The organism is Foliimonas ilicis, from assembly GCF_039939195.1.
Lineage (GTDB): Bacteria > Pseudomonadota > Alphaproteobacteria > Rhizobiales > Rhizobiaceae > Foliimonas > Foliimonas ilicis.
Genome location: NZ_JBDUUH010000011.1, coordinates 1 through 114,279, shown reverse-complemented (window position 1 = coordinate 114,279; position 114,279 = coordinate 1). Strand labels below are relative to the sequence as shown.

The 114,279-nt window shown below is 59.5% G+C and carries 103 protein-coding genes and 2 tRNA genes; 62 read left to right on the top strand and 43 right to left on the bottom strand.

The features are described from left to right. The first annotated feature begins 42 nt into the window (after positions 1-42). The 4 genes from ispH (at position 43) to ABFT80_RS21275 (ending at position 2,865) form a co-directional block, all read left to right on the top strand. Positions 43-1,053, top strand: a complete 1,011-nt coding sequence (ispH, locus tag ABFT80_RS21290) for a 4-hydroxy-3-methylbut-2-enyl diphosphate reductase (protein ID WP_347973961.1) — start codon at positions 43-45, stop codon at positions 1,051-1,053. After that, positions 1,054-2,016: a homoserine kinase gene (locus tag ABFT80_RS21285; protein ID WP_347973960.1), complete on the top strand. Its 963-nt coding sequence runs from the start codon at positions 1,054-1,056 to the stop codon at positions 2,014-2,016. It begins immediately after the preceding gene. Beyond that, the gene (rnhA, locus tag ABFT80_RS21280) at positions 2,013-2,492 is read left to right on the top strand and encodes a ribonuclease HI (protein WP_347973959.1); all 480 of its coding nucleotides are present in this window, start codon (positions 2,013-2,015) and stop codon (positions 2,490-2,492) included. Before ABFT80_RS21285 ends, rnhA begins: the two co-directional genes overlap by 4 nt. Before the next feature lie 118 nt (positions 2,493-2,610). After that, entirely contained in the window at positions 2,611-2,865 is a 255-nt protein-coding gene (locus ABFT80_RS21275) for a GlsB/YeaQ/YmgE family stress response membrane protein (RefSeq protein ID WP_347973958.1), read from the top strand. Positions 2,866-2,930: 65 nt separating this feature from the next. Here the strand turns inward: ABFT80_RS21275 and ABFT80_RS21270 are convergent, their stop codons facing one another. Continuing rightward, positions 2,931-3,416, bottom strand: a complete 486-nt coding sequence (locus ABFT80_RS21270) for a peroxiredoxin (RefSeq protein ID WP_347973957.1) — start codon at positions 3,414-3,416, stop codon at positions 2,931-2,933. A 61-nt stretch (positions 3,417-3,477) separates the two neighbouring features. Continuing rightward, positions 3,478-4,269, bottom strand: coding sequence for a protein-disulfide reductase DsbD domain-containing protein (locus tag ABFT80_RS21265; RefSeq protein ID WP_347973956.1), 792 nt, complete (start codon positions 4,267-4,269; stop codon positions 3,478-3,480). Positions 4,270-4,416: 147 nt separating this feature from the next. On the opposite strand from ABFT80_RS21265, the gene ABFT80_RS21260 reads away from it, so the two are divergent. Then, positions 4,417-5,025, top strand: a complete 609-nt coding sequence (locus ABFT80_RS21260) for a YqgE/AlgH family protein (RefSeq protein ID WP_347973955.1) — start codon at positions 4,417-4,419, stop codon at positions 5,023-5,025. Here ABFT80_RS21260 and ABFT80_RS21255 read toward each other — a convergent pair. The 4 genes from ABFT80_RS21255 to thrC all read right to left on the bottom strand — a co-directional run bounded on the left by ABFT80_RS21255 (position 5,016) and on the right by thrC (position 11,221). Then, the gene (locus tag ABFT80_RS21255; protein ID WP_347974064.1) at positions 5,016-7,823 is read right to left on the bottom strand and encodes an EAL domain-containing protein; all 2,808 of its coding nucleotides are present in this window, start codon (positions 7,821-7,823) and stop codon (positions 5,016-5,018) included. The genes ABFT80_RS21260 and ABFT80_RS21255 overlap by 10 nt on opposite strands. An 84-nt stretch (positions 7,824-7,907) precedes the next feature. Beyond that, entirely contained in the window at positions 7,908-8,504 is a 597-nt protein-coding gene (locus ABFT80_RS21250) for a GNAT family N-acetyltransferase (RefSeq protein WP_347973954.1), read from the bottom strand. Positions 8,505-8,519: 15 nt separating this feature from the next. Next, positions 8,520-9,812, bottom strand: a complete 1,293-nt coding sequence (locus ABFT80_RS21245) for a M16 family metallopeptidase (RefSeq protein WP_347973953.1) — start codon at positions 9,810-9,812, stop codon at positions 8,520-8,522. A 14-nt stretch (positions 9,813-9,826) separates the two neighbouring features. Beyond that, the gene (thrC, locus tag ABFT80_RS21240) at positions 9,827-11,221 is read right to left on the bottom strand and encodes a threonine synthase (RefSeq protein ID WP_347973952.1); all 1,395 of its coding nucleotides are present in this window, start codon (positions 11,219-11,221) and stop codon (positions 9,827-9,829) included. Between the two features lie 111 nt (positions 11,222-11,332). Between thrC and ABFT80_RS21235 the strand changes: the two genes are divergently transcribed. Further along, positions 11,333-11,890 carry a hypothetical protein gene (locus tag ABFT80_RS21235; protein WP_347973951.1) on the top strand — a complete coding sequence of 186 codons (558 nt, stop codon included), beginning with the start codon at positions 11,333-11,335 and terminating at the stop codon, positions 11,888-11,890. A 2-nt stretch (positions 11,891-11,892) separates the two neighbouring features. Here ABFT80_RS21235 and ABFT80_RS21230 read toward each other — a convergent pair whose 3' ends face one another. Next, positions 11,893-12,582 carry an HAD family hydrolase gene (locus ABFT80_RS21230; RefSeq protein WP_347973950.1) on the bottom strand — a complete coding sequence of 230 codons (690 nt, stop codon included), beginning with the start codon at positions 12,580-12,582 and terminating at the stop codon, positions 11,893-11,895. A gap of 152 nt (positions 12,583-12,734) precedes the next feature. Here ABFT80_RS21230 and ABFT80_RS21225 point away from each other — a divergent pair, with 152 nt between their 5' ends. Further along, on the top strand, positions 12,735-13,868 hold the full coding sequence (locus ABFT80_RS21225) for a site-specific DNA-methyltransferase (RefSeq protein WP_347973949.1): 1,134 nt from the start codon (positions 12,735-12,737) through the stop codon (positions 13,866-13,868). 83 nt (positions 13,869-13,951) lie between these two features. Here the strand turns inward: ABFT80_RS21225 and ABFT80_RS21220 are convergent, their stop codons facing one another. Together ABFT80_RS21220 and mutY are read right to left on the bottom strand one after the other, a co-directional pair. Further along, positions 13,952-14,563 carry an HAD family hydrolase gene (locus ABFT80_RS21220; protein ID WP_347973948.1) on the bottom strand — a complete coding sequence of 204 codons (612 nt, stop codon included), beginning with the start codon at positions 14,561-14,563 and terminating at the stop codon, positions 13,952-13,954. A gap of 18 nt (positions 14,564-14,581) precedes the next feature. Next, positions 14,582-15,694, bottom strand: coding sequence for an A/G-specific adenine glycosylase (mutY, locus tag ABFT80_RS21215; RefSeq protein WP_347973947.1), 1,113 nt, complete (start codon positions 15,692-15,694; stop codon positions 14,582-14,584). 48 nt (positions 15,695-15,742) lie between these two features. Here mutY and ABFT80_RS21210 point away from each other — a divergent pair, with 48 nt between their 5' ends. The 4 genes from ABFT80_RS21210 to ABFT80_RS21195 all read left to right on the top strand — a co-directional run bounded on the left by ABFT80_RS21210 (position 15,743) and on the right by ABFT80_RS21195 (position 21,244). Next, the gene (locus tag ABFT80_RS21210) at positions 15,743-16,240 is read left to right on the top strand and encodes a DUF721 domain-containing protein (protein ID WP_347973946.1); all 498 of its coding nucleotides are present in this window, start codon (positions 15,743-15,745) and stop codon (positions 16,238-16,240) included. A 139-nt stretch (positions 16,241-16,379) separates the two neighbouring features. Then, positions 16,380-17,093 (top strand): DsbA family protein, encoded by a 714-nt coding sequence (locus ABFT80_RS21205; RefSeq protein WP_347973945.1) that lies wholly within the window; start codon positions 16,380-16,382, stop codon positions 17,091-17,093. A gap of 75 nt (positions 17,094-17,168) precedes the next feature. Next, positions 17,169-20,627 carry a chromosome segregation protein SMC gene (gene smc, locus ABFT80_RS21200; protein ID WP_347973944.1) on the top strand — a complete coding sequence of 1,153 codons (3,459 nt, stop codon included), beginning with the start codon at positions 17,169-17,171 and terminating at the stop codon, positions 20,625-20,627. Between the two features lie 437 nt (positions 20,628-21,064). Continuing rightward, complete coding sequence (locus tag ABFT80_RS21195; protein WP_347973943.1) at positions 21,065-21,244, top strand: Flp family type IVb pilin; 180 nt, start codon at positions 21,065-21,067, stop codon at positions 21,242-21,244. A 267-nt stretch (positions 21,245-21,511) separates the two neighbouring features. On the opposite strand, the gene ABFT80_RS21190 is transcribed toward ABFT80_RS21195, so the two are convergent. Beyond that, positions 21,512-21,586: transfer RNA gene (locus tag ABFT80_RS21190), tRNA-Gln, on the bottom strand. Positions 21,587-21,693: 107 nt separating this feature from the next. Further along, positions 21,694-22,038 carry a VOC family protein gene (locus ABFT80_RS21185; RefSeq protein ID WP_347973942.1) on the bottom strand — a complete coding sequence of 115 codons (345 nt, stop codon included), beginning with the start codon at positions 22,036-22,038 and terminating at the stop codon, positions 21,694-21,696. 179 nt (positions 22,039-22,217) lie between these two features. On the opposite strand from ABFT80_RS21185, the gene ppdK reads away from it, so the two are divergent. Beyond that, a complete protein-coding gene (gene ppdK, locus ABFT80_RS21180) occupies positions 22,218-24,881 on the top strand; it encodes a pyruvate, phosphate dikinase (protein ID WP_347973941.1) in 2,664 nt (887 codons plus the stop codon). 105 nt (positions 24,882-24,986) lie between these two features. Beyond that, positions 24,987-25,721, top strand: coding sequence for a polysaccharide deacetylase family protein (locus ABFT80_RS21175; protein WP_347973940.1), 735 nt, complete (start codon positions 24,987-24,989; stop codon positions 25,719-25,721). A 256-nt stretch (positions 25,722-25,977) separates the two neighbouring features. Here ABFT80_RS21175 and ABFT80_RS21170 read toward each other — a convergent pair whose 3' ends face one another. The 3 genes from ABFT80_RS21170 to ABFT80_RS21160 form a co-directional block, all read right to left on the bottom strand. Further along, positions 25,978-26,382, bottom strand: coding sequence for a DUF427 domain-containing protein (locus ABFT80_RS21170; RefSeq protein ID WP_347973939.1), 405 nt, complete (start codon positions 26,380-26,382; stop codon positions 25,978-25,980). Positions 26,383-26,483: 101 nt separating this feature from the next. Next, complete coding sequence (locus tag ABFT80_RS21165) at positions 26,484-27,863, bottom strand: aminotransferase (protein ID WP_347973938.1); 1,380 nt, start codon at positions 27,861-27,863, stop codon at positions 26,484-26,486. A 113-nt stretch (positions 27,864-27,976) separates the two neighbouring features. Further along, positions 27,977-28,342 carry a hypothetical protein gene (locus ABFT80_RS21160; protein ID WP_347973937.1) on the bottom strand — a complete coding sequence of 122 codons (366 nt, stop codon included), beginning with the start codon at positions 28,340-28,342 and terminating at the stop codon, positions 27,977-27,979. 161 nt (positions 28,343-28,503) lie between these two features. On the opposite strand from ABFT80_RS21160, the gene ABFT80_RS21155 reads away from it, so the two are divergent. After that, complete coding sequence (locus tag ABFT80_RS21155) at positions 28,504-30,132, top strand: 3-(methylthio)propionyl-CoA ligase (RefSeq protein WP_347973936.1); 1,629 nt, start codon at positions 28,504-28,506, stop codon at positions 30,130-30,132. Positions 30,133-30,209: 77 nt separating this feature from the next. Further along, positions 30,210-31,001, top strand: a complete 792-nt coding sequence (locus ABFT80_RS21150; RefSeq protein WP_347973935.1) for a DUF1499 domain-containing protein — start codon at positions 30,210-30,212, stop codon at positions 30,999-31,001. Here the strand turns inward: ABFT80_RS21150 and ABFT80_RS21145 are convergent, their stop codons facing one another. Continuing rightward, positions 31,002-31,904 (bottom strand): MBL fold metallo-hydrolase, encoded by a 903-nt coding sequence (locus tag ABFT80_RS21145; protein WP_347973934.1) that lies wholly within the window; start codon positions 31,902-31,904, stop codon positions 31,002-31,004. A gap of 327 nt (positions 31,905-32,231) precedes the next feature. On the opposite strand from ABFT80_RS21145, the gene cysD reads away from it, so the two are divergent. The 3 genes from cysD to cysQ are packed head-to-tail and all read left to right on the top strand — an operon-like array spanning position 32,232 to position 35,873. Next, positions 32,232-33,137, top strand: a complete 906-nt coding sequence (gene cysD, locus ABFT80_RS21140) for a sulfate adenylyltransferase subunit CysD (protein ID WP_347973933.1) — start codon at positions 32,232-32,234, stop codon at positions 33,135-33,137. A 2-nt stretch (positions 33,138-33,139) separates the two neighbouring features. Further along, entirely contained in the window at positions 33,140-35,077 is a 1,938-nt protein-coding gene (gene cysN / locus ABFT80_RS21135; RefSeq protein ID WP_347973932.1) for a sulfate adenylyltransferase subunit CysN, read from the top strand. After that, positions 35,055-35,873 (top strand): 3'(2'),5'-bisphosphate nucleotidase CysQ, encoded by an 819-nt coding sequence (gene cysQ / locus ABFT80_RS21130; protein WP_347973931.1) that lies wholly within the window; start codon positions 35,055-35,057, stop codon positions 35,871-35,873. Before cysN ends, cysQ begins: the two co-directional genes overlap by 23 nt. A gap of 128 nt (positions 35,874-36,001) precedes the next feature. Here the strand turns inward: cysQ and ABFT80_RS21125 are convergent, their stop codons facing one another. From ABFT80_RS21125 to ABFT80_RS21110, 4 genes are all read right to left on the bottom strand, one after another. Then, positions 36,002-37,144 carry a DegT/DnrJ/EryC1/StrS family aminotransferase gene (locus ABFT80_RS21125; RefSeq protein WP_347973930.1) on the bottom strand — a complete coding sequence of 381 codons (1,143 nt, stop codon included), beginning with the start codon at positions 37,142-37,144 and terminating at the stop codon, positions 36,002-36,004. Positions 37,145-37,567: 423 nt separating this feature from the next. After that, on the bottom strand, positions 37,568-38,494 hold the full coding sequence (locus ABFT80_RS21120; protein WP_347973929.1) for a carbohydrate kinase family protein: 927 nt from the start codon (positions 38,492-38,494) through the stop codon (positions 37,568-37,570). Next, entirely contained in the window at positions 38,491-38,937 is a 447-nt protein-coding gene (locus ABFT80_RS21115) for an RbsD/FucU family protein (protein ID WP_347974063.1), read from the bottom strand. Before ABFT80_RS21115 ends, ABFT80_RS21120 begins: the two co-directional genes overlap by 4 nt. A gap of 2 nt (positions 38,938-38,939) precedes the next feature. Beyond that, positions 38,940-40,091, bottom strand: a complete 1,152-nt coding sequence (locus tag ABFT80_RS21110; protein WP_347974062.1) for an ROK family transcriptional regulator — start codon at positions 40,089-40,091, stop codon at positions 38,940-38,942. A 270-nt stretch (positions 40,092-40,361) separates the two neighbouring features. Here ABFT80_RS21110 and ABFT80_RS21105 point away from each other — a divergent pair, with 270 nt between their 5' ends. The 10 genes from ABFT80_RS21105 to bglA all read left to right on the top strand — a co-directional run bounded on the left by ABFT80_RS21105 (position 40,362) and on the right by bglA (position 56,553). Continuing rightward, positions 40,362-41,396, top strand: coding sequence for a substrate-binding domain-containing protein (locus ABFT80_RS21105; RefSeq protein WP_455189979.1), 1,035 nt, complete (start codon positions 40,362-40,364; stop codon positions 41,394-41,396). Between the two features lie 151 nt (positions 41,397-41,547). Then, positions 41,548-42,630 (top strand): ABC transporter permease, encoded by a 1,083-nt coding sequence (locus tag ABFT80_RS21100; protein WP_347973928.1) that lies wholly within the window; start codon positions 41,548-41,550, stop codon positions 42,628-42,630. Then, positions 42,630-43,427: an ATP-binding cassette domain-containing protein gene (locus ABFT80_RS21095; RefSeq protein ID WP_347973927.1), complete on the top strand. Its 798-nt coding sequence runs from the start codon at positions 42,630-42,632 to the stop codon at positions 43,425-43,427. Before ABFT80_RS21100 ends, ABFT80_RS21095 begins: the two co-directional genes overlap by 1 nt. 116 nt (positions 43,428-43,543) lie before the next feature. Continuing rightward, entirely contained in the window at positions 43,544-46,006 is a 2,463-nt protein-coding gene (locus tag ABFT80_RS21090; protein WP_347973926.1) for a glycogen/starch/alpha-glucan phosphorylase, read from the top strand. Continuing rightward, on the top strand, positions 46,003-48,222 hold the full coding sequence (gene glgB, locus ABFT80_RS21085; RefSeq protein ID WP_347973925.1) for a 1,4-alpha-glucan branching protein GlgB: 2,220 nt from the start codon (positions 46,003-46,005) through the stop codon (positions 48,220-48,222). Before ABFT80_RS21090 ends, glgB begins: the two co-directional genes overlap by 4 nt. A 21-nt stretch (positions 48,223-48,243) precedes the next feature. Next, positions 48,244-49,509, top strand: coding sequence for a glucose-1-phosphate adenylyltransferase (gene glgC / locus ABFT80_RS21080; RefSeq protein WP_347973924.1), 1,266 nt, complete (start codon positions 48,244-48,246; stop codon positions 49,507-49,509). A 163-nt stretch (positions 49,510-49,672) separates the two neighbouring features. Then, entirely contained in the window at positions 49,673-51,118 is a 1,446-nt protein-coding gene (gene glgA / locus ABFT80_RS21075) for a glycogen synthase GlgA (RefSeq protein ID WP_347973923.1), read from the top strand. Positions 51,119-51,121: 3 nt separating this feature from the next. Next, positions 51,122-52,750, top strand: a complete 1,629-nt coding sequence (locus tag ABFT80_RS21070; protein ID WP_347973922.1) for an alpha-D-glucose phosphate-specific phosphoglucomutase — start codon at positions 51,122-51,124, stop codon at positions 52,748-52,750. Positions 52,751-52,949: 199 nt separating this feature from the next. Then, a complete protein-coding gene (gene glgX, locus ABFT80_RS21065; RefSeq protein WP_347973921.1) occupies positions 52,950-54,935 on the top strand; it encodes a glycogen debranching protein GlgX in 1,986 nt (661 codons plus the stop codon). Then, a complete protein-coding gene (gene bglA, locus ABFT80_RS21060; RefSeq protein WP_347973920.1) occupies positions 54,922-56,553 on the top strand; it encodes a beta-galactosidase BglA in 1,632 nt (543 codons plus the stop codon). Before glgX ends, bglA begins: the two co-directional genes overlap by 14 nt. Positions 56,554-56,730: 177 nt before the next feature. Here bglA and ABFT80_RS21055 read toward each other — a convergent pair whose 3' ends face one another. The 3 genes from ABFT80_RS21055 to ABFT80_RS21045 all read right to left on the bottom strand — a co-directional run bounded on the left by ABFT80_RS21055 (position 56,731) and on the right by ABFT80_RS21045 (position 59,938). Then, positions 56,731-58,449, bottom strand: coding sequence for a TadG family pilus assembly protein (locus ABFT80_RS21055; protein WP_347973919.1), 1,719 nt, complete (start codon positions 58,447-58,449; stop codon positions 56,731-56,733). 23 nt (positions 58,450-58,472) lie between these two features. Continuing rightward, positions 58,473-58,910, bottom strand: a complete 438-nt coding sequence (locus ABFT80_RS21050; protein WP_347973918.1) for a TadE/TadG family type IV pilus assembly protein — start codon at positions 58,908-58,910, stop codon at positions 58,473-58,475. A gap of 125 nt (positions 58,911-59,035) precedes the next feature. Next, the gene (locus tag ABFT80_RS21045) at positions 59,036-59,938 is read right to left on the bottom strand and encodes a LysR family transcriptional regulator (RefSeq protein ID WP_347973917.1); all 903 of its coding nucleotides are present in this window, start codon (positions 59,936-59,938) and stop codon (positions 59,036-59,038) included. A gap of 95 nt (positions 59,939-60,033) precedes the next feature. On the opposite strand from ABFT80_RS21045, the gene ABFT80_RS21040 reads away from it, so the two are divergent. The 13 genes from ABFT80_RS21040 (at position 60,034) to ABFT80_RS20980 (ending at position 72,241) form a co-directional block, all read left to right on the top strand. Beyond that, complete coding sequence (locus tag ABFT80_RS21040) at positions 60,034-60,783, top strand: sulfite exporter TauE/SafE family protein (protein ID WP_347973916.1); 750 nt, start codon at positions 60,034-60,036, stop codon at positions 60,781-60,783. A 197-nt stretch (positions 60,784-60,980) separates the two neighbouring features. Further along, the gene (locus ABFT80_RS21035) at positions 60,981-62,576 is read left to right on the top strand and encodes a peptide ABC transporter substrate-binding protein (RefSeq protein ID WP_347973915.1); all 1,596 of its coding nucleotides are present in this window, start codon (positions 60,981-60,983) and stop codon (positions 62,574-62,576) included. 125 nt (positions 62,577-62,701) lie between these two features. Continuing rightward, positions 62,702-63,625 (top strand): ABC transporter permease subunit, encoded by a 924-nt coding sequence (locus tag ABFT80_RS21030; protein WP_347973914.1) that lies wholly within the window; start codon positions 62,702-62,704, stop codon positions 63,623-63,625. 37 nt (positions 63,626-63,662) lie between these two features. Next, a complete protein-coding gene (locus ABFT80_RS21025) occupies positions 63,663-64,784 on the top strand; it encodes an ABC transporter permease (protein ID WP_347974060.1) in 1,122 nt (373 codons plus the stop codon). Between the two features lies 1 nt (position 64,785). Then, positions 64,786-66,408 carry an ABC transporter ATP-binding protein gene (locus ABFT80_RS21020; RefSeq protein WP_347973913.1) on the top strand — a complete coding sequence of 541 codons (1,623 nt, stop codon included), beginning with the start codon at positions 64,786-64,788 and terminating at the stop codon, positions 66,406-66,408. Positions 66,409-66,488: 80 nt separating this feature from the next. Beyond that, a complete protein-coding gene (locus ABFT80_RS21015) occupies positions 66,489-66,959 on the top strand; it encodes a hypothetical protein (protein WP_347973912.1) in 471 nt (156 codons plus the stop codon). Between the two features lie 40 nt (positions 66,960-66,999). After that, positions 67,000-67,995, top strand: coding sequence for a hypothetical protein (locus ABFT80_RS21010; protein ID WP_347973911.1), 996 nt, complete (start codon positions 67,000-67,002; stop codon positions 67,993-67,995). 136 nt (positions 67,996-68,131) lie between these two features. Further along, the gene (locus ABFT80_RS21005; protein ID WP_347973910.1) at positions 68,132-68,575 is read left to right on the top strand and encodes an SRPBCC family protein; all 444 of its coding nucleotides are present in this window, start codon (positions 68,132-68,134) and stop codon (positions 68,573-68,575) included. 72 nt (positions 68,576-68,647) lie between these two features. Next, entirely contained in the window at positions 68,648-69,295 is a 648-nt protein-coding gene (locus ABFT80_RS21000; RefSeq protein WP_347973909.1) for a glutathione S-transferase family protein, read from the top strand. A gap of 203 nt (positions 69,296-69,498) precedes the next feature. After that, complete coding sequence (locus ABFT80_RS20995) at positions 69,499-69,933, top strand: hypothetical protein (RefSeq protein WP_347973908.1); 435 nt, start codon at positions 69,499-69,501, stop codon at positions 69,931-69,933. Positions 69,934-69,977: 44 nt separating this feature from the next. After that, positions 69,978-70,412 (top strand): hypothetical protein, encoded by a 435-nt coding sequence (locus tag ABFT80_RS20990; RefSeq protein WP_347973907.1) that lies wholly within the window; start codon positions 69,978-69,980, stop codon positions 70,410-70,412. Positions 70,413-70,455: 43 nt separating this feature from the next. Beyond that, positions 70,456-71,277, top strand: a complete 822-nt coding sequence (locus ABFT80_RS20985) for a hypothetical protein (protein ID WP_347973906.1) — start codon at positions 70,456-70,458, stop codon at positions 71,275-71,277. Between the two features lie 235 nt (positions 71,278-71,512). After that, complete coding sequence (locus ABFT80_RS20980) at positions 71,513-72,241, top strand: hypothetical protein (protein WP_347973905.1); 729 nt, start codon at positions 71,513-71,515, stop codon at positions 72,239-72,241. 92 nt (positions 72,242-72,333) lie between these two features. Here the strand turns inward: ABFT80_RS20980 and ABFT80_RS20975 are convergent. Then, positions 72,334-72,410 (bottom strand) — tRNA-Pro (locus ABFT80_RS20975). A 201-nt stretch (positions 72,411-72,611) separates the two neighbouring features. Here ABFT80_RS20975 and ABFT80_RS20970 point away from each other — a divergent pair. Beyond that, entirely contained in the window at positions 72,612-74,132 is a 1,521-nt protein-coding gene (locus ABFT80_RS20970) for a phosphomannomutase/phosphoglucomutase (RefSeq protein ID WP_347973904.1), read from the top strand. Positions 74,133-74,144: 12 nt separating this feature from the next. Next, positions 74,145-76,388, top strand: a complete 2,244-nt coding sequence (locus tag ABFT80_RS20965; protein ID WP_347973903.1) for a mannose-1-phosphate guanylyltransferase/mannose-6-phosphate isomerase — start codon at positions 74,145-74,147, stop codon at positions 76,386-76,388. Between the two features lie 59 nt (positions 76,389-76,447). Here the strand turns inward: ABFT80_RS20965 and betB are convergent, their stop codons facing one another. The 6 genes from betB to betI form a co-directional block, all read right to left on the bottom strand. Further along, positions 76,448-77,911: a betaine-aldehyde dehydrogenase gene (gene betB / locus ABFT80_RS20960; protein WP_347973902.1), complete on the bottom strand. Its 1,464-nt coding sequence runs from the start codon at positions 77,909-77,911 to the stop codon at positions 76,448-76,450. Positions 77,912-77,946: 35 nt separating this feature from the next. Continuing rightward, the gene (gene betA / locus ABFT80_RS20955; RefSeq protein ID WP_347973901.1) at positions 77,947-79,599 is read right to left on the bottom strand and encodes a choline dehydrogenase; all 1,653 of its coding nucleotides are present in this window, start codon (positions 79,597-79,599) and stop codon (positions 77,947-77,949) included. 203 nt (positions 79,600-79,802) lie between these two features. Beyond that, positions 79,803-80,792, bottom strand: a complete 990-nt coding sequence (locus tag ABFT80_RS20950) for a threonine/serine dehydratase (protein WP_347973900.1) — start codon at positions 80,790-80,792, stop codon at positions 79,803-79,805. Beyond that, positions 80,789-81,427, bottom strand: coding sequence for a glutathione S-transferase family protein (locus ABFT80_RS20945; protein WP_347973899.1), 639 nt, complete (start codon positions 81,425-81,427; stop codon positions 80,789-80,791). Before ABFT80_RS20945 ends, ABFT80_RS20950 begins: the two co-directional genes overlap by 4 nt. Position 81,428: 1 nt before the next feature. Next, complete coding sequence (gene betC, locus ABFT80_RS20940; protein ID WP_347973898.1) at positions 81,429-82,955, bottom strand: choline-sulfatase; 1,527 nt, start codon at positions 82,953-82,955, stop codon at positions 81,429-81,431. Beyond that, positions 82,952-83,539, bottom strand: coding sequence for a transcriptional regulator BetI (gene betI, locus ABFT80_RS20935; RefSeq protein ID WP_347973897.1), 588 nt, complete (start codon positions 83,537-83,539; stop codon positions 82,952-82,954). The genes betC and betI overlap by 4 nt, the downstream gene beginning before the upstream one ends. A gap of 268 nt (positions 83,540-83,807) precedes the next feature. Between betI and ABFT80_RS20930 the strand changes: the two genes are divergently transcribed. The 3 genes from ABFT80_RS20930 to ABFT80_RS20920 are packed head-to-tail and all read left to right on the top strand — an operon-like array spanning position 83,808 to position 86,234. Continuing rightward, positions 83,808-84,974 (top strand): acetyl-CoA acetyltransferase, encoded by a 1,167-nt coding sequence (locus ABFT80_RS20930; protein WP_347973896.1) that lies wholly within the window; start codon positions 83,808-83,810, stop codon positions 84,972-84,974. After that, positions 84,971-85,705: an SDR family NAD(P)-dependent oxidoreductase gene (locus ABFT80_RS20925; protein WP_347973895.1), complete on the top strand. Its 735-nt coding sequence runs from the start codon at positions 84,971-84,973 to the stop codon at positions 85,703-85,705. Before ABFT80_RS20930 ends, ABFT80_RS20925 begins: the two co-directional genes overlap by 4 nt. 31 nt (positions 85,706-85,736) lie before the next feature. After that, positions 85,737-86,234, top strand: a complete 498-nt coding sequence (locus tag ABFT80_RS20920; protein ID WP_347973894.1) for a hypothetical protein — start codon at positions 85,737-85,739, stop codon at positions 86,232-86,234. Between the two features lie 228 nt (positions 86,235-86,462). Here ABFT80_RS20920 and ABFT80_RS20915 read toward each other — a convergent pair whose 3' ends face one another. Further along, on the bottom strand, positions 86,463-87,206 hold the full coding sequence (locus ABFT80_RS20915; protein ID WP_347973893.1) for a DUF3750 domain-containing protein: 744 nt from the start codon (positions 87,204-87,206) through the stop codon (positions 86,463-86,465). A 91-nt stretch (positions 87,207-87,297) separates the two neighbouring features. Between ABFT80_RS20915 and ABFT80_RS20910 the strand changes: the two genes are divergently transcribed. Then, entirely contained in the window at positions 87,298-88,302 is a 1,005-nt protein-coding gene (locus ABFT80_RS20910; protein WP_347973892.1) for an asparaginase, read from the top strand. On the opposite strand, the gene ABFT80_RS20905 is transcribed toward ABFT80_RS20910, so the two are convergent. Beyond that, positions 88,303-89,652: a TIGR03808 family TAT-translocated repetitive protein gene (locus ABFT80_RS20905; protein WP_347973891.1), complete on the bottom strand. Its 1,350-nt coding sequence runs from the start codon at positions 89,650-89,652 to the stop codon at positions 88,303-88,305. 90 nt (positions 89,653-89,742) lie between these two features. On the opposite strand from ABFT80_RS20905, the gene greA reads away from it, so the two are divergent. Continuing rightward, the gene (gene greA / locus ABFT80_RS20900) at positions 89,743-90,216 is read left to right on the top strand and encodes a transcription elongation factor GreA (RefSeq protein ID WP_347973890.1); all 474 of its coding nucleotides are present in this window, start codon (positions 89,743-89,745) and stop codon (positions 90,214-90,216) included. Positions 90,217-90,238: 22 nt separating this feature from the next. Here the strand turns inward: greA and ABFT80_RS20895 are convergent, their stop codons facing one another. From ABFT80_RS20895 to ABFT80_RS20885, 3 genes are read right to left on the bottom strand one after another with little or no spacing between them, the layout of a single operon-like run. Continuing rightward, positions 90,239-90,433 carry a hypothetical protein gene (locus ABFT80_RS20895; protein ID WP_347973889.1) on the bottom strand — a complete coding sequence of 65 codons (195 nt, stop codon included), beginning with the start codon at positions 90,431-90,433 and terminating at the stop codon, positions 90,239-90,241. Positions 90,434-90,478: 45 nt separating this feature from the next. Further along, positions 90,479-92,602 carry a methylmalonyl-CoA mutase gene (gene scpA, locus ABFT80_RS20890; protein ID WP_347973888.1) on the bottom strand — a complete coding sequence of 708 codons (2,124 nt, stop codon included), beginning with the start codon at positions 92,600-92,602 and terminating at the stop codon, positions 90,479-90,481. Beyond that, positions 92,599-94,029, bottom strand: a complete 1,431-nt coding sequence (locus ABFT80_RS20885; RefSeq protein WP_347973887.1) for a methylmalonyl-CoA mutase subunit beta — start codon at positions 94,027-94,029, stop codon at positions 92,599-92,601. Before ABFT80_RS20885 ends, scpA begins: the two co-directional genes overlap by 4 nt. Before the next feature lie 248 nt (positions 94,030-94,277). On the opposite strand from ABFT80_RS20885, the gene ABFT80_RS20880 reads away from it, so the two are divergent. Then, the gene (locus ABFT80_RS20880; RefSeq protein WP_347973886.1) at positions 94,278-95,837 is read left to right on the top strand and encodes a helicase HerA-like C-terminal domain-containing protein; all 1,560 of its coding nucleotides are present in this window, start codon (positions 94,278-94,280) and stop codon (positions 95,835-95,837) included. Positions 95,838-95,859: 22 nt separating this feature from the next. Further along, positions 95,860-96,492: a LysE family translocator gene (locus tag ABFT80_RS20875; RefSeq protein WP_347973885.1), complete on the top strand. Its 633-nt coding sequence runs from the start codon at positions 95,860-95,862 to the stop codon at positions 96,490-96,492. Positions 96,493-96,547: 55 nt separating this feature from the next. On the opposite strand, the gene ABFT80_RS20870 is transcribed toward ABFT80_RS20875, so the two are convergent. Beyond that, positions 96,548-97,273 carry a L,D-transpeptidase gene (locus ABFT80_RS20870; RefSeq protein ID WP_347973884.1) on the bottom strand — a complete coding sequence of 242 codons (726 nt, stop codon included), beginning with the start codon at positions 97,271-97,273 and terminating at the stop codon, positions 96,548-96,550. A gap of 190 nt (positions 97,274-97,463) precedes the next feature. After that, a complete protein-coding gene (locus ABFT80_RS20865) occupies positions 97,464-98,126 on the bottom strand; it encodes a haloacid dehalogenase type II (protein WP_347973883.1) in 663 nt (220 codons plus the stop codon). A gap of 168 nt (positions 98,127-98,294) precedes the next feature. Here ABFT80_RS20865 and ABFT80_RS20860 point away from each other — a divergent pair, with 168 nt between their 5' ends. The 4 genes from ABFT80_RS20860 to ABFT80_RS20845 all read left to right on the top strand — a co-directional run bounded on the left by ABFT80_RS20860 (position 98,295) and on the right by ABFT80_RS20845 (position 101,474). After that, positions 98,295-99,173: a branched-chain amino acid aminotransferase gene (locus ABFT80_RS20860; RefSeq protein WP_347973882.1), complete on the top strand. Its 879-nt coding sequence runs from the start codon at positions 98,295-98,297 to the stop codon at positions 99,171-99,173. A 165-nt stretch (positions 99,174-99,338) separates the two neighbouring features. Continuing rightward, entirely contained in the window at positions 99,339-99,938 is a 600-nt protein-coding gene (locus tag ABFT80_RS20855) for a superoxide dismutase (RefSeq protein WP_347973881.1), read from the top strand. Between the two features lie 163 nt (positions 99,939-100,101). After that, complete coding sequence (locus ABFT80_RS20850) at positions 100,102-100,539, top strand: c-type cytochrome (RefSeq protein WP_347973880.1); 438 nt, start codon at positions 100,102-100,104, stop codon at positions 100,537-100,539. After that, positions 100,539-101,474, top strand: a complete 936-nt coding sequence (locus ABFT80_RS20845; RefSeq protein ID WP_347973879.1) for a cytochrome c — start codon at positions 100,539-100,541, stop codon at positions 101,472-101,474. Before ABFT80_RS20850 ends, ABFT80_RS20845 begins: the two co-directional genes overlap by 1 nt. A 443-nt stretch (positions 101,475-101,917) precedes the next feature. Here ABFT80_RS20845 and ABFT80_RS20840 read toward each other — a convergent pair whose 3' ends face one another. Next, positions 101,918-104,023, bottom strand: coding sequence for a S9 family peptidase (locus tag ABFT80_RS20840; RefSeq protein ID WP_347973878.1), 2,106 nt, complete (start codon positions 104,021-104,023; stop codon positions 101,918-101,920). A 386-nt stretch (positions 104,024-104,409) separates the two neighbouring features. Between ABFT80_RS20840 and ABFT80_RS20835 the strand changes: the two genes are divergently transcribed. Next, the gene (locus ABFT80_RS20835; protein ID WP_347973877.1) at positions 104,410-104,841 is read left to right on the top strand and encodes a MucR family transcriptional regulator; all 432 of its coding nucleotides are present in this window, start codon (positions 104,410-104,412) and stop codon (positions 104,839-104,841) included. A 17-nt stretch (positions 104,842-104,858) separates the two neighbouring features. Here the strand turns inward: ABFT80_RS20835 and ABFT80_RS20830 are convergent, their stop codons facing one another. Then, on the bottom strand, positions 104,859-105,212 hold the full coding sequence (locus ABFT80_RS20830) for a cytoplasmic protein (RefSeq protein ID WP_347973876.1): 354 nt from the start codon (positions 105,210-105,212) through the stop codon (positions 104,859-104,861). Positions 105,213-105,418: 206 nt separating this feature from the next. Between ABFT80_RS20830 and ABFT80_RS20825 the strand changes: the two genes are divergently transcribed. Continuing rightward, positions 105,419-105,838, top strand: a complete 420-nt coding sequence (locus ABFT80_RS20825) for a helix-turn-helix domain-containing protein (protein WP_347973875.1) — start codon at positions 105,419-105,421, stop codon at positions 105,836-105,838. A 2-nt stretch (positions 105,839-105,840) separates the two neighbouring features. Next, a complete protein-coding gene (locus ABFT80_RS20820; RefSeq protein WP_347973874.1) occupies positions 105,841-106,632 on the top strand; it encodes a DUF6456 domain-containing protein in 792 nt (263 codons plus the stop codon). Here ABFT80_RS20820 and ABFT80_RS20815 read toward each other — a convergent pair. Next, complete coding sequence (locus ABFT80_RS20815; RefSeq protein WP_347973873.1) at positions 106,629-107,057, bottom strand: SufE family protein; 429 nt, start codon at positions 107,055-107,057, stop codon at positions 106,629-106,631. The two genes, ABFT80_RS20820 and ABFT80_RS20815, sit on opposite strands and share 4 nt — an antisense overlap. A gap of 59 nt (positions 107,058-107,116) precedes the next feature. Further along, positions 107,117-107,503 (bottom strand): DUF5330 domain-containing protein, encoded by a 387-nt coding sequence (locus ABFT80_RS20810; RefSeq protein WP_347973872.1) that lies wholly within the window; start codon positions 107,501-107,503, stop codon positions 107,117-107,119. A gap of 462 nt (positions 107,504-107,965) precedes the next feature. Between ABFT80_RS20810 and ABFT80_RS20805 the strand changes: the two genes are divergently transcribed. The 4 genes from ABFT80_RS20805 to ABFT80_RS20790 all read left to right on the top strand — a co-directional run bounded on the left by ABFT80_RS20805 (position 107,966) and on the right by ABFT80_RS20790 (position 111,401). Continuing rightward, positions 107,966-109,759, top strand: coding sequence for a sensor histidine kinase (locus ABFT80_RS20805; RefSeq protein WP_455189978.1), 1,794 nt, complete (start codon positions 107,966-107,968; stop codon positions 109,757-109,759). Beyond that, positions 109,734-110,519 (top strand): peptidoglycan-binding domain-containing protein, encoded by a 786-nt coding sequence (locus tag ABFT80_RS20800; RefSeq protein WP_347973871.1) that lies wholly within the window; start codon positions 109,734-109,736, stop codon positions 110,517-110,519. Before ABFT80_RS20805 ends, ABFT80_RS20800 begins: the two co-directional genes overlap by 26 nt. 63 nt (positions 110,520-110,582) lie before the next feature. Continuing rightward, positions 110,583-110,981, top strand: coding sequence for a DUF6157 family protein (locus ABFT80_RS20795; protein WP_347973870.1), 399 nt, complete (start codon positions 110,583-110,585; stop codon positions 110,979-110,981). 75 nt (positions 110,982-111,056) lie between these two features. After that, the gene (locus ABFT80_RS20790) at positions 111,057-111,401 is read left to right on the top strand and encodes a DUF1491 family protein (protein ID WP_347973869.1); all 345 of its coding nucleotides are present in this window, start codon (positions 111,057-111,059) and stop codon (positions 111,399-111,401) included. Between the two features lie 274 nt (positions 111,402-111,675). Here ABFT80_RS20790 and ABFT80_RS20785 read toward each other — a convergent pair whose 3' ends face one another. Continuing rightward, positions 111,676-112,596, bottom strand: coding sequence for a hypothetical protein (locus ABFT80_RS20785; RefSeq protein WP_347973868.1), 921 nt, complete (start codon positions 112,594-112,596; stop codon positions 111,676-111,678). A 247-nt stretch (positions 112,597-112,843) separates the two neighbouring features. Here ABFT80_RS20785 and ABFT80_RS20780 point away from each other — a divergent pair, with 247 nt between their 5' ends. Beyond that, the gene (locus tag ABFT80_RS20780) at positions 112,844-113,029 is read left to right on the top strand and encodes a hypothetical protein (RefSeq protein ID WP_347973867.1); all 186 of its coding nucleotides are present in this window, start codon (positions 112,844-112,846) and stop codon (positions 113,027-113,029) included. On the opposite strand, the gene ABFT80_RS20775 is transcribed toward ABFT80_RS20780, so the two are convergent. Continuing rightward, on the bottom strand, positions 113,013-113,576 hold the full coding sequence (locus ABFT80_RS20775) for a DUF1254 domain-containing protein (protein ID WP_347973866.1): 564 nt from the start codon (positions 113,574-113,576) through the stop codon (positions 113,013-113,015). The two genes, ABFT80_RS20780 and ABFT80_RS20775, sit on opposite strands and share 17 nt — an antisense overlap. Continuing rightward, entirely contained in the window at positions 113,569-114,153 is a 585-nt protein-coding gene (locus tag ABFT80_RS20770; RefSeq protein WP_347973865.1) for a DUF1214 domain-containing protein, read from the bottom strand. Before ABFT80_RS20770 ends, ABFT80_RS20775 begins: the two co-directional genes overlap by 8 nt. Positions 114,154-114,279: the final 126 nt, after the last annotated feature.

Sequence of the window (114,279 nt, the reverse complement as noted above, 5' to 3'; positions counted from 1 at the left end):
TGTGCAGACATCATTTCGGCACGAACAAAAGACTGGGAAATAATGGCCGACGCAATTTCCAAATCACCCTTGACGATCAGGCTGTGCCAGCCGCGCGGTTTCTGCGCAGGCGTCGATCGGGCTATCCAGATCGTCGTGCTGGCGCTCAAGAAATACGGCAAACCGGTCTATGTGCGCCACGAAATCGTGCACAACCGTTATGTGGTCGAAGGCCTACAGAATCTCGGCGCGGTCTTCATCAAGGAATTGAGCGAAATACCGCCGGAAAACAAGAAATCGCCGGTGGTTTTTTCCGCGCATGGTGTCCCGAAATCGGTGCCTGCGGATGCCGAAGCACGCAATCTGTTCTATCTCGACGCAACTTGCCCGCTGGTTTCCAAGGTCCACAAGCAGGCGCTGCGCCACATGCGCCTTGGCCGTCATGTCCTGTTGATCGGCCATGCAGGCCACCCGGAAGTCATCGGCACGATGGGGCAACTGCCTGAGGGCTCGGTCACGCTGATCGAGACGGATACGGACGTCGCGAATTTCTCGCCGGAAGATCCGGCAGCACTCGGCTTCGTCACGCAGACGACCCTTTCGGTCGAGGATACGGCGCATGTCATCCGCGCGCTTGAGGCACGTTTCCCGCAGCTTAATGCACCCGCGGCCGAATCCATCTGCTATGCGACGACCAATCGTCAGGAAGCCGTGAAAGACACCGCGCCCGGCGCGGATCTCTACCTCATCGTCGGCGCGCCCAATTCCTCGAACTCGCGACGGCTGGTCGAAGTCGCGGAGCGTGCGGGCGCAAAGATGTCACTGCTCGTTCAGCGCGCGACGGACATTCCCTGGGACGATATCGGCGAGATTTCGACGCTCGGTCTTTCGGCAGGCGCATCCGCCCCGGAAATCATCGTCGATGAAGTCATCGATGCTTTCCGCGCGCGTTTCGATGTTTCAGTGGAGATTGCAGTCACTGCGACGGAAACAGAAGATTTCCCGGTCATGCGCATTCTGCGCGATGTCGAACTCACTCCCGCCGATATGGCATTCGTCAACGGAAACGCATAAATGGCCGTCTATACCGATGTCCCGGAAGGGGAACTGGAAGCCTTTTTGCGCGACTATCCGGTGGGCCAACTCCTGTCCTACAAAGGCATTGCTGAGGGCACCGAGAACTCGAATTTTCTGCTGCACACCACGCAGGGCGCATTCATTCTGACGCTTTATGAAAAGCGGGTGGATCAAAGCGATCTGCCGTTTTTTCTAGGCCTGATGGAGCATCTGGCTGGCAAGGGACTGAACTGCCCGCTGCCGGTGCATCGCAATGACGGTGCGATTATCGGCACGCTTTCGGGCCGCTCGGCCGCACTCATCACCTTCCTCGAGGGCATGTGGATCAGGCGTCCGAGCGCCATGCATTGCCGCGAAGTCGGCAAGGCACTCGCCTCGCTGCATCTCGCTGGCATGGATTTTCCGCTGAGCCGTGCGAACTCGCTTGAAATCTCCGGCTGGCGCACGCTTTGGGATGCATCGCGCGGCCGTGCCGACGAGGTCGAGCCCGGCCTTGCCGCTGAAGTCGATCGCGATTTTTCCGAAATAGACAGCGCTTGGCCGCATGATTTGCCGGCAGGCATCATTCACGCCGACCTTTTCCCGGACAATGTCTTCTTTCTGGGCGAGAATCTTTCCGGCCTGATCGACTTCTATTTCGCCTGCAACGACCTCTACGCCTATGACGTCGCGACCTGCCTGAATGCGTGGTGCTTCGAGAAGGATTTCTCGTTCAACCTCACGAAAGGCACAGCACTTCTAGCGGGTTATCAGAGTGTCAGGCCACTCAGTGAGGAAGAACAGGCGGCATTGCCGCTTCTGGCGCGCGGGTCTGCCCTGCGCTTCATGCTGACGCGTCTTTACGACTGGCTGACCATTCCCGATGGCGGGCTGGTCCAGAAGCGTGATCCGATGGAATATATCAGAAAGCTGCGCTTCCACCGGCAGATCCGGTCGGCAGCCGAGTACGGATTGAAATGACCACCAAGAAAGTCGAAGCCTACACCGATGGCGCATGTTCGGGCAATCCCGGCCCCGGCGGCTGGGGCGCGATATTGCGCTACAACGGCAAGATAAAAGAGCTTTCGGGCGGCGAAGCCGACACGACCAACAACCGCATGGAATTGATGGCCGCGATTTCCGCGCTGAACGCGCTGAAAGAACCATGCAGCGTCGATCTCTACACCGACAGTAATTACGTGAAGGACGGGATTTCCGGCTGGATCGAGGGCTGGAAGCGCAATGGCTGGAAGACTGCGGCCAAAAAACCGGTGAAAAACGCCGAGCTTTGGCAGGCTTTGGACGAAGCCAACAAGCGGCACAAGGTTACGTGGCACTGGGTCAAGGGCCATGCCGGACACCCGGAAAACGAGCGGGCGGACGAGCTTGCGCGTATGGGAATGGCTCCGTTCAAGCCGGGCAAAAAGCCCGCTATGGTTGTAAAGACCGACGTTTGAAACCTGGCCACACTCTTGCCTTTTTCTGAAAACTGACACCTCATGCGTTCGTTGGGGGGAAAAACGCAATGCGAATCACCAGGACTTGCGCCGGGTGACGCTTACTGGAGGGTGCGCCATGGGCGTTGAAAGTCTTATCGTTTTCTTGATTATCGGTGCGATTGCGGGCTGGCTCGCGGGTGTTCTGGTCAAAGGTTTCGGATTCGGCATTCTCGGCAATATCGTGGTTGGCATCGTCGGCGCATTCATCGCCGGCTGGCTCTTTCCCTATCTCGGAATAAGCCTCGGTACGGGCATCATCGCCGCCATCATCCACGCGACAATCGGTGCAGTCATTCTGCTTGTTCTGCTGCGGCTCGTAAAATCCGCCTGACCAGGTTTTTAAACGCAAAAAAACGGGCGGAATTTCCGCCCGTTTTCGTTTTTTGCATTCAAATATTAAAGCTGTTCGAGAATCTTCGCGGCGCCCGATTCGACGGCCTGACCCGGATTTTCCTCGATGTTCAAGGCAGTGACCTTGCCGTCTTCGACGATTGCCGAAAAGCGCTTCGAACGCACGCCAAGGCCGCCAGCGCTCAGATCGATGTCGAGGCCGATCGACTTGACGAAATCGGCATTGCCATCTGCGAGAAACAGCAGCTTGCCTTCACCGCCGGTAAAATTCGCCCACGCCTTCATGACGTGATGGTCGTTGGCGGCCAGCACCGCGATCGTGTCGACGCCCTTGGCGAGGATCGCGTCGTGGTTTTCAAGATAACCCGGCAGGTGGTTGTTGCTGCAGGTCGGCGTGAAAGCGCCAGGTACTGCGAACAGAACGACCTTCTTGCCGCCGAAAATCTCGGCCGTGGTCAGGGTTTTGACGCCATCGGCATCGGGAGACTTGAAGCTGTGTTCCGGCAGTTTGTCGCCAACGGCAATGGTCATGATAAATCCTTGTCTGTGGTTTCAGTGGGTTTTCGTTATCGGAGGATCGGCAGAACAGCAATCACCGCGGCTGCATTGCGCCGCTCACCGCCGCGTTTTTGGTTGCGAGCGTATAAGACAGCGGGGGCAGCGAAGTTCCTTTTGGCTTTCCCAGAATATCGATGATGAACTCGCCACCCTTGTCGCTGCGCTTCGGGGCAGCGAAGCTGTAGCCCTCGGGCGCGGCAATGAAGAGATCGGCCTCACCCGAATCTGCGGGCAGAATTGCCTTCACGACGAAGCGTTCTTCTTCGCTGCTGGCGATTTCAGCGCTGAAATCCTTGCGCGCTGGTGCCGGTAAAGCGCTGTAGGCCGCATCTATCAGCGCAGTGTCCTGCATGTTGCTGGCGTCGTCATTGGGGTTCAGCACGAAATCCGCCTGCACCGGGACGCAGATCGACTGGCAGACGCCAAGAAACACGCCTGCGTCTATCTTCGTCGGCACCGTCTTGTCGTGCAGCTTGAAGGTGATGGGCAGGGAAACCGGATGGTCATAGCCTGCCCAGATCGAATAGCCGTCATCGTGCCTTTGAGGCACCGGAAACTCCAGCTTGGCGTCTGCGACGTTCTCGCTTTTCGAAATGTCGATCTCCGGCGGAACGCCTGAATCGCCGGGGTCTTTCCAGTACGTTTTCCAGCCCGGCTGGAGCTGGATGTCCAGAACGCCCCTTATATTGCCTTCGCTGTCCGGTTCGCCTGCGGTCACGAGCCGGATGCGCGCACCTTCCGTTTTGTACCAATCAGTGCTTGCGGCCACGGCTTGACTGGCAATCAGGCTGGCGGCGATCAGAAGGGGAGCGACATAAAAATTCATGGTGCTGATTTGATGCGGCGCGGGTCGTTTCGCAATCGTTTCTGCTCCCGATCGTTTCATTTTTGCGTGAAGTTTCTGGAAAACATATGAAAATAACGGCCTATCCGCATCTTTAAAGCGGTGTGGAAAGGCGCTAGCTTCGCTTCTATGGATCTTTTGCGCCAGAAAAAAACCGGCTCTGTCAGCGGTTTTCTAGAAGACCAGTTCCTCATCGCCATGCCCGGCATGCAGGACGACCGGTTTTCGCGCGCCGTGATTTACGTCTGCGCGCATAGCGAAGAGGGCGCGATGGGCCTGATCATCAATCAGGCGCAGCAGATGATGTTCCCCGATCTTCTGGTTCAACTCGGCATTATGGATGAGCAAGCGGCGATACGCCTGCCGCCCGCAACGCGCGATTTTGTCGTCAGAAACGGCGGTCCGGTCGATCGCAGCCGCGGCTTCGTTCTGCATTCGGACGACTATCGGGTGGAATCCTCGCTGAAGGTTTCCGACGAGGTGTGCCTGACTGCGACGGTCGATATATTGCGCGCGATTTCATCCGGTCGCGGCCCGCGCCAGGCGCTGATGGCGCTTGGCTATTCGGGCTGGGGCGCGGGCCAGCTTGAAAACGAAATCGCCGAAAATGGCTGGCTGACCTGCCCGGCGCAGCCGGACTTCCTGTTCGATGCCGACATCGAGCGCAAATACGATCGCCTCATGGCGTCAATCGGCATCGACCTCGCGCATCTGAGCGCAAAGGCCGGTCACGCCTGAGCGAGCGGGTACTGTTCCTTCAGCATCTTCAGCACGGACTCGCCTGATACGGGCGGGCCGAACATGAAGCTCTGAACATATTCGCAGCCCATCTGGCGCAGTTCCAGCGCGTCGCTTTCATCCGAAATTCCTTCCGCCACGACCGACAGGCCAAGCTCATGCGCCATGTTGACCATGGAGCGCAGCAGCACCGTGCGCTTCGGCGTGGTGTCGTCGAGGAAGCTCTTGTCGATCTTGATCGTATCGAAGGGAAAGCGCGTCAGATAAGCGAGCGACGAATAGCCCGTGCCGAAATCGTCGAGCGACAGGCCGATGCCCAATTGCTTGAGCTTGTCGAGCACATGCGTCGTCTGTTCGGGATTGTCCATCACCAGCGATTCCGTCAGCTCCAGACGGAAACACCGCGCTTTCAGGCCCGCCCGCGCGATGATCGAGCGCACATCGCTGACGAGATCGCGGCGGATAAGCTGCTTGCTGGACAGGTTCACGGAAACCGAAAGCGGCGCGTCGTTGATCTGCTTCTGCCAACCGACCAGATCTTCCGCTGCGCGCTGCATGGCAAACAGGCCAAGCGGCACGATCAGGCCGCAGCTTTCGGCGACGGGAATGAAATCCGCCGGCGGAATATTGCCGCGGCGCGGGTGATCCCATCTCAGAAGCGCCTCGAAACCGGCAATTGTCGCGTCTTCCAGCCGCACGATCGGCTGATAGGCAAGCGTCAGTTCCTTGCGCTCTATCGCACGGCGCAAATCGGATTCGAGCTGCAACCTGTCGGTTCCTGCCGAGCGGAAAGCGGGGCGGAACGGCTCGATACGGTCGCCGCCAAAGCGCTTGGCCTGGTGCATCGCGAGTTCGGCGTCCTTCACCATGTCGTCGGCCGTCGCCTGCGCGCTCGTCCAGGTGATGAGGCCGACCGAGGCGGTCAGCACGATCTCGCGCTTGGCGAAGGTGATGGGTGAGCGGATCGCCTGCTTGATCGCATCGGCGACAGCCGCGATGCGCGCCGGATCCTGTTCTGAAAGCAGCATATAGGCGAACTGATCGCCGGTGAGGCGAGACAGCGAATCCTGCGGCTTCAGGAGCCTGTGCAGGCGCCGCGCGATGGTAAGCAGGATCGTGTCGCCCGCCGATATGCCGAGCCCGTCATTGACCTGTTTGAAGCGGTCTATGTCGATGACAAAAACGGTCGGGCGCACGCGCTCTTCCGATTTCGCAATCGAAATGACTGCATCGAGCCGGTTCATGAACAATTCGCGGTTCGGCAGTCCGGTCAGATTGTCGTGCACGGCATCATGCAGCAGGCGCTCTTCGGCCTTCTTGTGCTCGGTGATATCGACCAGCGTGCCGACGCAGCGGATCACTTCCCCATCCGAGCCGACGACGGGCCGGGCGCGCAACGCAAACCAATGATAATGCCCATCGGCCCCGCGCAGGCGGAAGCTTTGGGCAACGCGTCCGCGCCGGTGTTCCAGAACCACGTCGAGCGTCGTGCGGAACATGTCGCGGTCATCGACATGAAGAACGGGCAGCCAGTTGCGCGCAGCACCGCCGAGCGTGCCAGCCGGCAGGCCAAGTTGCACGCAGACATCGGGGCGGGTTACGACGCGGTCGCGCAATACGTCCCAATCCCAGACGATGTCGCCAGCGCCCGAAACCGCCAGCGCCTGACGTTCCATGTCGCTGAACAGGCCCTGATGAAGCGCGCCGCCTGCGAATGCGTGCTGGATGACGGTGAAGCCGATCAGCAGGATGATGAGGATCAAGCCGCCGCCGAGTGCCGGTTGCACGATGTCATTGTCCAGCATGCCGGTAACGGTCATCCATGAACATGCGAGCCACGCCAGCACCATCACCCAGCTTGGGATCAGCATGATTGCGCGGTCATAGCCGCGGAAGCCGAGGAAGGCGATCAGGCCGATGCCCATGACGGCGGTTGCGGCGAAGGAAAGCCGCGCGATACCGGCCGCGATCGAAGGGTCGATGATGGCGATGCCGGAAATGGCCAGCAGGCCGAATATCCAGACCACCGCACCATAGCTGAAATGGCCGTGCCATCGGTTCAAGTTGAGATAGGCGAACAGGAAGACGACGAATGTCGCCGCAAGCCCCACTTCGCTGCCCGCTCGCCACATCTGCTCATTGCCGGGCGTTATCTCGATCAGCTTGTTCAGGAAGCCGAAATCGACGCTGATATAGGCAAGAACGGCCCATGCGAGGGCTGCAGTTGCCGGGAACATTGAGGTTCCCTTGACGACGAAAAGGATGGTGAGAAACAGCGCCAGAAGGCCCGCAATGCCGATGACGATGCCGCGATAGAGCGTGTAGGAATTGACCGAATCCTTGTAGGATTCAGGCTCCCAGAGATAGACCTGCGGCAGCCGCGGCGAGGCGAGTTCGGCAATGAACGTCACCACGGTTCCGGGGTTCAGCGTGACCAGAAACACATCGGAATCGGCACTTGTCTGGCGGTCGAGGGCAAAACCCTCGCTGGGCGTGATGGCGGCGATGCGGCTGGAACCGAGATCGGGCCAGAAGATGCCGGAATTCACCAGCCGGAAATGCGGCGCGACGATGATGCGGTCGAGCTGCTGGTCGGTTGTGTTGGCGAGTGCGAAGACGGCCCAGTCGCCGCTGGAGCGCGCATCATTGGCCTCGACCTCGATGCGGCGCACGATGCCGTCCGGTCCGGGTGCCGTGGAAACCTGAAAATTCTCACCCTGGTTCCGGTAGATTTCGACGGCGCCGGAGAGGTTGAGCGCGACATCGTCGCGGGAAATCTTGATCGGCTCGACCGCCATTGCGGGAGCCAGAAAGCCAAGGTTTGCGACCAGCACTAGAAGCAGTGCGGCCAGAAACCGGATTGGAAAGGAATACGCCAACAATCAGCCCTTCTTCTTCACATCGTCCCGATCATCGCAAATCCGGCCGTAGAGGTAATGATCCTGCCAGAACCCGTTGATCTTGAGATAGGAGCGTAGAAGTCCTTCTCGCTGAAATCCGGCTTTTTCAAGCACGCGTATGGAACGATTGTTCTCCGGGATACAGGCTGCTTCGACCCGGTGCAACTTCAGTGTGTTGAAAGCATAGCGGCAAAGCAGCTTCACCGCCTCGGTCATGAACCCTTGTCCGGCATAGCGCGCGCCCACCCAATAGCCGATATGGCCGGATTGGGAGACGCCGTAGCGGATGTTTCCGAGCGTGATGCCGCCCACAAGTTTTCCAGACCTTTTTTCGAAAATAAAGAATGCGATTGCCGCGCCGCTTGCAAAATCCTCGCGATAGCGCCCCAGCCGCAAGCGCCATGAATTCCTGTCCAGTTCCTCCGGCGACCAGCGCGGTTCCCAATGTTCGAGGAAGCTGCGGCTCTCGTGCCGCAGCCCCGCCCAATCACGATAGTCGCCGACGACCGGCATCCTCATGACGATGCGCTCGCTCGTTAGAACCGGTAGATCGCGGCGGAAGAACGGGAGCGCGAACATGTCACGAGGAAAGTATCAGACGGCGACTTTACGCTGCCCCGCATCGAACAGCGGCAGCGAATCGCGAATGGAATCATAGGACGGAAGTGCGGCGATCGGCCCGACCGCGGCAATCGTCGGCGTGGTCGAGAACAGGCGCGACGAAAGATCGGTCAACCGGTCCACTGTAAGTGCCGAAAGACGCTCCATGAGTTCCTCCTTGGCGATCGGGCGTCCGAAAAGCAGAAGCTGCCTGGCGATCTGCGAGGCGCGGCTGGCAGCACTTTCGCCCGACATTATGAGCCCTGCGCGATACTGCGCGCGCGCCCGGTCGAGCTCTTCCTGGCCGATGCGCTCGCCTGCGCGTTCCAGTTCGCGGATGATCACCGGAACGAGCTTGTCGATGTCGCTCGGGCCGGTCGCGGCATGCACGCCGAAAACGCCCGTGTCGGAGAAACCCCAATGGAAGGCATAGACCGAATAGCAGAGGCCGCGCTTTTCGCGCACTTCCTGAAACAGCCGCGAAGACATGCCGCCGCCGAGGATCATCGACAGAACCTGCGAGGCGTAGAAATCGCGCACATGGTAGGCGCGGCCTTCGAAGCCGAGCACGATCTGCGCATCCATCAAATCGCGGTTTTCGCGGAAATCACCGCCTACATATTGCGCGAATTGCGGGGTGAAGCTGTCGGATGAGGCCCGGAACGTGCCGAGGCGTTTTTCGACTTCGCGGACGAAATCGTCGTGCTTCACATTGCCGGCCGCAACGACGATCATCCGGTCGGCGCCGTATTGGCGCTCCATGAAGGCGTGCAATTGCTTCGAGGTAAAAGATTTCACGGTCTGCGGCGTGCCGAGGATCGAACGGCCGATGGTCTGATCGCGGAAGGCGGTCTCGGTGAAGCGGTCGAAAACGATGTCGTCGGGCGTGTCGTGAGCCGCGCCGATTTCCTGAAGAATGACGTGCTGCTCGCGCTCCAGTTCCTCCGGGTCGAACTTCGAATCCTGAAGAATGTCGGCCAGAAGATCGATTGCCAGCGGCATGTCGTCGGACAGAACTCGCGCGTAGAAAGCGGTGGTTTCGACGCTGGTTGCTGCGTTGATTTCGCCGCCCACATCCTCGATTTCCGAGGCGATCTGGAAGGCGGTCCGCCGTCCGGTGCCTTTGAAAGCCATGTGTTCGAGAAGATGCGCCATCCCATGTTCATCGTCACGTTCATTGCGTGCGCCGGATTTGACCCAGACACCCAATGCGACGGAATCGATGCTTGGAAGGGTTTCGGTTGCGACCGTCAGGCCGTTCGACAGACGGCTTACCTCAACACCCATATAACTATTACTCCTCAACGCGCCGCGCGTGCATGGCGAACTATATGATCTTCGACCATTTTCAGGTCGGATGGAAGTACAGTGAACCTTTCCTCGCGTTCCATCAAGCCCGACAGCCATTCGGGCAGTGCTGGAACGACGCCGCAAGCAGCCTCCACCGCAGCCGGGAATTTGGCCGGATGCGCGGTGCCCAGAATGACCATCGGCGTCGAGCCTTGTGTCTCGTGGGCGACGTGAACTGCTGCTGCCGTATGGGGATCGAGCAGATAGCCGCTCTTTTCCAGCGTGTCGCGAATGGTCTTTGCGGTCTCTTCCATGGTCGAGCGCCCGGCGTCGAATTCGGCACGGATTTTCGCCAGCGGAGCCGCGTCGATGGTGAACGCGCCGGACTGTTTCAGGCTGCTCATATAGCGCCGAACGGCATTTGAATCGCGGCCGGTCGCCTCGAAAAGAAGGCGTTCGAAATTCGAGGAAATCTGAATATCCATCGAAGGCGAAGTGGTCTCGACCACGCCCTTCATGCTGTATTCGCCAGTCGCCAGCGTGCGCACCAGAATGTCATTGTCATTGGTGGCGATTGCCAGGCGGTCGATCGGCAGGCCCATTTTCTTGGCGGCGTAGCCCGCGAAAATATCACCGAAATTGCCGGTCGGAACGGTGAAGGAGACTGGCCGGTCGGGTGCGCCGAGCGAAATAGCCGACGAGAAATAATAGACGATCTGCGCCATTATCCGCGCCCAGTTGATCGAGTTCACGCCCGAAAGCGAAACGGAATCGCGGAAGCGGTGGTCGTTGAACATGTCCTTGAGCATCGACTGGCAATCGTCGAAATTGCCCTCGACGGCTATCGCATGAACATTGCTGGCGCTCGAAGTCGTCATTTGGCGCTGCTGCACCGGCGAGACGCGGCCATGCGGGAAGAGAATGAAGATGTCGGTGCGGTCGCGCCCGGCGAATGCATCGATCGCAGCGCCGCCCGTATCGCCGGAAGTGGCGCCGACGATGGTTGCCCGCTCGCCGCGCTCGGCCAGAACATGGTCCATCAGCCTTGCAATGAGCTGCATCGCCACGTCCTTGAACGCCAGCGTCGGGCCGTGGAAAAGCTCAAGCACGAAGCTGTTCGCGCCGGTCTGTACCAGCGGGCAGACGGCCTCATGCCGGAATGTGCCATAGGCTTCGCGCACGAGTTTTTCGAAAACAGGTGTGGAAATCTCACCGCCGAGAAACGGCGTCAGCAGCCGGATTGCCAGATCGGAATAGGACAGGCCGCGCATCGCGCGAATCTCTGCTGCGCTGAATTGCGGCCATTCTTTCGGCAGATAAAGCCCGCCATCTCGGGCCAAACCGGCCAGAATGGCATCCGAGAAACCAAGTGCGGGGGCTTCTCCGCGGCTGCTGATATATTGCATGCTCACCCTTCCGTGGCGTCAAACGGTCTTCAAAAAACTACATTCTGTCAGTCGCATTTTCGCCAAGTGGTTGCTATAGATCGGCAGCGTTGCGAGAGGGAATTGCAGTACATGGCGTTTCGATTTGTCAACGGTCGTCTTCTGACCGCATTTTCGGTTTCGAGCTTTATTCTTGTTGTCGCGGGTTGCCAATCCAGCGGTAACAATGGCGTGGAAACAGCGGATGGCTCCGCCCCGCCAAAGGTCACGCAAGAGGATTTGCGCGCTTTCTGCCCGCAGGTGAAGCTGCGCGAAGGAACCGCTTATTTCAACACCTATGCGAAGGGCGGCCAGGATGATCCATCGAAGATCATCTATCAGGCGTCCATCAGCGACGTGACCAGAAGCTGCGCGCGCGGCGATGGCACGATGACTATGAATGTCGCTGTTGCCGGACGCATCGTGCCCGGCCCGGCAGGGTCTGCTGGAAACATCACCATGCCGATCCGCATTGCGGTCGTGCGCGGCGATGAAGTCCTTTATTCGAAGCTTCATCAGCATCAGGTTTCGGCGGGCGCTGCTTCCACGCAGTTCGTCTTCAACGATGCGGCTGTCAGCTTCCCGATGCCCAATGATCGAAGCGTTCAGGTCTTCGCGGGCTTCGACGAAGGCCCGCCCTCCAAGAAGTAAGCTCAAGCGTTTTCCGACCATTCGGAAAGCGCTGCAAGAACGCCCGGCAGATCGGCCCAGCGACGGATAACCGTCTCTGCGCCGGCCTCCGTTAGTGCGTCTGCATGGCTCGGATAGCTGTGCGACGCGCCGGTGAAACCGATGACTCGCATACCGGCTGCACGTGCGCCGGTGATGCCATGCACCGAATCCTCGATGACGAAGGTGTTTGCCGGATTGGCGTTAAGCTTTTCGGCGGCGAGCAGAAAGACGTCGGGCGCAGGTTTCGGCTTGCCGGTTGGTGTTTCGAGCGCCGAAAAGATGCGGCCCTTGAAAAATGGCAGCAACTGCGTCTTTTCCAGCATGAACTCGATGCGTTCCGTGCGTGAATTCGAACAGATGCAATAATTGACCGGCACAGAAGCAACGGCCTGATGCACGCCTTCGATCGCGCGGACCTCGTTTTTGAGGCGGCGATCGACCAGCTCTTCGGCCTGATCCAGAAGCGAAATCTGGAACGGGATTTTCGCCTGTTCCTCTATGCGCAGCATGATGTCCTTGAAGGTCAGTCCGGCATAATTTTCGGAAATTTCTTCGGGGGAAATCTCGAAACCTGCCGCCGTCAGGAGATCGGCTTCCACGCGGGCTGCGATGATTTCGGAATCGACGAGAACGCCGTCGCAATCGAATATGACGAGATCGGGCTGGGACATGACTTTCCGGATGTGAAGCAGGGAGGGAATTGGCCCGTCACATACACGATCGCTGCCGCCGCCGCAAATTTCGAAGGCAAGTTCACTAAATATTTACGCTGAACAGTAACCATAACGAGGTGTAAACAGTAACGCGTAGATCGGGTATCAGAATGTCGGCCGTGCGTCCTCTCGACCAGTTTTCCCATCGTCCTGAAACATCCGAATGGCTCGACACGATCCTCAAAGGGGATTGTGTGGCGGCTCTCAACAAATTGCCGGAAAAGTCGATCGACGTCGTTTTCGCCGATCCGCCCTACAATCTTCAGCTCGAAGGCGATCTGCATCGCCCCGACCAGTCGAAAGTCGATGCGGTCGACGATCATTGGGATCAGTTCGAAAGCTTTCAGGCCTATGACGCTTTCACCCGCGCATGGCTTCTGGCCGTTCGCCGCGTGTTGAAACCGAACGGCACGATCTGGGTGATCGGCTCCTATCACAATATTTTCCGCGTCGGCGCGACCATGCAGGATCTGGGCTTCTGGATTTTGAACGATGTCGTTTGGCGCAAGACCAACCCGATGCCGAACTTCCGTGGCCGTCGCTTCCAGAATGCCCATGAAACCATGATCTGGGCTTCCCGCGACCAAAAGGGAAAAGGTTACACTTTCAACTATGACGCGCTGAAGGCTTCCAATGATGACGTCCAGATGCGCTCGGATTGGCTTTTCCCGATCTGCACCGGTTCCGAGCGCCTGAAAGATGAGAATGGTGACAAGGTTCATCCGACCCAGAAGCCGGAAGCGCTTCTTGCCCGCGTCATGATGGCATCGACCAAGCCGGGCGACATCGTACTCGACCCGTTCTTCGGTTCGGGAACGACCGGCGCGGTTGCAAAGCGCCTTGGCCGTCACTTCGTCGGCGTCGAGCGCGAAGATGCCTATATCGAGGCAGCTTACGACCGTATCGCTTCCGTGCAGCCGCTTCAGTTAGCTGATTTGCAGGTACTTACCGGCAAGCGTGCCGAGCCGCGTGTCGCCTTTGTCAGCCTCATCGACACCGGCCTCATCAAGCCGGGCGCAACCCTTTACGACGCCAAGAAGCGCTACGCCGCAAAGGTTCGTGCCGATGGCACTTTGGCCGTTAGCGATGCTGCGGGTTCAATCCACCGCATCGGCGCGCATGTGCAGGGCCTGGATGCCTGCAATGGCTGGACCTTCTGGCACTATGAGCGCAATGGCGGCCTCAACCAGCTCGACGAACTGCGCCGCATTGCACGGCTCGGAATGGAGCGGGCAGGGGCTTAGCCCCTGCATGACCCCGAAAAGTTGCAGACTTTTCGGATAAGGATCATGCAGAAACAGAGTTTACCGTATCAGGCGTTTCCCAATCACCGCCTGATTCCAAGACGCTCGAGGTCCGCCTCGAGCGTTTTTGCATTTGTAAACAGCAATGCCTGCCATCCCGCCTGTTTCGCAGCGTCGACATTCTTCTGGCTGTCGTCGATGAAAATAGTCGCGGAAGGCTGAAGACCGAAAGTGCTGGCATGGCGCTCATAAATGGCGAGGTCCGGCTTGATCAGGCCAATATCGCCCGAAACCGTCACGCCGCGCGGCTTTTCGAGGAAGGTAAAGCGCTGGCGGGCTTCCTTGAACGTGTCGGAAGCCCAATTGGTCAGAAGCGTCACATCATGGCCCGCATCGATCAGCCCTTCCATGATTTCCACACTGTCGTCATAGGCATGCGGCAGCATTTCGTGCCAGTGCAGGCGGAAATTGCGGATGTTTTCGGCATGGCCGGGATGTTCCGCAATCAGAAGCTCTTCGGCCTCGGCCCATGTACGCCCGCGATCCTGCTCTATGTTCCACGCACCCGTGCAGACATTGTCGAAAAACCAAGCCCGCTCCTGGTCGTCTGGAATGAGGCGGCTGAACGGGATGTTCGGATCGTAGTGAATCAGCACCTTGCCGATGTCGAATACGATGTGGCGGATTTCCGTCATGCTGTACCTCTTTCCTGATTAATGTCTTGGAGCTTTCGTTGCTCCCGGTATGGCGGCTTCGATCACTTTCTTCATGACCGTAGGCAGGGCCTCGCCGCGCAATTCGTCGGGTGGCGACCACCAATCGTCGCCCGACGGCTCGAAACGTGAAATTTCGGCCCGAAAAACCGTCAAATCCAGGGAAAAATGCGTGAAAACATGCGAGATTTGACCGGCCTTTTGCCAGTCTGCTGAAAAAGGTGCGCCGTCTACGGTCGAAATGCCATCGATCCGCGCTGTCCAGCCCGTTGTCGGAACCTCCGTCATGCCGCCAAGCAGGCCGCTGGTCTGGCGCTTGCGCAGAAGCACCGAACCGTCTTCCGCAAACGCAACGAAGGCTGCTCCAACCCGCTGCGGTTTCTCGGCTTTCGGGGCTTTGATTGGCAGCAATTCCGGGTCGCCCGACAGAAGCGCGCGGCAATCTTCCCTGACCGGGCAGAGCATGCAACGCGGCCGCTTTGGCGTGCAGATCGTGGCACCCAAATCCATCATCGCCTGCGCGAAGTCGCCCGGTCGTGCCTCCGGCAATATATCGAGCAAAAGCGCGCGGATGATCGGTTTCGACTGGGGCAGGGGCGTCGTGATTTCGAACAGGCGGCTCATGACGCGCTCGACATTGCCGTCCATCACCGCCGCCGGTCGCGTGAACGCGATGGCGGCGATCGCCGCCGCCGTGTAAGGCCCGACACCCGGCAATTCCAGCAAGCCATCTTCCGCGTCGGGGAACTTGCCGCCCAGTTTTTCAGCGACGAAATCGGCGCAGGCCTTGAGGTTGCGCGCCCGCGAATAATAGCCAAGTCCCGCCCAGGCCTTCATCACATCGTCGGTCTCTGACGCAGCGAGGTCGGCCACGCTTGGCCATTTTTCCAGAAATTTGCGGAAATAAGGTTTTACGGCTTCAACCGTCGTCTGCTGCAGCATGATCTCGGAAATCCAGACATGGTAAGGGTCTGGACGTGTGCCGGAAGCCAGCGCATGCGGCGGCGTACGCCACGGCAGATCGCGATGATGCGCGTCGTACCACGCAAGCAGGCGTTGCGCCGTTTGCCGGTCTGGGTTCACATCACTTTTGGTTTTGTCCGCTAGGGCCATTTCGGTTGCGCGATGACTCATGTTAGGAACGGCTTTTGGAGGATGGACATGGCAGGGAAAAGGCAATTCGGCAATGCTGTTGCCGTCAGCGACCTTGCCAGCGAAATTCTGGACCCGCTGCTGCGCAAGCGCGCCGGTATTTCGATCGGGCTCGTCCAATCATGGGAAGAAATCGTCGGAACGCGGCTTGCCCGCACCACGCGCCCTGAGAAAATCCAGTGGCCGCGCCGTCTGCATGAGGACGACCCGTTTCAGCCCGCAACGCTCATTATAGCTTGCGAAGGTCCGGCGGCACTCCATGTAAGCCACGAAACCGGCGAGATCATCGGTCGCGTGAACACCTTTCTGGGGTACAATGCGGTGGCGCGCATCCGCATCGTGCAGAAGACCGTGAATGCCGCTCCGCAAAAGCAGAAGCCCGTTCTGCGCCCGCTGACTTCGCCGGAAAAGACGCGCATTGCCGGAACCGTCAGCCAGATCGAGGATGAGGGTTTGCGTGCTTCGCTCGAGCGTCTCGGCGCTACAATCCTCGGATCGAAGAAATAATGCCGTTTTTCTCTCGTATTCGTGAACAGAATTGCATCCTTTGCCAATTGGATTGGGGAAAGGGATGGCCTAGTTCGTGGTGGCTATCGCTTTCTGGTGCATATGCATCGCAAAATTAAACCCTAGTCAGGTGATTCGCATGAACCGCTCTCTTCCACGCAGAACCGTCCTAGCATCGCTCGCCGCAGTGCCGGCGGCCCTGTTCCTCGCTTCTTGCAGCGATAGCGGGCAGGCCAACGCTCAGACGAGCGAGCCGGCAGCGCCACAGACGCCTGCGCCCTCCGGCGTTGCTGCCCCTCAATCGCAGGGCACCGTCGATATGAAGAAGTTGCTGGAGCCGGGTGCATTGCCGGACAAGATCGTCGGCAATGCCGATGCGCCGGTAACGATCGTCGAATATGCATCGATGACCTGCGGCCACTGCGCTGCGTTCCACAACACGACCTATCCGGAACTCAAGAAGAAATACATCGACACCGGCAAGGTGCGGTTGATTTTCCGCGAATTCCCGTTCGATCCGCGCGCCGAGGCAGGTTTCATGCTGGCGCGCTGCGCAAACGACAATTATTTCCCGATGGTCGAAGTGTTGTTCAAGCAGCAACAAAGCTGGGTTCCTGTGGAAAATGCCAAGGATGCACTGCTCCAGATCTCGAAACTGGCAGGTTTTTCACAAGAGACTTTCGAAGCCTGCTTGACCAACCAGAAACTTCTGGACGATGTGAGAGCAGTACGGACACGCGGCGCTGATGAATTCCGGGTCGACTCGACACCGACCTTCTTCATCAACGGCCAGACCTACAAAGGGGCGATGTCGATTGATGAAATGTCGGCGGTTATCGACGGCATGCTCTGATCTGCACCTGACGCGGGCGCGGCGACCCTTTCGCGCGCCCGAAATCAAGGCGCTCTTTATCAAGGTGCCGGGACTATGAAGTTTTCCCGGCTCCGCCTTCTCGGCTTCAAATCCTTCGTAGAGCCCGGTGAGTTCGTCATCGAGCGCGGGCTGACAGGTATTGTCGGCCCGAATGGCTGCGGCAAATCCAATCTGGTCGAAGCTCTGCGCTGGGTCATGGGCGAAAGCTCATACAAGAACATGCGCGCCTCGGGCATGGACGATGTGATCTTTTCCGGTTCCGGCACACGGCCCGCCCGAAACACCGCTGAAGTCACGCTTTTCCTCGACAATTCGGATCGCACCGCGCCCGCCGCCTTCAACGACGCCGACGAATTGCAGGTGTCGCGCCGTATCGAGCGCGAGGCGGGCTCCGTCTATCGCATCAACGGCAAGGAAGCCCGCGCCAAGGATGTGCAGCTTCTGTTCGCCGACCAATCCACAGGCGCGCGATCGCCCTCCATGGTCGGGCAGGGGCGCATCGGCGAACTCATCCAGGCAAAGCCGCAGGCGCGCCGTGCGCTTCTGGAAGAAGCTGCTGGCATTTCCGGCTTGCACACGAGGCGGCACGAGGCCGAGCTTCGACTGCGCGCTGCCGAACAGAACCTCGAACGGCTGGACGATGTCGTCGGCGAACTCGAAAGCCAGATCGAAAGCCTGAAACGTCAGGCGCGGCAGGCTTCGCGCTTCAAGAATCTGTCGGCTGATATTCGCAAATCCGAGGCAATCCTTTTCCATCTGCGCTGGACGCAGGCGAAATTGCAGGAAGGCGAGGCGCGTTCGGCACTCGCCACCGCCACCGCACAGGTCGGCGACCGCGCCGCAGAACAGATGAATGCCGCCAAAGAGCAGGCGATCAGTGCGCACCGCCTGCCGGAACTGCGCGAGGCGGAAGCAGCAGCGGCGGCGACCGTCCAGCGCCTGTCGATCGCGAAATCGCAGATCGAAGAAGAAGCTGGCCGCATCCGCAACCGCCAGTCGGAACTCGACCGTCGCCTGCAACAGCTCGACGCCGATATTTCGCGCGAGGAGCAGATGGTTCGCGACAATGCGGACATTCTGGCCCGGCTGACGGCCGAAGAAAGCGCGCTCAACGACGACAATGCGAACGCTGCCGACCGCGAAGCGACGACATTGTCGGCCTTCGAGGAAGCGACTGCGACGCTGGCCCTGAGCGAAAGCGCGCTGGCCAAGCTGACCTCCGAACGCGCCGATGCCGCAGCTTCGCGCACGCAAATCGAGCGTTCCTTGCGCGAAACCACGGAAAGACGGGACCGTTTCGCGCGGCAATTGGCCGACATGGACCGCGAAATTTCGGAAATCGCCTCCAAAATTTCATCCCTTGCCGATCCGGAAGAAAAGCGGCAACTGACTGAGGAAGCGCAGATCGCCGTTGAGGACGCCGAAATCGCAGCAGGCGACGCCGAGCAGGCGGTGGCAACAGCACGAGCGCGCGAGGCGGAAGCGCGCGGACCTTTGCAGGAAGCCAAGGCCAAACTTGCAGGCATCGAGACGGAAGCGCGCACGCTCGCGAAAATCCTGAATTCCGGCGGCACGGATCTTTTCCCTGCCGTTCTCGAACAGATCAGCGTGGATCGCGGTTTTGAAACCGCGCTTGGTGCGGCACTTGGCGAAGACCTCGATGTGCCGCTCGACCGCTCGGCACCTGTTCACTGGGGCGATATGGAGCAGGCTGGGTCCGATGCGGCGTTGCCGGATGGGGTGAAAAGCCTCGCCAGCGTCGTGCGTGCCCCGCGTCAGCTCTCCCGTAGACTGGCGCAAATCGGCATTGTCGATGCGGCGGACGGTTCTCGCGTTCAGAAGCTGCTCGCGCCCGGCCAGCGACTTGTGAGCAAGGCAGGCGCGCTCTGGCGCTGGGACGGTTTGACGGCAAGCGCCGATGCACCGACACCTGCCGCGCAACGCCTTGCCCAGAAGAACCGGCTTCTGGAACTCGATGCGGAAGCGATTGCCGCAACCGTGAAGGTTCGTGAGGCGGAGGCAGCACTTGCCGATGCAGCCGATGCATTGCGTCTGGCGAGCGAAGCAGAGACGCAATCGCGTCAGGCCTGGCGCGAGGCGCAGCAGCGGCTTGGCGAAGCGCGAGAGGCGCTTTCGCGGGCTGAAAAGGCGTCCGGCGAATTGTCCAGCCGCCGTTCCGCACTTGAGGAATCGCGCACGCGGCTTTCCGACGGGCATGAAGAAGCGGTGGCCGCACTGATGGAGGCCGAAGCCGCGCTCGATCAGGCGCCCGACCTCAGCGATTTGCAGTCGCGGCTGGAGCAGCTTGCTTCGAATGTCTCGAAAGATCGCTCCGCACTTGCCGATGCGCGCGCCGTTCATGATGGTCTGCAGCGCGAAGCTGATGCGCGGGCGCGTCGTCTGACGGCGATTGGTGCCGAGCGCGCAAGCTGGATTTTGCGCGCCGAAAACGCATCCGGCCATATCGAGGCACTGGCAGAGCGGCGTGCCGAGGCGCTGGACGAGCGCGAAATGCTGGCCGATGCGCCCGACGAAATCGACCAGAAACGCCGCGCGCTTCTTTCGCAGCTTTCGGACTCCGAGGCGCTGCGCAAGCAGGCAGCCGACCGTTTGCAAGAAGCTGAAACCAGACAGGCCGCGCTCGACAAGGCCGCGACCGCTGCCATCCAGACACTGTCCGAAGCGCGCGAAACGCGTGGACGCGCCGAGGAAAGGCTGACCGCCGCAGACGAACGTCGCGCCGAGATCGAGGCGCGCATTCATGAAGCGCTGAACACGCAGCCGCATCTGGTCATCAAGATGACGGGGCTTGGACCCGACGATGCAATGCCCGATGTAGGCCATATCGAGCGACAGCTCGAGCGCCTGAAAATCGAGCGCGAACGGCTGGGCGCGGTCAATCTGCGCGCCGAGGAAGAACAGAGCGAGCTTTCCGAGCGGCTTGAGGCGATCGTCTCCGAGCGCGAAGACATTGTCGAAGCAATCCGCAAGCTGCGTCAGGCGATCCAGAGCCTGAACCGCGAAGGGCGCGAGCGCCTTCTGGCTGCTTTCGATGTGGTGAACACGCAGTTCCAGCGACTATTCACGCATCTGTTCGGCGGCGGCACGGCCGAATTGCAGCTCATCGAATCCGACGATCCGCTTGAGGCCGGGCTGGAAATCCTCGCCCGTCCGCCCGGCAAGAAGCCGCAGACCATGACGCTGCTTTCCGGCGGCGAGCAGGCGCTGACCGCAATGGCGCTGATCTTTGCGGTGTTCCTCACCAACCCCGCGCCGATCTGCGTGCTCGACGAAGTCGATGCACCACTCGACGACCACAATGTCGAGCGCTTCTGCAATCTGATGGACGAAATGGCGCGCACGACCGAAACGCGCTTCGTCATCATCACGCACAACCCCATCACCATGGCGCGCATGAACCGCCTGTTCGGTGTCACCATGGCAGAGCAGGGCGTAAGCCAGCTCGTCTCGGTCGATCTTCAGGCGGCTGAAGAGATGCGCGAAGCGAGTTAGCGTCCTTCATCTTGAAACAGAAACGCCGGCGGGACAGAACCCCCCTCTGCCCTGCCGGGCATCTCCCCCTCAAGGGTGGAGATTGGCTGGCACAACTCTCCGCATGTATTTTGGAACGTCGGCGATTGGTGCTGCGCTTTCACGACAGAGTAATCTCCACCCTTGAGGGGGAGATGCCCGGCAGGGCAGAAGGGGGTGCCTCGCGATTCCGTCAAAACAGGAACCGCTCTAGCGTCCAGAGTGGGGTTTAAGGCCGAAGTCCTAAAGCAAAGCGTTTACATAAACTATAGTTCAAATACGAAGCAAAAAGTAGCGCGTTATTAAGTATAGAAAAGTACACAATTACTTTACCAATCTTTTTAACTGGAAAGAAATCGGTCGTTGTTAGTTTGAGGTCGGCTTCAACGAAAGTCAGACAACGGGGCAAAGGAAATCACATGACCAATCTTCTCAAGCGTTTCGTCAAGAATGAATCGGGTGCAACGGCTATCGAATACGGCCTGATCGCAACGCTGATCGCAGTCGCAATCATCACCGGCGCTGGCCTAGTAGGTACCGAACTCGACTCAAAGTTCACGGACATTTCCGATGCACTCAAGGATAAGACCGTTCCTTGATTGGCAGTATCGTAATAAAAAGAGCCGCCTTCGGGCGGCTCTTTTTATTTGAAGTCTAGTTTGCGGAATACGGAGCAATGGCGGCACGACAAATGTGATAAATCATAAGCGCTGGCTTAAATCTTTGGACGAGTTCGAAGATCCGCCTTGGATAAGCCGCCACTGGAATTCATTCGGATTCTATTCGTTGCTTATTATAGCGGTGCCGCATCCGCGCTTCTCGGATGGCTCATCGGATAAGCAATCGTTTTCCGCAGATAAAATGCATGGCTGGGGCGCCTGGATTCGAACCAGGGGATGGCGGTACCAAAAACCGCTGCCTTACCACTTGGCTACGCCCCAAAAGCTGACTGCGAGTCAGGAATTGGCGGCGTTATATCCAGCCAAAACGAAAAGCACAATCGCGACAAAACTGCCGGATCGAATTTATTCGCGCGAAAGCTGTGCGATCACTCGCCCCAGACGGCAAGCTCGTTTCCGGCTGGATCGGTGAAATGAAACCTGCGCCCGCCGGGAAAGGTGAATATCGGCTTGACGATATTGCCGCCGGCACTCTGAACCGCATCCAGCGTTTCTTCCAGATTTTCCGAATAGAGAACCGGCAGAGGCCTGCCGGAATTGTCCTGCGCGTCCGTATGAAAGCCGCCTTCCAGGCCTTCATCGAAGGCGGAATAGGTTGGACCGTAATCCACGAAAGACCATGAGAAGGCAGCGCTGTAAAACGCTTTCACACTGTCGAGCGTGCCGCCGACTGCAGGCATTTCGAGATAGTCCAGTTTTCCGGTGGTTTTCATTTCTGCCTCTTGTTCCTGATATGTTCTTAATGGATCATCTTGTATTTTACAAGCTTGAACTTCGTGACGAAGCTTAATCGATTGAGTTGCTCCAGTCCGGGCGCTCGGCAATTGCCTTTCGCGGTGCAGCATCGTAACGCATCAAGCTGATTACGGCGCAATGCGAAATGAGGACAGGCATGGCAAAGTGGGTCTACACATTCGGGGACGGCAATGCGGAAGGGCGCGCGAGCGACCGCAATCTGCTGGGCGGCAAGGGCGCGAATCTGGCTGAGATGTGCAGCCTCGGCCTGCCGGTGCCTCCGGGTTTTACGATCACCACCGATGCCTGCAATTCCTTTTATACCGAAGGCAGCGCGTTTCCGTCGGGTCTGGAAGACGATGTTGCCAAGGCACTGGACCATATAGGAAGCATAACCGGGCGGCGCTTCGGCGATCCGGCCAATCTGCTTCTGGTCTCAGTGCGTTCCGGAGCGCGCGCTTCGATGCCGGGCATGATGGACACGGTGCTCAATCTCGGCCTGAACGACGAGACGGTGGAAGCGCTGGCGCGCGATTCCGGCGATCCGCGCTTCGCCTATGACAGCTATCGCCGCTTTATCCAGATGTATTCCGATGTCGTGATGGGGCTGGATCACGAGGTTTTCGAGGAAATCCTGGAAGACGAGAAGGCGCAGCTCGGCCATGAGCTCGACACCGATCTTTCCGCTGCCGAATGGCAAAAGGTGATCGGTCTTTATAAGGAAAAGGTCGAGGAAGAGCTGGGAAAGCCGTTTCCGCAGTCACCGAAAGAACAGCTTTGGGGCGCGATCGGCGCAGTGTTTTCAAGCTGGATGAATGCGCGCGCGGTCACTTATCGCCGCCTGCACGACATTCCCGCAAGCTGGGGCACGGCGGTCAATGTGCAGGCCATGGTGTTCGGCAATATGGGCGAATCCTCGGCCACCGGCGTTGCCTTCACGCGCAATCCTTCGACCGGCGACAAGCAGCTTTACGGCGAATTTCTTGTGAACGCGCAGGGCGAAGACGTGGTGGCGGGCATTCGCACGCCGCAGAATATCACCGAGGCCGCGCGCATCGATGCCGGTTCGGACAAGCCTTCGCTGCAAAAGCTGATGCCGGATGCGTTCAAATCCTTCGTCGAGATTTCCGACCGCCTCGAACAGCACTACCGCGACATGCAGGATCTCGAATTCACCATCGAGCGCGGCAAATTGTGGATGCTGCAAACCCGTTCGGGCAAGCGCACGGCGAAGGCTGCTCTTCGCATAGCGGTCGAGATGGCGGCGGAAGGGCTGATCACCAAGGAGGAGGCGATTGCACGCATCGATCCGGCGTCGCTCGACCAGCTTCTGCACCCGACCATCGACCCCAAGGCCGAGCGCCATGTCATCGCCTCCGGCCTGCCTGCGTCGCCGGGTGCCGCGACCGGCGAAATCGTGTTCTCCTCGGACGATGCGGAAGACATGAAGCAGCAGGGCCGCAAGGTCATTCTGGTGCGCGTCGAAACCAGCCCGGAAGACATTCACGGCATGCATGCGGCGGAAGGCATTCTGACGACGCGTGGCGGCATGACCAGCCATGCGGCGGTGGTTGCGCGCGGCATGGGCAAGCCCTGCGTTTCGGGTGCCGGATCGCTGCGCGTCGATTATCGCACCGCCACGCTGACGGTGATGGGGCAGACTTTCAAGAAGGGCGACATCATCACCATCGATGGCGGCAATGGACAGGTGCTGAAAGGCGCGGTCGCGATGCTTCAGCCGGAGCTTTCCGGTGATTTCGCTGCGATCATGGAATGGGCCGACGCGATACGACGCATGAAAGTGCGCACGAATGCGGAAACGCCCGCTGATGCGCGCATGGCGCGCTCCTTCGGTGCGGAAGGCATTGGCCTTTGCCGCACGGAGCACATGTTCTTCGATGGCGACCGCATTCTGGCGATGCGCGAAATGATCCTCGCGGATACGGAAGAAGGCCGCCGCAAGGCGCTGGCCAAGCTTCTGCCGATGCAGCGCGCGGATTTCCTCGAATTGTTCGAGATCATGGCTGGCCTGCCGGTCACCATCCGCCTGCTTGATCCGCCTTTGCATGAATTCCTGCCGAAGACGGAAGAGGAAATTCAGGAAGTCGCGACCGCCATGAATGTGCCGGTCGACAAGCTGCGCCACCGCACGGAAACGCTTCACGAATTCAACCCGATGCTTGGCCATCGCGGCTGCCGTCTGGCCGTTTCCTATCCGGAAATTGCCGAAATGCAGGCCCGCGCGATTTTCGAGGCAGCGGTCGAGGCAGGCCGCAAGGCGGGTAAGCTGGTCGTTCCCGAAATCATGGTGCCGCTGGTCGGCATCGTGAAGGAACTCGACTATGTGAAGGCGCGCATCGACGATGTTGCGAAAAGCGTGATGCAGGAAACCGGCACCGAGATCGAATATCTCACCGGCACCATGATCGAGCTTCCGCGCGCCGCGATACGCGCGCATGTCATTGCCGAATCGGCTGAATTCTTCTCCTTCGGCACGAATGATCTGACGCAGACGACCTTCGGCATTTCGCGCGACGACGCCTCGTCGTTCCTCGAAACATACCGCCAGAAGGGCATCATCGAGCAGGACCCGTTCGTCTCGCTCGACATCGAAGGCGTCGGCGAACTGGTGCGCATGGCCGCCGAAAAGGGCAGGGCAACGCGCCCCGACATCAAGCTCGGCATCTGCGGCGAGCATGGCGGCGACCCGTCGTCGATCCATTTCTGCGAGGAAGTCGGGCTGGATTACGTCTCCTGCTCACCCTTCCGCGTGCCGATTGCAAGGCTTGCCGCAGCGCAGGCGGCGGTCAAAAGGAAGTGAGCTATACCCGATTTGCAAATTGGGTATAGCGCCGGAACCGCATCCCAACTTCGCCATGATCCGGGCGGATAGCTCCGCCGGATTTACTGGCGCAGAGACAAGACGATGCGGATTTTCCTGGCTTTCACGATAGCAGCGGGGCTGTTGGCATTGCCTGCAATCGCTGCGCCGCAACTCGTCGAGCCATCGCTCCATCTTGCGAAAACACTTCCCGGCGAAACGCGTGTCGCGCTGACGCTGGACGCCTGCGGCGGGCGCACCGACGAGCGCATTCTTTCGACATTGGTCGAGCACCGCATTCCGGCGACGATTTTCGTCACCGGTCTATGGCTGAAACGCAATCCGGCGGCACTCGCAACGATGCGCGCGCATCCCGAATTGTTCGAGCTTGAAAATCACGGCGCGCGCCACATTCCGGCAATCGACCATCCGGCGACGGTCTATGGCATCAAGGCAGCAGGTAGTGCGGATGCCGTGCGCCTCGAAGTCGAAGGCGGTGCCGCCGATCTGGCGCAGGCAGGAATTGCCGCGCCTAAATGGTTTCGCGGCTCGACGGCGAAATACAGCCCGTCATCGGTGACGCTGATCCGCAAGATGGGGTTCCGCATCGCGGGCTATTCGATCAATGGCGATGGCGGCTCGCTACTCGGTGCGGCAGCCACCGAAAAGCGCGTGATGAGTGCGAAGGACGGCGATGTCATCATCGCCCATATCAACCAGCCGACGCATTCGGCAGGCGACGGATTGGTCAAGGGTTTGCTGGCGCTGCAGGCGCGGGGCGTGAAGTTCGTGAGGCTCGAAGATGCCGATGGGGATGGGGTGTTCGAAACTGGGGACTGAGCATTTCCTGTTTTGATGGAATCGCGAGGCGCCCCCCTCTGTCCTGCCGGACATCTCCCCCACAGGTGGGGAGATTACTCTGTCATGGACGCGTGGCACCAATTGTTGACGTTGCAGAATGAAAGCGGATGGTGGTGTCAGCCAATCTCCCCACCCGTGGGGGAGATGTCCGGCAGGACAGAGGGGGGCGCTGTCCCGTCGGCTTTTCTATTTAAAAATGAAGGGCTCGAAGCTGAGGTGTTCGCGCGCCCCAGGCTCACATCGACGCGATGTCGATCTTCACCTTGGTCGGATAAAACGCCCCATAGTCTTTTATCTTCGTCATTTCGTCATAGGGTTTTTGATAGGCCCACATGGCATCCTCGCGGCCTTCGCCGCCGGCTGATGCGTTCCAGTATTTGGCGTCGCCCTTGTAGGGACAATTCGTTCTGGTCGCGCTGGGGGACAGGAATTCGAAATAAATATCTTCGAACGGAATGTACAAGACAGGCTGATATTCTGCCTCGCGCAACGTCAGTACATTTTCCGACGATGCGATGATCGTGTCGGCAAGCGTTACCGTCACCACGCCTGCAAGCGGAGTAACCGTGATGCTTCTGTTCGGGTCGCGTTGAAATCCGGGTGAAGGGTTTTGTTTGGCCGGATCAGGGGCGTGTTCCATAATGTGGTCTCCTTATGAGAGGACAACGCCGCTCAGAACCGCCTGTTCCGTTCGAAAATCCGCCTCATCGGATTTGGCAGCCAATGAGGCGGACGCCCGTATCAATCCCTGGAAATGCTGCCTTCGGCCTCGTTGAGCGAAGTTTCCAGCCGGTCGAACAATTCGTTGAGCTCCGGCTCGGTGATGACCATTGGCGGGCAGAGAGCGATCGTGTCGCCGATGGCGCGCAGGATAGCGCCATTCTTTTCGATGATCTTCGCGACCTGTGCACCCACACCCTTCGATGGATCGAAGGAGCGCTTGGTCTTCTTGTCGGCCACCAGTTCGACACCGCCCATCAGGCCGCAATAACGCGTTTCGCCGACAAGCGGATGGTCGGCGATCTTCTTCAGCCGCTGTTCGAAGAGCGGCGAAAGGGAGCGCACATGCCCGATGATGTCGCGCTTCTGGTAGATTTCGATTGCCTTGACGCCGAGTGCGCAGCCCACTGGATGCCCGCCATAGGTGAAGCCATGGCCGAATGTGCCAAGCGTTGCCGAATGATCGACATAGGACTGATAAATATCCTCCGGCATCATCACGGCACCCAGCGGCGAATAGGCGGAGGTGAGCTGCTTCGCGGCAGAGATCGTCGTCGGGCGCATGCCCAGCGTCTGGCAGCCCCACCAATTGCCGGTGCGGCCGAAACCGGTGATGACTTCATCGTCGATCATGATGATGTCATGCTCGTCCAGAACCGCCTGGATCGCTTCATAATAACCGGCAGGCGGCACGATTACGCCGCCAGCGCCCATAATGGGTTCCGCGATAAAGGCCGCGATTGTATCGGGGCCTTCGCGCTCGATCATGTCGCGCAGGGACTGCACGATGCGCGCGGTGAATTCGGCCTCGCTCTCGCCATCCTGACCGAAGCGGTAATAATGCGGACAATCCGTGTGCAGCACGCGGTCCACCGGCAAATCCCAGCCCTTGTGGTTGCCGGGCAGGCCGGTCAGCGACGCCGACATGATGGTGACGCCATGATAGGCTTTCACGCGCGAAATGATCTTCTTCTTGTTGGGTTTGCCGCGGGCATTGTTCATGTACCAGGCAAGCTTCACCTGCGTATCGTTGGCTTCCGAGCCGGACGAGGTGAAGAACACTTTGGAGATCGGAACAGGCGCGATTTCCTTGAGCTTTTCGGCAAGCTCGATTGCCGGTTCGATGCTCTTTGCGCCGAACAGATGATAGTAAGGCAAAGCGCGCATCTGCTGAACGGCGGCTTCGATAAGCTCTTCATCGCCGAAGCCCAGACCCGCGCACCAAAGACCGGACATGCCTTCGATGTAGCCGCGCCCCTGCGTGTCATAGACATAGACGCCCTTGCCGCTTTCGATAACCAGCGTGCCTGTCTCGCGCAGCTTGTGGATGGGCGTGTAGGGGTGAAGCAGCGAATCGATGTCGCGTGTCTGCAGATTGGTCAGCGGCGGGGTGTTGAGCATATGCGTCTCCCGAAGGTCCGGAATTGGAAAACGCAATCTAGCCTGTTCGCAGGCGCAAACGAAAGGCTTGTGCCTGCTGGTTCAAGAGACAGGCCGATATTTGGACCAATGAATTATGCGGCTGCCGCGAAGGTTTCCAGCACATCTGCATAAGCCGGGATGATGCTTGCCACCGGATTTTCGCTTTTGGAGGCTGCCTCCACGCGAAGCTCGCCGCCTGCGACCGATTGCGTCAGGATCACGAAATGCCGCTCTCCGGCTTCATCGACGAAGGCGGTTGCGACATGGCATGCATCCAGCCCTTCGCCGGTTTTCATCCTGAACAGCAAGGTTCCGCTGAACGCCTCGACCGCGCCTGTTGCGGTGCGTTCGAACTCGTCATCGGAAACGATCTGGATGGTTGCCGGCAGGTTCGCCGTTTCAGCCTGATCCATTTCCAGAAAATCTTCTTCCAAAAGTTCCACAAGCTCGGCGCCCATGAGAATTCTCTCTTTCTCCGGTTTAGCGGCGGCCCCCGTTAATAATCCTTAACAACTCCATGGCTTCAATGTGGCATTTGCCCCGAAGTTCCCTGCTGCACTGGACTTTCGTGACATTCCTTCCAAAATAACCGGAGAGAAAAACCATAGGGAGGAAATCTATGCTCGGATTGATGCAGGAATGGCCGCTGCTCTGCCACAAAATCCTGGACCACGCCGCCGCCCAGCATCCCAATCGCGAGATCGTTTCCCGCTCTGTCGAAGGACCGATAGTCCGCACGACCTATTCCCAGATTCACGCACGCTCGCTGAAAGTCGCGCAACGGCTGGAACGTGATGGTTTCACCGTGGGTGATCGCATCGCGACGATGGCCTGGAACAGCGGCCGTCATCTCGAAGTTTGGTATGGCGCGATGGGCATTGGCGCGATTTACCACACGCTCAATCCGCGGCTCTTTCCCGATCAGATCGCCTGGATCATGAACGATGCGGAAGACAAGGCGCTGTTCGTCGATCTGACCTTCATGCCGCTGGTCGAAAAGATCGCGCCGCAGGTGAATTCGCTCAAGCGCATCGTCGTTTTGACGGATGCGGCGCATATGCCTGAAACCGCGCTTCCCAATGTGGTTTCCTATGAAGAATGGCTGGCCGAGGCCGATGGCGACTTCAAATGGACGGATCTCAGCGAAAACACTGCCGCTGGCATGTGCTACACCTCCGGCACGACGGGTGAGCCGAAGGGCGTGCTTTATAGCCACCGCTCAAATGTGTTTCACGCCATGATCGCCTGCATGCCGGATGCGATGGGCATTTCCTCACGCGACGTGGTTTTGCCGGTCGTGCCGATGTTCCATGCCAATGCCTGGGGGTTGGCGCAAAGCGGCCCCATGGTCGGCGCAAAACTGGTCATGCCGGGCGGCAAGCTCGACGGCGCCTCGATCTACGAATTGCTGGACACGGAAAAGGTGACGTTCACCGCCGCTGTCCCGACGATCTGGCTTATGCTTTTGCAGTTTCTGGAAGAAAGCGGAAAAAAGCTGCCGCATCTGAAAAAAGTGGTCATCGGGGGCTCTGCCTGCCCGCGTGCGATGGTGCAGAAATTCCAGGACAATTACGATGTCGAGGTGATCCACGCCTGGGGCATGACCGAAATGTCACCGCTCGGCACGCTGGCGACCCTCAAGCCAGATTATGCCGAGCTTTCCGCCGAAAAGCGCCTCGACGCGCAATCCAAGCAAGGCCATGCGCCATTCGGTGTTGAGATGAAGGTTACGGACGACGAGAACAAGTCGCTTCCGTGGGATGGCAAGACCTTCGGGCGTTTGAAGGTGCGCGGCCCGGCGGTTTCCAGCGCCTATTATGGCGGCGCGGGGGCCGAGCAATTCGACGAGGATGGCTGGTTCGACACGGGCGATGTCGCCCATATCGACCCGCTCGGCTACATGCAGATCACCGACCGCGCCAAGGATGTCATCAAATCGGGCGGCGAGTGGATTTCGACCATCGATCTCGAAAATCTGGCGGTCGGCCATCCATCCGTTGCGGAAGCTGCGGTCATCGGCGTCCGCCATTCCAAATGGGATGAGCGGCCTCTGCTCGTCGTGGTGAAAAAAGAAGGTGCCGCTCTCGAAAAGGAGGAAATCCTGAGCTTCATGGATGGAAAGGTCGCAAAATGGTGGCTGCCCGACGATGTCGCCTTCGTGAAGGAAATTCCCCACACGGCGACGGGAAAAATCCAGAAAACCGTGCTGCGTGATCAGTTTCGCGACTATCGCCTGCCGACAGATTGAAGCCTTTAAAAAAGCACTACGCTTTGTTCAGCTTGATGCTCTAGAAGCTCATTCAGGAGTTAACAGAGCGGCGCTGAATGACTGCAATCTGGGAAAGACGACATTCGCGGGCGGCGATCTGGTCGAGGCGGCTGGGGCTGTTTTCCGCAGTCCTGCTGGCAACGGCCGCGATCGGGCATCGCTATCGCTTTCTCGAAACGCCCGGCTTCTTCTGGATTCAAGGACTGGTCGGCATTCTGGCGTTGCTGTCGCTGGCGCTGGCCGGATACGCTTTCCTTCGGCTTTGGAACCATGGCGAAGCGGGCGGGCGCAAACTGACCGTCGGTGCGCTGGTGTCGCTGATCGTTCTGGTGCCGTTCGGTTATGCCGCCTATCAGGCGAATACGAACCCGCCGCTCAACGACATTTCGACCGATCTCGACGATCCGCCGGTTCTGTCCAACGCACAGCGCGCGCGAACCGCCGAGATGAACCAGATCGTGCCGTTCACGCCTGCCGAGCGAAATCTGCAGATCGTCAGCTATCCGGGCGTCGTTGGGCGGCGCTACGATCTGCCGTTCGATGCCACGCTGGCGGCGGTCAACGATGTCGTCTCGCGTCAGGGCTGGCAATTGGTCGGGCCGATACCCGTGGCGGTCGGGCAGATGGAAATCACCATTCAGGCGGTTGCTGCGACGTTGATTCTGGCATTCCCCATCGACGTTTCGATCCGCATCACCAATGAGGGTGAAACGACCTATGTCGATATGCGCTCCGCATCGCGTTACGGGCGTCACGACCGGGGCGACAATGCCGCCCGCATCGAAAGCTTTCTGGCCGAACTCGACGCGGAGATTGCAGGCAAGACCGGCGCAATGCCGGAGGAATAGTCAGGCAGCGGGAAAGAATATCCCATTGATCGCCGGCATGCCTTCGGTCTGAACGGCACCGCGTCCGACCAGATCTTCCAGATGCGCCAGAACCGAAAGCGCGGCTGCACCATGCAGACGCGGGTCGGTGTCGCGGTAGATGGCCGCGACCATTTCCGGGATCGTGCGATCACCGGCATTCACACGCTCGATGATGGCGCGCTCGCGCATTTTGCGGTGGGTGCGCAATCCGCGCAGGAAAGGCCGCGGCTTGGTGACCGGCCCGCCATGGCCGGGCAGAAAAATCCGGTCGTCCCGCTCAAGAAGCCGCTCCAGCGAGGCCATGTAATCGGCCATCGCACCATCAGGCGGCGCGACGATCGTCGTTGCCCATGCCATGACGTGATCGGCGGAAAACAGAACACCGTCACGGTCGAGCGCGAATGCGGCGTGGTTGGCCGTGTGTCCGGGTGTCAGAACGGTTTTCAGCGCCCAGCCATCGCCTTCGACGACGCTTCCATCGGCAAGCACGAGGTCGGGTACGAAGTCCATATCGGCGCTGGCGTCGAGCGGATTGATCTCGCCGATCTGCAACGGGCGGGCAGGGCGGTGCGGCCCTTCGGCTGCGGTGACTGCGCCGGTTTCGGCCTTCAGGCGGGCGGCCAGCGGCGAGTGATCGCGATGTGTATGGCTGACGAAGATGTGGCTGACCGGGCGCCCATTGATCGCCTTCATCAAGGCATCGAAATGCGCGTCGTCTTCCGGCCCCGGATCGATCACCGCAAGCGTTTCGCGCCCGACAATATAGCTGTTCGTGCCGTGAAAAGTGAACGCGCTCGGATTATTGACGGTCAGCCGCAGAATGTCTTGTCCGACGGGAATTGCCTGTCCGTAGGCGGGTTCGAACTCGGTGTTGAAATCCATGATGACTCTGGGCTGCTTCGGGAAATCCTATAAAACCGATTGCCGCTCAACATGGAAGGCAATATGCGGAAATTCGGGTTGCGACGGCAATATCAGCACGCGTGCCGCCGCTTGGGGCAGTTTTTTAGCGCCGCAACAGCAAAACCGGCAATTTATGAGCTTCGCGGAATTTCATTTCGCAAAGTAAGCGCCCCGCGCAAAATCACACTGCCAATGGCTTCCATTTTGGTTGCGCTCTCCTTGAGGAAGGAGGGTGTTTAACGGCATTTATGCGGAAACATATAAAGCGGCCGTTTTCGACCCGGCCGCTGTTGTGAGGCCTTCCGAATGCCAGCCAAACTCACCCACCTCGATCGGCTAGAAGCCGAGGCGATTCATATTTTCCGTGAGGTCGCGGCCACGTTTACCAAGCCCGTGATGCTCTATTCGGTCGGCAAGGATTCGTCCGTTCTGCTGCATTTGGCGATGAAGGCGTTCTATCCCGCCAAGCCGCCATTTCCGTTTTTGCATGTCGATACGACGTGGAAATTCCGCGAGATGATCGAGTTTCGCGATGCAATGGCCGAAAAGCTCGGCTTCGATCTTCTCGTTCACATCAATGAGGATGGCGTTCGCCAGAACATCAACCCCTTCGTGCACGGCTCGAACACGCATACCCACATCATGAAGACGGTCGGTCTGCGCCAGGCGCTCGACAAATACGGCTTTGATGCAGCCTTTGGCGGCGCGCGCCGCGACGAGGAAAAATCCCGCGCGAAAGAGCGCATTTTTTCCTTCCGCGACAAGCAGCATAGCTGGGACCCGAAGAACCAGCGTCCGGAAATGTGGAAGATCTTCAACACCCGTGTCGCGCAGGGCGAATCCATCCGCGTCTTCCCGCTGTCGAACTGGACCGAGCTCGATATCTGGCAGTACATCCTGCAGGAAAACATCCCCATCGTGCCGCTCTATTTCGCCAAGAAAAGGCCCGTCGTTCAGCGCGACGGCATGCTCATTCTGGTCGATGACGACCGCATCAAACTGCAGCCCGGCGAGGTGGTGGAAAACCGTCTCGTGCGCTTCCGCACACTCGGCTGCTACCCGCTGACCGGCGCAATCGATTCCGATGCGGACGATCTTGAGGGCATCGTTTCCGAAATGCTGACCGCCCGCACCTCCGAGCGGCAGGGAAGATTGATCGACCGCGACGAAGCCGGGTCGATGGAAAAAAAGAAGCGCGAAGGGTATTTCTGAAAATGCGCCATCTGCGTGCCGAAACCATCACCGAAGTCGAAACAGTCCGCGATTATCTGGCCGCGCAGGAGCAGAAATCGCTGCTGCGCTTCCTCACCTGCGGCTCGGTCGATGACGGGAAATCCACGCTGATCGGGCGGCTTTTGTCCGACACCAAGCAGATATTCGAAGACCAGCTCGCGACGCTCGAAAGCGACTCGCGCAAGCATGGCACGACCGGCGACGATGTCGATTTCGCGCTGCTTGTCGACGGGCTGGAAGCGGAGCGCGAGCAGGGCATCACCATCGATGTCGCCTACCGCTTTTTCGCGACGCCGAAGCGCAAATTCATCGTCGCAGATACGCCCGGCCATGAACAGTACACCCGCAACATGGCAACGGGTGCTTCGACCGCCGATCTGGCAATCGTGCTTATCGATGCACGTCAGGGCGTGTTGAAACAGACGCGGCGGCATTCGTTCATCGCATCTTTGCTGGGCATCCGGCACATCATAATCGCGGTCAACAAGATCGATCTCGTCGGCTATGAACGGTCGGTTTTCGAGCGCATCGTGCGCGATTACAACGCCTTTGCCGGCGATCTCGGCTTCCAGACCATCACCGCCATTCCGCTTTCGGCGCGCTATGGCGACAACGTCACCAAAAGCTCCGACAAACTCGGCTGGTATGAGGGGCCGACGCTTCTCGAACATCTCGAAACCATCTCGGTCGATGAAGAACCGGCGGAGCGGCCCTTCCGCTTTCCGGTGCAATATGTGAACCGTCCGAACCTCGATTTCCGCGGTTTCGCAGGTACGGTTTCATCGGGTTCGATCTCGCAGGGCGACGAAATCGTCGTCGCGAAATCCGGCAAGGCATCGAAGGTCAAGCGCATCGTCGCCTATGGCGGTGATCTGCAGACGGCTGTCGCGGGGCAGGCGGTAACGCTTATGCTCGAAGACGAGGTCGAAGTCTCGCGCGGCAACATGCTGGTCGCGCCCACCGCCCGCCCGCAGGTGGTGGATCAGTTTGCAGCCAATGTCGTCTGGTTCGACGAACAGGCACTGCTGCCCGGCCGCTCCTACATTCTGCGCACCGAAACCGATCAGGCGAGCGCCACCGTCACCGATCTGAAATACCGCATCGACGTCAATAATTTCGCGCATGAAGCGGTGAAATCGCTGGAAATGAACGAGGTCGGCGTCTGCAACATCGCGGTCCAATCGCCAATCGCCTTCGATAATTTCGCCGACAACCGCACCACCGGTGCTTTCATCCTCATCGACCGCATCAGCAATGCGACGGTCGGCGCGGGCATGATCCTGCATCCGCTGCGCCGCGCCGAAAACATTCATTGGCAGTCGCTCGATGTCGGTAAGGTGGAGCGCGCGGCGATCAAGAACCAGCAGCCTGCGGTTCTCTGGTTCACGGGTCTGTCCGGCTCCGGCAAATCGACCATCGCCAATCTGCTCGAAAAGAAGCTGCATTCGGCGGGCCGCCACACCTACATTCTGGACGGCGACAATGTCCGCCACGGTCTCAATCGCGATCTCGGTTTCAAGACGGAAGACCGTGTTGAGAACATCCGCCGCGTGGCCGAAGTCGCGCGCCTGATGGCCGATGCGGGACTGATCGTCATCGTGTCCTTCATTTCGCCCTTCCGGGCCGAGCGCGAATTGGCGCGCAGCCTGATGGCGCCGGGCGAATTCGTTGAGGTTTTTGTCGATACGCCTTTCGAAGAATGCGCGCGCCGCGACCCCAAGGGGCTTTACTTGCGCGCCATGAGTGGTGAAATCAAAAACTTCACCGGTGTCGATTCTCCCTATGAAGTGCCGGTAAAACCGGAGCTTCATCTTCAAACGCTCGGTAGAACACCGGAAGAAATGGTAGAAGCCCTGGAAAATTGGCTTCGCGAACGCAAGAGTGCAGACCAGCAATATGACGAGGGCGGCGGCATCTGACGGAACGATCCTCGAAACATTCGAGCGATTGGCGCTGGATGCCGGAAAGGCGGTCATGAAGGTGTTTCACACCGATATGACCGTGTTCGAAAAATCGGACTCTTCTCCGGTAACGGAGGCAGACCGGGCAGCCGAAAAAATCATCCTGAAGGGCCTGCGCGCGGCCTTTCCCGAAATCCCCTGCGTGGCGGAGGAGGAAGCGTCGGCTGGCGTCGTTCCGCCGCCGCTGGACGGGTTGTTTTTCCTTGTCGACCCGCTGGATGGCACGCGCGAATTCGTCAACCGCAAGCAGGATTTCACCGTCAATATCGCGCTGGTGCGCAATGGAATTCCCGAAATCGGCGTCGTTTACGCGCCGTGCAGCGGGCATTTCTACTCAGGCCGTCCCGATCTTGCCGAAAAGCTCGACATTTCCGAAGACGGGACTATCGAAAAGCGCCGCAAAATCCATGTCCGTGAAGGGCAGGTGCCGCTAACCATTCTCGCCAGCCGCTCGCACCGCACGCCCGAAACCGACGCCTTCATTCGTAAGATAGAGGCCGCCGAGATCATCTCGGTCGGCTCGTCGTTGAAATTCTGTCTGATCGCATCGGGTGAGGCCGACATCTACCCGCGCTTCGGCCGCACCATGGAGTGGGACACGGCAGCCGGTGACGCGATCCTGCGCGCTGCGGGAGGGTCCACCAGGACGCTTGACGGCAAGCCGCTGCAATATGGCAAGCGCGATCTGGCGACGGATGTGGATTTCGTGAACCCGTATTTCGTGGCGCGCGGGAATATTGTCGAGGCTGGCTGAACCCCTCTCCGGTTTGCTGCGCAAACCACCTCTCCCCTTGGAAAGGGGCAAGGAAGGATGCCGCCGCTTTTCCTCTCCCTCACGAAGTGGGGGAGAGGTGGCCGCGTAGCGGACGGAGTGGGGGTAGCCTACTCCGCCGCAGCCTTCGACGAATTCGACCCCACGAAATTCCTGATTTCGCTAATCACCCGGTCCTGATCGGCTTCACTGAGATAGGGGTGCATCGGCAGGCAGAGGATGTTTTTCGGCAGCGTCTCCGACACCGTCAAACCGGTCGGCGTACGCGGGAAATCGCGGTAGGCGATTTGCGCGTGCAGCGGCTTCACATAGTAGATGACGGACGGAATGCTCTTCTCCTTAAGATGGGCTTTCAACCCGTCGCGGTTCGGTGTCTCGATGGCATATTGCGCCCAGGCCGAGCGGCTGCCATCGGGCGCATGCGCGGCCTTTACGACATCGCCAAGGCCTTCGACATAGCGGCGTGCCACGCGGTCGCGTGCTTCCATCTCGTCTTCGAGGATCGCCAGCTTTTCGATGAGAATTGCCGCCTGCAACGTGTCGAGGCGCGAGTTCAGGCCGACAACCACATTGTCATATTGCGTCTCGCCCTTGCCGTGGAAGGCAAAGGAGCGCAGGCGTTCGGCCAGCGCATCGTCATTGGTGAACATCGCGCCGCCATCGCCATAACAGCCGAGCGGCTTTGCCGGGTAGAAGCTGGTTCCGGCGACATGGCCGAACGCGCCGCACATCTTGCCATCGAGTTTGCCGCCGATGGACTGAGCGGCGTCTTCAATGACCAGCAGATTTTCGCGCTCGGCGATCTTTTCGATTGCCTCATAGTCGGCCCCAAGGCCGAACAGATCGACGGGGATGATCGCGCGCGGCGTCAGGCGGCCTTCCGCCTTCACCATCGCGATTGCCGCTTCGAGGCTTTGAATGTCGATATTGTAATTGTTCTTGTCGACGTCGACGAAAATCGGCTCTGCCTTGGCAAGCGACACGACTTCCGCGGTCGCTGCAAAGGTGAAGCTCGGCACGAACACCGCGTCGCCGGGGCCGATGCCCGAAGCGTAGAGCGGCAAAAGCAGCGCGTCGGTGCCGTTTGCGCAGGCGACGACATGCTTGACGCCGACATAATCCGCGAGCTTTTTCTCGAACTCCGCCACCTGCGGGCCGAGGATGTAGCGGCCATCATCGACCACATGGTCGATTGCCGCTTTCAGCCTGTCGCGGATTCTTTCGCGCTGTGCGCCGAGGTCGATGAATTGCATGATCGCTCCGGAAAAAATTCTGGCCCTTTGGCCACATTACGAACGCTGATTAGCAGGGAAGCCAGCGCCTGAGGAAGCGCCCCGCGCCCTGCCGGATTTCACCGGCGTTCGCTCGCCGTTACTATAGCGATGCCGGGGAGGGGGTCAAAGGCGCACAATGCCGCGATTTTTGGCATGTGACGGAATTTGCTGGAGAATGTGGGAAATATAAAGTGATCGTGGGGCCAACTTATATGGAGAGGTTTGCGTTCCGTCGCGCGCCCCTCTGTCCTGCCGGACATCTCCCCCACAGGTGGGGAGATTGGCAGTTGGTCCCGCCGCTCTAAGCCTTCAACGATTGGCGAAATCATAGATGAAAGCCAATCTCCCCACCCGTGGGGGAGATGTCCGGCAGGACAGAGGGGGGCAGCGTCGAGCGTTGACCTAATTACCAAGCTCCCGCCGCCAAGGCGGATTGGCACCCGCCCGCGAAACCGTCACCGCAGCCGCCTGCGACCCAAGTGTCAGCGCCTGCCGGATTGCCTCCGGCGTTAGCCGTTCAAGCGCCTGCTTGGACAGCAAATTCTGATCATACAGCGAGGCCAGCACGCCGGCATTGAACGTATCGCCAGCACCGACCGTATCGACGACCTGAACCTGTTTCGGCTCGACCTGAACCTTTTCGCGCTTCGTGTAGCCGACCGCGCCATCGCCGCCATGGGTGACGAGAATGAGCTTGGGGCCACTTTCGAGCCATGCGGCGGCGATGTCGTCTTCGCTGCCATCCAGTCCGAACCATGCCAGATCCTCGTTCGACAGTTTCACGATGTCGGCCATCGCCATCATGCGGCGGATGCGATCCATGTGCTTGTCCTTGTCGGGAATGAAACCCGGCCGGATGTTGGGATCGAGCATGGTTACGCGGCGGTCGTGCTCGCGCCGCATCAGGGCCTCATAGGCACTGCCGCTCGGCTCTGGAATGAGGCTGATCGCGCCGAAAAGCATGGCCGATATGTCGTCTTCCAGAAGCGGAAGATCGTCTTCACTCAGCATACGCCCGGCGGTGTTTTCGTCGTAGAACGTATATGTCGCGTGGCCGTTTTCCAGCCGCACGAAGGCGAGCGTGGTCGGGCGTGCCGAAACGTCCGCATAGCGCGAGCCGACATTGCTTGTGGCCAGAACGTCCCTGATCTGCTGGCCGAAAAGATCCGACGACAGGCCGGAAAAGAATTCGACAGGGATGCCCAGCCGCCCCAGCGCAATAGCGCTGTTGAACACCGCGCCGCCCGCATAGGGCGCAAAGGATGGCTCGCCGTCGCGGCTTTCGCGCGGCAGCATGTCGATCAGCGCTTCACCACAGCAAAGGATCATGCGTTGGAGCCTTTTTCGGGATAGATCACGCCCTTGCGCAGGATGACATTGGCGTAGAGCAGGGGTTCGCTGGTTGCGATCACGACATGGGCGGCGGCAACGCGCGCGTAAAAATCGGCACCGGCAAGCGGTGTGATGGTGCGGCCGGGCGCATGTTTGCGGATGAGATTTTCGATGTCACCATGCACCGGCGCGACCTCGCTTGGAATTCCCTTGGCCGACGAGCGGAAAATCGCATCCTCGATGAAATCGTCGATTGGCAGCACGCGCAGTATCGCGTCGAGCATCGGCAAAAGCTCGATCCCGTCTGCTCGTATGATGCGCCGCGCATGTTCTTCTGCCGGATAATTGCCGTCCACCAGCGCGATTTCGTCGCCATGACCCATCGCGCGCAGCGTCGAAAGAAGTTCCGGCCCGAGAATTGGCGGTATGCCGATAAGCATGTTCAATTACCTTTCAAAAGCGGGGCTGGCCCGATCAAAAAACGTTCCGACAGGGGCAGGCTGGCGCCACCCAGCGCGCGGGCATGGATGCCCACCGTTCCCTCGATGATGGAAGGCACGTTTAGCCCTTCGACGTCGATTTCGTCCATCGCCATTCTGACGGATGCGACGAGCCGTTCGCGGATTTTGGCGGGCATCCAGCCTTCGATGACTGCTGCCTCGAAATCGAGGATCGAGGATGCACTGACGATCGCGTAGGCCAGTGCCTGCCCGGCCTTGGAAATCCATTGGTCGAGCTCCGGGCCGAGGTCGCCCCAATCTTCCGGCGCGGTCCACAGATGGTCGGCCTTGCCGCCCTTATCCGTGATGGATTTTTCCAGCGTGGCGAGCGAGGCGACGTCGATGAGCTGCTGCATCGGCTCTCCTTTCTCGCCTGGAACCGGCATCGAGCCGACAGCACCGGCATTGCCGCTTTGTCCCGTGTAAAGCCCGCCATTCAGCACCACGCCGCCGCCTGCAAATGCGCCGATGTAGAAATAGATGAAGTCGCGCAGGCCGTGCGTTTTTCCGAAAACCAGTTCGGCGCCGCAGGCAGCGCTCGCATCGTTTTCCAGATAGACCGGGAAATCCACGAAGGGCTGAAGGTCGGCCCGAATATCGCGGTTGCGCCATTCTTCCATGACCTCGAGCGGCGCGCCAGCGGCATCCGCCCAGTTCCAGAGTTCGTAGGGAATGGCGATGCCAAGGCCCGAAATCCGGGAATTCTGTGCCGCGTCGAGTGTTCCGCGCAGCTTTGCGATGGCCTTGGATGCAAACTCGACGGTCTTTTGCGGTGTTGGATATTTGTAGGAATCGCGCAGCATGCCGCGCACCTGTCCGAGGAAATCGATCAGCACCAGTTCAGCGCTGCGCCTGCCGATTTTCAGGCCGAGAAAATATGCGCCCTCCGGATCGAGCGCCATCGGAACGGAAGGCTGGCCAACCTTGCCGCGAACGGGTTCCTGCCTCAGCAGAAGTTTCGCGTCTTCCAGTTCGCGCATGATGACCGAGACGGTCTGCGCGGAAAGCCTGGTCATGCGGGCAATGTCGCTTTTCGACAGGCTGCCATAGCGCCGCACGAGCGAAAGCACGAGACGCTCATTGTAATCGCGCATGCCGCTCTGGTTGGTGCCGCGAAAACGGCTTTCCTGCGGCTCCTGCGAACCCTTTGCATGATTGGCGGCGTCCACCAAAATCCTCCTGAACGCACATATGACGTGGCCAAAATGAGTAGTTTGCGAAACTCTGTCAATAATAAATAAGAGTGATTTAATTATTGACAGCAAGTTTCATTGCTGGTTTTCTGATCGGGCTTGAGGATGGGAGAGACAAGTCCGATGGCGCGGCGGCAAAGACCGCCAAGGGCTTTCAACTGGGAGGTATAAGTGAGCAAATTTTACGTAAGGAATCCGGCTTTGCTCGGCGCGGCAGCGCTCGCAATAGCAGCCTTCACCGCGCCCGCTTCGGCGGCAGACGTTTCCGCGTGCCTGATTACGAAGACCGACACGAACCCGTTTTTCGTGAAGATGAAGGAAGGCGCGACGGAAAAGGCAAAGGAACTGGGCGTCAGCCTCAAGACCTATGCGGGCAGGATCGACGGTGACAGCGAAAGCCAGGTCGCGGCCATCGAAACCTGCATCGCGGATGGCGTGAAGGGCATTCTGCTGGCCGCATCTGACACCGCAGGCATCGTGCCTTCGGTCAAGAAAGCGCGCGATGCGGGCATTCTGGTCATCGCGCTTGATACGCCGCTTGAGCCGACTGATGCCGCCGATGCAACCTTTGCCACCGATAATCTTCTGGCTGGCGAACTCATCGGAAAATGGGCTGCAGGCACGCTTGGCGATGCAGCCAAGGAGGCGAAAATCGCATTCCTCAATCTGAATGCGTCGCAGCCCTCGGTCGACGTTATGCGCAATCAGGGTTTCATGATCGGCTTCGGCATCGATGCGAAGGATCCCAAGAGGATCGGCGATGAGGACGATGCACGCATCGTCGGTCATGGCGCGACCGACGGCAATGAGGAAGGCGGCCGCAAGGCCATGGAAAACCTTCTCCAGAAAGACCCTTCGATCAATGTCGTCCACACGATCAACGAGCCTGCCGCTGCCGGTGCGTATGAAGCGCTGAAGGCTGTCGGCATGGAACAGAACGTGCTGATCGTCTCCGTCGATGGCGGCTGCCCGGGCGTCAAGAACGTTCAGGACGGCGTGATCGGCGCGACCTCGCAGCAATATCCGTTGCTGATGGCGTCTCTTGGCGTCGAGGCGATCAAGAAATTCGCCGACAGCGGTGAGAAGCCCAAGCCGACCGAAGGCAAGGATTTCTTCGACACCGGCGTAGCCCTCGTCACTGACAAGCCCGTGGAAGGCGTGGAGTCGATCGACGTGAAAACCGGCCTCGATAAGTGCTGGGGCTGATCTGACCCTAAAGCATGTCTCCCGAAAGTGGGATCCGGTTTCGGGATGAAGACATGCATAAACAAGGTCAAGCCGCATCGGTGGAGGGTGGCCTCGCGGCCCCCTCCCAGATCGGCCCGGATCGGAATAGAACTGCGGGAGAAAATCGCAGATGAGTGAAATTCCAGCAGGCGTCCGGCAGTCGCAGGAATACGAGGCGGCTTTGTCCGAAAGCGACAGGGCGGTGGCGAATTTCTCCAGCGAAAAGCGGACGTTTTTCGAGCAGGCTCAACACTTCCTCCACTCCAGCCCCTCGGCGGTTCCGCTGATCGTGCTTGTCGTGGCGCTGGTCGTGTTCGGCGTTCTCATCGGCGGAAAGTTCTTCTCCGCCTTTTCCTTGACCCTTATTCTTCAACAGGTCGCCATTGTCGGTATCGTGGGTGCTGCGCAGACGCTCGTCATCACGACCGCCGGTATCGATCTTTCCGTCGGCGCGATCATGGTTCTGTCGTCGGTGGTGATGGGGCAATTCACCTTCCGCTATGGCCTGCCGCCAGCCGCGGCTGTTGCATGCGGCCTTGCTGTCGGCGCTTTCTGCGGCTGGATAAACGGCGTGCTGATTGCCTATATGAAGCTGCCGCCTTTCATCGTCACACTCGGCATGTGGCAGATCGTTCTGGCCTCGAACTTCCTCTATTCGGCCAATGAAACGATCCGCGCGCAGGATGTCGAGACGCAGGCGCCCCTGCTGCAATTTTTCGGCAATACGTTCCGGATGGGCGGCGCGGTCTTCACCTACGGCGTCATCTTCATGGTGCTGCTGGTGCTGCTCTTATGGTACGTGATGAATTACACGGCCTGGGGGCGGCACGTCTATGCGATAGGCGACGACCCGGAGGCGGCCAAGCTTTCCGGCGTGCGGGTCAAGCGCGTGCTGGTTTCCGTCTACATGCTGTCGGGCCTCATCTGCGCATTGGCGGGCTGGGCACTCATCGGCCGTATCGGTTCCGTGTCTCCGACGGTCGGGCAGTTCGCCAACATCGAATCCATTACGGCTGTGGTGATCGGCGGTATCTCGCTTTTCGGCGGGCGCGGCTCGATCCTCGGCATGCTCTTCGGCGCGCTCATCGTCGGCGTTTCGTCCTTCGGCCTGCGCATGATGGGTGCGGACCCGCAATGGACCTTTCTCCTCATCGGCGCCCTTATCATCGCCGCTGTCGCGGTCGATCAGTGGATCAGAAAGGTAGCAGGCTGATGTCAGTCGAACCGTTTCTCACAGCGCGCGGCCTCGTCAAAAGATATGGACGCGTCACCGCGCTCAACGATTGCGATTTCGATCTCTATCCGGGCGAAATCCTGGCGGTGATCGGCGACAATGGCGCCGGGAAGTCGTCGCTCATCAAGGCGATTTCCGGTGCGATCCTTCCCGATGAAGGCGAAATCCGCATCGACGGCAAGGTCGTCAATTTCCGCTCTCCGATGGAAGCGCGCGATGCGGGCATCGAAACCGTCTACCAGAACCTCGCACTTTCACCGGCCCTCTCCATTGCCGACAACATGTTTCTGGGGCGCGAAATCCGAAAGCCTGGGGTGCTCGGCAAATGGTTTCGCATGCTCGACAGGCAGGCCATGGAAAAGCGGGCGCGCGACAAGCTCTCCGAACTCGGCCTGATGACCATCCAGAATATCGGGCAGGCGGTCGAAACGCTTTCCGGCGGCCAGCGCCAGGGCGTGGCAGTGGCGCGGGCGGCGGCATTCGGCTCGAAAGTCGTCATCATGGATGAACCGACGGCAGCGCTCGGCGTGAAGGAATCGCGGCGTGTGCTGGAACTCATCCTCGACGTGAAGCGCCGCGGCCTGCCGATCGTGCTTATTTCGCACAACATGCCGCATGTCTTTGAGGTTGCCGACCGCATCCACATACACCGGCTCGGACGTCGCCTGACGACGATCGACCCGAAGGAATACACGATGTCGGATGCCGTTGCCTTCATGACGGGTGCGAAAGCACCGCCGGAAGAAGAGATCGCAGCCTTGGCGGATGTTGACTGAGAAATTTTCGTCCGCCCTTTCTTAATCGATTGAGAAAGACACGCCATGCGCTACGATAGCTGCGGGAGGATCGGCTGTTTCTATAGGTAGCGGCCATCAACCGAAAAGGCGGCATCATGCGTCCACAAGCATCGGAACTCCCCCGGCCCATGTTCGATCCCACCGACCCGAAAGTGCTTGCCGACGAGATCCTCAGGGCCTTGCGCTATCGCGTCGGCAAGGATCCGAGCGTTGCAACCGACAATGACTGGCTGACGGCATCGATCATGGTGGTGCGCGACCGCATCATCGATCGCTGGATAAGCTCGACCAAGGAAGCCTACGACCGCAGCGAAAAGCGCGTCTACTATCTCTCGCTCGAATTCCTGATCGGGCGGTTGATGCGCGATGCATTCTCCAATCTCGGCATGCTGAACACGATGCGCGAAGCGCTGTCCTCGCTCGGCGTCGATTTCGATGTCGTCGCAGCACTGGAACCCGACGCCGCACTCGGCAATGGCGGCTTGGGACGGCTTGCGGCCTGCTTCATGGAAAGCATGGCGACTGTCGATGTGCCGGCGCATGGCTATGGCATCCGCTACGCCAACGGCATGTTCCGTCAGGAAATTTCAGACGGCTGGCAGGTCGAATTGCCGGAAACCTGGCTCGATCATGGCAATCCGTGGGAATTCGAGCGCCGCGAACGCTCCTTCGAGGTCGGTTTCGGCGGCACGGTTCAATCCGTCACCGACAAGGAAGGACGCCTCGAACGCCATGTCTGGAAGCCGCAGGAGCGCGTGCTGGCCGTCGCCTACGATACACCGGTCGTCGGCTGGCGCGGCAAGCGCGTCAACACGCTGCGGCTCTGGTCGGGCATGCCGCTCGATCCGATCCTGCTCGACACGTTCAATGCGGGCGACCATATCGGCGCCCTGCGCGAGAGCAACAAGGCGGATGCGCTGTCGCGTGTGCTTTATCCCGCCGATTCAAGCCCGGCAGGGCAGGAGCTTCGGCTGCGGCAGGAATATTTCTTCTCCACCGCCTCGCTGCAGGACATCATCCAGCGGCATCTGAGCCAGTTCAACGATCTGAAATCGCTGCCCGACAAGGCCGCGATCCATCTGAACGATACGCATCCGTCGATTGCGGTTGCCGAACTCATGCGGCTTCTGATGGATCTGCACGGCATGGATTTCGACGGCGCGTGGGACATCACCAAGCGCACCTTCGCCTACACGAACCACACGCTTTTGCCCGAAGCGCTGGAAAGCTGGCCGGTGCCTTTGTTCGAGCGCCTTCTGCCGCGCCACATGCAGATCGTTTACGCAATCAACGCGCAAATCCTTCTGGAAGCGCGCAGCGGCGATTTCGAGGACGAGCAGATCAGCCGCATCTCGCTCATCAACGAAGATGGCGACCGGCGCGTGCGCATGGGCAATCTGGCGTTCGTCGGCTCGCATTCCATCAACGGTGTCTCGGCGCTGCACACCGATCTGATGAAGGAAACGGTGTTCGCAGATTTGAACACGCTCTATCCGGGCCGCATCAACAACAAGACGAACGGCATTACGCCGCGCCGCTGGCTGATCCAGTGCAATCCAGGGCTGACATCGCTTGCCCGCGAGGCGATAGGCGACAAATTCCTCGACGACATCAACGCGCTTCAGGATCTCGATACCTTTGCCGAAGACGCAGGCTTCCGTGAGAAATTCGCTGCCGTGAAGCGCGCCAACAAGGCGCGTCTCGCCAAACTCGTTCTGGAGCGGCAGGGCATCAGGATCGATCCGTCCGCGCTGTTCGACATCCAGATCAAGCGCATCCACGAATACAAGCGCCAGCTTCTGAATATCATCGAAGCGGTCGCGCTCTACGACCAGATCCGCTCGCAGCCCCAGCGCGAATGGATGCCGCGCGTCAAATTCTTCGGCGGCAAGGCAGCACCCAGCTATCACAACGCCAAGCTGATCATAAAGCTCGCCAATGACGTCGCGAAGGTCATCAATCACGACCCTTCGGTGCGCGGATTGCTGAAAGTGGTTTTCGTGCCGAACTACAATGTCAGCCTTGCCGAAATCATGATGCCGGCGGCAGACCTTTCCGAGCAAATCTCGACTGCCGGGATGGAAGCTTCCGGCACCGGCAATATGAAGTTCGCACTGAACGGCGCGCTGACCATCGGCACGCTGGATGGCGCGAATGTCGAAATCAAGGAATGCGTCGGCGACGACAACATCTTCATCTTCGGCCTCACCGCCGAGGAAGTCTCGCAGCGCCGCGCCAACGGCTACGATCCGCGCGCCGTCATCGCCGGTTCGCCGGAACTCTCGCAGGCGCTTTCGGCCATATCATCTGGCGTGTTTTCCCCCGACGATCCCGGTCGCTACCGCGAATTGCTGAACGGGCTTTACGATCATGACTGGTTCATGGTTGCAGCCGATTTCGACGCCTATGCGGATGCGCAACGGCAGGTGGACAAGGTCTGGAAGAACAGCCCCGACTGGTATGCGAAGGCGATCCATAATGTCGCGCGCGTCGGCTTCTTCTCGTCGGATCGTACGATCCGGCAATATGCCAAGGAGATATGGGACATACCTGTATGAAGGCTGACCGAACGACCGCTTCCGCAAAAGAAACCTCCGATCAGGCGGCGGTTTCGGACGTTGAAGCGATTGTTTCGGGCGAACATGGCGATCCGTTCGCGGTTCTTGGCCTTCATAAGCCGGGCAAAAGCTTCATCGCGCGCTGCTTCGTGCCGCATGCCGAAACCGTCACCGCGTTTACGCTGGACGGCAAACAGGCTGGCGTTCTTACCCGCAGGCACGATGCAGGTTTTTTTGAAGGCAAACTCAGCATCCGCAAGCGTCAGCCGCTGCGCTTTCATGCCAGCAATGCGGGCGGCGACTGGTGGCTGACCGATCCCTATTCCTTCGGGCCGGTGCTGGGGCCGATGGACGATTATTACATCGCCGAAGGCTCGCATTTACGGCTTTTCGACAAGCTGGGCGCACATCTGATCGATCATGAAGGTGCCAGCGGCGTGCAATTCGCGGTCTGGGCGCCGAATGCCAAACGCGTCTCCGTGGTGGGTGATTTCAACGATTGGGATGGCCGACGCCATTCCATGCGGCTGCGGCAGGACATAGGCGTATGGGAAGTCTTCGTGCCGGATATCGGCGCTGGCCGCCCCTATAAATACGAAATCATCGGTTCGCAGGGCGAAAAACTGCCGCTGAAGGCAGACCCTTACGCATTCCGCTCCGAATTGCGCCCTGCGACCGCTTCCGTCACCGCCGCCCCGCTTGCCCATGAATGGGGCGACAAGGCGCATCGCGATTTCTGGCGTCAGGCCGATATGCGGCGCGAGGCGGTTTCGATCTATGAGGTTCATGCCGGATCGTGGCAGCGCCACGCCGATGGCTCGTTCCTGTCATGGGATCAGATTGCCGAACGGCTTATCCCCTACGTGGTCGAGATGGGTTTTACCCATATCGAATTCCTGCCGATCTCCGAATATCCCTACGATCCGTCATGGGGCTACCAGACGACGGGGCTCTATGCCCCGACCGCGCGTTTCGGCGAGCCGGAAGGCTTTGCGCGTTTCGTCGATGGCGCGCATCGCGCGGGCCTCGGCGTCATTCTCGACTGGGTGCCAGCGCATTTCCCGGTGGACGAGCACGGTCTGGCGTGGTTCGACGGCACAGCGCTTTACGAACACGCGGACCCTCGCAAGGGTTTCCACCCCGACTGGAACACGGCGATCTACAATTTCGGACGCCGCGAAGTCGTGTCGTTTCTGGTCAACAACGCGCTCTACTGGGCCGAAAAATACCATATCGACGGGCTGCGCGTGGATGCCGTCGCCTCGATGCTTTACCTTGATTATTCGCGCAAGGCAGGCGAGTGGATACCCAACGAGCATGGCGGGCGCGAAAACCTCGACGCGGTGAGCTTTCTCCAGAAGATGAACATCGCAATCTATGGCACGCATCCCGGCGTGATGACGATTGCCGAGGAATCGACCTCTTGGCCGCAGGTTTCGCAGCCCGTTCATGAGGGCGGTCTGGGCTTCGGCTTCAAGTGGAACATGGGGTTCATGAACGACACGCTGGAATATCTGGCGCATGAACCGATCCACCGGAAACACCATCACGACGAGATAACCTTCGGCCTCGTTTACGCCTTCAGCGAGAATTTCGTGCTGCCGCTGTCTCATGACGAGGTGGTGCATGGCAAAGGCACGCTGCTTTCGAAAATGGCGGGCGACGACTGGCAGAAATTCGCGACTTTGCGCGCCTATTACGCCTTCATGTGGGGCTATCCTGGCAAAAAGCTGCTGTTCATGGGGCAGGAATTCGCCCAGCGCGACGAATGGAGCGAGGAGCGTCAGCTCGACTGGCATTTGAACGATTTCGCGCCGCATCGCGGTGTTCACCAGACGGTGCGCGACCTGAATTATCTCTACCGCTCGCGCCCGGCACTGCATGGGCGTGACTGCGAGCCGGAAGGTTTTTCCTGGCTGGTGGTGGACGACCGCGAAAACTCCGTCTTCGCGTGGCTGCGCACCGCGCCCGGCGGAAATCCCGTCGCGGTCATATCCAATTTCACGCCAATTATACGCGAAAACTACAATTTGCCGCTGCCTCATGCGGGCAGATGGATCGAAATCATCAATACGGATTCGACCGATTATGGCGGCTCCGGCAAGGGCAATGGAGGCTCGATACTGGCGCGGCCCGCCGATGGCGGCAACGGTGCCATCGCCAGCATCCTCGTGCCGCCGCTCGCCACAATCATGTTTGAATTCGTGACCGAGTAAAACAGGGGAGGGTTGAGTACTGTGGAGGATCTGAGAAAAAGCCAGCCATTGGCGCGCGATGCCATGGCTTACGTTCTGGCGGGCGGGAGGGGCAGCCGCTTGAAGGAACTGACCGATTTTCGCGCCAAGCCAGCCGTCTATTTCGGCGGCAAGACGCGCATCATCGATTTTGCGCTGTCCAATGCGTTGAATTCCGGCATTCGCCGCATCGGGGTCGCGACACAATACAAGGCGCATTCGATGATCCGTCATTTGCAGCGCGGTTGGAACTTTTTCCGCCCGGAGCGGAACGAGAGTTTCGACATTCTGCCGGCCAGCCAGCGCGTTTCGGAAACGCAATGGTATGAAGGCACAGCGGACGCCGTGTTTCAGAATATCGACATCATCGAATCCTATGGTCCCGAATACATGGTGATTCTGGCGGGCGACCACATCTACAAGATGGATTACGAACTGATGCTGCGCGAGCATGTGGATGCTGGCGCGGACGTCACCGTCGGCTGTCTGGAAGTGCCGCGCCTTGAAGCCTCCGGTTTCGGCGTCATGCATGTGGACGAGCAGGACCGCATCGTCTCCTTCATCGAAAAACCCGTTGATCCGCCGTCGATCCCCGGAAGCCCGGATGTCTCGCTGGCGTCCATGGGCATCTACGTGTTCCGCACGGCCTTCCTGATGGACCAGTTGCGCCGCGACGCCGAAGACCCCGGCTCCAGCCGCGATTTCGGTAAGGACATCATTCCCCATATCGTCGAGCACGGTAAGGCGATCGCGCATCGCTTCACCAAATCCTGCGTGCGGTCCAGCTTCGAGCGCGAGGCTTACTGGCGCGATGTCGGAACTATCGATGCCTATTGGGAAGCCAATGTCGATCTGACCGATATCACGCCCGAACTCGATCTCTATGACCGTGAATGGCCGATCTGGACCTATGCGGAGATCAAGCCGCCTGCGAAATTCGTACATGACGAGGAAGGCCGTCGCGGCTCCGCAATCTCCTCATTGGTCGCGGGCGATTGCATCATTTCGGGTGCTGCACTCTGGCGCAGCCTGATCTTCACCGGCGCGCGCATCAACTCGTTCTCGACGGTCAACGAGTCCGTCGTGTTGCCGGATTGCCATGTCGGGCGCAATGCAAGGCTGAGCCGCGTCGTGGTGGATCGCGGTGTTCGCATTCCCGACGGGCTGGTGGTCGGTGAAGACCCAGAATTCGACGCCAAGCATTTCCGTGTGTCGGAAAAAGGCATCTGCTTGGTCACGCAGCCTATGATCGACCGGATGGTGGTTTAGGTCACATGAAGATTATCCCCCACTCCGTCTCGCTTCGCGAGCCACCTCTCCCCCTTGAAATAAGGGAGAGAGGAAGGGCGCCTTTCCTCTCCCCCACAGCATGGGGGAGAGGTGGCTCGCGAAGCGAGACGGAGTGGGGGCACTTCTATGCGGATCGGCGCCCATGAAAATCCTCGCCGTAACCCCGGAAATCTTCCCGCTCGTCAAAACCGGCGGACTGGCAGATGTGACCGGCGCGCTGCCCGGCGCATTGGCTGCTCATGGCATATCGGTGCGCTCACTTGTGCCGGGTTATCCTTCGGTAATGAGCGCCTTCAAGAAAAAGAAGCCGCTGCATTCATGGGCTTCGCTCTATGGCGGCAAGGTTTCTGTCTATGGCGCGGAGATTTCCGGCCTCGACATTCTCGTGCTGGATGCGCCGCATCTTTTCGACAGGATGGGCGGACCTTATGGCGACGCAACCGGTGCCGACTGGCCCGACAATTGGCGTCGCTTCGCAGCTTTTGGCCGTGCCGCCGCCGACATCGCCCGTGGCGCGATCGTGGGCTACCGCCCGAATATCGTTCACGCACATGACTGGCAGGCTGCACTTGCACTGGCATATCTGCGTTATGGCCCGCAGCCAGCGCCTCCCTCGGTCATGACCGTTCACAATCTGGCTTTTCAAGGCCAGTTCGCAGGCACGATCTTCCCCGAACTTGGTCTGCCGCCGCAGGCAATGGCGCTGGATGGCATCGAATATTATGGCGGCGTCGGCTTCCTGAAGGGCGGCCTGCAGGCGGCTTCCGCAATCACGACCGTCAGCCCGACCTATGCGCAGGAAATCCGCACGCCTGCCTTCGGCATGGGCCTCGACGGACTGCTGAATTTGCGCTCGGCAAACCTTCACGGCATCGTCAACGGCATCGATGTCGAAACGTGGAACCCCGCGACGGACAAGCATCTGCCCGCAACTTATTCCGCGAAAACGCTTGCCGCGCGCCGCACCAACAAGAAGGCTGTCGAACAGCGCTTCAATTTTGCGCATGATACGGGCCCGATCTTCTGCGTCGTCAGCCGCCTGACGTGGCAGAAGGGCATGGACGTTCTGGTGTCCATCCTCGATTCCGTGATCGGGCTTGGCGCGCGCATTGCGATATTGGGTGCAGGTGATGGCGGGCTGGAAGGCGCGCTGCTCGCCGCCGCTTCGCGCCATAAGGGCCGTGTCGGCGTGGTGATCGGCTATGATGAGGGGCTTTCGCATCTCCTGCAGGGCGGCAGCGACGGCATTTTGATCCCGTCGCGTTTCGAGCCATGCGGCCTGACGCAACTTTACGGTCTGCGCTATGGCTGCGTGCCGATCGTCGCGCGCACCGGCGGTCTGGCCGATACGATCATCGACGCAAATGAGGCGGCACTGTCTGCCGGTGTCGCGACAGGTTTTCAGTTCGCACCGGAAAGCGGCGAAGCGCTTTTCCACGCGATACGCAACGCAATTGCCGCATTTTCGGAACCTTCAATCTGGGCGGGGGTTCAGAAGCAGGGCATGAAAGCGGACGTTTCCTGGGATCGGAGCGCCGCGAAATATGCCGAAATTTATCGATCCCTGATTTCCCAAGAGGCATCTTGAAACATGAAACGTGAAGTCCAGACAAAGCCTTACGATGACCAGAAACCGGGCACTTCGGGCCTTCGTAAGAAGGTGCCTGTTTTCCAGCAGGAACACTATGCCGAGAATTTCATCCAGTCGGTGTTCGATGCGCTGGAAGGTTTTGAGGGTGAGATCTTGGTCGTGGGCGGCGATGGCCGCTACTACAATCGCGAAGTGATCCAGAAAGTCATCGCCATGGCCGCCGCAAACGGTTTTGGCCGGGTGGTGGTCGGGCAGGGCGGCATTCTTTCCACGCCTGCCGCCTCGCACCTCATCCGCAAACGCAAGGCGTTCGGTGGGCTGATCCTTTCGGCCAGCCACAATCCCGGTGGCCCGAAAGAAGATTTCGGCATCAAATACAACATCGGCAATGGCGGCCCGGCGCCTGAAAAAATCACCGATGCGATTTATGAAAAGTCGAAGACGATTTCGCGCTTCCTGACCACCGATGCGAAGCCTGTCGACATCGACGCGCTCGGCGAAAGCAAGGTCGGCGACATGATCGTCGAAATTGTCGATCCCGTTTCCGACTACGCCGAACTCATGGAGCAATTGTTCGACTTCGATGCGATCCGCGCGCTGTTTCAGTCCGGTTTCCGCATGAGATTCGACGCAATGCACGCCGTTACCGGCCCTTATGCGACTGAAATTCTCGAAAAACGGCTGGGCGCACCTGCAAAAACCGCAAGAAATGCGAAGCCTTTGGAGGATTTCGGCGGGCATCACCCCGATCCGAACCTCGTTCATGCCAAGCATTTGTTCGATGAACTGATGGGGCCCGATGCACCGGATTTCGGCGCGGCATCGGACGGTGACGGCGACCGCAATCTGATCATCGGGCGCGGAATTTTCGTCACGCCTTCGGATTCGCTGGCGCTGCTTGCCGCAAACGCCCATCTGGCTCCGGGTTACAAGGCAGGCTTGAAAGGCATTGCGCGCTCCATGCCGACCAGCGGCGCGGCTGATCGTGTGGCCGAAAAGCTCGGCATCGGCATGTACGAAACGCCGACCGGCTGGAAGTTCTTCGGCAATCTGCTCGATGCCGGAATGGCGACGATTTGCGGCGAGGAAAGTGCCGGCACCGGCTCGGACCATGTGCGCGAAAAGGACGGTCTCTGGGCGGTTCTGCTATGGCTCAACATCCTTGCCGTGCGCAAGCAGAGCGTGAAGGAAATCGTCAACGAGCATTGGACGCAATATGGCCGAAACTACTATTCGCGGCATGATTACGAGGACGTCGACAGCGCGAAAGCGAACGCGTTGATCGATGAATTGCGCGGCAAGCTTGCTTCGCTTCCCGGCCAGAAATTCGGTGATCTGACGATCGAGAAGGCCGACGATTTCGCCTATCACGATCCGGTCGATGGTTCCGTCAGCGAAAAACAGGGCATCCGCATTCTGTTCAAGGGCGGTTCGCGGGTTGTCTTCCGGCTGTCTGGCACCGGCACGTCGGGCGCGACTTTGCGGGTCTATATCGAGCGTTACGAGTCGGACGCAGCGCGCCATAATATCGAGACGCAGACCGCACTTGCCGATTTGATCCGTGCTGCCAATGAGATTGCCGGGATTGTGAAGCACACCGGGCGCGATGCCCCGACTGTTATTACCTGAGCTTGTCATCTTGGTAAGTATTACCCCCACTCCGTCCGCTTCGCGGCCACCTCTCCCCCACTTCGTGAGGGAGAGGAAGGAGTGATTGTGATGCCGGTGAAACCACACGAACACCTTCCGCGGGTTGGTACCTTTCCTCTCCCCTACAAAGTGGGGGAGAGGTGGCCGCGAAGCGGACGGAGTGGGGGACTTGCCGTGCATGACTGACCAGCTCGGCGCAACCATCCTGCCGGAAGGCATCCGCTTTGCAGTCCGTTCCGCGACAGCCTCGCGCATTTCCGTGTCGATTTTCGATGGCGACAAAGAAGCCACCCACGAGCTGACCCGCGAGGACGACATCTTCTCCGCCACCATACCCGGACTTGGCGAAGGCACGCGCTACGGCTTTCGCGCCGATGGCGATTACGATCCGTGGCTGGGCCTCTGGTTCGACCCTGACAAGTTTCTGATCGACCCGTATGCCGTCGAAATCGACCGGCCTTATGTCTATGACGGACGCCTCGCGACGCGGCGAGGCGAGGGGGAGGATACGGCTTCGCTCATGCCGAAGGCTGTTGCACGGAAGCTCGAACCACTCACGCCCATGCCGCCGCTTTTCCAGCCGGGCGGGCTGATCTACGAAGTTCCGGTGCGCGCCTTTACGATGCTGCACCCTGAAGTGCCGATGAAATTGCGCGGCACGATTGCAGCGTTGGCACAGCCCGCGATCATCAAGCATCTGAAAAAGCTGGGCGTCTCGGCGGTCGAGCTTATGCCGATCACGGCATGGATTGATGAACGTCATCTGCCGCCGCTGGGGCTGACCAATGCGTGGGGCTATAACCCCGTTTCGTTCATGGCGCTCGACCCGCGTCTGGCGCCGGGCGGGCTGATAGAATTGCGCGATACGGTTGCGGCTTTGCGCGAGGCGGGCATCGGCGTGATCCTCGATCTGGTGTTCAACCATACGGGCGAAAGCGATGTGCAGGGGCCGACGCTCTCGCTACGCGGCCTCGACAATCCTGCCTATTATCGTCATGCAACGGGCAAACCGGACACGCTGATAAACGACACCGGAACGGGCAATACGCTGGCCTGCGACCACCCGGCTGTGCGCCAGCTTGTGCTGGATTCGTTGCGCCATTTCGTGCGCTATGCGGGCGTCGATGGCTTTCGCTTTGATCTGGCGAGCATTCTCGGACGCACGGCCTCCGGCTTCGATCCGAATGCCTGCCTGTTCGAGGAAATGCGCCGCGACGAGCTTTTGCGCGACCGTGTTCTGATCGCTGAGCCATGGGACATCGGCCCCGGCGGCTATCAGCTTGGGCATTTTCCGGAGGCGTTTCTGGAATGGAACGACAAATACCGTGACGATGTGCGCCGCTTCTGGCGCGGCGATCCGGGCATGATCGGACGGCTGGCGACGCGACTTGCCGGATCGTCCGATGTGTTTGGCGGCGAGGGCAAATCGCATACGAGAACCGTCAATTTCATCGCGGCGCATGACGGCATGACGCTGGCCGACATCACGGCTTACGAACACAAGCACAATGAAGCCAATGGCGAAGAAAACCGCGACGGCCACGACGACAATATTTCGTGGAACAACGGCGTAGAGGGGAAAACGAACGACGCGAAAATCCTCATTCATCGCGATAATGACAGGCGCGCGCTGCTCGCCACACTTTTCGCTTCACGCGGCACGATCATGCTGACGGCAGGCGACGAGTCCGGCCGCACGCAGCGCGGCAACAACAATGCTTACGCTCAGGACAATGAAATCGCATGGTTCGACTGGGAAAAGCGCGACATCGGGCTTGAGGAATTCGCCACCCATCTATCGCGTTTGAGGGCGGGTTCCGCGCTCACTTCGACGGAATTTCTCAGCGAGCATGACGTCGAGTGGCTGACGGAAACCGGCGCGCCGATGACCGAAAGTGAGTGGAACGATGCCGAGCGCCGCTGCTTCACCATGCTCATGCCCACTTTGTCGAAGACCCGCGAAGGCGGACGATTTGCAATTCTCGTCAATGGGGATTGGCGAGCGGCGGCGTTTTCGTTGCCTTTGTCCGAAGGTCTGGTCTGGGAGGTTGCAGACACGCAGGCGGGGCTGATCGGGGGCCGTGTGCTATCCGTTCACGGTCGCAGCATCGCGTTGGTCGTCGAAGTTAACATGAAGGAGCAAGAGCCATATGACGGTTCCTGAAAAGAACTCGGACTGGTGGCGCGGTTGTGTCATCTATCAGGTCTATCCGCGCTCCTATCAGGACACGACCGGCGACGGCAGCGGCGATTTGAAGGGCGTGGTGCGCCGCATTCCGCATATTGCCTCGCTCGGCGTCGATGCAATCTGGCTTTCGCCTTTCTTCAAATCGCCGATGGCCGACATGGGCTACGACGTTTCCGATTATTGCGCCGTCGATCCGATGTTCGGAACGATGGAGGATTTCGATGAATTGGTGGCCGAGGCGCATCGCCATGGCTTGAAAGTGATGATCGACCAGGTGCTGTCGCACTCGTCTGATCGCCATGCCTGGTTCGCTGAAAGCCGGTCAAGCCGGGACAATCCGAAGGCCGATTGGTATATCTGGGCGGATGCGAAACCGGACGGTTCGGCGCCCAACAACTGGCTGTCGATTTTCGGCGGGCCTGCCTGGGAGTGGGATTCCACAAGGCGGCAATATTACATGCACAATTTCCTCGCATCGCAGCCAGATCTGAATTTCCACAATACGCAAGTGCAGGATGCGCTGCTTGGCACAGTGCGTTTCTGGCTCGATCGCGGAGTCGACGGCTTCCGGCTGGATACGGTGAACTACTATGTTCACGATCAGGAATTGCGCGACAATCCACCTGCCGAGCAGGGCGCGGCGAATGATATTCCAGACACCAATCCATACGGCTACCAGAACCATCTCTACGACAAGACACGGCCTGAAAACCTCGCCTTTCTGGAGAAATTCCGTGCGCTGCTGGACCAATATGAAGGGCGTACCTCCGTTGGTGAGGTGGGCGATGGCGCGCGCTCGCTGAACACGGTTGCCGCCTATACCGAAGGCGATCACCGGCTGCATATGTGCTATACGTTCGACATGCTCGGACCGGAGTTTTCCGCTGCCCATGTGCGCGGCGCGGTCAGCGCTTTCGAAAGCATGGTGCAGGATGGTTGGGTCTGCTGGGCGTTCTCGAACCACGACGTGATGCGCCATGTTTCGCGCTGGACAGCACCCGGCGTGGACCCCGATGCGGTGGCGAAATTCTCCATCTGCCTGCTTGCCTCTATGCGCGGCTCGATCTGTCTTTATCAAGGTGAGGAGCTTGGCTTCGAGGAAGCAGAACTCGCATTCGAGGAACTGCGCGATCCTTACGGCATCCGCTTCTGGCCGGGTTTCAAGGGCCGTGACGGATGCCGCACGCCGATTGCATGGGAAGCAAACGCCATACATGGCGGTTTTTCGGACGGCCAGCCATGGCTGCCGGTGAAGCCTGCGCATCTCTTGAAAGCAGCCGACACGCAGGATGCGTCAGGCTCGGTGCTGAATCATTACCGCGCGATGCTGAAGCTTCGGAAGGAGCATCGCCCGCTGATCGATGGCTCGATCCAGTTCGTCGATACGCATGCCGATTTGCTGGCCTTCATCCGGGAGGCAGGCAATGAAAGGCTGCTTTGCGTGTTCAATTTCATGCCCGAAGCGACCGAGTGGCTAGTGCCTGCCGATCTCGGCAAGGTTACGGCGATTGGCTATCCCGGACAGGATGCACGCTTCGAGGACGGTTCGGTCTCACTCGGCGGCATCGCCGCGTTCGTCGCACGGCTGGAATAGTCCTCAGCTAGATCATTTCAGGCTTTGATGGAAATTGCCCCTCACGTCTCCCTCTCCCCGTGAAGAACGGGGAGAGGGAGACGTGAACGTTGCGGTCAGCCTCCTTCTCCCCGTTCTTTACGGGGAGAAGGTCGCGGCAGCGGGATGAGGGGCGATTCCATCTGAGCCGGAAAGACTCTACTGCACCAGCACCGAACGGGCACATGTCGCCCCGTGAACCTTCACGTCGGCTTCGCCGACCTTCACGCCAAGCAGCGCCAGAACATTGTAAAGCAAGGTATCCACTGCTGGCGTCACACCTCTCAGAATAGACATGAGCGGGTCCAAAGTACCTTTTGGAAGATCGATGGTGATGAACAGCAATTGCGCCTTGAGGCTCAATTGTCCCAGCAGGGAGGAGACAAGCGAGGTGGTGATGTCCCGTGTCGCGACGCTTTTGACAGCCTGGTCCGTGATTTCCTGATTGTTGAAGGTGAGCGTCTGCGGGTTTTCGTTGCCGACATTGATCTGCGCATGGGCCATTACGCCGGCAAGTCCGAGCCCCAGTAGCTCCACATTCACCAGCTTTGCCCTGTCGTCGTTGGGCTTTTTTCTAAAGTCCTTCATGGCAGCACTCTTGATATCGGCAATGCGCAGATCAACGAGGCCGGGACGAGCGGCGATCTTTACCTGGCGGCTGGAAGGGCCGGTGGGGCAGGTGATTTCCGTCAGCCGTGCTTCGGCGTAGGCGACTTCGGCATAGATCGGAATGCTGATAAGCTTACCGAGAAGCGGCGCAAGATTTCCGGCAACATCGACGTTAAGTTTGATGCGTGTCTGCGCGGTGCGCACGACAGCGCCTGTTTCACCGATCGTGTACCAGGGTGATCTTTGCGGCGGTTCGCCTATGGCGATTTCCAGGCTGGCGCCTGCCAGTCCGAGAAGGTCTATGTTGAGGTTGACGCCCGCCTGATTTTTCCCGTCTGCCATAACGACACTCGCCATCAGCATCTGCAATGCGTTGACGTCAGCCGAGAGACCTGCGGGGCGCTGTCCAAGCCCCAGATGCGCGGCGGAACCGATGTCGAAAACCGCTTTCAACGGAACGGTGACTTTGGCGGGTATCCCCACCAGAAGCTTGTTGAGCGCGACTTTCACCGCATTGTCCTGGCCGGGTATGGCGGCCATGGCCGATACGATCTGACCGACTTTTACCGTTGAATTCAATACATCCGAATAGGTGCCTGCCGTGATGTTGAGATTGGTTGCGAGCGCATCCAGAAACGAAAACGCACTGACATCGGCACTGAGCAGGGCATTGTAATCCATGACGCTCAGGCTGACATTGCCGCCGAGCAGGCCGCTCAGCAGCGAGTTGACGATACCGTCATTCAGGGAGGCCAGTCGCGAGCCGACAGAGAAGGCCGCCTCCGTTTTGGTGCCTGCGATCGCTTCCGTGCTGATAGTCGGCGGATCGATCAGCGCGGCACCGAAGAACCGTGTGCCGGTTTTGCTGTATGTCACCTTGACCGCATTGGTGGGTGTCGCACCGGCCTGAAAGCGTGTGCCGATGGCCGCGGAGGCGTTGCCGGTATAGCGGCCGGGCGTGATTGTAACGGTCGGCTTGATCCCGCTGGCGTCAGCAGGCGGTGTTGTGCCTGCGGCGATGACCGTAACGTCGGAGACGCCGTTTTCGCGGAAAGTGGTGAGGACAGCAGTCTGTGCCTTGGAAAGATTGGCCGCTGCCGTAATCGCGGCAAGATCGACCAGAGATTGTGCCTCACGGCGCTCGGTATAGAGCGAGGCTGAGTCGATGGCGATGGCTCCAAGCGCTATCCCGACCGGCATGGTAAGCGCCGCCATGACTGCTATGTTGCCCGAAGTAGTTGAAAGAAAACGTCTTATCGTCGATCTCATTCGTCCCTCCGCTCGCGCTGGTTTCAAATGCCTCCAACGCGGATCGTTGATTGCCGTGAAATGGTTTTGCCCGGCATGGGCAAGTCTCGAAACAGGCTCCAGATGGGTAAGGCGGTCGCGTCATAGCGGAGCGCGACCACGAATTGGTTGCCATCGGCAGAGCTATCACGGGCTTCGACGGTCAGCTTTTGCGGATCGACGAAGGGATAGCCGCCGGCGTTCAATCGAACGAAGTTGGAGGCGAGCGTTGAGCGCTCGTTTGCATTCACGCCCGCAATCGCTGTGCGCGCTGCATCTGCGGCGATCTGCTGGATGGAGTGGCTGGCGCCGAAATAAATGCCGTAAGCGATCATGCCCATAAGAAGGAGGATGAAAAGGGGGGAGAGGATCGCGAACTCGATTGCTGCCGTTCCCGATTTTTCTTTTCGGAAAGTAAGTGGAGCATACTTTACTTGAGCCAATTTAGTCATTTGAAAAGACCTAATTGATCAACTGTACGATCCAAGTAAACGCCCTCATCAATTAAAAATTGTATAAGGTTGCATTTTCGATTTGTTTAAATACTTAACTTGGGGAATTTAGTACTTTATAGGGCTGGACGCGTGGCGCGCGCTGTCAGATGCGCGATCAGGCCACGCGCCGATGGTGACAGTTCCGAACCATCGCGGAAGCACAAGGAAAGGCGGCGTGTCGCCCAGGCATCGGTGAGACGGATGCTGGCAATGGGCATGGAACGCTTGCAGCGGCGTGCGGCAGTTTCGGGAACGATGCCGATGCCGACGCCTTGCGCGACCATGCGGCAGATGCCTTCGAATGTGCGAATACGTATGCGGAATTTCAGCTTGGAGCCGGCGAGATCTGCCTTGCCGTCGATATAGTCCTGCAAGGCGCTGCCTGTGGTCAGTCCGACGAACTGGCTGTTCAGAATTTCTGAAAACGCTATGCGTCTTGTTCCGGCCAGTGGATGCGCTTTGGGCACGACCATGACGAGCCTGTCCAGCGCGAAGGGGCGAAGCTGCAAGGAGCCGCTTTCCACGGCATCCGAGATAATGCCGATTTCCGCCAGTCCGCCCGACACCGCCTTCACGATGTCCGAGCTCTGGCGCTCTTTGAGATCGACGTCGATATGCGGATGGGTTGCAAGCCATGGTGCGAGCGCTTCGGGAAGGAATTCGGTAATCGCCGCCGTGTTCGCCAGAAGGCGGATCGTGGCTTTCAGGCCGGAGGAATATTCGCCGAGTTCGCCCTGCATACGGTCCATATGGCGCAGGATCAGCCGCGCATGATGCGCCATCGCTTCACCGGCCTGCGTTGGCACGACACCCCTGCGGCCGCGTTCCAGAAGCCTGATGCCGCTGGCGTCTTCCATGCCGCGCAGGCGCTCGCTGGCGGAGGGAAGCGACAGGTTCGCCGCCGCCGCGCCATGCGTGATGCTGCCCGCTTCGACGACGAGCAGAAAAAGGCGAAGGTCGGTTAGATCGAAGCGCATGGGGCAAATTACACGGAATCTGCCTTCGGCACAGCCTAAGTCTGTCTCTTTATCTTCCGCATTGTGCGGGAGCCTCGATCCGAGGCAAATGGGCCATGATGGATTCATCGATTTTTCTGGTCGCAGCAATAGGCACGACGTTCTTTCTGGCGGGCATGGTGAAGGGCGTAACCGGCATGGGCCTGCCCACCGTCGCTATGGGCGCTCTGGGCGCAATCATGCCGCCGGTCGCGGCTGCTGCCCTTCTGATCGTGCCGTCCTTCGTTACCAATGTCTGGCAGATCTTTGCCGGTCCAAGTTTCGCGCCGCTGGTTCGCAGGCTCTGGCTTATGATGGCAGGCGTCGTCGTCGGCACCGTCGCAGGCGCATCGCTTCTTGCGGGCGGAAACGTGCAATGGACGACGAGCGCGCTGGGTGCAGCCCTCGTCATCTACGCCGCTTATACGCTGTTTGCGAAGCAGATTTCCGTGCCGAAGCGCGCCGAGCCTTTTCTTTCACTGCTCATCGGGCTGGTGACCGGCGCGGTGACGGGCGCGACGGGCGTCTTCGTCATTCCCGCCGTGCCTTATATCCAATCTCTGGGCTTGAGCCGCGAAGATCTCATTCAGGCGCTCGGCCTGTCCTTTACCGTTTCAACAGTAGCGCTTGCGGTGGGATTGGCATGGCGTGGCGCATTCCAGATCGACAATCTCGCAATGTCGATACTCGCTGTCGCACCGGCTTTGCTTGGCATGTGGGCAGGGCAGGCGATCCGAAAAATGGTCAGTCCGCAGACATTTCGGCGTTGGTTTCTGATTTTCCTGCTGCTTCTCGGCACTGAACTCGCGTTGCGCCCTTTGTTTTAGGGGACAGTTCCGCAAGCTTCCTCAAGGTCATGTTGACATGATGTTGACACGGACAATTGGGGGTCTAGTGTCTGGGCATCTGCCGACGGAACTGGGGTTGTCGGCCGCTCGAAACGAACCGGAAATCCGGCGGCGAGCGTTAAAGAACGCCAATGATCGTGCTCGGGGGAGCGCGTAGGGAAGTGGGAGTATCAATTATGCTGAAACGAATCCTGAAGGCCTCGGTCTTCGCCACAACGCTTGCCCTCGTCGGCGGCGCGCTGAGCGCGCCTGCATTTGCGGACGTCGTTTATAATCGCGGTAACGACACAGACCCGACCACGCTCGACCATCAGAAAACCTCGACGATTGCCGAAGGCAATCTCATGCGCGACCTCTATGAAGGGCTCGTAGTACAGAGCGCTTCTGCCGAAGTGGTTCCCGGTGTCGCCGAGAAGTGGGAGATTTCCGACGATGGCCTGAAATACACGTTCCACCTGCGCCAGGATGCGAAATGGTCGAATGGCGATCCGGTGACGGCCAATGATTTCGTCTTCGCCTATCAGCGCCTGCAGGATGCAAACACGGCAGCACCTTATGCGAATATGCTCTACCCGATGGTCAACGCAGAGGCGATCAACAAGGGTGAGAAGAAGGCCGAAGAACTCGGCGTTAAAGCAATCGACGACCATACGCTTGAAATCACGCTGAACGCGCCGACGCCTTATTTTCTGGAACTGCTGACGCATCAGACCGGCTACCCGATCCACAAGAAGTCGGTCGAGGAATTTGGCGACCAGTTCACGCGTCCCGGCAATATGGTGACGAATGGCGCATATATGCTCGAAGGGTTCACGCCCAACGACAAGATAACTATGCGCAAGAACCCGAATTTCCACGACGCGGCCAACGTCAAGATCGACGTCGTGAACTACATTCCCTTCGAGGATCGCGCGAACTGTCTTCGACGTTTCGAGGCTGGCGAGGTCCAGTCTTGCTCAGACCTTCCTTATGAGCAGTTGAGCTATATGAAGGACAAGCTCGGCGATCAGGTTCGCATCGCGCCCTATCTCGGCACCTACTATCTGCCGGTGAAGGTGAAGAAGGAAAAGCTCGCCGATCCGCGCGTACGCCAGGCAATTTCCATGGCCATCGACCGCGACTTCCTCGCCAATGAAATCTGGCATGGCGGTATGCTGCCGGGTTACTCCATCGTTCCGCCCGGCATCGGCAATTACGACAACCCGGTTTTCCTGCCTTACAAGGACGAGGATATTCTCGACCGTGAGGACGAGGCCAAGAAGCTTCTGGAAGAAGCGGGCGTAAAGCCCGGCACGCTGTCGGTCGAGCTTCGCTACAACACCAGCGAGAACCATAAGAACACCATGACGGCCATTGCCGACATGCTGAAAAATGTCGGCATAGGTGCTTCGCTCTTCGAAATGGAAGGCACCGGCTATTTCGATTACATGAAGCAGGACGGCGATTTCGACATCACCCGCGCCGGCTGGATCGGTGACTATTCCGATCCGCAAAACTTCCTGTTCCTGTTCGAAACCGCCAATCTCGGCTTCAACTATCCGCGCTGGTCCAACAAGGATTATGACGCGGCGATGGCCGAAGCAGGCAAGACCGGCGATCTGAAGGCGCGCGGCGAATTGCTTCGCAAGGCAGAGGAAATCTTCCTCAAGGACGTGCCTGCCATTCCGATCATGTATTACGCATCCGGCGTTCTGGTGTCGTCCAAGCTCAAGGGCTGGGAAGACAACATCATGAACGTGCACGGCACGCGGTATCTTTCGCTCGAAAATTGACCTTGCGACGTAACAATCCTCCCCTGCGGCAAAGCCTTGCCGCAGGGGAGGCCCGTATCGTTTTGAACGGTCGGGAATGCCAAAACGCGAACGCTGTGACGTTCGACGGTTTGCGGAGATAATCCATGCTGCTTTATGTGCTGCGTCGTTTTGCCGGTGCGGTGCCCACGCTGTTCATCATCGTGACCATCGCCTTCTTCATGATCCGGCTGGCGCCGGGCGGCCCCTTCGATCTCGAACGGCCCATCGACCCGCTGATCATCGAAAACCTCAAGCGTGCTTTCAACATGGATAAGCCGCTGTGGCAGCAATATCTGCTGTATCTGTGGAATCTGCTGCATGGCGATCTCGGCCCGAGCTTCACGCGGCGCGATTTCACGGTCATGGATTTGTTCAAGACGGGCCTTCCGGTATCGATCCAGATCGGCGGTTTCGCGATATTGCTGGCCCTGTTCGTCGGCAGCTTTCTGGGCGCAATCGCGGCATTGAAGCAGAACACCTGGGCCGATTACGTCGTCGTCGGCACGGCGACATTCGGCATCACGATCCCGACTTTCGTTATCGCACCACTGCTCAGCCTCGTTTTCGGCGTCATGCTGGGCTGGCTGCCCGCAGGCGGCTGGGGCGACGGTTCGTGGCGAAACATGATCCTGCCGGTCGCGACGCTGGCGCTGCCGCAAATCGCCGTTATCGCCAGATTGACGCGCGGCGCGACCATCGAGGCGCTGCGCTCCAACCATGTTCGAACGGCGCGCGCCTACGGCCTTCCTGCACGCGTGGTGTTGGTGGTCCACACATTGCGCGCCGCCATTTTGCCGGTCGTCTCCTATCTCGGACCGACCGCCGCGACCCTTTTGACCGGCTCGATTGTCGTCGAAACGATTTTCGGCATACCCGGCATCGGCCGCTATTTCGTGCAGGGCGCGCTTGGCCGCGATTACACGCTGGTCATGGGCACGGTCGTTGTGATCGCCGTCTTCGTCGTTGTCTTCAACCTGCTGGTCGATATTCTCTACGCCCTGCTCGATCCGAGGGTTCGCTATGACTGAGGAACGCACCATCTCCGTCGCTCACCCCGACCCATCTATGCCGTCCGGCGAAATGTTCACCGGCACGGTGGCTGGCCGCTCGCAATGGCAGGATGCGTGGCTGCGGTTGCGCCGCAATAAGGCTGCCGTGGCAAGTGCGGCGGTGCTGTTACTACTGGCGCTCGCAAGCATCGTCGGGCCTATCGTCTCGCCGCATCCCTACGACCGCATCTATCCGCAATATGTGCGCGTTCCGGCAAGCCTTGAGGCCTATCCCAAGGAAGACGCCATCGTTCCGGCCTTCGAAAGCGCGGTCAGCCGCGCGCGGGTGCAACTCGGCGAAATCGAGGTGGACGGCTCGACCGTGCGCGTCCCGATTTCCGATGACGAGGCGCTCGATCCGCGCATCACGCGCTATGTGGATCGCTCGGATCTGTTCCAGAATTCGCGCATCGAGGATTTGAGCGCAGATGGCAAAAGCGGCATCATGGCCGCCGATGTCAACCGCGTCCGCTTCCTTGCCGGGACGGATTCCAACGGCCGCGATTTGCTGACCCGCATCCTGATCGGCATTCGCATATCGCTGGCAATCGGCGTTCTGGCGTCCGCAATGTCGCTGCTGCTCGGCGTCAGCTACGGCGCGATTGCCGGCTATCTCGGAGGCCGCGCCGACAATGTCATGATGCGCGTCGTCGATATTTTATATTCGCTGCCCTTCATCTTTTTTGTCATCCTTCTGGTGGTGTTTTTCGGGAGGAATTTCGTTCTCATCTTCATTGCCATCGGCTGTACGGAATGGCTCGATATGGCGCGCATCGTGCGCGGGCAGACGCTGACCATCAAACGGCAGGAATATGTGCAGGCGGCGGAAGCGCTGGGCGTCGATACGGTGGGAATTCTCAAACGCCACGTCATTCCCAATACGCTGGGGCCGGTGGTCGTTTATGTCACGCTTTTGGTGCCAAAGGCGATCCTGCTCGAAAGCCTGCTGTCGTTCCTTGGCCTCGGTGTACAAGAGCCGCTGACCAGCCTCGGCCTGCTGATTGCCGAAGGCGCTTCCAATCTGCGTGGCGCGACGTGGCTGTTGATCTATCCCGCCGTGACGTTGACGGCCATCCTGTTTGCCCTGAATTTCCTGGGCGACGGCCTGCGCGACGCGCTCGACCCGAAGGACCGCTGACATGGATGAAACCGAAGCACCGATCCTGAGCGTGCGGAACCTCGAAGTTTCGTTCCGCACCAATGACGGCATGGTGGATGCGGTCAAAGGCATCGACCTCGACGTGCGACCGGGCGAAACCGTTGCGATCGTCGGCGAATCCGGTTCCGGCAAAAGCCAGACCACGATGGCGATGATGGGGCTTTTGGCCTCCAACGGCCGGGCGAAAGGCTCGGCGCGATACCGCGATCAGGAGCTTATCGGCATGCCCGAACGCAGCCTGAACAAGGTGCGCGGCGCAAAGATCACCATGATCTTCCAGGAGCCGATGACCTCGCTCGATCCGCTCTACAAGATCGGCCGCCAGATGGCCGAACCGTTGATGTACCACAAGGGAATGAGCCGTGCGCAGGCGCGGCCGCGCGTGCTGGAACTCCTGAAACTCGTCGGCATTCCAGACCCGGAAAGGCGCATCGATTCCTATCCGCACGAGCTTTCCGGCGGGCAGCGCCAACGAGTGATGATCGGCATGGCGCTCGCCAACGATCCCGATATTCTGATCGCGGATGAGCCGACGACGGCGCTCGACGTAACTATTCAGGCGCAAATCCTCACCCTGCTTGCCGACCTCCAGCGCAAGCTCGGCATGGCTATCGTCTTCATCACGCATGATCTCGGCATCGTCCGGCGGTTCGCCGACCGCGTCTATGTCATGCGCTCCGGCGAGGTGGTGGAGGAGGGCGTCACCGAGACGCTGTTTTCCAGCCCGCAGCACGCTTATACGAAGATGCTTCTGGCAGCCGAGCCGACCGGGCGAAAGGCGCCGCCGCACGACAATGCGCCGATCCTGTTGGAAGGCCGCAATGTCGAGGTGAGCTTCAATATCGGCGGCGGTTTTCTGGCAGGAAAGCCGATGGTTCTGCGTGCGGTGGACCGCATTTCGATTGCCCTTCGGCAAGGCCAGACCATCGGCATCGTCGGTGAATCCGGGTCTGGAAAATCGACGCTGGGGCGTGCACTGCTGCGTCTTATGCACAGCGAAGGCATCATCCGTTTCGGCATGAAGGAAATCTCGAAAATCGACAAGCAGGGCATGCGCCCGCTGCGCCGCGAATTGCAGCTCGTTTTTCAGGACCCCTTCGGCTCGCTCTCGCCGCGCATGACCATCGGTCAGGTGGTGACGGAGGGCCTGCTGGTGCACGAACCGCATCTTTCATCCAGGGAACGCGACAAGCGCGCCATCGAAGCGCTGAAAGAAGTCGGCCTCGATCCGGTCATGCGCAATCGCTACGCGCATGAATTCTCCGGCGGCCAGCGCCAGCGCATCGCCATTGCTCGCACGATGATCCTGAAGCCGAAGCTCGTCGTGCTGGACGAGCCGACCTCGGCGCTCGACCGTTCCGTGCAAAAGCAGATCGTCGAACTCCTGCGCAAACTGCAAGCCGATCACGACCTGTCCTATCTGTTCATCAGCCATGACCTCGCGGTCGTACGCGCCATGGCCGACTACATCATCGTCATGAAGCAGGGAAAGATCGTCGAGGAGGGGCCGACCGAAGAAATCTTCGACAACCCGCGCGAGGCCTACACGCAAGCCCTGATGGCCGCAGCAATCGACGCGACTAAGTTCCGCTTGGCCGTGTGATGGGCCGGGAGAAATTTTCACCCGGCGCATGTTCTTGTTATTGGTAGAAGATCCGGTTCGACGCCAAAAGGAACATGTCATTGAAGGGACCGCAGACTAACGACATCCAGAGCGAACGTGGCTCCCTGTTTCCCTTCTGGCGTCGCGGGCTTGTCGTATTGACGATTGCAGCCGTTGCCGGACCGCTGCTCGGAGCACTTGCGATACCTCTTGTAGAAGCTTTTCTGGACATCGTTACAGGAAGAACCCCAACTTTTGCCAATGCGCTGCGCAACTTTCAAGCAGCGCTAGGCTTGACCCTCATTGTGGGCGTGCCGTTCGCTCTGGTGGCTGGATTGATTATGGGTTGGATCGTCGCGAAAAGCGGGACCATCGGTTATGGCACCAGTGCACTGATTGCGTTCCTGGTCCCTTGCGTTCTTTCTCTTCCCATTTTGGGCGGGTTGTTTGTGTTCGCCCCGTTCATCGGCCTCGCAGCCGCCATTATCACATTGGCGATGCGCGCTTTGGTTGGATGGATCGCCATTCGCTTTGCCGGGATAACTTTGTGAGGGTAATCAGTTGCTGGCCTGCATAACGGGAGAGGACGAGATGCCTGCTGAAATCCGAGCCGCCACGCTTGCTGACCTGTCTCCGATCGTTGAGCTTTTGATGCAGGATGCTCGGAACAGGCAGACTTACGACCCGCTACTTTGGGCGCTCGCCGATGATGCACAGCAGAAAGTGGAAGAGGCTGTAAAATTCGCCCTGACGGCGCAAAAGCAGCCATTCAGGCAAAAGTGGCTCATTGCCGAGGCGGATGACAGGATCGTTGGCATCATCCATTCCGCGCTCTTGCCGGTCCCGCCCATCTATGCGGGCGAATGGGGAGAGCCCGGCTTATTGATGCCGGAGTGTTTTGTGGTTCAGGACGCGCCGCCCGGCACGATCGAGGCGCTTGTGGACGCTGCCGAAGCCGATCTTCGGGGAGCGGGGGCAGAGCTTTTGTTGGCCTCGTTCATACACGGCGATGACTGGCGCTCGTGTTTCGAGGAGCGGGGATATGAACCGCTGACGCTCTATCTTGCCAAGTCTGGACTCGAAAATACACCAAGACCTGTCGATGTGCGGTCCGCCTCGGTTGATGACATCGAGGGGATTGTCAGCCGAAGCGCGGAAAATAGAACCATACTTGCGCAGTTGGATGTGTTCTGGACCCCTCATGCAGAAGCGAACGACCGTTTCAGGAACTGGATGAAACGAAGCCTGACCTTGGAGGACCGCGACATGCTCGTGGCTGGATCGCCGGACGCTCTGGAGGGTTATGTGATCGCGCAGCCTGCATCCCGACTGCATTTCCCACCGGCGCACGACATCACCGCAACGGGTGTTATCGATGACTACTTCCACAGCGAATATGCCAACCCCGCAAAGATGCAGGATGGCGCAGGGTCTGCGATCTCGTTGCTCCGGGCGGCCGAGGCAGCATTTGCAGGCCGGGGTGTTAGAACCGCTCTGGTGGTTTGTCCCGCCGCGTGGCCTTCAAAAATCTCGGTCCTTCAGAATGCCGGATACGAGACGGCGATGGTCTGGATGATAAAGCGCTAAGTGCCTGTTCCGCGTGCGCTTTTATCCGACAGCGTTCCAATTTCCAAAAAAAGTCTGAAAATTTGTGTCGGATTGGCGAAACTCGGTTCGTCCTTGGGGAGCATAAAGCGGCAATTCAGTCACGAGGAGAGATGAGATGCCCAGCACAATACGCTTGCACCGCGTTCTGGCGACCAGCCCGGAAAAAGTCTATCGCGCATTCATCGAGGCGGATGCGCTCGCGAAATGGCTTCCGCCGAATGGTTTCACCTGCACGGTTCATCATCTGGAAGCGAAAGTTGGCGGTACATTCAAAATGTCCTTCCGCAACTTCACGACGGGCAATAGCCACGCGTTCGGCGGCGAATATCTCGAACTCATTCCGGGCGAACGCGTACGCTACACGGACAAGTTCGACGATCCCAATTTGCCCGGCGAGATGCAGGTGACCGTTACGCTGAAGAAAGTATCGGTCGGCACTGAAATTAATATCACGCAGGAAGGCGTGCCGGACGTCATTCCGGCCGAGGCCTGTTATCTCGGTTGGCAGGAGTCGCTGCGAAGCCTGGCAAGGCTCATCGAACCGGAAATCAACCAGTAAGGCATGCGAATGAGAAGTGCGGCTGCCCGGCCATGCTTGGCCGGGCGTCGGCGCGTCACGGGAGGCTTTCCAATGACACCCACCATCACAGCCTTTGAACGGTCGCCCGACCGCGGCAGGGGACAGGCGCGCGACATGCGCGTTCGTTGGGCGCTCGAAGAAGTGGGCCAACCTTACGATGTTCGTCTCGTTTCGTTCAGTGAGATGAAGGAATCTCCGCATCGAGCGCTTCATCCTTTCGGGCAGATCCCGACCTATGAGGAAGGCGGTCTCGCACTGTTCGAATCCGGGGCGATCGTGTTCCATATCGCGGAGCACCATGGCGGCCTGCTGCCAGATGATGCGAACGCCCGGATGCGCGCCATCACGTGGATGTTTGCCGCGCTCAGCACGCTGGAGCCGCCGATTGTCGAGCGCGAAATGGCTTCGTATGTGGAACGCGACAAGAGCTGGTACGATGAGCGCCTGCCTATCGTCGAGGATCGCATCCGTACCCGGCTCGGTGAACTTTCCCGTAGGTTGGGCGATGCCGACTGGCTCGACGGTGCGTTCAGCGCCGGTGATCTTCTGATGGTAATGGTGCTGCGCAGATTGAACGGTTCGGGTTTGCTGGATCCGAACCTCTGCGCCTATGTCACCCGCGGTGAGGCGCGGCCTGCCTTCAAGCGCGCTTTCGATGCGCAATTGGCTGTGTTCACCGCCGCATCGGATGGCTCATGAGATTGGGTGCCAGGACACTGGAAGCCGCTAGTCCGCGTCCCCGCACGACATAAGTCGGTGAATAGTTGCCACTGCTACGTGTATAGGAATATGACTTCAACCAACTGAATTTCAAAGATAAGGTCGCGGGAAGCGATCGACAACATCCAGATCAATGGTGAAAGCACCCGCATCGACCTGAACTGACAACGGACACCCAGATCATGAACCCTGCCGCCGTCGCTCTGCTCACCACTCTGGTCTCGTCCGCCGGCTGGACGCCAAGTTGCATCACCGACCGGTCAGAGTTCGATTTCTACAGCACGTCACCGACCAACTACGCATTCGGCGCGCGCGAAGACGTTTCAAAAGCCTACAAAACCCTGGTGGAAGAAATCGGCGACCCGGCCAATTACGAAAAACCGACAGTGTTCTACGTGACCAGGGATTTCTCGCATTTCACGCAAGCGGAATGCGCCGGCGACAAATGCCGAGGCAGGGATATCGTATTCGGAGCGCAACAATGCGCGGTAGATCTCGGAAGCAATGGAACGGCCTGCACCCCCATCGCGGCAGTCTATCAGTCGCGGGCCTACTGCCTTCTTGAGCCTTCGCTGGAAGAGTTCCACGCCGACAATCCGTTTCATCCTTTCGAATAGAAAACCGATGCGGCCCCGCTCCTCACGACAACCGGGAATCATCAATGCAGCTTTCGACCATTGCTTTGCTCGCAATTCTGGCATCGTCCTCCGGCTGGGCGCCGAACTGTATCAGCGACAAAGCCGACTTCGATTTCTATGAGACGTCGCCGCAAAAATACGCGTTCGGAACACGCGAGCAGGTTGCCCAAGCCTACGAGCTGCTTGTGGATGCGGTCGGCAACCCGAGATGGTACGCCAAGCCTACACTCTTTTACGTGACGGGAGCTTACACCCAGTTCACACGAGCCGAGTGCGAGGGCGACACATGCAACGCGATGGACTTTCTCATCGGCCTGCAGCAGTGCTCCGCCGGTGCCATGAGCGCTGCTGATACATGTTATCCAATAGTGGCCATCTACAACTCCAAGATGTATTGTCTGCTCGAACCGTCGCATGAAGGAACCGATGCCGACCAACCGTTTCGTCCATACGAGTAAGAGAATGAAGTGTGTCGTTCGGCTTAAAGCAGCAGGATTTATCTTGAGAGTATTGATCTCCATCGCCGCCGTCTGCCTGTCGATGACAGGCGCGCCCGGTGCGAAAGCCGCTGCAAACGAGGCGCTCGCGGACTTCGTCGTGGCACAGGGCTGCGCGATCGGACCCGCGACGCGCGCATTGGCCGGGAATGCCGGCTTTGCAGAGGAGGCAATCGATGCTCTGGCCGCACAGGCAGATGGCGAGGCGGGCACCGTCCGCACGGGCGACTGGATCGTGCTTCCACCCAGCCTTTGCTCTATTCGTCCGCCTGAGGTGCGGAGTGAAATCGGTCTTGGTGATCCGGAGGTGACGGCCCTGACCTCCCGCATCGACGCCTATGCCGAGTCAGGAGAGCGTGGCTGCTTCATAGACGGACCCACGCTCATGGAGCGTGTCCAGGAAACGCGCGGCTGGGATGCGGATAAGGCCAATCAGGAATACCTGCGCTTTCTCGCCGAGAACCTTCGCAGCGGTGATCTGGCCTTCTACAAAAACGATCCGCTCAGCACCCCGGTCGGCTTCCAGGTGCTGACGGACGACTGCGCAGATGTGCCGGAAATCGATGCGATCCAGCGCTCGCAAGCGCTGCGCGACCGGGAGTTTGACGACCTCATACGCGCAGACGCAACCAACGTCGTCTGCGGACGGGACGACGCGCCCAGCTACCATTTTATGAATCTTGTCCAGGAGCGCACCGGCAGCGAAAACACCAATGCCTGGATGCACTTCGAGGTGCGGATGATGGCGATGGGAGGCGGCTGGTATGTCGGCAACAGCGCAACGCAGAAGGGAACGCCGCGCCCGCCGCTTTGCCGGTTTGAGTAGCTATCCACTGTCTTTCGGTATTCGGTGAGATGCGGCCCGCCTTCAAGCGCGCTTTCGATGCACAATTGGCGGTTTTCATCGCCGCGTCGGGTGGCTCATAAGATCAGCTAAGGGAACTGACCGAGCCGTTATGGCACGAGGTGGCGGTTTGCTGTCTGGCGGCTTTTCGATGATAATCATTGAAAGCAGACATCAAATGTCTGCTGGGTATTGGTTTAATTTTTGAGGATTGGGCTTGAATATACTCAAGAGAATTTTCGGTTTTGCATCATCGGGCGTTTCAGATCAGCTTCCTGCACCGCCCAAAGTTCCTACGTCGTCCGAGCCAGGGCCTGATGCATCCTCGTTTATCAACGCCAAGGACTGGCTCAAAGCTGCATCAGAACGCGATTTTGTTTGGTCTGATTTGGGTGAACTTGCCTTACCCTCCCGGGCAATCTTCGTTGGTGATCCCACTGGCGGACACGACTATCACATGCGGGCTTCAACTGGGCTGGAAGTGGACAGTGTCCGGGTCTGGGTTTTCGAATCCGGACCCGAAGGATCTGAGTTCGAGGCTCACACAAACACGCTCTTGTGGCTGGAAGTGCTCGGAACACCACCGGTAACACGCGATTCATCCTTGGATTTCGGCGTTGATGCAGCCTGTCTGGCGTTCGGTGATCTGGAAACGGGAAATGCTTTCACCCGTCTGAGCGATCTCGAATATGATGCTGGGCGAGGCGACAATTTTGAATGGCTCCTGCCGCACATCCAAGAGAAACCGCATTTCGCGCGGTGGGTAGATATACCTCCGGACGCTCACCGGATGTTTATTGCCAGCACCGGCAATGATGGCGGCTTTGCCGCTGTCTGGCTGCATGACGTGCAGGATGAGATTTCGGGTATTCTCATCGATATAGGCGGTCGCGCCAGTGATCTAAGGTTTTTGGATAAGTTGCTGCCGCAACGCAGTGAAAGCTAGCCGTGACATTTCCCGTCAGCGTACGGAGGCATTTGAGGCAGGGTCCGGCACAGACGGTCTGATTTTCTGTTATTCCAAAGTTCGGGATTTTCTGGTCGGAGTGGCAGGATTCGAACCTGCGACCCCCTGCTCCCGAAGCAGGTGCGCTACCAGGCTGCGCTACACTCCGCGACCAGACCGCGGGCTTATAGCTGTCGCGCACCCTTCCTGCAAGCGCCAAAGGGCGATAAGAGACGTCAAAACTTACGCCGTTTGTCGATCTGCCATTGAACGGAATGGGCGTTGGACAAATGGCGTGCGGCAAAGCTTAATGTGAAGTAAGGCATTGCCGATATTGCGCAAAAATTCAGACGTTCCCGGAGTCCCGCCCTTGTTTCCAAAACCCGTCGCAGACGCTGCGCCAAACACATTCGCTTTCGAGACGAGGGCGTTGGTAAAGCCTACCGGATTTCGCGAATATGATGCGCGCTGGTGGTTCGGGCATCCGGCTTCGGATAAGGCACCGGAACTCAATTTGATGGGCGTTCAGGCGCTGGGCATGGGGCTTGGTACGCTGATCCAGCGGCTGGGCGCCGGGCCGGACATCGTGACCGGCCATGATTTCCGTAGCTACTCCATGTCGATCAAGCTGGCGCTTATCTCCGGCCTTCTGGCTGCGGGTGCGCGGGTGAAGGATGTGGGCCTTGCACTTTCGCCTATGGCCTATTTCGCGCAATTCGCGCTCGATACGCCGTCGGTTGCGATGGTCACGGCCTCGCACAATGAGAATGGCTGGACCGGCGTGAAGATGGGTGCGGCCCGTCCGCTGACCTTCGGCCCCGATGAAATGTCGGCCTTGAAGAAAATCGTGCTGGAAGGCGATTTCGATCTTTCCGGTGGCGGGTCATACGAGTTCATCGACGATTTCCGCAAAACCTATCTGGACGATGTGGTTGCGGGCAAAAGGATTTCGCGCAAGCTGAAAGTGGTTGCCGCTTGCGGCAATGGCACGGCCGGCGCATTTGCGCCGGAAGCGCTGGAGCGCATCGGCTGCGAGGTCATTCCGCTTGATGTCGAGCTCGACCACAGTTTTCCACGCTACAATCCGAACCCGGAAGACATGGAAATGCTCCACGCGATCCGCGACAAGGTGCTCGAAACCGGTGCCGATATCGGCCTCGGCTTCGACGGCGATGGCGACCGCTGCGGCGTGGTCGATAATGAAGGCAATGAGATTTTTGCCGACAAGGTCGGCGTGATGCTCGCCCGCGATATTTCGGCGCTGCATCCGGGCTCGACTTTCGTGGTCGATGTGAAATCGACCGGCCTGTTCATGACCGATGAAGTGCTGCGTGCCAACGGCGCGAAGACCGATTACTGGAAAACCGGCCATTCCTACATCAAGCGCCGCGTCGCGGAACTCGGCGCGATTGCAGGCTTCGAGAAATCTGGCCATTTTTTCTTCAATCCGCCGATTGGTCGGGGCTATGATGACGGGCTGGTGACGGCTGTTGCGGTCTGCCAGATGCTCGACCGCAACCCGCAGAAATCGATGGCCGATCTCTACCGCGCTCTGCCCTTGACCTACGGCACGCCGACCATGTCGCCGCATTGCGACGATGAGGTGAAATACGGCGTCGTCGAGCGCGTGGCGGCAGATGTCGAGGCGATGCAGAAGAACGGCGCGCAATTCGCGGGGCAGGGCATTTCGGACGTTATCACCGTCAATGGGGTGCGCATTGTCTCGGAAGACGGCACCTGGGGGCTGATCCGCGCGTCGTCGAACAAGCCTGAAATGGTCGTCGTCGTGGAAAGCCCGGTTTCAGCCGAGCGCCGCCGCGAAATGTTTAATGCGATAGACGAACTCCTGCGCCGAAGCCCCGAAGTCGGCGCTTATAACCAGACGTTCTGAGTGGTGGTTGAAATGACTGAGCGCATCGTCAGTTTCGTCATGAGCGGGGGCGTCGGTTCGCGTCTCTGGCCGCTTTCTCGCGAGGACAATCCCAAGCAGTTTCACGATCTGTCGGGCGACGGCTCGATGCTCATCAAGACGCTGCGGCGGCTGAAAGCGCGCGCCCAAGGCGAAACGCCGGTGTTCCTCATTGCATCCGAGCGTCACGCCGAGCGCGTACGCTCCGATATAGCCTCGATCGATCTGGCAGGCGGCACCGCGATTTTCGAACCGGCGGGCCGCAACACAGCGGCGGCAGTGGCGATTGCCAGCCTGCAAACGCTGGCCCAATTCGGCGACGGCATCGTGCTGGTCGTGCCATCCGATCACGAGATTTCCACCGATCGCCAGTTCTGGGAAACGGTGGAGCGCGGCGTGCCGGCGGCGAGCGAAGGCCATCTGGTCGTCTTCGGCATCAAGCCCAGCCAGCCGGAAACGGGCTATGGCTATATCGAGGTTGCGGGCGAGGGCAACGATGTCAGCGCCGTTTCGCGCTTTGTCGAAAAGCCCAATCTGGAAACCGCCGAATCCTATCTGAAAGCCGGGAATTTCTTCTGGAACACCGGCATCTTTCTGTTCAAAGCGAGCGCCATGCGCGCCGCTTTTCAGAAATTCCAGCCGGAAATCTGGAAAACGGCGGAGGCCGCATTCGCCGCCGCCTCGTCGGATATTTCCGGCCTCTATATGCCGCTCGAACTCTACATGGAGATCCCGTCGAACTCGATCGACTATGCGGTGATGGAGCATGCGGCAGACATCGCAATGGTGCCTGCAAGCTTCCGCTGGAACGATTTGGGTTCATGGCAGTCGCTGCTCGACGTCAGCCCGTCTGACGATGCGGGCAATGTCATTATGGGCGATGTCGTCGCCATCGATTGCGAGAATTCCTATATCCGCAGTGAGGGAAGGCTGCTTTCGGCCATCGGCCTGAAGGACGTCGCCATCGTCTCGACGCCAGATGCGACTTTCGTCGCGCCCGTCAGCCACAGCCAGAACGTCAAGAAAATCGTCGAGCAGCTTGAGCGCAGCGGGCGTCTGGAAACGAAATTCACGCCCTCGCATGATCGCGTGCTGACCAGCGGCGCGTGGCGCAACCGTGTGCATCATTGGCTGTTCGACGAGACGCTGCCGCTCTGGTCGACGGCGGGCGTTGACGAGAAACTCGGCGGTTTTCACGAGGCGCTCGGCTTCAATGGCCTGTCGCTCAGCAAGCCGAAGCGCATGCGCACGCAGGCGCGGCAAATCTATGCATTCGCCGTTGCCAAGGCGCGCGGCTGGAATGGCCCCGCCGATGAGTTGATCGCCCATGGCATCGAATTTATCGCCAAAAACGGGCGGACGGAACGCGGCGGCTGGGTTCGCACTTTAAACGTCGATGGCGGCGTGCTCGATGCGGCAGAAGATGCCTACGATCATTCCTGCGTTTTGCTTGCGCTGGCGCATGCGCATATGTGCGGAAATCCGGATGCGCTGAAGCTCGGCGAAGAGACATTCGCATTTCTCGACGCGCATCTCGAAGACAGCCGCATGACCGGCTTTCTGGAAACGTCGGCGGCGGGTGGTTCGCGCCGTTCGAACCCGCATATGCATTTGCTGGAGGCGTTTCTGGCGTGGTTCCGTGCCACCGGCGACCGTGCCTATCTGCGCCGCGCGGCCCGCATCATCGATCTGTTTCGCAGCCATTTCTTCGACCCGGAAAGCTGGACGCTCGGCGAATTCTTCGACGACGACTGGAAGCCGGAAGCCGGCGAGCGCGGAAGCTGGACCGAGCCGGGCCACCATTTCGAATGGGCGTCGCTGCTGGTCGAATTCGCGGATCGCAGCGGGCAGGTGGATCTCACCGCCTATGCCCGCAAACTCTATGCGTCGGCGATTGCCAACGGGCTGAACCGCGCGACGGGATTGGCATATGGTGCCGTTTCGCGGCAGGGCCTGCCGCTGGATCGCATCTCGCGTAGCTGGCCGCAGACGGAAGCGATCAAGGCGGCAATCGCGCTCGATCGTCCCGATGGGCCTGACCTCAAACCGGAAATCGAAGCCCGCGTCGGACGCCTCTTCCGCTGGCACATCGACGCCGCCCCCACCGGCCTATGGATCGACCCGATCGACGAGCGGGGGAGGTCGCTGGCCAGCGAAGTCCCGGCGAGTATTTTCTACCATCTGGTGACGGCGCTGATGCAGTATCTGGATAAGACGGAAGGTGCCGAGGTTCGGTAGGGGGTGCTGTCCCGCCAGCGTTTCTACTTAAACCATGAGTTCTAGGTGCTTCGACAAACTCAATACGGGCTGTCCACATCCCCCGTCTCGACATAAACCGATTTCACCTGTGAATAATGCGCCAGCGCTTCAAGCGCGTTTTCGCGGCCCATGCCGGATTGTTTGTAGCCGCCGAAGGGCAGTTCCACCGGGGTCAGATTATAGGCGTTGATCCAGCATGTGCCGGCTTGCAGTTCCGCGATGACACGGTGTGCGCGGGGGAGGTCGCGGGTGAAGACGCCGGCGGCCAGGCCGAATTCGGTCGAATTGGCGCGCTCGATTACTTCATCCTCGTGCTCGAATGAAAGCACGCTCATGACGGGGCCGAAGATTTCCTCGCGGGCGATGCGCATGTCGTCCGTTACGCCGGTAAACACGGTCGGCTCGATGAAGCAGCCGCCGTCGAAACCTTGCAGGGCAGGGACGTTGCCACCGCATTGCAGATGCGCGCCGTCGGCTTTTCCGGCTTCGATATAGGCCATGACTTTCTCATGCTGCGCCTTGCTGACCAGCGGCCCCATCTGTGTTTCGGGATCGAGCGGGTCGCCGATGCGGATCGTTTTGGTGCGCTCGGTCAGTCGCTCTACGAAGCGATCATGCAGGCCCTTTTGCACAAAAACGCGGGTGCCGTTCGAGCAGATCTGGCCTGTCGAATAGAAATTGCCGAGCATCGCGCCGCCGATTGCGTTTTCGAGATCGGCATCATCGAAGATGATCAACGGCGATTTTCCGCCAAGCTCCATCGTCGCGTGCTTCATCTTGGAGCCTGCCAGCGACAGCACCTTGCGGCCGGTCGGCACGGAGCCGGTCACCGAAACCTTGGCGACGACATCGTGCTCGACAAGTGCCGCACCCACATCGCCATATCCCTGCACGACATTGAACAAGCCGTCAGGCAGGCCTGCCTCCGTGTAGATTTCAGCCAAGGCGAGTGCTGAAAGCGGCGTGTTTTCGGATGGTTTGAAAACGACCGCATTGCCCATTGCAAGTGCGGGCGCAGATTTCCAGCCTGCGATCTGGATCGGATAGTTCCAGGCACCGATGCCGACGCAGACGCCGAGCGCTTCGCGGCGCGTATAGGCGAACGGCCCGCCGAGATCGACGAACGAGCCGTTGAAGGTGGCGATAGCACCCGCGAAATACTCGAGTGCGTCGGCGGCGGATGCTGCGTCCGCAACGCGCGTTTCCTGAAGCGCTTTGCCGGTGTCCAGCGTTTCCAGCCGCGACAATTCTTCGTTCTTTGCACGTAGCAGATCGGCTGCCCGGCGCAAAATGCGCCCGCGCTCGACAGGCTTCAGTCTTGCCCAGGCAGGCTGCGCGGCGCGTGCCGCCTCGACCGCGAGCTCGACTATGTTGGGCGTCGCCGAATGCAGCTTCGCAATCGTCTCGCCGGTTGCCGGATAGATGACCTCCAGCGGCGCGCCCTGTTCGTCGTCCACATAGCGGCCATTGATGTAATGCGAGGCTTTTGGTTGGGCCTTCATGCGGCGCTCCATTGATTTTTGTAAAGATACTACAGTCACCGGTCGCTGGTGCGCCAGCGCGGATTGATCCACGGCTCCTGATTGGACGGGCTGAGCGGGGTTCGGCCGAGAATATGGTCCGATGCCTTCTCGCCGGTCATGATCGACGGGCCGTTGAGATTGCCATTGGTGATACGCGGGAAAATCGAGGAATCCGCGACCCGCAATCCCTCGACGCCGATGACGCGGCATTCGGGATCGACAACGCTCGTTGGATCGTCGGCGCGCCCCATTTTGCATGTGCCGCAGGGATGGTAGGCGCTCTCGGCATGTTCGCGAATGAAGGCGTCGAGCTGGTCGTCGCTCTGGACGTCCGCACCCGGCGATAGCTCCTTGCCGCGATAGGGATCGAAAGCAGCCTGCCCGAAGATTTCGCGGGTGAGGCGGATGCAGTGGCGAAAGTCTTCCCAGTCGTCGGGATGCGACATGTAGTTGAAGCGGATTTCGGGATTGGCCCAAGGGTCGTTCGAGCGCAGCGAAACCGAGCCGCGCGACTTGGAGCGCATCGGCCCGACATGCGCCTGAAAGCCATGGCTCTTTGCTGCCACCTTGCCGTCATAGCGGATGGCGGCGGGCAGGAAATGGTATTGAATGTCGGGATAGTCGATGCCCGCTTTCGAGCGTAGGAACGCAGCCGCCTCGAAATGGTTTGTGGCACCGAGCCCGCTTTTGAAGAGCAGCCAGCGTGCGCCGATCAGCGCTTTCGAAAACGGGTTCAGCACTGAGTAGAGCGTGATCGGCAGGATCGATTCCTGCTGGATATAAAGCTCCATATGGTCCTGGAGATTCTGTCCTACGCCCGGCCGGTCGGCAACGATTTCGATGCCGTTGGCGCGCAGATGGTCCGCAGGGCCGATACCGGACAGCATCAGCAGTTTCGGTGAATTTATCGAAGAGGCAGCGAGGATCACCTCACGTTTCGCCTTAACGATTTGAATCTGTCCGCGAACTTCGATCTCGACGCCGGTGGCGCGTTGATTCTCGATGACCACGCGCCGCGCGAAGCCTTTGACGAGTTTGACGTTTTTGCGTTTCAGCGCAGGCCGCAGATAGGCATTGGCGGCAGACCAGCGGCGACCCATATGGATCGTCTGTTCCATCGGCCCGAAGCCTTCCTGCTTCTCGCCATTATAGTCTTCGGTGATCTCGAAACCGGCCTGTTTCCCAGCGTCGGCAAAGGCCGCGTAAAGCGGGTTGAGGCGTGGTCCGCGCTGGACATGCAGCGGCCCGTCCGTGCCGCGCCAGCCGGCCTGTCCGCCATGCGAATGCTCCATGCGCTTGAAGTAGGGCAGCACGTCCGCATAAGCCCAGCCGCGCGCGCCTGCGTCCGACCAATGGTCGAAATCATGGGCATGGCCACGCACATAGACCATGCCGTTGATGGAGGACGATCCGCCCATCACCTTGCCGCGCGGCGTGGCCAGCACGCGTCCGCCAAGATGCGGTTCCGGTTCGCTCGAAAAACCCCAATCGTAATGGCGCATGTTCATGGGGATCGACAGGGCGGACGGCATCTGGATCAGCGGCCCGAAATCCGTGCCGCCATATTCGATGACGATGACGGAGTGCTTGCCGTCTTCCGACAGGCGGTAAGCCATGGCCGAGCCCGCCGAGCCCGAACCTACGATGACGAAATCGGCTTCAAGCATGGTGGGGGCCGTTCTTGAAGGGGATCTGGAGGGTCGGCGCAGCACCCCTCTCTGTCCTGCCGGACATCTCTCCCACAAGGGGAGAGAACAGCAGTTTCGACGCATTCGCAATTACGCCGAAGGTTGGCGAAATCCAAAATAAAGGCTGTTCTCTCCCCTTGAGGGGGAGATGGCTGGCAAGCCAGAGGGGGGTGCTGACGTGCTCAAACATCCCCAACATGCCTCATGAAATCCGCAAGCGAAACATTGCCGCCGCTGGCGACCAGCAGGACGTTCTTGCCCTTCACATCGATCTGGCCGGAAAGGAACGCCGCCAGCGAAGCAGCACCCGATGGTTCGAAGACAAGCTTCAACTGCTCGAAGGCGATCTTCATCGCGCGGCGCACATCCACGTCGCGCACGGTTGCTGCCTGAGCGTCGATGGTCCGCATTGCGGCGAAGGTCGATACGCCCGGCGTGCGGGTTAAAAGCCCGTCGCAGATCGAGCTGCCGCCTAGCGGTGCGGTGGTGATCTTGCCCTGCTTCAGGGAACCACCCATGCTGTCGAAGCCTTCCGGCTCCACGGCGACGATCTGCGTTTTGGGCGAGAGGTGGAGGAAGGCGAGCGACACGCCGCCGATCAACCCGCCGCCGCTGACCGGGCAGAAAAGCAGGTCGGCTTTGACGCCCGCCGCTTCAAGCTGCTCGGCGGCTTCCAGTCCCACGCCCGCCTGTCCGGCGACGATTTCCGGGTCGTCGAAGGGATGCAGCAGGGTAAGGTTTTCTTCCGCCGCGATCTGCTTTGCCCGCTCGAACGCGACTTCGCCGCGAACGCGCTCGCCGTGATCGGTCTGCACGACGCGCGCGCCATAGCCGGTCGTGGCATCGACCTTGGCCTTGGGCGCATCTATCGGCATGACGATGGTGACGGGAACGCCCAGCGCTTCGCCCGCTGCGGCCAGCCCTTGCGCGAAATTACCTGACGAATGAGCCACGACGCCGCGTTTGGCTTCTTCGGGCGAAAGCCGGGTCAGCCGCCAATATGCGCCGCGCACCTTGAACGAACCGGTCCATTGCAGCGATTCCGGCTTCACGAATACGCGCGCAGCACCTGCGAGTTTCGCCAGCGCAGGGGATTCCAGAAGCGGTGTGACTTTCGTCGCGCGCGAGGTGACGGTATAGGCACGGCGCAGATGGTCGAGATCGGGGATCATTTTGCCCTCAGACTGTCATAGGAAATCATCACATGCTCGGCATAGGCCGGACGTTTGGTCAGCCGGTCGTAATAGGCGCGCAGATGCGGCGTATCGGCCCGCTCGAAATCGAGATCGAAATAGCGATAGAGCAGCGCGCCGGCGATGATGTCTGCGAAGCACAGCGTGTCGCCGCCGATATAGTCGCTTTCCGCCAGACGCCCATCCAGAATGCGCGCGACGGCTTTCAATTTCTCTGCGCCAGCGCGGATTGCATCCTCATCGCGCTCGCCCTCGCGTTTGGAAATACTTGGCCAGAACACGCCGGTTATGAAGGCAGGCACCAGCGTCGTCTTGGTCCATTCGCCCCAGCGGTCGAGCGTGGCGCGATGAACTGGATCAGCAGGCCAGAAGGCCTCGTCGCCGTGAAGCGCGCCAAGACAGCGCACGACGGCACCGCTTTCCCACAAGTACGTGTCGCCGATCTGGACGACCGGCACGAGCCCGTTCGGGTTCATGGCGAGAAATTCGGGCGTCTTGTTGCCGCCGAATACGCCGCCGACATCGTAGCGCTCGAAGTCGAGGCCGAGTTCGGCAAGCGCCCAGACGACGGTCTGCACATTGCTCGAGGTCGCGCGTCCCCAGACCTTGATCATCTCACTCTCCCCTTGGGAAACGCTTGGAATCTTCCAGCGTGTCGAGGTTCATGTGGTTGCGCATGTAGCGCTCGGAAGCCTTCTGCAACGGCTGGAATTCCCATGGGTAGTAGGCTCCGTTGCGCAGCGCCGGATAGATCACCCAGCGGCGCGCCTGGCTCTCGCGCACATCCGCATCGAAGCGCGCCATGTCCCAGCGCGCGCGGATTTTCTGCATGAAGGAGGCGACCAGATCGGCATGCGCGGCATCGCCCGCGAGGTTCGTCGTCTCCAGCGGATCCGATTCAAGATCAAAGAGTTGCGGCGGGTCGATCTCGCAATGCACGAATTTGAAACGGCCCTCGCGCATCGCAACCATCGGCGCATAAGAGCCTTCGGCGGCGTATTCCATGAGGACGGGCGCGGTACGCTCTTTGCCGCGCGTCAGCGGCAGGAGCGTCTCGCCATCGGTCCATGGCGCGATGCCGCTCATGTCGATGCCTGCGAGGTCGCAAAGCGTCGGGCAGAGGTCGAGATTGGATACCGGCGTGTCGATCAGGCCGGGCGCGATGCCCTTGCCCGCAATCATCAGAGGCACGCGTGCGGAACCTTCGAAGAAGTTCATCTTGAACCACAGGCCGCGCTCGCCCAGCATGTCGCCGTGGTCGGAGGCAAACACGATGATCGTGTCGTCCAGCATCCGCGTGCGCTCCAGCACGCAAAGCAATTCACCTACCTTGTCGTCGAGGTAGGAGATGTTGGCGAAATAGCCCTGCCGCGCACGGCGCACCTGCTCCGGCGTGATCTCATGGGATGGATAATCGCTGGCGGTGTAGAGCCGCCGCGAGTGCGCATCCTGTTCATCGAACGGGATGAAACCGGTCTGCGGTTCGAGCTGCGGGATGCCTTCGTAAAGGTCCCAATATTTGCGCCGCGCCACATAGGGGTCGTGCGGATGCGTGAAGGATACGGTCAGGCTCCACGGACGGCGTGTCTCGTCGTCGGAAACGCGCGAGTAGTCGTAGAGCTTCTGCGTGGCGTGGAAGGCGACCTCGTCGTCATATTCCATCTGGTTGGTGATTTCCGCGACGCCCGCGCCGCTCACCGAACCGAGATTGTGATACCACCAGTCGATGCGTTCGCCCGGCTTGCGATAGTCCGGCGTCCAGCCGAAATCGGCGGGGTAGATGTCGGTCGTCAGCCGTTCTTCGTAGCCGTGAAGCTGATCCGGCCCGACGAAATGCATCTTGCCCGAAAGTACCGTCAGATAACCCGCGCTCCTCAGATGATGCGCGAAGGTTGGTATCGAGGAAGCAAACTCCGCCGCATTGTCGTAGACGCCGGTGCGCGACGGCAATTGCCCGCTCATGAAGGCGGCGCGACCCGGCGCGCAAAGCGGGGAGGCAGTGTAATTGTTGGCAAAACGCGCCGAGCGCTTGGCGAGCGCTTTCAGATGCGGCGCATGCAGGAAATCCGCAGGCCCATCGGGAAAGAACGTCCCGTTGAGCTGGTCCACCATGATGATGAGGATGTTGGGCCGAATGCTCATGCGGCAGTCTTTTCCAATTTCGTTTCGAGATAGTCTTCGATGATGGCTGCGGCACCGGAAGGGTTTGCCGGGCCGTCCTTCAGCGCACGGCGAATGTAGAACCCGTCGATCAATGCCGCGACGGCTTCGGCCGTCTTGTCCGCCGCATCGCGTGGCATCAGCGGCAATAGCCCGCTCATCAAATTGGAATGCAGCCGCCTTGCGTAGACGCGCAGCAGGCGGCGCATCGCGTTGGAGCGCTGTGCCTCGACATAGAAGGCGAGCCATGCCGCGATTGTCTCAGGCCGGAACTGAATGTCGGAAAAATTGACCGAGATGATTGCCGAAAGGCGCTCGCGCGGCGTCTCGGCAGCACTCAGCGCCTTGCGCGCATCCGCGCCCAGCTCGGAAAGAATATGGCGCATCGTTGCCTGAAGAAGCTCGTCCTTCGCACCGAAATAGTGATGCGCGAGTGCAGACGACACGCCAGCGCGTCCGGCGATATCCGACATGGTGACGTCCAGCGAACCACGCTCGCCGATCGCGCATATTGCAGCGTCGATCAGCGCGCGACGACGCACCGGCTCCATTCCAAGCTTGGGCATAGGTTCCCCTTCTGCGGGCAACTTATTTTTTATTGAGTGATCAATCAATAAAAAACCGACGCTGGTGGGGACGCGGCCCGCATCCCATATGTTCCTCAGGATTGCCCGGAATTCGCCCGGTTGGATTCTCGCTGCAAATGTCGCAACATGCGTAATGTCGATGGCGGGTCTCCGGCTGGTTCAGGGCAGAGTTCGTCTTTGAAAACATAAGGTTGGAGCGCGGCCCCGATTCAGTTCGTCAACGCCGCCCCATCCGGGAAGGACAGTTATGACTGCATGTATCGTTGGCTGGGCGCATTCCCGCTTCGGCAAGCTCGAAGGTGAAACGCTGGAAGGGCTGATCGTCAATGTGGCGCGCGAGGCGCTGGACCATGCGGGTCTCGGACCCGAAGACGTGGACGAGATCGTGCTTGGCCATTTCAACGCAGGCTTCTCGCCGCAGGATTTCACCGCAAGCCTCGTGCTGCAGGCCGATGACCGCCTGCGCTTCAAGCCTGCGACGCGCGTCGAAAATGCCTGCGCCACCGGTTCGGCGGCGGTGCGGCAGGGCATCCGCGCGGTCGAGGCGAAAGCCGCGCGCGTCGTGCTTGTCGTAGGTGCCGAACAGATGACGACGACGCCCGGCCCGGAGATCGGCAAGAACCTTTTGAAGGCCTCCTACCTGCCGGAAGAGGGCGATATTCCCGGCGGCTTTGCCGGTGTGTTCGGTAAGATCGCGGATGCATACTTCCAGCGCTATGGCGACCAGTCCGACGCGCTGGCGACCATTGCCGCCAAGGCGCACAAGAACGGCGTCGATAATCCTTACGCGCAAATGCGCAAGGATCTGGGTTTCGATTTCTGCCGTCACGAGAGCGAGAAGAACCCGTTCGTCGCAGGCCCGTTGAAGCGCACGGATTGCTCGCTGGTTTCGGATGGTGCAGCCGCGCTGGTTCTGACAGATGCGACGACCGCGCTTTCCATGCGCCGCGCCGTCGCCTTCCGCGCCAATGAGCATGTGCAGGATTTCCTGCCCATGTCGAAGCGCGACATTCTGCTTTTCGAAGGTTGTGAAGAGGCATGGGCGCGGGCGCTGAAAAACGCCGGCGTCACGCTGGACGATCTCTCCTTTGTCGAAACGCATGACTGCTTCACCATCGCCGAACTCATCGAATATGAGGCGATGGGGCTGGCGAAACGCGGGGAGGGCGGCAAGATCGCGCTGGAAGGCCAGACGGCGAAAAACGGTCGCCTTCCGGTCAATCCTTCGGGCGGGCTGAAATCCAAGGGCCACCCGATCGGCGCGACGGGCGTTTCCATGCATGTGTTGACCGCGATGCAGCTTACCGGCGAGGCGGGCGGCATTCAGGTGCCGAATGCGAAACTCGGCGGCATCTTCAATATGGGCGGTGCCGCGGTCGCAAACTACGTCTCCATTCTGGACCGCATCAGATGAAGCAATCGGCTGTCGTCACCGGTGGTGCGTCCGGCATCGGCCTTGCCGTTGTCGAGCGCCTGTTGGAAGACGGCTGGCCGGTCGCGATCATCGACGCCGATGCAGCAGCACTTGCCGAGGCGGAAGACAATTTCGCCGGTGAAAACGCGATTTTCATCGAAGCCGATCCGACCGATGAAGATGAACTGGCCGAAGCCTTCGATCAGACGGTGGACAGCCTTGGCCTGATCGGCGGTCTGGTCAACTGCATGGAAATCTGGCGCGAAGCATCCGCCGAAGAAACCAGCGCCGAACTGCTGCGCGAAATGCTCGACGTCAATCTCGTCGGGCCGTTCATGGCCGCGAAAGCCGCGCTCGAACGGATGGGGCAGACCCTTGCCATCGTCAATATCGGGTCCGTTTCGGGCGTTCGCGCCAACCGGGGCAATCTTGCCTATGGCGCATCAAAGGCCGCGTTGAAACTGATGTCGGATACGCTGGCCATCGAATTTGCCGGACATGGCGTGCGGGTAAACTGCGTCGCGCCCGGCCCGGTCGATGCGCCCGCGCTTGCAGTCTCGCTGCAACAGAGGCTATGGCTTGAATCCGTGCCGCAGGGACGTCTTGCCCAGCCAGAGGAAGTGGCGGCGGCGGTGTCGTTTTTATTGTCGCCGGAAGCGAGTTTTATCACAGGCCAGACGATTGCCGTCGATGGCGGACTGATTGCTGCCGGAATCTTCCGCGAAGACTGAGCCCGATTTATCTCCCTTTGAAAGATTCTGAATGAGCTTTTTCGCGAAGATGCTGTCGGCTGGCATGGTTTTATTTTGTGTATACGGGCAGGCTTATGCCTTCGAAACGCCGGAAGCCGTCGCGAAGTCTTTCTGCGAGGCCCGCGTGAAAGGCGACGATGCCGCCCAGCGCGCCCTGTTTTCGCCTTCACTGCTGCGCGCCGTGGATGAAGCCGAAGCCCGCAACAAGCTGATCGCCGATGCCAATCCCGGCGAAAAGCCGCCATTCGGCGACGGCATTCCGTTTCAGGGTTTTCAGGATCATGCGCCGGTCTGCAAGCCGGGAAAAATTACGGGGCGGGCAGGGCGCATGGAAATCCAGGTGTCCTACGATCTCCCGGATTTTCCCGGCAATGGCTGGAGCGACCGGCTGGTGCTCGTCGAAAACGGGAAGGACTTTCTGGTCGATGACATCAAATTCGCCGGGCTGGCCAACAGCGATGTGGATTTGACGCTGCGCCGCGTGTTGTTTGAGGCGTTCGATCAGTAAGGCGGTTCCGCTTTTGACGGAATCGCGGGGCAACCCCCCTCTGCCCTGCCGGGCATCTCCCCCTCAAGGGTGGAGATTGGCCGATACTGCCATCGGTGCTCAATTCTACGACGTTATCGATTGATGCCGCGCTTTCATGACGAAATAATCTCCACCCTTGAGGGGGAGATGCCCGGCAGGGCAGAGGGGGGTCGTCTCGCACAAGCGCATCTATTTGAGATGCCTGCTCTAAAACGCCAACTCCACCCGTCCAAACGCCGGTATCTTCAACGCAGGCTGCAGAATATCGATGCCTGCGACCAAACCCATAAAGTGAATCTCGACACCGCTCAGCGCGCCGACCGAGAAGCCCAAGAACCCGCCCAACGTAGCGTGGAAATCATGCGCTTCCGGCGACCAGTCTATGGCGAAGACGCCCGGCGCATAGTCGCGGCCGGTTGCATTGGGGGGCATGCGCGCGCCAAGTTCCGGCACGGTGCGCACCACATGCGCGACGAAGCTGTTGGAGTTCGGTCCCGGCCAGATGTGATAATCGCCGCTCTTGGAATAGGGGTAGTCGGCAATCGCCGCCTCGACTTTCGGGATCAGCCGCTCAGCCGTTTCGCCTGTCACCGCATGTACGATTACCGGCTCGTTCGAATACCAGCGCGCATCGGCGGGATAGCCGTTCTTGCGCACGGGCGAGCCCCAGCCGACCTTGTCGTAGCGGTCGTAATGATCCGACCCGGCCTGCTTCGTCACCACCCAGCTATGCACCGAAAGCGCACCCTTCATGCCGCCGGTCCGCGCCGCCATGATGTAGATCGCCGCATCGTCTTCGCTGCGCACGACCGGCAGCACGCCGCTCGCCGACCAATCGGCGGAGCGCCACGAGTTCGGGCGGTCCTGCATCGCCCACCAGCCGAGTGTGGCGAGGGTCGGAAAAATGAAGAAGATCAGCACGAACAATGCCAAGCGCGTTGCGATCCACATGCGTTGAAAAGCCTTTGCATCGGGTTTTTTACGGAATAAGCACGTGAGTAAGCGTGCTTTGAGATAAACTTCCAATCAATTTGGTGAAATCGTGACAAACCCTGTTCTGGTCGAAGTTTTGCGCGGCAGCCATGTTGAAAGCAGGCATCGCGGCACGGTTTCGGTTTTCGATGCGGATGGCAAAAGCGTTCTCGCGCTTGGCGATACGCAACGGCCGGTCTTTCCGCGTTCTGCAGTCAAATCCATCCAGGCTTTGCCGTTGATGGAAAGCGGCGCGGCGGATGCGTTCGGCTTCGGAAACAAGGAACTCGCGCTGGCCTGCGCCTCACACAATGGCGAAGTCGCACACACCGAACTGGCGCGCGCCATGCTGGCCAAAGCCGGTCTGGACGGCACCGCACTCGAATGTGGTGCGCATTGGCCCTCGCGGCAAGAGGCGACCATCGAGCTTGCGCGCACCGGCGGCAAGCCCAGCGCCCTGCACAACAATTGCTCCGGCAAGCATTCCGGTTTCGTCTGCACCTGCTGCCATGCGGGCATCGCGCATAAGGGCTACATCCATGCAGGCCACGCGCTGCAGGAAATGGTGCGCGAGGCGATGGAGGATGTGACGGGCGCTACGCATAATGCGGAAAACAGCGGCATAGATGGCTGCTCGATCCCGACCTATGCCGTGCCGCTCGACAATCTGGCGCAAGGTTTTGCCAAGATGGCGACCGGCGTCGGCTTGGGTGCCGAGCGTGCGAAATCAGCGAAACGGCTGTTCACGGCCTGCATGGCTGAGCCATTCTATGTGGCCGGAACCGGCCGTGCCGACACGAAACTCATGGAGGCCGCGCCGGGGCGCATCTTCGTGAAGATCGGCGCCGAAGGCGTGTTCTGCGCGGCAGTGCCTGAACTTGGGCTGGGTATTGCCCTAAAGTGCGACGATGGCGGCAGCCGCGCTGCGGAAGTGATGGTGTCCGCCGTGCTTGCAAAGCTTCTAAGCAAAGATGAAGCGCTGGCCGCACGGCTGGGCGAGCTTGCCAATCCGGTTTTGAAAAACTGGAACGGCATCGAAGTCGCCTCGCTTCGTCCGACTGCCGAGTTGAGCTAGTCAGCGCAACTGATTGTTCGAAACGATGAGGTTCGGCATGCGCGCATCCGGCTCGCGCGCCAGATCGACGGTGACAGGGTCCGCCCAGCGATAGCCGACGATGCCGCCGTTGGAGGCGTCTTCGATGATATTGTTGGCGATGGTTGCCGCACCCACGCCCTCGACCACGCTGACCGCGATGCCGGTCGAGACCTTGCGGAGGACATTGCCGGTGGCGGTCACATTGCGCATGAACGGCCCCCAGCCGATATTCATGCCGAGCCGGGCACCTTCCACGATGTTGCCCGTAACAGTCGTATCGGCTTCGACCGAAAGCCCGATGCCGAAGCCTGCGGCGGTCGCTTCATAAGGGCCTTTGGTGGTCAGGTTGCGCACCAGATTGCCCGAACAGACGGCCATGCGTCCGCCCTCGTTGAAATTGGCGATGGACACGCCATTCGCGGCACCATCCACGATGTTGTCGGTAATGACCGCGCCTTCGAAGGCGAATTCGGCGTAAAGCGCGGTCTCGCCAAGCCGCTGGCAAGTGTTTCCACGTATCTGGATATTGCCCGAACTGTTGGCGCGGATGGCCGAAAAGGCGCAATCCGAAACCATATTGTTCGCCACGATGACGTTTCCGGCGCGAAATGCGTTGATGCCATTGCCGGTCTGCCCGGTGCCGCCATTGCGCGAAGCGATGCGGCTGACGCGGTTTCCCGTGACATTCGTTCCGTCTTCGCCGATGGCCCAGCGATGTACCAGAATGCCGCCATTTCCGCAGTCAGAAACATTGTTGCCGATAATGTCGAGGCCGCTTGCATCGACCGAGAAAATGCCGAAATCTGCCGCGCCCGAAATCCTGTTTGCGTTGACGCGGCCGGATGCGCGCTCCAGCGCCAGTCCATCTCTGCCGCTGCCGAGGATTTCGCAGCCTTCTACGATGAGCCGCGCGACGCGTTTCAGGTCAATCAGCGCACGGGCGCTGCCATCTATCGCGTGATTTGCGCCATCGAATGTGAGGCCCTGCAAATCGATATGTTGCGCTTCGTTTGTGCTGAACAGATGGCCGTTTCCGCCGAAGACGATGCGTGTCGCACCCGCAACGCCGGACAGGCGCACGGCGGCGGGTAGCGCGATGGATGAAAGGATATAGTTTCCGGGCGGCAGGAAGATTGGTGCATTTCGGTCCGCGGCCTCACGCAGCATTTTGGCAAACGCCTTGCTCTGATCTTGCGAAGAATTCGCGCGAAGCCCAAGTTCGGTTGCGTTGAGTGCGCCGCGCAGGCTGCTGTTTGCCGCGAAGGCTCCCGAAAGGCCGAGAACGGAAAATCCTGCGGTTCCGACCAAAAATCTGCGCCTGTTCAGCATCGTTGTGTCTGCCTCGTTTGCGGGAACCCGTTCGACCTTACTTCATTCGTGCGGCTTGCCGCATGTCGCCTGCTTTCCTAGATTAAAAGTATGAGCAGAGCATTCACACGCGAAGAAGATAGCGAAAACGCAATTTCGGGTATCGGCGAACGTCCGGTGAGCGAACATCGCAATCTGGTGACTGAAAACGGGCTTGCGCTTATCGATGCGGAGCTTGCCGAACTGCGTGAAAATCTCGCAAAGGCGGAGGCCGATTCCGACCGCGAAAAGATGGCGCTGACCTCGCGCGATCTGCGCTACTGGACGGCGCGGCGCGAAAGCGCGGAACTCTCCGTCCCGGAAGCCGACAGTTCTGTCGTGCGCTTCGGTATGACCGTGACCATCGAAGACGAGCAGGACAAGAAAAACGTCTGGAAGATCGTCGGCGAGGACGAAGCCGATGCCACCAAAGGCATGATCTCACATGTCTCGCCAATGGCGCAGGCCATGTTCGGCAAAAGCGTGGGCGATGTGTTTACGGTCAATGGCCGCGAATGGGAAATCGTGAAGTTCGGCGGGAAGTGAGCGCTTAAATTCAGCGTGGCAGCTACTTAGCCAAGGCCCGGTAGGCTACTTTATATTTTTCCATCCGTTTTTTAGCGACTTCTATTTGAGCCTGCATGTCAGGTGTCAATTTCGGCTCCGACTTCGCAAGCATAGAAAGCGCATCGTGGTACTTATCGGCTGCTTCTTTTGCAGCCAATATCTGTTTTTTCACGTTGTCTTTGCTCGAATTACTCATCGAAGCCTCCTTCCATCAGCAGATTACAAAAAACAGATTAAAACCTCAAGTTGTGTTTAGCCTATCCAGCAGCCGTTCTGCTGCTTCCGGGATCACCGTGCCTGGCGGGAAGATTTCGGCGGCGCCTGCTTTGAGGACGGCTTCGTAATCCTGCGGGGGGATGACGCCGCCTGCGACGATGACGATGTCGCCGCGGCCAAGGCGGGCAAGCGCCTCGCGTAGTTCCGGCACCAGCGTCAGATGGCCAGCGGCCAGCGATGATGCGCCGACGATGTGCACGTCATGATCGGCGGCGATGCGGGCGATTTCTTCCGGGGTCTGGAACATCGCGCCGACGGTGACGTCGAAACCAAGATCGGCAAAGGCGGTCGCGATGACCTTCTGGCCGCGATCATGCCCGTCCTGACCCATTTTCGCGACGAGAATGCGTGGTTTCGAGCCGTTTTCGCGCTCGAAAATCTCGACTTTGCCCTGCACGCGGTCAACCACCGGATTCTCGCCGATTTCCTTGCGGTAGACGCCGGAAATCGTCTGGACCTCGGCAACGTGGCGACCGAATACTTTTTCCAGCGCCAGCGAGATTTCGCCGACTGTGGCTTTGGCGCGGGCGGCACGGATTGCGAATTCGAGCAGATTGCCGTCGCCATGCGCGGCATTGGTCAGCGCATCGAGTGCGCTTTCGACCGCTGCGACATCGCGCGTGCCTTTGAGTTCCTGCAATTTCGACAATTGGCGGGCGCGGACCTCGGCATTGTCGATCTTGAGAACATCGACTTCCATGTCCTGTTCGGGACGGAACGCGTTGACGCCGACGAGGATCTGCTTGCCGGAATCGATGCGCGCCTGCGTGCGTGCGGCGGCTTCCTCGATGCGAAGCTTCGGAATGCCTTTTTCGGTCGCGGCGGCCATGCCGCCCAGCGTTTCGACTTCCTCGATATGCGACAGCGCGCGGGCGGCGAGGTCATGCGTCAGCCGCTCGACATAGGCCGAGCCGCCCCACGGATCGATGAGCCTCGTCGTACCGGATTCCTTTTGCAGGATAAGCTGGGTGTTGCGCGCGATGCGGGCCGAATGGTCGGTCGGCAGCGCCAGCGCTTCGTCAAAGGAATTGGTGTGCAGCGATTGCGTGTGGCCTTGCGTGGCGGCCATCGCCTCGATCATGGTGCGCATGATGTTGTTGTAAGGGTCCTGCGCGGTCAGTGACCAGCCGGAGGTCTGCGAATGGGTGCGCAGCGACAGCGAGCGCGCATCCTTCGGCGCGAAGTTCTTCTGCATGAGCTGCGCCCAGATGAGGCGCGCGGCGCGCATCTTGGCAACTTCCATGAAGAAGTTCATGCCGATGGCCCAGAAGAAGGAGAGGCGCGGCGCAAAACGGTCGATGTTCAGCCCGGTGGCGACACCGGCCCGCGCATATTCGATGCCGTCGGCAATCGTATAGGCGAGCTCGAGGTCGGCGGTCGCACCGGCTTCCTGCATGTGATAGCCGGAAATCGAGATCGAGTTGAATTTCGGCATGTGCTCGGATGTGTAGGAGAAGATGTCCGAGATGATCCGCATCGAGGGTTTCGGCGGATAAATGTAGGTGTTGCGAACCATGAACTCCTTCAGAATGTCGTTCTGAATGGTTCCGGCAAGCTGCTTTGGCGAAACGCCCTGCTCCTCGCCCGCAACGATGTAAAGCGCCATGATGGGCAGAACCGCGCCGTTCATGGTCATCGAAACGGTCATCTCGTCGAGCGGAATGCCGTCGAAAAGCTGGCGCATGTCGAGGATGGAATCGATTGCCACGCCAGCCATGCCGACATCCCCCGCAACGCGCGGATGGTCGCTGTCATAGCCGCGGTGGGTGGCCAGATCGAAGGCGATGGACAGGCCTTTTTGACCCGCCGCGAGATTGCGGCGGTAGAAGGCGTTGGACTCTTCGGCCGTCGAAAACCCGGCATATTGGCGGATCGTCCACGGTTTCTGGACATACATGGTCGGGTAGGGGCCGCGAATGAACGGCGCGATGCCCGGATAGGTATCGAGATAGGGCAGGTTTTTCAGGTCGGCCTCGCCATAGGCGGATTTGACCTTGATGCCTTCCGGCGTTTTCCACTGGCGCGTTTCGCCGCCGGACGGAGCGTTTTTCGGCTCCGACCAGGGAATCGCCGTGAAGTCTGGCGTCATTGCGCCGCCTCTAGCAACTCGTCGATGCGCTTTGCCGCGAGGTTTTCGCAAAATACCGTGCCGTCGCTCGGTGCCGGGCGCTGTTCGGCGGCAATCGTCGAAATCGGGCGCTCGACCTTCAGCGGATAGACCGTCGTGCCGACGATCTGGCGCTTGCCTTCGCGATAATCGCGGGTGCGCTCGTCGCGTGCGGCAAGAACCCGCTTCTGGATATGGCCCGCGGCAAGACTTGCCAGCACGCCGCCTTCGGCTTCGATCGCCTGGAATTCCTTCCACGCGGCTTCGCAAAGCGAGGTGGTAAGGCTTTCGACGCCGCCCGAACCGGCAGCCGGATCGGAAACGAAATCGATATGGCTTTCATCGGCCAGCAACAATTGCGTGTTGCGCGCGACGCGGCGGGCGAATGCATCCGGCAGGCCGTGGGCAATCGTATAGGGCAAAACCGAAATCGAATCCGCGCCGCCTGTCGCCGCACCGAATGCCGCGAGCGTGCCGCGCAAGATGTTGGTTTCCGGGTCCTTTGCCGTCATCATGCGATGCGAGGTCTCGGCATGGATGATAGCGGGTGAGGGCGGGATCGACCAGATTTCCTGGACCTTCGCCCACAATGTACGAACGGCGCGAACCTTGGCGGTGGACAGGAACTGGTCCTGATCGACGCTGAGCGCAAAGCCGATATGGGGTGCTGCATAGACCAGCGCCTGACGGGCCTCGACGAAGAGTTTCAGATGCGCGACGGCTGCGGCAAGCATGATGCCGAGCTCCTGCGCTTCGGTCGCGCCCGCATTGTGGAAGACGCGGCCATCGGCTTCCAGAAGCACGCCCGGAACGCCGATGGTGAAGAAATGCGCCAGCGACTGCGGCATGGAGGCCTGAAGGGCTGCAATCGACATGCGCAGCCTGCCGGTGCCGGCAAAGATCGCGGACGGGTCGATGCCGAAGGACATGCTGAGCTTTGCCGGATCGACGGCGCGCTTGTTGAGGATCGCCACCAGCCAGTCGGCCATGGCGCGGCTGGACGGATGCACATCGACGCGCACATGCGTCTTGTTGAGATCGACGCCTGCCAGAACCTGCTCAAGTGCCTGCGGCGTTCCGGGCAGGCCATAGCCGAACGCATTCGGCGCGCCTTCGAAGACGAGCGAAAGCCCTGTCGCGCCCTGCGCAATGTCTTCCAGCGCCTGTTTTGCCGCGCGCGCCGGATCGGGATCGTCGACGCGCTGAACGATGCGCCATGGAACGGAAGGGTTTGCGCGGGTAAGCGGATTGATTTTCGTCGAGCGTTCGGGCAGCGGATCGATCTCGATGCCATCATCGGTGCGCGAGACCAGAGCTTCCTCATAGGCAGCCCCTGCGAGCGCCTTTTCGGCCAATGCGCGCCATTCTTCCCTGTCTGCTCCAGGAAATCCGCTTTCGGTCGAACTCATTCCAATTCCCTTATTCCGTATATGAAAATAGACTCTAAGAGGTGAAGCCCACTCCCGCAATCCAATAAGAACCTATGCGACGAAAGGCGGGCCTTTGTCGCGCGGTCCCTTATGAATTGCCAAACACCAAAGGCCTCGGCAAGTCATCAATTTCGCATTTCGACGTATTGCCATTGTGACGCTGCAAACTGGTCACTATAAATCTCGCATCGCATTCTAACAGACAGTTGTTGGCGGAGGCATTTTCGATGGCGCAGGAAGACAGCATTTTCATCGGCGCTAGCCGAAAGCCTGACGATAGCTATCAACGCCCCGAAGAACTCCTGCTGAAATACGGAAACCGCCACGGACTTGTGACCGGCGCGACGGGCACCGGCAAGACGGTGACGCTGCAGGTTCTGGCCGAGGGCTTTTCGAATGCCGGCGTGCCGGTGTTCTGCGCTGACATCAAGGGCGACCTTTCGGGCGTCGCAGCAATGGGCGAGCCGAAGGATTTCCTGGTCGCGCGCGCCGAAGCCGTGAAGCTCGATCCATATGAATTTCGGGAGTTCCCGGTCATTTTCTGGGATCTCTTCGGCCAGCAGGGACATCCGATCCGGGCGACGATCTCCGAAATGGGGCCGCTTTTGCTCTCGCGCCTGATGAATCTGACGGATGCGCAGGAAGGCGTCCTGAACATTGCGTTCCGCATTGCCGATGAAGAAGGCCTGCTGCTTCTCGATCTCAAGGATTTGCAGGCGCTGCTCGCCAATATCGCAGAGCGTGCCGGTGAAATCGGCTCACGCTACGGCAATGTCACGAAGCCTTCGGTCGGCTCTATCCAGCGTTCGCTGCTGGTGCTCGAACAGCAGGGCGCGGCGAATTTTTTCGGCGAACCTGCGCTGAAAATCGCCGACATCATGCGCACGACGGCTGACGGTCGCGGCGCGATAAATGTGCTGGCAGCCGACAAGCTGATGATGAACCCGCGTCTCTACGCGACATTCCTGCTCTGGCTGCTTTCCGAGCTTTTCGAGGAACTTCCCGAAATCGGCGATCCGGACAAGCCGAAGCTGGTGTTCTTCTTCGACGAAGCGCATCTCCTGTTCGACGACGCGCCGAAGATCGTCGTCGACCGCGTGGAGCAGGTGGTGCGCCTGATTCGTTCGAAAGGCGTCGGTGTTTACTTCGTCACGCAGAACCCGCTCGACATTCCCGACACCGTGCTGGCGCAGCTCGGCAACCGCGTGCAGCACGCGCTGCGCGCCTATACGCCGCGCGAGCAGAAGGCCGTGAAAACGGCTGCCGACACGTTCCGCCCGAACCCGGATTTCGATTGCGCCAAGGCGATTACCCAGCTTGGCGTCGGCGAAGCGCTGGTCTCAACGCTGGAGGCGAAGGCGGTGCCTTCCATGGTTCAGCGCACGCTTATCCGCCCGCCATCCGCCCGCGTTGGCCCGATCACGCCCGAAGAGCGCGCAAAGCTGATCGCCTCCAGTCCGGTCGGCCATCTGTATGACGAGACGATCGACCGCGAATCCGCATTCGAAATGCTGCAGAAGAAGGCGCAAGCAGCGCAACAGGCGCAGCAGGAAGCCCAGCAGCAGCCGCAGGAGGCGGGCGGGTCACGCTGGACGCTTCCCGATTTCGGTGGCGGCAACACGCAAAACCAGACGCCGACGACGCGAGGCCGCACCACAGCACCGCGCGGTTCCAGCCGTCAGACGGTCGCCGAAGCGGCCATCAAGTCGGTCGTCCGCTCGGTCGGCTCCTCGGTCGGTCGTGCGATCGTGCGCGGAATTCTGGGAAGTCTCACCAAGGGTCGCTAATTTAAATCTGACAGGGTCGCGCATGCCCGAAATATCCAGCCTGCTCGCATTTGCGCTGATCGCGCTCGGCATGGTGCTGACGCCCGGGCCGAACATGGTCTATTTGATTTCGCGATCCATATCGCAAGGCCGTAAGGCGGGCCTGATTTCGCTTGGCGGCGTCGCGCTCGGCTTCGTCTTCTACATGCTGTGCGCGGCTTTCGGCATAACGGCGCTCGTCGTCGCTATTCCCTATGCCTATGACACGCTGCGCTTTGCGGGTGCGCTCTATCTGCTTTATCTCGCCTGGCAGGCGGTGCGGCCCGGCGGCCGCTCACCGTTTCAGGTGCGCGACCTGCCGGTAGACAGCCCGCGCAAGCTCTTCATGATGGGTTTTCTGACCAATCTGCTCAACCCGAAGATCGCGGTCATGTATTTGTCGCTGCTGCCGCAATTCATCGATCCGGCGGTTGGCAGTGTTCTGACGCAGTCGCTTACGCTGGGATTGACGCAGATCGTCATCAGCGTCGGCGTCAACGCGCTGATCGCGATGGCCGCAGGCAGCATTGCCGTGTTCCTGGCGGGAAGGCCGATGTGGCTGGTTGTGCAGCGCTGGATTATGGGGACGGTTCTGGCGGGGCTCGCGGTGAGGATGGCGACTGAGGCACGGCGGTAGGACGCACTTCCTATAGAGAATCGCGGCCCGCCAGAGACGAGCCGCGAAATCGAGATCAGGCGGTGCCGACGCCCGAAGTAACCACGATGGGCGAGCCGTTGGGCACGCGGTCGTAAAGGTCCATCACGTCCTGGTGCATCAGGCGTACACAGCCCGACGAGACGGAGCGTCCGATGGATTTCCATTCGGGGGAGCCGTGCAGGCGGTAGAGCGTGTCTTCGCCATTCTGGAAGATGTAGAGGGCGCGGGCGCCGAGCGGGTTGGTGAGGCCGGGCGGCATGCCGCCATTGTCGACGCTCCATTTGCGGAGCTTCGGATCGCGCTGGATCATTTCTTCTGGCGGTGTCCATTTCGGCCATTTGCGCTTCCACTGCATGACAGCGCGACCGGACCACTCGAAACCAGCACGGCCAAGGCCGACACCATAGCGGATCGCCTGTCCGCCGGGGCGCACAAAATAGACGTAGTGACCGCCGGTATCCACGACGACTGTGCCGGGCGCTTCGCCCGTCGGGTCGGCGACGATCTGGCGAAGCAGACGGCGATCGATTTGCTCGAATGGAATGCCGGGAACCGAATATCCCTCATCCACGACCGGCGCATACATTGTGGCGTAATCGGGCAGTGGCGGCTCGGTCGGCACGGGCCGGACTGAGTAGGATGCGCTGCGTGGCGCAGTCGTCGTGCAGGCCGATAGCGTTACGGCAGCAAGCCCGGCAGCCGCCGAGCTCAAAAAGCCGCGACGGCTTAACTTCGAGGGAAATTCCGGACTGTCGGACATGTTGCTGAGTGCTTTCACTAATTATGAACGGTCGTGACACTTGCATATCGGGGAAGTTGCAAGTCTTCAAATCACCAAATCGATAGGTGGCCTCAAATCGGGCGCGATGGTGAAGAAAAAATGGCGAAGATACGACTGGCGTTAAGATGTTGCATTTCAGCAACACTTATTTCAGCCGTCCAAAGCCCACTTATTTGAAATCCAGCATGCCCTTCAGCGAGGGCAGAATGAGCGACGGCTTGTAGTCGGCATATTCGTCCGGCTGGTTGCCGCGGTTGATCCAGACCGTGCGGAAGCCGAACTTCGCCGCGCCCGCAATGTCCCATCTATTCGAGGATTGGAACGAGATCGCCTGCGGATACAGCCGCCAGCCGGTCGTCACCAGATCGTAGACGGAAGGGTCGGTCTTGAAGCGCTTGACCGCGTCCACCGAGAATACCTCATCGATCACCTGATCGAGCGCGGCATGTTTCACTGCCGATTCGAGCATGCCGGGCGAGCCGTTGGAAAGTATCGCGAGCCGCGCGCCATCGGCTTTCAGCGCTTTGAGCACGGATGGCACTTCCGGGTAGCAGTCGAGGTTCCAATAGGCGTCCAGAAGCTTGGCCCGAAGCCCCGAATCGACATTCGGAAATTGCGAGAGCGCGAAATCCAGCGATTGCTCGGTCAGCGCCCAGAAATCCTGATACGCGCCCATGAGGGTGCGAACCCACGAATATTCGAGCTGTTTGGCGCGCCAGATTTCCGAAAGACGCTGGCCGTCGGGGCCGATCGTATCGGCATGACGGCGCACGGCGGCATGGACATCGAATAGCGTGCCATAGGCATCGAAAACGTAGGCGGAGTGGCTCATATTTCTGTCATTCTATGATCGGGACCGCGTAAAGGCCGCGGTCCCGCATTTCCGATTCGGTACGTAGCCGGCAAGGCTGGACCGATGGTTTTCCTGTTACAACGGTTGACCTTCGCACGCAAAGGATCAACCATCGGGGCAAGTCAATCGAATACGGATAGAGCATCTATGAGCCTTGCGACACAAGCGCTGAGCACAACCTGGACCTATGTCGATGGCGACTGGTACGAGGGAAATGTCGCGATAATCGGGCCGCGCAGCCACGCAATGTGGCTTGGATCGACGGTGTTCGACGGCGCCCGCTGGTTCGAAGGCGTCGCGCCCGATCTCCAGCTTCACGCAGAGCGCGTCAACGCATCGGCCATCGCGCTCGGTCTCAAGCCCACCATGACGCCGGACAAAATCGTCGAGCTGACATGGGACGGGTTGAAGAAGTTCGACGGCAACACGGCAGTCTATATTCGCCCGATGTATTGGGCCGAGCATGGCGGATATATGGGCGTTCCGGCCGATCCGGCATCGACCCGCTTCTGCCTGTCGCTTTATGAATCGCCGATGCTGGCACCGACCGGCTTTTCGGTCAGCGTTTCGCCGTTCCGCCGCCCGACCATCGAAACCATGCCGACCAATGCGAAGGCGGGTTGTCTGTATCCGAACAACGGACGTGCCATTCTGGAAGCCAAGATGCGCGGTTTCGACAATGCGCTGGTTCTCGACATGCTTGGCAATGTCGCCGAAACGGGCTCATCGAACATCTTCATGGTGAAGGACGGGCATATCTTCACGCCCGCCGCCAACGGCACTTTCCTTTCCGGCATCACGCGGGCGCGCACCATGGCGCTTCTGGCCGATTACGGCTTCCGCACCACGGAAAAGACGCTGAGCGTGCGCGATTTCCTGGAAGCGGACGAGATTTTCTCGACGGGCAACCATTCCAAGGTCGTTCCGGTGACAAAGATCGAAGATCGCGACCTGCAGCCGGGTCCGGTCGCCAAGAAGGCGCGTGAACTCTATTGGGACTGGGCGAAATCGACGCCGGTGGCTTGAGTATTTTATTTCGCAGATAGGCAGGACTTTGCGGAAAAGCGTCTGCCGTTTTTCATAAACTTGATCTACAGAGTACGGATCATTGGTGCAGGGGTTGTTCGGCAACGAATGCACCATATGTCTGTGCTGTATAGAGATCAGAATTGCCAATAAGGGAGTACGACCATGGCTTTTGAATTGCCCGCTTTGCCTTATGATTATGAGGCCCTTCAGCCCTACATGTCCAAGGAAACGCTCGAATACCACCACGACAAGCACCACAAGGCTTATGTGGACAATGGCAACAAGCTTGCGGCGGAAGCCGGTTTGGACAACCTCTCGCTTGAGGAAGTCGTCAAGCAGTCGTTCGGCAAGAATGCCGGTCTCTTCAACAACGCGGCACAGCATTACAACCACGTCCATTTCTGGAAGTGGATGAAAAAGGGCGGCGGCGGCAACAAGCTGCCCGGCGCGCTTCAGAAGGCAGTCGACAGCGATCTCGGCGGCTATGACAAGTTCAAGGCGGATTTCATTGCCGCCGGTACCACGCAGTTCGGTTCGGGCTGGGCGTGGCTTTCCGTGAAGAACGGCAAGCTGGAAATCTCCAAGACCCCGAACGGCGAAAACCCGCTGGTTCACGGCGCATCGCCGATCCTCGGCGTCGATGTGTGGGAACACTCCTATTACATCGATTACCGCAACGCGCGCCCGAAATACCTCGAAGCTTTCGTCGACAATCTCATCAACTGGGATTACGTGGCAGAGCTTTACGAGAAGGCCGCTTAATCAAGCGCATTCGCGACTTTCAGAAAAACCCCGGCATTGTCCGGGGTTTTTTGTTTTTCGGGTAAATCACGTTGATCACGCAACCGTGAAGGGAACTCTGAAACGTTTTCGGCCATTTTCAGCGCAGGCCCCTAGGCAGCTTTCTGCAACCCCGGAGTGCGACGTGAAAAAAACCATTCTAGCCATTTCTGCTCTCGTTTTTGCTGCGTCTGCAGCCATTGCCGATCCGATCGCGGATCGCGAAGCTCTCATGAAATCCTTCGGCAGGTCGGTTGGTGCTTTGGCGCCGGTCGCAAAAGGCGAAAAGCCTTTCGATGCAGCAGAAGTTCTGGCCGCACTCACCACGCTGAACGAAGACGCGCAGAAACTCGACGTCGAGGCGTTGTTCCCGGAAGGCAGCACGAACGATGAATCAACCGCTTCGCCCAAGATCTGGGAAGACAAGGCGGGCTTTCAGGCAGCCGTAGATAAATACAAGGCCGATGCGGCGGCAGCAGTCGCGGCAGCACCGGGCGATTTGGAAGCCTTCAAGGCCGAATTCGGCAAGGTCACGTCCAATTGCGGCACCTGCCATCAGGCATTTCGCATAAAGAAGGGCTGATGGGCATCGCAAGAGGCATCACGCTTGCGGCGGGCGTCGCGCTCGTCGTCGGGGCTGGTGCCTTCTGGCTGCTTTCGGCTCCGCAAAAGCTGGAAGCGGCGACCATTGCAAAGCTGACGCCCGGAGACGCTGCAAAGGGCGAGCGCATATTCTGGGCGGGCGGTTGTGCCTCCTGTCACGCGGCTGCCGGTGCAGAGGGCGATGCACTGCTGCAACTTGCCGGTGGGCGCGAACTCAAGACGCCGTTCGGGACATTCGTACCGCCCAATATTTCTCCCGACCAGAATGACGGCATTGGAAGCTGGTCGGCAGAGGATTTCGCCAACGCCATGCTGAAAGGCGTGTCGCCTTCCGGCGAGCATTTTTACCCGGCCTTTCCATACGCGTCTTATGCCCGCATGACGCCGGAAGATGTGTCAGACCTTTTCGCCTATGTGAAAACCTTGCCGCCGGTACAGGGCAGGGCCGCGGAAAACGACCTGTCGTTCCCCTATTCGTTCAGGCGCGGCGTTGGCTTGTGGAAGCGGCTTAATCTTTCCGCCGAGCCTGTGGCCGCTCTGCCGAATGATGCCGAACCGCAGGTGATGGCCGGGCGCTATCTGGTCGAAGGGCCGGGCCATTGCGGCGAATGCCATACGCCTCGCGATGCGATGGGCGGAACCGACAAAAGCCAGTGGCTGGCAGGTGCGGTCGCGGCTGAAGGCGGTGGCGTGGTGCCAAACATCACGCCAGAAGGCGGCATCGGCGAATGGTCGGCAGGCGACATCGAGAACTATCTCGAAACCGGCTTCACACCGGACTTCGATTCAGTCGGCGGCACGATGGTCGATGTTCAAAAGAACATGGCAAAACTGACCGGCGAGGATCGCGCGGCGATCGCGGCTTATTTGAAGGCGATTCCGGGTCACGCGAATGGGTATCCGGCGCGGCGGTGAGGGCTGAGTAGTGCTCTACTTAACACCCCTCTCTGTCCTGCCGGACATCTCCCCCCTTGAGGGGGGAGACTAGCTTTCATCGATGATTTCGCAAATCTTGATCGTTACAAAACGAAAGCCGACGGAGCTGATAGCTGTTCTCCCCCCTTGTGGGGGAGATGTCCGGCAGGACAGAGAGGGGTGCTAAGTCAAGCGCAGCCTCGAAATTCCCTAGCCTTTAGTCCGCCTTCGCCATTCCCCCACTCCGTCCGCTTCGCGGCCACCTCTCCCCCACTTCGTGAGGGAGAGGAAAGGCGTCAGGCGTGCGAAGGGTAGTTCACATTCGAAGTTGCACATTGTAGCGCGGACGTCACCACCACTCCTTCCTCTCCCCTACGCAAGTGGGGGAGACGTGGCCGCGTAGCGGGCGGAGTGGGGGCGTTCCGGCAGTGCTCAAACGATTGTTAAGCTGTCGCCTTGCCAACCACCTTCAGCGCAAACGCATAGGTAAACGCGATCTCCTCAAGTCGCGAAAAACGGCCAGAGGCCCCGGCATGGCCTGAATCCATGTTGATCTTGAACAGGACGGGATTGTCGCCGCTTTTGCGTTCGCGCAGGCGCGCGGCCCATTTCGCGGGTTCCCAATAGGTGACGCGGGGGTCGGTCAGGCCCGCGACTGCAAGGATCGGCGGATAATCATGCGCGCCGACATTGTCATAGGGCGAATAGGCCGCGATGGTGCGGTAATCTTCCTCGGAAATGATAGGGTTGCCCCATTCCGGCCATTCCGGCGGGGTGAGCGGCAAGGTCTCGTCGAGCATGGTCGCGAGCACGTCCACAAAAGGCACTTCGGCAATGATACCGCCGAACGCGTCGGGTGCCATATTGGCCACCGCGCCCATCAGCATGCCGCCTGCGGACCCGCCCTGCGCGACGATGCGATCATGGCTGGTGTAGTTTTCTGCCACGAGATGGCGCGCCGCGGAAATGAAGTCGTGGAATGTGTTGGTTTTTTTAGTGCGCTTGCCCTCGTCGTACCAGGAATAGCCCTTGTCCTTGCCGCCGCGAATATGGGCGATGGCATAGACGAAGCCGCGATCGGCCAGCGACAGGCAATTGGTGTTGAAGGACGCCGGGATTGCGATGCCGTAAGAGCCGTAGCCGTAAAGCAGGCAGGGCGCGCTGCCGTCGAGCGGCGTATCCTTGTGATATAGTAGGGAGATCGGCACCAGTTCGCCATCATGCGCAGGTGCGAGCAGGCGGCGCGTGACGTAGTTTTCGGGATCGTGGCCGGAAGGCACTTCCTGCGTTTTCAGGAGAGTGCGTTCGCGGGTGCGCATATTGTAGTCGAAGAGCTGGCCGGGCGTGGTCATCGACGAATAGGAAAACCGCATCATATCGGTGTCGTATTCGTAGGAGCCGGAAAGTCCGAGCGAGAAAGCCTCTTCCTCGAAGGAAATCAGATGCTCTTCGCCGGTGGCGCGTTCGTGAATGACGATGCGCGGCAGGCCGTCCTTGCGCTCCAGCCGCACCATGAAATCCTTGAAGCCGAGTACGGAGAGGATCAGGCGGCCGGGTTCATGCGCGACCAGTTCCTTCCAGTTTTCGCGGCCCGGCGCATCGACCGGCGCGGTGACGATCTTGAAGTCTTTTGCGCCATCGGCATTGGTCAGGATGAAAAAGACGTCGCCGCCTTCTTCCAGATCATATTGCAGGCCGGGCTCACGCGGCACGACGATCTTCGGCGTTCCTTCCGGGTCGTCGGTCCTGAGCAGCCGATATTCGGATGTTTCATGGTCGTTGATGCCGATGAATATCCAGTCATTGCGGCGCGAGCCACCGACATTCATGAAGAAGCCGGGATCGGTTTCCTCATAGATCAGGCGGTCTTCGGCAGTATCGCTGCCCAGCGTGTGGAAGAAAATTTTCGACGGGCGATGGTTCGCATCGAGGCGCGTGTAGTAGAAGCCGTCATTGCTGGCGTTCCAGACGCCGGAGCCGCCGCTGTCGGCGATGTGGTCGGCAAGGTCAGAACCGCTTTCTATGTCGCGAACCGTCAGCGTGTAGAATTCCGAACCCTTGTCGTCATAGGCCCAGAGCAGGCGCTTGTGGTCGCCTGAATGATCGACGCCGCCAATGCGAAAATAGGCTTTGCCTTCACCCTCTGCATCGCCATCGAGAATGATTTCCTCTGCGCCGCCATCGCGCGGGGTGCGGAAATAGCGCGGCTGCTCGCCGCCCTTCTTGAAAGACGAGCCATAAGCGAAGGGGCCATCGCGCATCGGCACGGATGAATCGTCTTCTTTTATGCGGCCCTTCATTTCCTGAAAAAGCGTCTTCTGAAGTTCGCTCGTGTCGGCCATCAATTCGGTCTGGTAGGCGTTTTCTGCTTCCAGATGCTGGCGGATCGCGGGGTCCAGAACAGCCGGATCCTTGAACACGTCCTGCCAGTTAGGCGCGCGCAGCCACGCATATTCATCGACGCGCGTAATACCGTGTCTAGTGTCGTAAACGGGATGTTTTTCAGTTTTTGGAGCGGCAGCGGCGGCAAAAATCGTATTTTTGGTCATAATTTCTCTTATATTTGGCGATTTATCGGCTTCCAACAAGGAAAACGCCGGATTGGCAAAGTGGCGCAGGTAGGGCTGGTACGGCCAGTTTCAATAGTTCAATTAGCGGTGGTGAATATAAAAAGACAGCTTCCTGTCGTCACACTGTTTCCATCTGCTTCATACTGAATGGGGATCGCAAATAACAAGATTAGTTACGTTGCGAAAACTTTCACGTAGCAACATATTTATTACTGCAACAAAAAGTTTGAATTGACTCATCTTTTAATGGGGATCATTAGAAGGACGCGATACGAATCGCGTACACGATTGGTTGTACTGCGCGTGTTTTGCAACTTGAATTCTAGAGTACGATACATTTCAACATATGCCGAGGCCCAACGAAAATGGACGTTTCTGAACAACCCTCAAGAAACAGCGACATGCTGATTGAGCTTACTGCTGACGTTGTTGCTGCTTACGTAAGCAACAATCCGGTTCCTGTGGGCGAGTTGCCCAATCTGATCGCTGATGTTCATGCGGCACTCGGTCGTGTCGGCGGCACTGTGGAAGCGCCTGTGGTGGACAAGCAGAAGCCTGCGGTCAACCCGAAAAGGTCCGTTCATGACGACTATATCGTCTGCCTTGAAGACGGAAAGAAATTCAAGTCGCTGAAGCGCCATTTGATGACTCACTACGGTCTGACCCCTGATCAGTATCGTGAGAAGTGGGGTCTCGATGCGACCTATCCAATGGTTGCTCCCAATTATGCCGCGGCTCGTTCGCAGCTTGCCAAGAAAATGGGCCTGGGCCGCAAGGCCAAACCACGTACGAAGTAAAACGTCGTCGGGGGGCCTTATATCTTCAAGGGCGTCGCAAGACGCCCTTTTCTTTTTGTGCGCGGCGGTTTGCGTTCACGCGGCAAATGATCCTTTCCAAGAAGCCGGTCCAGCGCCTGTTTGAGCGCGATGTGACGGTTCAGATCGTAGCTCCAATGGCGATTGACGCCTCTCAGGCGCTCACGCTCTATCGCCCGCGTCAGCTTTTCGATGAGCTTGCGACGCGTCTCGCCTTCGGCGTTCAATAAATCCCCGAAATCGATTCCGCATGCGAGCTGCAGCGCTGCCATTTGTCTGGCGTCGCCGGTCTCGCCCAGCTTTTTGACGCGAAACGCCTCGAACTCGCTTCTGATATTTTCTGCAATCGACATGATCTTCCCTCGTCTTTTCGAGGTCGACTATCGCGCCGGCTGGAGACAGGGGGAGAAACGAGTGCCAAACGAACAGTGGGGATTTTTATTACTCACGTTTTTTCAATGACTTGACGATTCACTGTCGGCTCTTTTGATCTTGTTTTGTTCACATCTTCGTTTCGCCGCGATATAAGAACTTATTCCTATTCACAGGAGGAGGTTCGGTGAAGTCGATATGCAGCGCGCTTGAGGAGGTGAGGCAGGAGGATACGACCTATCCCGCCTATGTGTATGGTCCTGCCGTTTCGCCTTCGGCACGGCGCGACGAGCGGGCGATGGAGATATGCGAAGGCATGATCGACATCTCGGCGGCGCTCTTCAACGTATCGAGCAAGGATTTGCGGCAGGGCGGACGCTCGGCCGCGCAGATAACGCGCGTGCGCCAGATCGCCATGTATGTGACGCACACGATCCTGCAATTGAGCATGAAAGAGGTGGGGCGCTGCTTCGGGCGGGACAGGACGACGGTCGTCTATGCCTGCAAGACCATCGAAGATTTGCGCGACGATCCCGATTTCGAAAGCGTTTTGGCAATGACGGAAAACATCGCGATTGCCGCATTCCGCAACCGGCTGGAGGTATAGAGATGAACGACAGCAAGGCTGCGAGCCGAATTCTGATGTTTCTCACCAAAGGCACAATTGTCGCTGCGGACATGGCCGATGCGGGCAAACTCATGCTCGATGGGGGAGATCGCGGGGCGATTTCGGTTTCGCGCGACGATATTGAAGCGCTCGCCGCAGGCGGGTTTTTGACGCGTGAGGCAAACAAGGTTTCGCTTTCGGTCAAAGGAGTGGCCCACGTAAAGTCTGTGCGTGCGGATGTGCTGGGCGCTGCAACGCTGGAACTCGAACCGGCAATCATTGTTGCGAATGGCGCGGATGCCGTGGCCCTGGTCAATCTGTCGGAATCGCCGCTCGGGCAATTGGTGCGGCGCAAGGCGCGCGACGGCAGGCCGTTTTTGACCGGTCGCGAATATGATGCAGGCGAGCGCCTGCGTGCCGATTATACGCGCGGGCAGCTCATGCCGCGTCTCGGCGCGAACTGGATGGCGGGTTTGGCGTCCGGCCGGCGTGTCGGCGGCGCTTCGGGTGCGGTCGAGATCACGGAGGCAGCCCTTGCGGCGCGCCAACGGGTCGACAATGCGATCCGCTCAGTCGGGCCGGAGCTTTCGGGCGTGCTGATCGACGTTTGTTGCTTTTTGAAAGGGTTGGAAAAAGTCGAAAGCGAGCGCGGCTGGCCGATACGCTCTGCCAAGATCATTCTGAAAACAGCGCTTGGCGTTCTAAGCCGCCATTACTACCCCGAAAGAGCGGAAAAGCCGCGCGGTTCCGTGCTGCATTGGGGTGCCGAGGGCTACCGGCCGAGTATCAGCTAGGCAAGCGCGTCGGTCGCATCACGCTTGATGCGCTTGACCATCGAGCGCAGGCCGTTGGCGCGCTGCGGGGAGAGATGCTCGTCGAGGCCGAGGCCGCGCAAGGTCGCTTCGGCATCGATCGCCATGATTTCGCTGGCTTTGCGGCCAGAGAAAAGCGCCAGCATGATTGCGACGAGGCCGCGAACGATATGGGCGTCGGAATCGCCGCGAAACTTCATGACCGGATCCTGGCCGTTCCCCGCATCCGTGACCAGCCAGACCTGGCTGACGCAGCCCGGCACCTTGTAGGCATCGTCGCGCAGAGCATCGGGGAAGTCGGGCAGGGCTTCGCCAAGCTCGATGACATAGCGATAGCGATCTTCCCAATCGTCGAGGAAGGCGAAATCGTCCTGTATGGTTTCGATGGTCTGGATCGTCTCGGTCATGAGCGGGATATAATAGCGCCGGGCGGGTACGTCACGGAAAAAAGAGGACGCACCCAACCTCAATGTGCAGGGCGCGGGGTCGGCACCGGCTGCGGCAGGGCTTCGAATGCGGGTGCCTCGACGGCGTGCTGCTCATGACCCTGCGCTTCCGGCACGCTGCCGGTGGTTGCGACATCCGGCTGGCCGAACTGGGTGTCGAGCATTTCATAGGCGATGCGGGCGCTTTCCTTGGCGCGGACGCCGACCGTCTGCATGACCGATTGCCCGGCTTCGCAGACATCGGGCTTGCGCTCGCAGATGCCGGAAATGTCACCGATGGCTTCCTTCGCGGCGAAGAATGCCTGTATCGCGCCGATGGTGGGTTTGTCTCCTTCCTCGCCGCCGCCCAATGGCAGGATGAGGAGGACGACTGCAAACCAGAATGCTGCCTTTATAAGAAAGCCCATAGCCTTCCCTCTCGTCATGTCGGACCTTGCTTGCTCGCCAAGGTCTCTCTTGTTTGAGGCGATAGTGACACAGCAATGCGAAAGACCGCTTTCTGGTGCCATGCAAATTTGCTTCAAATTTTAATTGATCGGTCCTGTGCGGCTTTTGACATAAGCCTTAAAAACCAGGGTCATAAAGCATTAACCAGCCAAGTTTTTGTTTTCTTTCGAAAGAGGGTGTGTTGCCCACTGGTTTCGAGGCCGTTTCGGACGCTCCAGGCGGTGCGATTTTAATAAACGCTCCATTTACCATGCAAACAAACTGACGTGATTTTGGCTCGCAACACCCCATTATTCAGAGGGAGAAAGCCCGTAAATGGCCTGCGCTTTATCGTTTCCTTAAACGCTGGGTGCGAGTTTCGGACTTGTAAGAACGGGCCACCCATTCTCCTTTTTTGAGGTGCCCATGTGCGAGTGTGTTATTTGAGTTCATTTGCCAAAAGAACCGACGATCTCCTGCGCGCTGTCTCAGAGGGCTGCGAACGGCTGGTGCATCCGTCCATCGAAGGCGAGAAGGCGCGTGCGCGTCATCGCCGGTTGATCGGACTTGTGCTGGCATCGCCCTTCCTTATCGGCGGCGCGATCGCGTCGTTCATGCCATTACAGATCGGCGTTGCGGTGACGCTTGCCGCAATCTGCGCGACTTTGGGCCTCGGCTGGCTCGGCGGATTGACCGTCGCCTCTCGCGGCGCTGAGCGCCCCGTGGCGATTGCGGCACTTGTTGCAGGCACGATTGCGGTTGCGATGATTATCGCATCGGCGGGCGGGCTTGCCTCGCCGGTCAGCGTTCTTCTTTTCGCATTGCCTTTCGAGGCTTTCTGGATTTCGCGCAGCAAGCGTGGCCTGCAACTGGGCCTGGGCGCTGCTGCGGCGGCGATTGCCCTGCAGGCATTTGCGGGTGCGACGCTGTTTGCTGCAGCACCCGCCATCAGCGCCTGGCATTGGCTCGTTCCGCTGGCCTATGGCGCGACGCTTCTGCCGCGTCTGCGCGGCGGCTTCGCATTCGAGACGGCAACGCCGGAGCGGCAGGATGCGGCGCTTGAGACGATCATCGATGCGGTCGTGCTGCGCATGGCGCGCAATGGCGAGGTGATGGAAGCCTCGGACAAGTCGCGCACCATGCTGCAATTGCCGCAGGAATGCCTGTTCGGTACCGGCCTGTTCGACCGTATCCACATTGGCGACCGCATTGCCTATCTCTGCGCGCTCTCAGCGCTGCGCGAAGGCAAGGCGGCCAGCCGTGCGGAAGTGCGCATCAGGCTGCCGCGCTTGGTCGAGGGCGGCGCGGACAATTACCGTCCGTTCCTCATCGAAATGCTGAATGAAGGCGCGCTTGGCGACGGCTTCACGCTGCTGGTTCGCGAGAATGACGAAATCAGCGATCTGCGCGCCGCATTGGCCGAGGCCGACCAGAAGAAGGACAGCCTCGAAATCGCCAAGGGCAATTTCCTGGCGGCCGTAAGCCACGAATTGCGCACGCCGCTGAACGCCATCATCGGCTTTTCCGACATGCTGCTGCATGAAATGTTCGGCAAGTTCGCCGACCCGCGCCAGAAGGAATATGTCGATCTGGTGCGCCAGTCGGGCAATCATTTGCTGGCCGTAGTGAACTCGATCCTCGATGTGTCCAAGCTTGAGGCGGGCGCTTATGCGACAAATCCGGAGCCGTTCCGCTTCCGCGAGGCAGTGGAAATGTGCGAGGCGATGGTGCGCCTGCCTGCCTCGGAAAAGCGCATCGCGCTGGCAACCGACATTGCGGCGGACGTTTCCGAAATCCATGCAGACAAGCGCGCCGTGCAGCAGGTGCTCATCAACCTCGCATCGAATGCGATCAAGTTCACGCCGGACAACGGCCAGGTGACGATCGGCGCGCGCCGTGTCGGTTCGCGGCTGCATTTCTGGGTCAGCGATACAGGCATCGGCATTGCCGAAGACGACCTTTCGCGGATCGGCAAGCCGTTCTGCCAGGTGCGCAACGACTATACGCGCCAGTATGACGGCGCAGGCCTTGGCCTCTCGCTGGTCAAGGGGCTGGTGGCGCTGCATGACGGCACCATGTCCATCGAAAGTGCGCCTGCTGAAGGCACGACGGTAACGATCAGCCTTCCCGTCAACGGCCCGGCAAGCTATGCGGAGGCACGGCGCGGCGAACTGGCGACACTGCCGCTGGAAAAGACCAAAGAGGAAGTACATGGCCCGTTCCGCAAGGCAGGCTAAGAAGCGGGTGCAGCAACGCCCCGGCGTGCTGCATGACGGCGCGGCAGCGCTTGGCGGCTTCGTCTCGCGCAACCCGGTGCTCGTCGGCGGCTCGACGGCGTTTCTGGTAGCACTGTTCTATGTCTCGGCAAATGCGCTGTGGTATCAGCCGCATGCGCATCTGGGGGCTTTCTTTGCGACGCGCGACTTCATGCCGGTGCCAACCGTCAGCCGGGTCGAGCAGGAGCTCGCGGACGAACCGGAAACCACATTCCAGATCGAGCGCCCGGCTGAGCCCGTCGAAGAAGTGCGCGGCGGCGACCCGCTTATCGCGCGCGTGCAGACCATCCTCAAGGAACTTAATTTCTACAGCGATGCGGTGGACGGGCTTTCCGGCCCCGGCACGCGCCGGGCAATTGCCGCCTACCAGACCAAGATGGGCCTGAAGGCATCGGGCGAGATCGACGCAGAATTGCTGGACCAGCTTGGCGCATCCGAAAAGCAGGCATCCGCACCGCCGACACCGACACTGCGCCGCGACATCACCAATGCGATCACGCCGCCGAAGCCCGTTGCCGAGGTGAGGCCCGAAGCGCGTACCGCCAAGATTCAGGAAGGCCTGCGCGCCTTCGGAAATGAAGGCATCGAAGTGGACGGCAAGATCGGCGCACGCACGACCGCCGCCATCAAGGAATTCCAGTCGCTGTTCGGCTTGAGCGAATCCGGCCAGCCGGACGAGGCCGTCTATGTGAAGATGAAAGAAATCGGCCTTATCAAATAGGCTGATTGCCTGTTGACTCAGTGCTTCGATCGGCTGAATTCTGCCTCTTCTCAGAGGCGCCCAATGACCACGAATTACACAAACGGCTTCATCCTTGTCTCGCCGGACAGCACCGCGAAAAGCGGGCAGGAGCCTGCGAAGGCCGGTTCGGTCGGGGCAATCCAGTATGCGATGCTTCGGGATGCGCCGTATAAACTCACCAGCGACGATCTGCTGTTCCTGACCCACGCCAAGCGCGCGGACATTGCGGAAGCGGATTGGCCTGCCGCGCGGCAGGAGTTCTTCTCGAAGCCGAAGGCCTGCCTGCGCGCTTCGCCGCTGGTGAAGCAATTCGGCTGGGGTCTGCACCATGACGAAAACAGCCGCGTCGCGCTCTATGGGGTGGAGACTGAGGAATATCGGGGTTTTGCCGGACGCAAGGATTTGAAGGTGGTGAATGGAATGCGCAGTAGCCGGACATAGTGCGCTTCCTCTCCGGCTCGCAATTGCTGCCCGGCCAAGCTAAAAGCCCTTCGACATCAGCTTTCAGGAACAGCCATGCGCGTTACGACCGATTTTTGGGTTTCGGCCATGATACGCCGGGTGTTTGGCGCTGGCGGGTTCGCGGCGGTGATCAAGCGCGGGGCGACGGAGGCGGGGGCGGTGTTTGTGCTGTGCCGGGGGCGGATGGGTGAGGCCAGTCTTTACGGGCCTGCACCGCAGGCAAGCTATGACAGCGCGCGCCCCGATGACCGGCAGTTCACCAAGCTGGCCTTCGATGAGGAAAGCGCCATCGATGCGCGTCTGGAGAAGGAAAAGCGTTTTGATTCCGACATCTGGATTATTGAGCTGGAGGCAGGGAGTGAACCGGTTGAGGATTTGCTTTCGCTGACGGAGCTTTAGCTTTCGTTTTATGGAAATGCCGGCGGGACAGCGCCCCCCTCTGTCCTGCCGGACATCTCCCCCACAGGTGGGGAGATTGGCAGCTTCAATGTTGCCACCGGACTTGCAACGCTCACGATTGGCGAAATCGGAAATGAAATCCGATCTCCCCACCCGTGGGGGAGATGTCCGGCAGGACAGAGGGGGGCGCTGTCCCGCTAACGGTTCTATCTAAAAATGAAGGACTCCAGCGCGATCTGGCGTTCCGGAATGGATCGTGGCCCGCGATGGCACCCTACGACGCCCGGAATTGCTTCGAGCCGGGTTTGTCGCTTTCGCCTTTCCATGAGCGCACGCGGTCCTGCGCGGATTCCTGCCGGAGAAGGCGGAAGCGGCCGAGGAACAGGCTTATCGCTTCGCGGTTTGGGAAATGCGCGGGGAATATCGCCATGGTGATCAGGAAGGCTTCTTCCTCGCTGAGATCGAGCGCGCGAAGGGCGGTGAGCAGGGATGAATAGCCCGTCGCCTCGACGATGAGGCGGGCGCGTTCGAGATCGAGATCCAGCGCTTCGGCAAGGGCGATCTCGACGAAGGTCGCGTTGCCCTTGAGCGAGGTCTCGCGGAGATTGACATAGGCGTCGCGGTCGAGCCGGGGCGGGGCGGTCTTGGCCGGACGCATCATGTCGCGAAGACGCGCGCGCACTTCCTCTGCCATGGCGCCGGGAACGGGGCTCTGCGGCTCTTCGATGGCGTCGGGGTCGGCATCAGCGTCGTCTTCGTCCAGCGCATCATTGAGTCCGGTGGCGCGCTGCAGGGCGGTTGCCAGATGCGCGATGCTGGGATTGAGGTTCAGGCGGCGCGAAATCGCCTTGGCGTGGGGCAGGCCATGCGTTGCGATGAGCGTGATCAAGTCGATTTCGCGCAGCGCATTCGAGCGGATAAGGAGGGGGGCCGCGATGTCCACCGGCTCGCTGCAAAGGCGCAGGACGAGGCTGTGGGGTGCTGTTTCGCACTCCGACAGGGCAGCGGAGACGAAGCGCAGCGATTCCTGCGAAACCTGATCGAAAAGTGGAAGGGTGAGGTCTTCGAGCTTGCTTATTTCCTGCTTCGATGGACGCGGCAGGGAACAGAAAGCGGAAACCGCGGCGCGAAAAAGTCTTTCGGCTTTTCCAGCTTCGCCCTTCAACGCAATCTGCCTGAAATCTGATGATGACACAAAGTACGCTCGACTCGAAAAACTGCAACACTCCGTGCCTGTGTTGCGCGTGCAATGCAGGGGGAGAAAGCTCAATCTAGAGGAATTTTGTTAGCAGACTGTTAACTCTCTGATGGCCTTATCGACAGTGGAGGCGTTGCGTGACTGCTCCGGTCCGGGCTGATGTCGGATTGAAGTGATACCGACCTGCAAACGGCATGGCCAGACCTGAATCTCGATTAAAACCGAACGAGAGAGGGCGCATACCATGAGTATCATACTGGCATTCGTACCGCGAAGAACGGCACAGAACGCGCCGAAGACGGTGCGCGACACACCGGCATCAATCATCATATTTCCGGGCGTTCGTTACGAGCGCGAAAAAGCTGCGGAAGGCGTGATCGCTGGCCGGACAGGAAGCGACCACGGACGACGCCCTACTGCTCGGCGCTGACGGGCAGGGCAGTCGTGCAGGTGGTGGCGGAGAGAAAGCCTTCGACGGCTTGCTTCCATGTCGCGTCCGGCACGAAGCTTCGCACAACCACGATGCCTTCCTCGACGGGGGCTTCGACGAAAATCGACTTTTCGAATGCGGGCGGCAGATCGTTGCGCAAAGCCAGCATCTGCGTCGGGGTAAGCACGACGAAATCGAGCGTACCATCGGTCGAGGTGTGATCGTTGAAACTGTAGATGTTCTGTCCCGCGCGGTCGTAGACCGAGGCAGACCAGAAGGGCACATTGCCCTGCGCGCGCAACTGTACGGGACCATCGGTCAGGTCGAAGCGGCAGGATGAGGCATAAAACAGCGGATCGACGGATTTGACGACAGGTGCAGTGCCTGCCTCCGCATCCAGCCGCGTCATGCGATAAAGACCGGATTCCATTGCCAGCCGCGACCATGCATCCCGCTCCGAAAATTGCGGCACGAGGAACAGCACCGCAATGTGGACGATGCATGCGCCGAGCAGGCCGAGCAGGATTGCATAGAGCAGCCTAAGCATTGCAAGCGGCCCTCACGATGCGCGGTAACTGGATGCCGCTGAGGCCGGTGCTGGAGGCGACGGGCGTGTCGTAGAGCGTCAGCACCAGAAACATCGGGCCGTTTCCGTGGACGGCGAGCCAGTTTCCGGGCGAGGGCTTGCGGCCTGCGTTAACGGAGAAAGTATCGCCATCGCCGCGCAGGATTCCATAGGAATGAAGGGCCGAGGCACCGGCGCCGCTTGAGGTGATGGCGGTCAACGAACGGTCGGTGGCGTAAAGCGTCCAGAAGCGCGAGGTCGGCACCTTGCCTTCGATCACATAGGCGCATTCCTGGCGCAGAATATTTCCCGACGCGTCTTTTTCCGCGATGAAGGACAGGCCTTCGGCGCGGCCCAGCGCCAGAACGCCTTCGCGCGATATGCGAGCTTTGGTGTAGGGATCGGCATCAGGCGTGCCGATGTCGGGGAAAGCGACCCAGCTTCCAACCGCAATTGCGCCGACGCCCTCTTGCGCCTTCAGCGCGTAGGACAGGCTGGCTGCACCGCCGCCAATGGCGATGAGGGCCGTGATGAGGATCAGGATTGAATTTTTGAGCATGAATGCCGAGGTTAAAAACGCGCCTGTAGGCATACCCGAGACTATTTGCAAATTCTACCCTGCCGCGCCTCTTAGAGCGATTCCTGTTTTGATGGAATCACGAGGCGCCCCCCTCTGTCCTGCCGG

What these genes read in the sequence shown, in the direction of transcription:
- betA (WP_347973901.1), bottom strand. Translation starts at nt 79,599, where the DNA reads ATGCTTGAAGCCGATTTCGTCATCGTAGGTTCGGGCTCGGCGGGCTCG.
- ABFT80_RS20815 (WP_347973873.1), bottom strand. Translation starts at nt 107,057, where the DNA reads ATGACCGAGACGATCCAGACCATCGAAACCATACAGGACGATTTCGCC.
- ABFT80_RS20835 (WP_347973877.1), top strand. Translation starts at nt 104,410, where the DNA reads ATGGACGTTTCTGAACAACCCTCAAGAAACAGCGACATGCTGATTGAG.
- ABFT80_RS20990 (WP_347973907.1), top strand. Translation starts at nt 69,978, where the DNA reads ATGCAGCTTTCGACCATTGCTTTGCTCGCAATTCTGGCATCGTCCTCC.
- ABFT80_RS20800 (WP_347973871.1), top strand. Translation starts at nt 109,734, where the DNA reads ATGGCCCGTTCCGCAAGGCAGGCTAAGAAGCGGGTGCAGCAACGCCCC.
- ABFT80_RS20865 (WP_347973883.1), bottom strand. Translation starts at nt 98,126, where the DNA reads ATGAGCCACTCCGCCTACGTTTTCGATGCCTATGGCACGCTATTCGAT.
- ABFT80_RS21155 (WP_347973936.1), top strand. Translation starts at nt 28,504, where the DNA reads ATGCTCGGATTGATGCAGGAATGGCCGCTGCTCTGCCACAAAATCCTG.
- ABFT80_RS20795 (WP_347973870.1), top strand. Translation starts at nt 110,583, where the DNA reads ATGACCACGAATTACACAAACGGCTTCATCCTTGTCTCGCCGGACAGC.
- ABFT80_RS20950 (WP_347973900.1), bottom strand. Translation starts at nt 80,792, where the DNA reads ATGATCCCCGATCTCGACCATCTGCGCCGTGCCTATACCGTCACCTCG.
- betB (WP_347973902.1), bottom strand. Translation starts at nt 77,911, where the DNA reads ATGAAGGCCCAACCAAAAGCCTCGCATTACATCAATGGCCGCTATGTG.
- ABFT80_RS21220 (WP_347973948.1), bottom strand. Translation starts at nt 14,563, where the DNA reads ATGACGGAAATCCGCCACATCGTATTCGACATCGGCAAGGTGCTGATT.
- ABFT80_RS20880 (WP_347973886.1), top strand. Translation starts at nt 94,278, where the DNA reads ATGGCGCAGGAAGACAGCATTTTCATCGGCGCTAGCCGAAAGCCTGAC.
- ABFT80_RS21165 (WP_347973938.1), bottom strand. Translation starts at nt 27,863, where the DNA reads ATGCTCAACACCCCGCCGCTGACCAATCTGCAGACACGCGACATCGAT.
- ppdK (WP_347973941.1), top strand. Translation starts at nt 22,218, where the DNA reads ATGGCAAAGTGGGTCTACACATTCGGGGACGGCAATGCGGAAGGGCGC.
- ABFT80_RS21210 (WP_347973946.1), top strand. Translation starts at nt 15,743, where the DNA reads ATGGCAGGGAAAAGGCAATTCGGCAATGCTGTTGCCGTCAGCGACCTT.
- ABFT80_RS21235 (WP_347973951.1), top strand. Translation starts at nt 11,333, where the DNA reads ATGGCGTTTCGATTTGTCAACGGTCGTCTTCTGACCGCATTTTCGGTT.
- ABFT80_RS21025 (WP_347974060.1), top strand. Translation starts at nt 63,663, where the DNA reads ATGCCGTCCGGCGAAATGTTCACCGGCACGGTGGCTGGCCGCTCGCAA.
- scpA (WP_347973888.1), bottom strand. Translation starts at nt 92,602, where the DNA reads ATGACGCCAGACTTCACGGCGATTCCCTGGTCGGAGCCGAAAAACGCT.
- thrC (WP_347973952.1), bottom strand. Translation starts at nt 11,221, where the DNA reads ATGCAATATATCAGCAGCCGCGGAGAAGCCCCCGCACTTGGTTTCTCG.
- ABFT80_RS20830 (WP_347973876.1), bottom strand. Translation starts at nt 105,212, where the DNA reads ATGTCGATTGCAGAAAATATCAGAAGCGAGTTCGAGGCGTTTCGCGTC.
- ABFT80_RS21125 (WP_347973930.1), bottom strand. Translation starts at nt 37,144, where the DNA reads ATGCAATTCATCGACCTCGGCGCACAGCGCGAAAGAATCCGCGACAGG.
- ABFT80_RS21055 (WP_347973919.1), bottom strand. Translation starts at nt 58,449, where the DNA reads ATGAGATCGACGATAAGACGTTTTCTTTCAACTACTTCGGGCAACATA.
- ABFT80_RS20905 (WP_347973891.1), bottom strand. Translation starts at nt 89,652, where the DNA reads ATGCTGAACAGGCGCAGATTTTTGGTCGGAACCGCAGGATTTTCCGTT.
- ABFT80_RS21275 (WP_347973958.1), top strand. Translation starts at nt 2,611, where the DNA reads ATGGGCGTTGAAAGTCTTATCGTTTTCTTGATTATCGGTGCGATTGCG.
- ABFT80_RS21005 (WP_347973910.1), top strand. Translation starts at nt 68,132, where the DNA reads ATGCCCAGCACAATACGCTTGCACCGCGTTCTGGCGACCAGCCCGGAA.
- smc (WP_347973944.1), top strand. Translation starts at nt 17,169, where the DNA reads ATGAAGTTTTCCCGGCTCCGCCTTCTCGGCTTCAAATCCTTCGTAGAG.
- ABFT80_RS21010 (WP_347973911.1), top strand. Translation starts at nt 67,000, where the DNA reads ATGCCTGCTGAAATCCGAGCCGCCACGCTTGCTGACCTGTCTCCGATC.
- ABFT80_RS20775 (WP_347973866.1), bottom strand. Translation starts at nt 113,576, where the DNA reads ATGCTTAGGCTGCTCTATGCAATCCTGCTCGGCCTGCTCGGCGCATGC.
- ABFT80_RS21070 (WP_347973922.1), top strand. Translation starts at nt 51,122, where the DNA reads ATGAAACGTGAAGTCCAGACAAAGCCTTACGATGACCAGAAACCGGGC.
- glgX (WP_347973921.1), top strand. Translation starts at nt 52,950, where the DNA reads ATGACTGACCAGCTCGGCGCAACCATCCTGCCGGAAGGCATCCGCTTT.
- ABFT80_RS21175 (WP_347973940.1), top strand. Translation starts at nt 24,987, where the DNA reads ATGCGGATTTTCCTGGCTTTCACGATAGCAGCGGGGCTGTTGGCATTG.
- ABFT80_RS21255 (WP_347974064.1), bottom strand. Translation starts at nt 7,823, where the DNA reads ATGGCGGTCGAGCCGATCAAGATTTCCCGCGACGATGTCGCGCTCAAC.
- ABFT80_RS20780 (WP_347973867.1), top strand. Translation starts at nt 112,844, where the DNA reads ATGAGTATCATACTGGCATTCGTACCGCGAAGAACGGCACAGAACGCG.
- ABFT80_RS21270 (WP_347973957.1), bottom strand. Translation starts at nt 3,416, where the DNA reads ATGACCATTGCCGTTGGCGACAAACTGCCGGAACACAGCTTCAAGTCT.
- ABFT80_RS20870 (WP_347973884.1), bottom strand. Translation starts at nt 97,273, where the DNA reads ATGTCCGACAGTCCGGAATTTCCCTCGAAGTTAAGCCGTCGCGGCTTT.
- ABFT80_RS20945 (WP_347973899.1), bottom strand. Translation starts at nt 81,427, where the DNA reads ATGATCAAGGTCTGGGGACGCGCGACCTCGAGCAATGTGCAGACCGTC.
- ABFT80_RS20965 (WP_347973903.1), top strand. Translation starts at nt 74,145, where the DNA reads ATGACTGAGCGCATCGTCAGTTTCGTCATGAGCGGGGGCGTCGGTTCG.
- ABFT80_RS21245 (WP_347973953.1), bottom strand. Translation starts at nt 9,812, where the DNA reads ATGGGTGTTGAGGTAAGCCGTCTGTCGAACGGCCTGACGGTCGCAACC.
- ABFT80_RS21090 (WP_347973926.1), top strand. Translation starts at nt 43,544, where the DNA reads ATGCGTCCACAAGCATCGGAACTCCCCCGGCCCATGTTCGATCCCACC.
- ABFT80_RS20930 (WP_347973896.1), top strand. Translation starts at nt 83,808, where the DNA reads ATGACTGCATGTATCGTTGGCTGGGCGCATTCCCGCTTCGGCAAGCTC.
- ispH (WP_347973961.1), top strand. Translation starts at nt 43, where the DNA reads ATGGCCGACGCAATTTCCAAATCACCCTTGACGATCAGGCTGTGCCAG.
- ABFT80_RS20925 (WP_347973895.1), top strand. Translation starts at nt 84,971, where the DNA reads ATGAAGCAATCGGCTGTCGTCACCGGTGGTGCGTCCGGCATCGGCCTT.
- ABFT80_RS20860 (WP_347973882.1), top strand. Translation starts at nt 98,295, where the DNA reads ATGAGCCTTGCGACACAAGCGCTGAGCACAACCTGGACCTATGTCGAT.
- ABFT80_RS21120 (WP_347973929.1), bottom strand. Translation starts at nt 38,494, where the DNA reads ATGATCCTTTGCTGTGGTGAAGCGCTGATCGACATGCTGCCGCGCGAA.
- cysQ (WP_347973931.1), top strand. Translation starts at nt 35,055, where the DNA reads ATGACGAGGGCGGCGGCATCTGACGGAACGATCCTCGAAACATTCGAG.
- ABFT80_RS21035 (WP_347973915.1), top strand. Translation starts at nt 60,981, where the DNA reads ATGCTGAAACGAATCCTGAAGGCCTCGGTCTTCGCCACAACGCTTGCC.
- ABFT80_RS21225 (WP_347973949.1), top strand. Translation starts at nt 12,735, where the DNA reads ATGTCGGCCGTGCGTCCTCTCGACCAGTTTTCCCATCGTCCTGAAACA.
- ABFT80_RS21185 (WP_347973942.1), bottom strand. Translation starts at nt 22,038, where the DNA reads ATGAAAACCACCGGAAAACTGGACTATCTCGAAATGCCTGCAGTCGGC.
- ABFT80_RS20770 (WP_347973865.1), bottom strand. Translation starts at nt 114,153, where the DNA reads ATGCTCAAAAATTCAATCCTGATCCTCATCACGGCCCTCATCGCCATT.
- ABFT80_RS21000 (WP_347973909.1), top strand. Translation starts at nt 68,648, where the DNA reads ATGACACCCACCATCACAGCCTTTGAACGGTCGCCCGACCGCGGCAGG.
- ABFT80_RS21115 (WP_347974063.1), bottom strand. Translation starts at nt 38,937, where the DNA reads ATGCTTATCGGCATACCGCCAATTCTCGGGCCGGAACTTCTTTCGACG.
- rnhA (WP_347973959.1), top strand. Translation starts at nt 2,013, where the DNA reads ATGACCACCAAGAAAGTCGAAGCCTACACCGATGGCGCATGTTCGGGC.
- betC (WP_347973898.1), bottom strand. Translation starts at nt 82,955, where the DNA reads ATGAGCATTCGGCCCAACATCCTCATCATCATGGTGGACCAGCTCAAC.
- greA (WP_347973890.1), top strand. Translation starts at nt 89,743, where the DNA reads ATGAGCAGAGCATTCACACGCGAAGAAGATAGCGAAAACGCAATTTCG.
- ABFT80_RS21250 (WP_347973954.1), bottom strand. Translation starts at nt 8,504, where the DNA reads ATGTTCGCGCTCCCGTTCTTCCGCCGCGATCTACCGGTTCTAACGAGC.
- ABFT80_RS20915 (WP_347973893.1), bottom strand. Translation starts at nt 87,206, where the DNA reads ATGTGGATCGCAACGCGCTTGGCATTGTTCGTGCTGATCTTCTTCATT.
- ABFT80_RS20895 (WP_347973889.1), bottom strand. Translation starts at nt 90,433, where the DNA reads ATGAGTAATTCGAGCAAAGACAACGTGAAAAAACAGATATTGGCTGCA.
- ABFT80_RS21040 (WP_347973916.1), top strand. Translation starts at nt 60,034, where the DNA reads ATGATGGATTCATCGATTTTTCTGGTCGCAGCAATAGGCACGACGTTC.
- ABFT80_RS20920 (WP_347973894.1), top strand. Translation starts at nt 85,737, where the DNA reads ATGAGCTTTTTCGCGAAGATGCTGTCGGCTGGCATGGTTTTATTTTGT.
- betI (WP_347973897.1), bottom strand. Translation starts at nt 83,539, where the DNA reads ATGCCCAAGCTTGGAATGGAGCCGGTGCGTCGTCGCGCGCTGATCGAC.
- ABFT80_RS21045 (WP_347973917.1), bottom strand. Translation starts at nt 59,938, where the DNA reads ATGCGCTTCGATCTAACCGACCTTCGCCTTTTTCTGCTCGTCGTCGAA.
- ABFT80_RS21110 (WP_347974062.1), bottom strand. Translation starts at nt 40,091, where the DNA reads ATGCGCGATTACAATGAGCGTCTCGTGCTTTCGCTCGTGCGGCGCTAT.
- ABFT80_RS21095 (WP_347973927.1), top strand. Translation starts at nt 42,630, where the DNA reads ATGTCAGTCGAACCGTTTCTCACAGCGCGCGGCCTCGTCAAAAGATAT.
- ABFT80_RS21230 (WP_347973950.1), bottom strand. Translation starts at nt 12,582, where the DNA reads ATGTCCCAGCCCGATCTCGTCATATTCGATTGCGACGGCGTTCTCGTC.
- ABFT80_RS21170 (WP_347973939.1), bottom strand. Translation starts at nt 26,382, where the DNA reads ATGGAACACGCCCCTGATCCGGCCAAACAAAACCCTTCACCCGGATTT.
- ABFT80_RS20840 (WP_347973878.1), bottom strand. Translation starts at nt 104,023, where the DNA reads ATGACCAAAAATACGATTTTTGCCGCCGCTGCCGCTCCAAAAACTGAA.
- cysN (WP_347973932.1), top strand. Translation starts at nt 33,140, where the DNA reads ATGCGCCATCTGCGTGCCGAAACCATCACCGAAGTCGAAACAGTCCGC.
- ABFT80_RS20855 (WP_347973881.1), top strand. Translation starts at nt 99,339, where the DNA reads ATGGCTTTTGAATTGCCCGCTTTGCCTTATGATTATGAGGCCCTTCAG.
- cysD (WP_347973933.1), top strand. Translation starts at nt 32,232, where the DNA reads ATGCCAGCCAAACTCACCCACCTCGATCGGCTAGAAGCCGAGGCGATT.
- ABFT80_RS21265 (WP_347973956.1), bottom strand. Translation starts at nt 4,269, where the DNA reads ATGAATTTTTATGTCGCTCCCCTTCTGATCGCCGCCAGCCTGATTGCC.
- ABFT80_RS20820 (WP_347973874.1), top strand. Translation starts at nt 105,841, where the DNA reads ATGAACGACAGCAAGGCTGCGAGCCGAATTCTGATGTTTCTCACCAAA.
- mutY (WP_347973947.1), bottom strand. Translation starts at nt 15,694, where the DNA reads ATGGCCCTAGCGGACAAAACCAAAAGTGATGTGAACCCAGACCGGCAA.
- glgA (WP_347973923.1), top strand. Translation starts at nt 49,673, where the DNA reads ATGAAAATCCTCGCCGTAACCCCGGAAATCTTCCCGCTCGTCAAAACC.
- ABFT80_RS20845 (WP_347973879.1), top strand. Translation starts at nt 100,539, where the DNA reads ATGGGCATCGCAAGAGGCATCACGCTTGCGGCGGGCGTCGCGCTCGTC.
- ABFT80_RS20810 (WP_347973872.1), bottom strand. Translation starts at nt 107,503, where the DNA reads ATGGGCTTTCTTATAAAGGCAGCATTCTGGTTTGCAGTCGTCCTCCTC.
- ABFT80_RS21205 (WP_347973945.1), top strand. Translation starts at nt 16,380, where the DNA reads ATGAACCGCTCTCTTCCACGCAGAACCGTCCTAGCATCGCTCGCCGCA.
- ABFT80_RS21030 (WP_347973914.1), top strand. Translation starts at nt 62,702, where the DNA reads ATGCTGCTTTATGTGCTGCGTCGTTTTGCCGGTGCGGTGCCCACGCTG.
- ABFT80_RS20790 (WP_347973869.1), top strand. Translation starts at nt 111,057, where the DNA reads ATGCGCGTTACGACCGATTTTTGGGTTTCGGCCATGATACGCCGGGTG.
- ABFT80_RS21020 (WP_347973913.1), top strand. Translation starts at nt 64,786, where the DNA reads ATGGATGAAACCGAAGCACCGATCCTGAGCGTGCGGAACCTCGAAGTT.
- ABFT80_RS21160 (WP_347973937.1), bottom strand. Translation starts at nt 28,342, where the DNA reads ATGGGCGCCGAGCTTGTGGAACTTTTGGAAGAAGATTTTCTGGAAATG.
- ABFT80_RS21100 (WP_347973928.1), top strand. Translation starts at nt 41,548, where the DNA reads ATGAGTGAAATTCCAGCAGGCGTCCGGCAGTCGCAGGAATACGAGGCG.
- ABFT80_RS20995 (WP_347973908.1), top strand. Translation starts at nt 69,499, where the DNA reads ATGAACCCTGCCGCCGTCGCTCTGCTCACCACTCTGGTCTCGTCCGCC.
- glgB (WP_347973925.1), top strand. Translation starts at nt 46,003, where the DNA reads ATGAAGGCTGACCGAACGACCGCTTCCGCAAAAGAAACCTCCGATCAG.
- ABFT80_RS21145 (WP_347973934.1), bottom strand. Translation starts at nt 31,904, where the DNA reads ATGGATTTCAACACCGAGTTCGAACCCGCCTACGGACAGGCAATTCCC.
- ABFT80_RS20885 (WP_347973887.1), bottom strand. Translation starts at nt 94,029, where the DNA reads ATGAGTTCGACCGAAAGCGGATTTCCTGGAGCAGACAGGGAAGAATGG.
- ABFT80_RS20875 (WP_347973885.1), top strand. Translation starts at nt 95,860, where the DNA reads ATGCCCGAAATATCCAGCCTGCTCGCATTTGCGCTGATCGCGCTCGGC.
- ABFT80_RS21260 (WP_347973955.1), top strand. Translation starts at nt 4,417, where the DNA reads ATGGATCTTTTGCGCCAGAAAAAAACCGGCTCTGTCAGCGGTTTTCTA.
- ABFT80_RS21150 (WP_347973935.1), top strand. Translation starts at nt 30,210, where the DNA reads ATGACTGCAATCTGGGAAAGACGACATTCGCGGGCGGCGATCTGGTCG.
- bglA (WP_347973920.1), top strand. Translation starts at nt 54,922, where the DNA reads ATGACGGTTCCTGAAAAGAACTCGGACTGGTGGCGCGGTTGTGTCATC.
- ABFT80_RS21285 (WP_347973960.1), top strand. Translation starts at nt 1,054, where the DNA reads ATGGCCGTCTATACCGATGTCCCGGAAGGGGAACTGGAAGCCTTTTTG.
- ABFT80_RS21195 (WP_347973943.1), top strand. Translation starts at nt 21,065, where the DNA reads ATGACCAATCTTCTCAAGCGTTTCGTCAAGAATGAATCGGGTGCAACG.